Source organism: Methylobacterium sp. NFXW15 (genome assembly GCF_049887755.1).
In the GTDB taxonomy this organism is placed as follows: domain Bacteria; phylum Pseudomonadota; class Alphaproteobacteria; order Rhizobiales; family Beijerinckiaceae; genus Methylobacterium.
Window position 1 is genome coordinate 673,413 of record NZ_JAGEKG010000001.1, and the last position, 112,144, is coordinate 785,556.

A 112,144-nucleotide genomic window follows, 5' to 3' on the forward strand; every position below is an offset into this window, starting at 1 on the left:
TCGGCGCCGGGCGGTCCGGCTCGGCGCGGGGGCCCGCGTCGAAGACCGGCTCCCGGCGCTTCGTCGCACCGCGATCGGCCTCGGGGAGATGGTCCGCCCAGGGCAGATCGGAATCGGAGAAGGCGCGCTTGGCGGCGAGCGCCGGAGAGGCGCCATCGAGATCCTCGCCCTTTCCGCTGCGCCAGCCCTCGACCCGCTCGGCGACCGAGGCGCGGGCGCGCATCAGCCCCTGCGCCACGGCACCGATGCCGACGAGGCCGAGGCCAGGCTCATCCCTGTCGCCCTCGCGGACATCCCGGTGGCGATCGGCGGCACGGCGGGCAGGATAGAGGTCTTCCGGGCTCTCCTCCTCGGCGGGGATGAAGCGGCAGGCGCCCGTCAGGCAGACGATCGCGATCGCCGCGAAACCGAAGCCGGACAGCGGCGCGAGGCCGGAGAACATGCTGCCGAGGATGCGGCGGACGATATGGAGCAGCCCATCCCCGGTGACGCCGCCGAGCCCGGTGGGCAGGGGCCAGCGGGCAGTGGGTGGCAGGGCGCTCGCCACCGCGCTCGCGGCGCAGAAACCGATGATCCAGAGGGCGATGCGCGCACCGCCGCCGGGCAGGTCGCGCTCGCGCATCAGCCGCACGCCCCACAGGGCCGGGGGAAGCACGAAGGCCAGCGAACCCAGGCCGAGCAACTGCATCGCGAGATCGGAGATCACCGCGCCGGGCTGGCCGAGCACGTTGTGGGCCGCATGCTCGGTGGCATGGTTCAGGCTCGGGTCCTCGATGGACCACGTGGCCAGCGCCACCGTCATGGCGACGGCGGCCGTGAACAACACGAGCCCACCGAGCTCCGTCAGGCGCTTACCCAAGAAGGGGCGGACACCATCGACGAAGGTCTCGTAGGGCGACGCGGGGCGGCGAAGCGAGCGCATGCGGGACCGGACGCAGAACGAAGGACTCGTCGGAGACGCTGGCAGAGAGGGCTTAACGACCGGCTAAGGTTGAGGAAGGCTTGAGCGGGTGCGCACAGGGCAGTCCCGTCTTCGGGCGCGTGCAAAGCGGGTCCCGTTGTGGCACATCCCGCCCCATGAACATCGACGGCCGTCCCTATCGCACCATCTTCGCCGACACGGATGGCGTCAGCGTCCAGGTCATCGACCAGACGCGCCTGCCCTTCGCTTTCGAACTGAAGCGCCTCGCCACGCTGGACGACGCGGCGGTCGCGATCCGCACGATGATCGTGCGTGGGGCCCCGCTCATTGGCGTCACCGCTGCCTACGGCCTGGCCCTGGCCATGCGCGAGGATGCCTCGCTGGAGGGGATCGACCGGGCCTGCGCGACGCTCGCCGCCACCCGACCCACCGCGATCAACCTGCGCTGGGCGCTCGACCGCGTCGCCAGCAACCTCCGCCAGATCCAGCCGGACGAGCGCTTCGCCAGCGCCTTCGCCGAGGCGGGCCGCATCGCCGAGGAGGATGTCGCGAGTTGCCGGGCCATCGGCGCCCATGGCGGACGGCTGATCGCCGACCTGCACAAGGCCAAGGGGCGGCCGATCCGGGTGCTGACGCATTGCAATGCGGGTTGGCTCGCCACCGTCGATTGGGGCACCGCCCTGGCCCCGATCTACGATGCCTATGAGAACGGCGTGCCGGTGCATGTGCTGGTGGATGAGACGAGGCCCCGCAACCAGGGCGCGGCGCTCACCGCCTTCGAGCTTCACGGCCATGGGGTGCCGCACACGGTGATCGCCGACAATGCCGGCGGCCACCTGATGCAGCACGGCGAGGTCGATCTCTGCATCGTCGGCTCAGACCGGACCACCGCCGAGGGCGACGTGTGCAACAAGATCGGCACCTATCTGAAGGCCCTCGCCGCCAGGGATACGGGCGTGCCGTTCTACGCCGCCCTGCCCTTCTCCACGATCGACTGGACTCTTCGCGATGGCGTCGCCGAGATCCCGATCGAGGAGCGCGACGCCCGCGAGGTGACGCATCTCACCGGACGCACCGAGGATGGCGGCTTCGCAACCGTGCAGGTGGTCTCTCCCGGAAGCCCCGTCGCCAACCCGGCCTTCGACGTCACGCCATCCCGGCTCGTCACCGGCATCATCACCGAGCGTGGCGTGTGCGAAGCGAGCGCGGAGGGGTTGCTCGGCCTCTACCCGGAGCGGCGCCAAGCGGCCTGACCTGTTAACCGCTCGACCCTGCGGCGGCGCATCGCGGGGACCCTCTCGGGCATCGGACGTTGCCCGCTGGATCATTTCTCCAGCGGACAGGGACAACCGATGTCGGATGACCACGCGACGATCTGGGACGAGTTCAAAGAGGCGGTGAACATGACACCGGCCGCCCTGCGCAAGCACCTCGACAGCGAGGAGAGCAAAGAGGTCGGCCAGAAGAAGAGTGGCGGTGAATCCACCGGCCACGCGATGGGCCGCCGCATCCTCGAGATCAAGGATAAGAAGAAGGCCGATCTCGATGACGACGATTACGCCGCCATGAAGAAGGTGGTCGGCTACGTGCACCGCCATCTCAAGCAGGGCGGGGATTCCCGGAAGGATCCCGATTCGCCCTGGCGGCTGTCACTGATGAACTGGGGCCACGATCCGCTCAAAGATTGAGGCGGCCTCCCCCCGCTCAGTAGCGCGGCGGCACGATCCAGGCGGGGGCGATCACGTATTCCTTCGGGCGCTTGCGCTGGCCGAGGCGCCCCTCGGAATATTGGTCGTGGAAATAGTCGAACCCGGTCAGCCCGAAGCCGCCACCATTCATCACCTGCGCCACCGGCACGGCGGGCTGGACGAGATCGGGACGGTTCGCGGGCGCCACGGGGCCGAGCACGGTACCTTCGAGCACGCTCGGCGCGTCGGGGGCCACGAAGACGAAGCCCTGCGGACGCAACGGCACCGGAACGTCCTGTGCCCAGGCATTCCCGGCGCAGGCGGCCGGAGCGAGGAGGGCGGCGAACAACGCCTTGCGGATCGAGAGGCTCACGCGATGCTCCGGTCACTCAACAGGGGCGGGAGCGTAGCAGATCGGCCGCCCCAGACAAACGCGACCCGGCGGATCAGCCGCGGGACTGGAGGACGACCGGCGGCGAAGTCGGCACCGGACGGCAGCCCGTGGTGAAGGCGTTCAGCGGCAACGGGCGCGACTGGCAGGCATAGGCATCCGTCGGCCCGGGGGCCGGAACGGGATCCCGCGCGATGATGGGATTGGGCGCGCAAGCCGAGGCAGCGGCGGCGAGCAGCAGGGCGGCGATGGTGGACAGACGGCGCATGCAGCTCTCGGGACCGGGACGGAATACCCCCACACGGACCCTGCGCAGGCAGGCGGCGCCTGACAAGCGCCGCCGCTAGGGAGAACACCCCTTTGGCGAGCCCTGTCGCCGGATGGCCACAGGACTCGTGCGGGCTCAGACCGCCTGCACGATCGGCACGACGTTGTGCAGGGACTTGTCCGCCGCGTCGAAGAACCGGCGCAGGTTGCGCGCGGCCTGACGGATGCGCTGCTCGTTCTCGACCATGGCGATGCGGACGTAATCGTCGCCGTGCTCGCCGAAGCCGATGCCGGGGGCGACCGCCACGTCCGACTTTTCCAGGAGGAGCTTGGAGAATTCCAGGCTGCCCATGGAGCGGTACCGCTCGGGGATCGGCACCCAGGCGAACATCGACGCGGCCGGGGCCGGAATCTTCCAACCCGCCTTGCCGAAGGAATCGACCAGGGCCTCCCGGCGCTTCTTGTAGACGGCCCGCATCTCGTGGATGCAATCGTCCGGCCCGTTGATGGCGGCGGTGGCCGCCACCTGGATCGGCGTGAAGGCCCCGTAATCGAGGTAGGATTTCACCCGCGTCAGCGCCGCGAGCAGCCGCTCGTTGCCCACGGCGAAGCCCATGCGCCAGCCGGCCATGGAGTAGGTCTTCGACAGGGAGGTGAACTCCACCGTGCAGTCGATGGCCCCCGGCACCTGCAGCACGGAGGGCGGCGGCTCGCCGTCGAAATACACCTCGGCATAGGCGAGGTCGGAGAGCAGGATCAGCTCGTGCTTCTTCGCGAAGGCCACGAGGTCCTTGTAGAAATCGAGCCCGGCGACATAGGCGGTCGGGTTCGACGGGTAGCAGACGACGAGCGCCACCGGCTTCGGGATCGAGTGCTGCATGGCGCGCTCGAGGGCCGGGAACATGGCGGGCGTCGGCTCGGCGGGCACCGAGCGGATGACGCCGCCCGCCATCAGGAAGCCGAAGGCGTGGATCGGGTAGCTCGGGTTCGGCACCAGCACCACATCGCCCGGCGCGGTGATCGCCTGGGCCATGTTGGCGAAGCCTTCCTTCGAGCCGAGCGTCGCCACGACCTGCGTGTCGGGGTTCAGCTTCACGCCGAAGCGGCGCTCGTAATAGCCGGCCTGGGCACGGCGCAGGCCCGCAATGCCCTTGGACGCGGAATAGCGGTCGGTGCGCGGACGGCCCGCGGTCTCGCACAGCTTGGCGATGACGTGCTTGGGCGCATCGAGATCCGGATTGCCCATGCCGAGGTCGATGATGTCGGCGCCGTTAGCTCGGGCGGCCGCCTTGATCCGGTTCACCTGCTCGAACACGTAGGGCGGGAGTCGCTTGATGCGGTGAAAGTCGGTCATCGGCGTTTCCATGGGCGCGCCCGATTGTTCAGGTCCCTGTGGGGCGCGAACCGCTGCGTATAGCAGAGCCGGCCTCGCCCGCCGACCCTTAAAAATCGGTCACTGCGGCGCGGACGTGGCAGGCTTCGCCGCCGGATCCGGCGGCGGCGCGATGCCTTTGGCGACGCCCTTAGCCGCGCTCTCGGCGGCCCTGCCGCGGGCGACGTTACGGCCGCGCGCCGTCTCCAACTCGGATTCGAGCGCCTTCTGCCCCTCGGCAGTCTTGGCGCGGGTGGTGCGCTTGGGCGCATCCACCCCCACGGCCATGAAGTCGGGCGTCTCCTTCGGGCGGGAGTTCGTCACGAAATCGGGGGCATCGACCTTGCGAGGCCCGTAACCCGCATCGGCAGCGAGCGTGCGTACGGTGTCGCCCGAACAGGCGCCGAGCGGAGTGAGAAGACAGGCGAGGACGAGGCAGTGTCGCAGGGCAGGCGTCATGAAGGATCTTCCCGCGCGCGATATCGGTTGCGCGATGAGAACATGGGTCGGATGTCGCGGGGAACCCCGCACCGGGGTGGCGAAACCTCCGGCTCACTCCTTAATGTAGCGGAAACGAGGTCCGCCACCACAGGCGGGCGATAGCGGTCCAGGGAGGCAGCCCGGTGACAAGCCCGCAGCAAAGGCAGGCGACGGAGAAGGCCGCACGCGATTCCGCGGCGACCGTCGAGGCCAACGCGCCCGCCCTACCTGATTTCGAGGCGATGTCCCGCAATGCGGGTCAGCTTGTCGAGGCGCTCGGTCGCAGCGCAGCCCGCTACCTGAAGCCCGAAACACCGGCCGGACCCTCCGCCGAGGTGGGCGAGATGGTGCGCACCCTCGGCAAGGTCGCGGAATCGTGGCTGACGGACCCGACCCGGACCGTGGAGGCGCAGACGCGCCTGTCGCAGGAATTCCTGACCCTATGGGGCTCGACCTACCAGAAGCTGCAAGGGCAGCAGACGCCCCCCGTGGCCGCGCCGGAGCCGCGTGACAATCGCTTCGCCCATCCCGACTGGTCGGAGAACCCGTATTTCGACTTCATCAAGCAGGGCTACCTGATCGCCACCCGCTGGGCAGAGGATCTGGTGGAGGATGCCGAGGGCATCGACGAGCACACCCGGCACAAGGCGCAGTTCTACCTGCGGCAGGTGACGAGCATGCTTTCGCCTTCGAACTTCCTGGCGACCAACCCCGAACTGATCCGCCACACGCTCGCCGAGAACGGCGCCAACCTCGTCCGCGGCCTCAAGATGTACGAGGAGGACATGGCGGCCGGGAACGGGTCGCTTCGCGTGCGCCAGGTCGACCCGGCCGGCTTTGAGGTCGGTCGCAACATGGCGGTGACGCCGGGCGAGGTCGTGTTCCGCAACGACCTGATCGAACTGATCCAGTACGCGCCTACGACGGAGACCGTGTTCAAGCGCCCTCTGCTGATCGTGCCGCCGTGGATCAATAAATTCTACATCCTCGACCTGAACCCCCAGAAGAGCTTCATCAAGTGGATGGTGGACCAGGGGCTGACGGTGTTCTGCATCTCCTGGGTGAACCCGGACGAGCGGCATGCCGAGAAGGATTTCGAATCCTACATGAACGAGGGGATCGAGGCCGCCATCGACGCGATCGGCGCCGCGACCGGCGAGAACGAGGTGGCGGCGGCGGGTTATTGCGTCGGCGGCACATTGCTCGCGGTGACGCTCGCCATGCAGGCCGCCACCGGCCGCAAACGCATCACCAGCACGACGCTTCTGACCACGCAGGTCGACTTCACCCATGCCGGCGACCTGAAGGTCTTCGCGGACGAAGAGCAGATCCGGCAGGTCGAGAAGACCATGGAGGAGCGCGGCTATCTCGAAGGCGCGCGCATGGCCAACGCCTTCAACATGTTGCGGCCGAACGACCTGATCTGGCCCTACGTCGTCAACAACTACATCAAGGGCAAGGCGCCCTCGGCCTTCGATCTGCTCTACTGGAACTCGGACGCCACCCGGATGCCGGCGGCGAACCATTCCTTCTACCTGCGCAATTGCTACCTGGAGAACAACCTCGCCAAGGGGCGAATGGTCATCGGCAACGTGCGCCTCGACCTGAAGCGGGTGAAGATCCCGGTCTTCAACCTCGCCACCCGCGAGGACCACATCGCCCCGGCCCTGTCGGTGTTCAAGGGATCCAAGCGGTTCGGCGGCCCGGTCGATTACGTGCTCGCGGGATCCGGTCACATCGCCGGGGTGGTCAACCCGCCCGCCAAGCCGAAATACGGCTTCTGGACGGGCGGCCCGGTGAAGGGCAAGTTCGAGGAATGGTTGGAGCAGGCCGTCGAGACGCCCGGCTCGTGGTGGCCCTACTGGCTCCGCTGGATGGAGGCGCAGGCCCCCGAGCGGGTGCCCGCCCGCAGCCCGGGCGGCGGCGCCTTGCCCTCCCTCGGCCCGGCACCGGGCACCTATGTAAAGGTGCGGTCCTAGAGGTTTTTGTCATCCCTGGCGCACATCCGCCGGTCGTCTTTGCGAGCGAAACGAAGAAATCCAGGGTAGCGGGACATTCCCGAACGGGGCGGATCCCTGGATTGCTTCGCTGGCGCTCGCAAAGACGAACAGGTTTCTTGATCCGGGGATGGCAGAATTCGTCCCGGTAAGGACCAACAAACGAGAGGTCGGAGCATGAAGCTGATCCGCCACGGCGCGCCCGGAGACGAGAAGCCCGGTCTCGTGGATGCGAAGGGAGGCCTTCGCGACCTGTCCGGCCTGGTCCGCGACATCTGCGGCCCCGCGCTCTCGCCCGAATCCCTCGCGCGGTTGAAGCTGGTGGACCCGGATCGGCTGCCGCTCCTGCCGCAGGGCACGCGGCTCGGCCCCTGCGTCGGCGGCACCCGCAACGTCATCGCGATCGGCCTGAACTATGCCGACCATGCCGCCGAGACCGGCTCGCCGATCCCGTCCGAGCCGATCGTGTTCAACAAGGCCCCGTCGAGCCTGTGCGGGCCGAACGACACGGTGATTCTGCCCAAGGGCTCATCCTGCACCGATTGGGAGGTGGAGCTGGCGGTGGTGATCGGCCGCCCGGCGAGCTACGTCCATGCCAACGAGGCGCTGGATTACGTGGCGGGCGCCTGCATCTGCAACGACGTGTCCGAGCGCGACTGGCAGATGAACCGGGGGCCGACCTGGACCAAGGGCAAGAGCGCTCCGACCTTCGGGCCGCTCGGCCCCTGGCTCGTCACCCTGGACGAGATCCCGAACCTCAAGAAGCTCGCCATGAGCCTCGACGTGAACGGGCAGCGCCGACAGACCGGCTCGACGGCGACGATGATCTTCGATGTGGCGCAGATCGTCGCCTATTGCTCCCACTTCATGCTGCTGGAGCCGGGCGACGTCATCACCACCGGCACGCCCCCCGGCGTCGGACTCGGCATGGATCCGCCGACCTACTTGAAGGAGGGCGACGAGATGGTGCTGCGCATCGAAGGCCTCGGCGAGCAGCGCCAGAAGGTCGTGGCCTTCGACGCCTGGACCGCCCGGGCCGCCGCGGGGGCGTAAGATCGGGGACTTGATTTTTCCCGGCCAAGGCTTGCAAGAAAAAGCCATGAGCGAGCCTGCCGTGAGCCTTCGGGACGACATCCGCCACGATTGGACCGTGGAGGAGATCCGCGCGATCCATGACGCACCGTTGATGGACCTCGTGTTCCGCGCGGCGACGATCCATCGCCGCTACAACGATCCCGCCGACATCCAGCGGGCCTCTCTGCTCTCGATCAAGACCGGCGGATGCCCGGAAGATTGCGGCTACTGCTCGCAATCGGCCCATCACAAGGAGACGGGCCTCACCCGCCAGCGCCTGATGCCGGTCGAGACCGTGCTCGCTGAGGCCGCCGCCGCCAAGGCCGCCGGGGCGCACCGCTTCTGCATGGGCGCCGCGTGGCGCCAGCCCAAGGACGGTCCGGAATTCGACGCCGTGCTCGCCATGGTGCGGGGCGTGCGCGGGCTCGGCATGGAAGCCTGTGTCACCCTCGGCATGCTGACCACGAGCCAGGCCGAGCGTCTCGCCGAGGCCGGCCTGACCTCCTACAACCACAACCTCGATACGGGTCCGGACTACTACGACAAGATCGTCTCGACCCGGACCTACGAGGATCGGCTGGCGACCCTGGAGCGGGTGCGCGAGGCGGGCATCGGCGTCTGCTGCGGCGGCATCATCGGTCTGGGCGAGGAGTCGAGCGACCGGGTGGCGATGCTGCAGGTTCTGGCGAACCACGCGCCGCACCCCGAGAGCGTGCCGATCAACGCCCTGGCGCCCGTGTCGGGTACGCCGCTCGGCGATACCGCCGCTCCGGTCGATCCGTTCGAGATGGTGCGCATGTGCGCCACGGCGCGCATCGTGATGCCTCGCTCCCGCGTTCGCCTCAGCGCCGGTCGCCGGGCCTTGAGCCGCGAGGCGCAGACCCTGTGCTTCCTGGCCGGGGCGAATTCGATCTTCTACGGGGACCGGTTGCTCACCACGGCGAACCCGGACGAGGATGCCGACGTGGCCCTCCTCGCCGATCTCGGCATCCGGGTGGCGGTCGAGACCCGCGTCGCGGCGGAATAACCGGCCGTTTCGACCGACATTTTCCGGCCTTTCGCGCCCTCGGCCGTCTTCGCTCGCAAAGACGGAGATGTGGACGATCTTCCCGGCCAGCCACCGAGCTGCCCGCGTTCGCGAACTCCGACTACGCCGCTGGCAACACGATGCGGAAGCGGGTGCCGGCCTGCGTCTCGTCCAGACAGAGGGTCCCGCCGTTCATCTCGACGAGTTCGGCCGCGATGGGCAGGCCGAGGCCGGTGCCGCCCGCCTTCACCGAGCCTTGGAACGGGGCGAACAGGTTGTCCCGCGCCCGGCGCGGCAGGCCCGGCCCGTTATCGGACACGAGGATCGTCACCTTGCCCTCGGGCGCGGTCGACGCGATCACCCTCACCGTCGCATCGTCCGTGCCTGCCCCGTCGAGGGCCTGGACGGCATTCCGCACGAGGTTGGCGAGCGCCCGCGACAATTGCTCGGAATCGGCGATGACCGAGAGCCCGTTCGCGTCGGTGGCGACACGGACGGGCCGCGAGGCCAGAGCCGCCACGTGAGTGAGGTCGGCGAAGAGCGGCGCGAGGGGCGTGGGAGCGAGGCGGGGCTCCGGCTCGATGGCCCGGCCATAGGCCAGCGTGCCTTCGCAGAACCGGATCGCCCGCGCCAGCGTACCGACGAGGAGCGGCGCAATGCGCTGCACCGAGGGGTCGGCAGTGCCCTCCAGCCTGTCGCCCAGCAACTGCGCCCCGGTCAGCAGGTTGCGCAGTTCGTGGCTGATCTTGCTGACCGCAAGACCGAGTTCGGCTAGGCGCCGCTTCTGGCGCAACTGGTCCGCCAGTCCCCGCTGCATTGTCGCCAGGGCAACCTCGGCCTGTCCGATCTCGTCCGTACGGTCGGAGGGGGCGATGATCCGCCCGGCATCCTCCGGCGCGTCCGCGAAGGCGGTGATGTTGGTGGCGAGCCGCCGCACGGGGCGCACGATCAGGATCTGGAGCGTGATGAACACGAGCCCCGCCGCCACCGCCGCGATGATGAGCGAGGAGACCGCGAGGCGCAGGGCGTAGTCGATCATCGCCGTGCGCAGGGGCGCCTCGTCGAGCAGGATCTCCACCCGCGCAAAATTCGCCTTGCCGAGGCCGACCACGCGGATCGGCTCCGTGACCGGCGAGACCAGGGTCCGCCACGCTCCGCGGAGCGCCGTCCAGGTCGAGACCTCCCCGAGATCGACCGTGTCGGCGATCCGCTCCGGCAGGGGCTCGATGGAGAGCAGGCGCTGCGCCCCGCCGCCGCGCACGGCGATGGCACGGGCATTGACGCCGGCCAGAAGGCGGCTCTCCAGATCCTCCGAGACGGGCTCGGCCGTGCGGCCGTCCAGCACCAGGGCCGCGACCTGTGCGGCGGCCAGCCGGTCCTCCATCCATTCGATGCGGTAATTCGCGACGGCGGGGACGAAGGTCAGGATTTCGGCCACCACCACGAAGGCGACGGTGACGAGAAACAGCCGCCCCGACAGGCCGAGCCGACGCGGACGTAAGCCCTCGCCCTGACGCGCAGCCGACGCATCATGGGGCAGTCCGACAAGGCTGTCGGTCTCCGCTTTCACCCTACTCTCGCCCCCCCGGACCCCACGACGCCGAGCGTTGATCCCGTCAGAGGACGGCCGGACGATGGAGCAGCCCATTCGATAGACCCGGCCGAGGCCAGCGTCGAGGGACAGGGATTGCGGGTGGCTTCGAATTCCCTGCACAACGCAGCCGCAGCGTGTGGCGTCAGGCGCGGCGGCGCATCCGGCGGCTGAGGACCAGGGTCACGAGGCCGAACGCTCCGAGCAGGCCCAGACCGACGACCATCTTGGGCGTGACGAGCGCGGCGGGAGAGAGGGCCGCATCGCAGCCGCCCTCGCCCCGCGCGAGGCAGGCCACGCGGGCCGTCTCGTGAGCGGCCACGACGTCCTCGATCCCGGAGCCGGTGGTGGCATAGACCAGGGCGCCGGGCAGGAGGCCGAAGAAGGTAGCCGCGACGAAGGTGCGCAGCTTCACCCCGCAGGCGGCGGGGGCGAGGTTCGTTACCCAGAACGGGAAGAGCGGCAGCACCCGGAAGGTGGCGATGTAGCCGAACGCATCCCGCCGGAAGGCGGCGGCGAACCGGTCCAGGCGGGGGCCACCGAAGCGCTGCAACAGGTCCCGGCCGGGACCGCGCCCGATGGCGAAGACGAGGGAGCCGCCCGTCGTCGCAGCGCAGACGGCGAGCAACGCCCCCGGCACGATGCCGAACAGGAAACCGCAGACCATGGTGAGGAACAAGGTGGCGGGTACGGAGACGATGACCGCGCCGAGATAGACGAGGTAGGCCACCACCAGAGCGCGGACGTAGCCCGCCTCCACGAAGCCCTTCAACCACGCACGGGAGGCGAGCAGCTTGTCCAGGCTGAGGAGATGCGACGCCCCGGAGACGAGCACCGCCACGGAGATGCCGACGAGGAGGATCAGGGGCAGCCAGCGGCGGACCTGCCGCCAGCCGCTCTCCGGTGGCGGCGCCGTGCTCACCCGGCCTTGCGCATCCGCAGGATCTTGAAGAAGCCGCCGGGGAAGGTCGGCTTCAGGCCCTGGACCTCGACGCCGTTGCGCCGTGCCCAGGCCTCGATCCGCGACGCCTTGAAGTCAGACGACCAGCCGATCTTGGTGCAGAGCGGCGCCACGATCTCCTCGACCTTGGCCAGCGCCCCGGCATCCTGACCGAAATGGTTGGCGAGCACGATGCCGCCGCCCGGCCGCACCACCCGCAGGAACTCGGACAGCGCCGCCTCAGGATCCGGCACGAGGGTGATGAGGAACTGCGCCACCACCGCGTCGAAGCTCGCATCGGCGTAGCCGAGGTGGCACACGTCCATCACCTGAAGGCCGCGCACATGCGACAGGCCCTTGCGATGGACCTTGCCGCGGGCACGCTTCAGCATGTCCTCCGACAGGTCGACGCCGCAGACGAAGCTGCCCTTCGGGTAGTAGCCCAGCGCCAGCCCGGTGCCGACGCCCGCTTCGAGGATGCGCGGTCCGTGGACCGAGGCCGCTTCCACCGCCGCCCGCGCGGCGGGCTCGGTGAGCTTGTCGTAGACCACGTCGTAGACGGGGGCCCAGCGGGCATAGGCCTTGCGCATCAGGGCCGTGCTCGGCCCGGCCACCTGCGGCTCACTCAACATGGCTGTGGGATGGTCCTGGATTGGGAGAAGCTAGGCCGCTTCCAGCGGCTTGGCCGAGAACGCATCGACGCGGCGAATGGTGCCGCCGCCGAGCACCCGCGCGCGGGGATCGTCGTCGTCGTAGATGACGCAGGCCTGTCCGGGGGACACGCCATCCTCCGATTCCGCGAGCACGATGTCCGCCCCCTCGGCGTCGAGGGTGAGGAGCGCGGGCCGGGGCGGACGGGTGGAGCGCACCCGCACCGCCACCGGCAGGTCGCGGACGGACTCGCGGTCCCCGTCGCCGAGCCAGTTCAACTCGGTGAGGCGGATACGGCTGGTGGCGAGCGCCGAACGGGGGCCGACCACCACGCGGGCGGTATCCGGCTCCAACCGCACGACGTAGAGCGGCTCACGCCCCGAAAGGCCGAGGCCGCGGCGCTGGCCCACAGTGTAATGCAGGATGCCCTCGTGGCGCCCGAGGGCGCGGCCGGACAGATCCACAATCTCGCCGGGGCGGGCAGCGTCCGGGCGCAGCCGCGCGATCACGTCGCTGTAGCGCCCTTGCGGCACGAAGCAGATGTCCTGGCTGTCCGGCTTCTCCGAGATGGCGAGGCCGAGGTCGCGGGCGAGTGCGCGGGTCTCGTCCTTGCCCAGTTCGCCCAGCGGAAAGCGCAGGAAGGCGAGTTGTTCGGGAGTTGTCGCGTAGAGAAAGTAGCTCTGGTCGCGCGCCGGGTCCTTCGCCCGGTGCAGCGCCCGTCCGCCCCCCGGCAGCGCCCGGCTCGCGACGTAATGGCCGGTGGCCAGCGCATCCGCGCCGAGTTCCTTCGCGAGCCCGAGCAGGTCGCGGAACTTCACGGTGCGGTTGCATTCGACGCAGGGGATCGGGGTCTCGCCCGCGAGGTAGCTCTCGGCGAACTTGTCGATCACCGCGTCGCGGAAGCGGTCCTCGTAATCGAGGACGTAATGGGGGATGCCGAGATGGTCGGCCGCCGCGCGGGCATCGTTGATGTCCTGCCCCGCGCAGCAGGCGCCGCGCCGATGGGTCGCCGCGCCGTGGTCGTAGAGCTGGAGGGTCACGCCGACCACGTCGAACCCCTGCCGCTTGAGCAGCCCAGCGACCACGCTGGAATCCACGCCGCCGGACATGGCGACGACGATGCGCGTCTCGTGGGGAAGGTTCGGAAGATCCAGGGCGTTCATTCGGGGGCAATGTCAGGCGGCCAAGCGCCCGAGGCAGCCGGTCCGCCGGGTGCGTCTATAGCCGCTGCGGGCTCCGCTGAAAACCGCCACCCGGCAGATCCTGCCGCCCGGACGGCAGGTTCCGCCGTCGCAGGCGGGGAGAAGCCGCGGCCTCTCCCAGAAAGATCTTGCGATAACAGTGGCTTAGCAATTCGTGAGGACTGGCTCGGCGCTTGCTCCATGGCTGCCGAGGAGCAGATGCATGGCTTTCGGCGCAACGGACAAGGTGGAGACGACGGCGTGGCGCTCGCAGGACCGTCGCCCGGCCGAAGCATGGCGCGCGGCTGACTCGAAGTCCTCGCGCTTCGATTCCCTGCTCTCCAAGCCGGATCCGGTCGCGCCGCGACGGGTCGAGGACCGGCCGAGGGCCGAGCGGCGTGAGGTCACGCAGGATCGCCCGGCGACCGAAACCCGCGACAAGCCGAAGCCTCGCGCCACAACCGACGACGGACCCCGCGCCGCGCGCGATGCTGGCGATACGACATCCCTTCGGGACAGGGCGCAGGCTAAGGACGACGGCAAAACAAGCGATACGAAGGCCGCCCAGACCCCTTCGGACACCGAGACGACAGCCTCGGCAACGCAAGCCAAGGGCGAAGCCGCGAAGGCGGAGGGCGGCAAGGGCGGAGCGGTCGCAGGCGAGGCCGTGGCCACCCCCGTGCCGACCCCTTTCCTGCCGATCCAGGCCAGCCCGGTTCAAACCGCGCCGACGGCGGCGGACGCCTCCGGGACCGATCCGGCCATCCAGCAGGCCGAGGCCGTCGCGGGCACCGCCGCGAAGGCCGCCGAGGTTCCGCAAGCTGCCGGACCCGGCGGAACGGACGCCGCCAAGGGCAGCTACGAGGGCAAGGCGGGCGCTGAGGCGAAGGAGTTCCTCGCCGTCATGGCCCAGACCGGTCAGGATGCGGGCAAGGCGGACGCCCCGGCACCATCCGCGCCACAGGGCGGCGCCACGCAGGGCGTCGCGCAGGCCACCTCCACGGCGCCCGCAGCGCAGATCCATGCCGCTCAGGCGGCGCCCCCCGCGCCGCCGCCGGTGCCGCTCGGGCAGGTGCCGATGACCATCGGCCTGCGCTCGCTCGCCGGGTCCAGCGAATTCCAGATCAGGCTCGATCCCATCGAACTCGGCCGGATCGACGTGAAGCTCGAGATCGACAAAGCCAAAGGCACGGTGGCGACCCATCTCGTGGTCGATCGCCCCGACACGCTGGCCTTGCTCCAGCGCGATGCGGGCCAGTTGCAGCAGGCCCTGGCCCAGGCCGGGCTCGATTCCAGCGCCAGTGGCATCAACCTGTCCCTGCGCGGCGACGGCGGCGGGACAGCTGGCGGACAGAACGGACAGGCGGGGGGCGACGGCCGTCCGCAGACTCCCTGGGGGGCGGAGGGTGCCGACATCCCGGCCGATGCCGCACCCTACCAGAGGCTGCGCGGCTATGGCGGCCTCGACATTCGCATCTAAGGGCGCGGATCGCGTCCGCACCTCTCATCCGATCCAGGAGACCACCCCATGACCTCGGGCATCGCGAGTCTCGTGAACAGCGGCAACGCGACGACGTCGTCGAGTTCGTCATCGAGCGCGGCGGGCATCGCCAACAACTTCTCGCAGTTCCTGACGCTGCTCACGACGCAGCTCAAGAACCAGAACCCCCTCGACCCGATGGACACCAACCAGTTCACGCAGCAGCTGGTGCAGTTCGCGGGCGTCGAACAGCAATTGAAGTCCAACGACCGGCTCGACAGCATCCTCGCCGCCTCGAAATCGGCGAGCACGGCCTCGGCCACGAGCTACATCGGCAAGACGGTGACCACCGACGGCGTGTCGGCCCAGCTTCAGTCGGGCTCGGCGACCTGGACCCTCGATCCCGCCCGCGCCGCGCCCAAGGCCGCGATCACGATCAGCGATTCGAAAGGCAACGTGGTCGCCACGCAGAACGTCGCCCTCACCGCCGGAAGTCAGGCCTTCACGTGGAACGGCAAGACTTCGGCCGGTCTTACCGCGCCGGCCGGCACCTATAGCATCAAGGTCGCAGCGGTCGACGCGACGGGTTCCAACGTCGCCGTGGATACGAGCGTCTCCGGCACTGTGACGGAAGTCGATCTCAGCGGAGATAGCCCCATGCTGCTGATCGGGACGCAGAAAGTTCCCCTTTCGAGCGTCCAGCAGATCGGGTTGTCCACAAGCAGCTCGTAACGAATCACATCCGAGCGATCCGCTTCACCATCTCTTAGGTGAGCGCAAGTAGCTTCATCCCTCGACGGGTTAGTCGAGTGTAGAGCGTATCATGACAGAACCCCACCGCCCGAGAGTGAAGTACGTGATCGGGCCCGATGGCAGTCCTCTGACGATTGCGGACTTGCCGCCGCCCACCACCCGGCGTTGGGTGATCCGCCGCAAGGCAGAGGTCGTGGCCGCCGTCCGCGGCGGGCTGCTGAGCCTGGAAGAAGCGTGCAAGCGCTACACGCTGACCACCGAAGAATTCCTGAGCTGGCAGTTCTCCATCGACCAGCACGGCCTCGCCGGCCTGCGCACCACGCGCATCCAGCATTACCGGCACTGATCGGGGCGGGATGTGCCCGCCGGTCCCGGCAGCCGCCCGCTTCAACCGTCTGTTCTGCCCAGAGCCGCGCCCGGACATTCTCCGGCGCGGCTTTCACGCGTCCGGCCCTCGAGCGTCGGCATTAACGGGTCGCTAACCACAAACCGGGCAATTTCTGCCGAGTGGTCCCGATCCGGGGCCGCCCGCGTCCCGAGCGTCCCACCCGTGAAGCCGATCATCGATCTCGTTACGAAGCTCGGCCCGGCCCGGCTCGCCGCGATGGCGGCGGTGACGCTGACGCTCATCGGCTTCTTCGCCTTCCTCATCCTGCGCGTGTCGCGGCCCGATATGGGCGTGCTGTTCTCCGACCTGTCGATGCAGGATTCGGCGGCGGTGATCCGCGATCTCGACGCGCGCGGCATCCGCTACGAGACCCGGGGAGAGCTAGGGCAGACCATCATGGCGCCCCGCGCCGATCTGCCGCGCCTGCGCATGGACCTCGCGGGCAAGGGCCTGCCGGCCCAGGGCGGGGTCGGCTACGAGATCTTCGACAAGGGGGACGCGTTCTCCTCCACCAACTTCGTGCAGAACGTGAATCACCTGAGGGCGCTCGAAGGCGAGCTCGCCCGCTCGATTCGGGCGATCGGCCGGGTCCAGGCGGCCCGCGTCCACCTCGTCCTGCCGGAGCGGCGCCTGTTCGAGCGCGACCGCGAGGCACCCTCGGCGGCCATCGTGCTCAAGCTGATGGGCGAACTCGATGCGGGGCAGGTGCGGGCGATCCGCCACCTCGCCGCCTCGGCGGTGGAGGGGCTGCGGCCCGACCGCGTGTCCATCGTGGACGAGCGCGGGCGCCTGCTGGCCGACGGTGCGAAGGGCGCCGATCAGGAGGGCGTCGCCGCCATGGAAGACCGGCAGGTCGGCCTGGAACGGCGCCTGCGCTCGCAGATCGAGGACGTGGTGGCGGGAATCGTCGGCCCCGGCCGGGCGCGGGTCCAGGTCAACGCCGAACTCGACCTCAACCGGATCGAGAGCCGGTCCGAGACCTTCGACCCGGAGAGCCGGGTGGTGCGCTCCAGCCAGACCCGGACCGAATCCTCGCTGACCGGCGGCGCCGAGGGCGCGACCACCGTCGGCAACGAGCTTCCGGGCGCCAATGGCGGCGAGAAGCCGCCGACCCAGAAGGACGCCACCAACAAGAACGAGGAGACGACGAACTACGAGATCTCCCGCGTCACCAAGACCGAGGTGGCCGAGGGCGGCCGGATCAAGCGCCTCTCGGTGGCGGTGGTGGTGGACGGCGTTTACTCCCCCGGCGCGGACGGCAAGCCCGCCTACGCCCCGCGCCAGCCCGCCGAGATCGAGCGTATCGCGGCCCTGGTGCGCAGCGCCGTGGGCTTCGACAAGGCGCGCGGCGACCAGATCGAGGTGGTGAACCTGCGCTTCGCCGAAGGGCCCGCGGGCCCGGCGCAGTTCGACGAGCCGGGGCTGATCCAATCGCTGCTCGCGCCCTCCAAGGAGGACGTGATGCGCATGGGCGAGCTCGGCGTGCTCGCCCTCCTGACCCTCATCGTCCTGCTGACCGTGGTCCGTCCGCTGGTGCGGCAGGTGCTGGCTCCGTCCGCCGACGCGGCCGACGCGAAGGCGCCGACGATGATCGAAGGCCTGCCGCCCGGCGCGACGATCACGCTCGCGGGCAATGGCGGGGGCACGGTGACGGTGGTGGATCGCGACAGCCCCACCGCGCGGCTGATGGAATTCGCCAAGATCAACGGCCAGGTGCAGGCCGAGACGGTGCAACGGGTGGTGGACATGGTGCGTGCGAGCCCGACCGAGACGGTCGAGGTGCTCCGCTCCTGGATCCACGAAGACTGAGCGGGAGCTGAAGACAGGCCATGGCGGCAGGAATAGGCCTTCCGGACAACGGCGGCGGCAACAGCGGCGCGGAACTCGTCCAGCTCGACGGGCCGCAGCGTGCCGCAGCGCTGTTGCTGATGCTCGGAGACGAGGAGGGCGCGCCCATCTGGCAGGCGCTCGAAGAGGAGGAGGTCAAGAGGGTCTCCGCCGCCATGGTGCAGCTGGGTGCCCTCGAAGCGCGGACGGTCGAGAAGCTCATCATCGAGTTCGTCACGAAGCTCGGCAACAGCGGCGGCATCTCCTCGAACTTCGAGCGGACCGAGGCGCTGCTCCTCAAGATCTTCCCGAGCGATCAGGTCTCCCTGATCATGGCGGAGATCAAGGGCGCGTCGGGCAAGCGGGTCTGGGCCTCCATCGCCCAGGTCGATCCCGAGATCCTGGCTTCCTTCCTGCGCAACGAATACCCGCAGACCGTCGCGGTGGTGTTGTCGCGGGTGCGGGCGGATTACGCCGCCAAGGTGCTGACGATCCTGCCCGAGGAATTCGCGATCGACGTGCTGAACCGCATGCTGCGCATGGAGACGGTGCAGAAGGAGGCCCTGCGCCATATCGAGGAGACGCTGCGCGTCGAGTTCGTCTCGACCATCGCCCAGACCCAGCGGCGCGACGCGCACGAGATGATGGCCGACGTGTTCAACGCCTTCGACCGGCAGACGGAAGGCCGCTTCCTCGCCGCCCTCGATCAGGCGAATCGCGGTTCGGCCAAGCGCATCCGCGACCTCATGTTCACCTTCGAGGATCTGCTGAAGCTCGATCCGGCCAGCGTCCAGACCCTGCTGCGTAAGGTCGAAGCGGAAACCCTGGTCCGGGCCCTGAAGGGCGCCAACGAGCGCACCCGCGCCTTCTTCCTGGCCCAGATGTCGACCCGCGCCGCCAAGAACCTGACGGACGAGATGCAGGCTCTCGGCCCCGTGCGCCTCAAGGAGGTCGATGAGGCACAGGCCAAGATGACCGAAACGGCCAAGGACCTCGCCGAGAAGGGCGAGATCATGATCGCCAAGAACAGCGCCGAGGAGGAGCTGGTCTATTGAGCCCCGCCCGCCGGACGACCCCCTTCCTGTTCGACACCGATTTCCGCCGCCCGCAGCCGAGCGCCGAGGCAGCGCGCGCCGCCGAGGACGCGGCCCAGGCCGAGCAGGCCGGGTTCGCGCGCGGCGTGCAGGAGGGCCGCCTTCAGGCCGAGGCCCAGATGCAGGCGCGTCTCGCCGATGCGATGACGCGCCTCGCCCTCTCCGCCTCGGGGCTGCTGGCCGCCTCGGACGCGCGGGACGCCGAGCGCGAGGCGCAGGCCGTCGAACTCGCCATCATGATCGCCCGCAAGGTGGCGGGCGACGCCCTCGACGCGCAGCCGCTCGCCGGGATCGGAGAGGCCGCGCGCAACGCCCTGCAACACCTGCGCGGGGTGCCCCATCTCGTCGTGCGCGTCCACGACAGCCTCGTGGAGGATGCCGAGGCGCTGGTGAAGCGCCTTGCCCGCGAGCGCGGCTACGAGGGCCGCCTCGTGGTGCTGGGCGACCCCGAGACCGTGCCGGGCGATGCCCGGATCGAATGGGCCGATGGCGGCGTCGTGCGCGAGCGCGCCCGCATCGAGGCCGCCGTCGCCGAGGCCCTCGGCCTCGCATCCCTCAGCTAGCGGGTCAGTGCCATGAGCGACGATTTCAACCTGCCCCAGCTCGGCGAGACCGATTCCGACTTCGCCCCCGAATCGATCCGCGACGCGCCGACCACGCCCAAGAGCGCCGCCGACCTCGAACAGCTGTTCGACGTGCCGGTGATGGTCTCGGCCGTTCTTGGCGCGGCGCGGATGCCGATCGGCGACCTGCTGCGGCTCGGTCCCGGCACGGTGCTGGAACTCGACCGCAAGGTCGGCGAAGCCATCGATGTCTACGTCAACAACCGCTTGGTCGCGCGCGGCGAGGTGGTCCTCGTCGAGGACCGCCTGGGCGTGACGATGACCGAAATCGTCAAGGGTGAATGAACCGGGGTGTCCAGAGGGCTGAGCCCTCTGGCGGGTGCAGGGCAGCGCCCTGCGATCCCAGGGGCTTCGCCCCTGGACCCCACTAAGGGACTCGTCCCTTGGGATCCCCATTTTTGACCATGTGAGAGGACCGGGACCATGCGGCTGCTGATGATCGGGCGGCTCAACGGCGAGTTGATCACCGCGTCCAAGATCGCGATGTCGCGCGGCGCGTCCGTAACCCAGGCGGACGGCGTGCCTCAAGGCCTCACCGTCCTGCGGGCCAAGGGCGCCGATCTCGTCATGGTCGATGTCGGCCAGCCGATCGCGGGGCTGATCGGCGCGCTGGAGGCCGAGCGGATCCGCACGCCGGTCGTCGCCTGCGGGGTCTCCGCCAATGCCGACGCGGCGGTGGCGGCGATCCGGGCGGGCGCGCGGGAATACATTCCCCTGCCCCCCGACCCCGAGATGATCGCGGCGGTGCTGGAGGCGGTGGCCGCCGACCGCAGCCCCTTCGTCTGGCGCGACCAGGCCATGGAGCGCGTGGTGCGCCTCGCCGAGCAGGTGGCCCGCGCCGAGGCCTCCGTGCTCATCACCGGCGAGAGCGGCACCGGCAAGGAGGTGCTCGCCCGCTACCTGCACGCCAAGTCGAACCGTTCGGCCAAGCCCTTCGTCTCGGTGAACTGCGCCGCGATCCCCGAGGCGTTGCTCGAATCGGAGCTGTTCGGCCACGAGAAGGGCGCCTTCACCGGCGCCGTCGCCCGGCGCATCGGCCGGTTCGAGGAGGCCAATGGCGGCACGCTGCTCCTCGACGAGATTTCTGAAATGGATGTGCGGTTGCAGGCCAAGCTGCTGCGCGCCCTTCAGGAGCGGGTGATCGACCGCGTCGGCGGCACCGCGCCGGTCAAGGTCGATATCCGCGTGCTCGCCACCTCGAACCGCAACCTCGCGGAGGAGGTTCGCAAGGGCACCTTCCGCGAGGATTTGCTCTACCGGTTGAACGTGGTGTCCCTGCGCCTTCCGCCGCTGCGCGAGCGGCCCGGCGACATCCTGGAACTCGCGGCGCATTTCGCCCGCCGCTACGCCGAGTCCAACGGGCTGCCCGCCCGGCCGCTCTCGGCGCAGGCGCAATCGCTGATGCTGAAGAACCCGTGGCGCGGCAACGTCCGCGAGTTGGAGAACACCCTCCACCGGGCCGTGCTGCTCGCCACCGGTCCCGAGATCGGCCCCGAAGCGCTGCTGACGCCCGACGGCGACATCCTCTCGCCGGAGGGCCCGGCGGCCCGGGCGGCCCAGGCCGCCGAGGTGGTGACGCGGGGGCTCGTGGGGCGCACCGTGGCCCAGGTCGAATGCGACCTGATCCTCGACACCCTCGACCATTGCCTCGGCAACCGCACCCATGCCGCCAAGATCCTCGGGATCTCGATCCGGACCCTGCGCAACAAGCTCAACGAGTACGTCGCCGCCGGCCTCGATGTCGCCGAACCCGGCAGCGCGCGGGTGAGCGCGGCGATGGGGTGAGCGGCCGAGCCCACCCCTCAGAAATGGCTGAACGAACCCGCCGCGAAGACGTGGCGCGTGCCGTCGGCCAGGGCGAAGGCCGGGGGGGCTTCGCCTGCGGTCACCGTGCCGATCGGGGTCACCGGAATGCCCGTCCTCGTAGCATCCGACAGGAACGCGTCGAGGGCGTCCGGCGGCACCGCGCAGAGGATCTCGTAATCGTCGCCTCCCGTCAGGATCGGAGCGATCAGACCGGGATCCGCGCCGAGCGCGGCGGCGGCGGCGGCTGAGAGCGGCACGGAGGGCACGTCGATCAGGGCGCTGCGGCCCCCGCCGAGCATCTTGGCGAGATCACCCGCGAGGCCATCGGACACATCCATCGCGGCCCGCGCGAAGCGGCGCAGGAGCGGCGCCAGCGCCAGGCGCGGGCGCGGATGCAGGTAGCGGTCGGCGAGATGCGCGCGCATCGGCCCGTCGAGCACGGCAGCCCAGGCCGGATCCCGTCGCAGGAGCAGGCCGAGGGCGCCATCGCCCACCGTGCCGCTGACGCAGAGCCGGTCGCCGATGCGCGCCTCGGTCCGCCGAACGATCGTTCCCGAGGGAAGCTCTCCGAAGGCGGTGACGCCGATCAGCGCCGGCCCTCCGGACCGCACCGTATCGCCCCCCAGCAGCGCGCAGCCCGAAGCGGAGGCGGCCTCGCCGAGGCCCTGTGTGAAGGCGGCAAGCCACGCCTCGGTCCAGTCGTCGGGCAGGGCCAGGGTCAGCAGGAAGCCACGCGGCACCGCGCCCTTCGCGGCGATGTCCGACAGGTTCACCCCCAAGGCCTTGCGGGCGATGGAAGCGGGAGGATCGTCGGGGAAGTAATGGACGCCCGCCACCACCGCATCTGCCGTGAGGACGAGGTCGTGGCCCGGTGAGGGCGTGAAGGTGGCGGCGTCGTCGCGCATCCCGTCCGCGCCGGGACCGGCGAGGGGGGCGAAGTAGCGGGCGATCAGCCCGTCCTCGGTCGGGCGCGGCGCCCCGCCCGTCACCCTCAGCCCCGCTTCGGGCCGGGCTTGCCGGTTTCCGCGCGCTCGGCCACCTCCGCCGGGCGGACCTGACGGGCGACCCGGTCGAGCACCGCGTTCACGAGGCCCGGCTCGTCGGCGCTGTAGAAGCTGTGCGTGACGTCGACATATTGCGAGATCGCCGCCCGTGCGGGCACGTCCGGGCGGAACATCAGCTCATAGGCGCCCGCGCGCAGGATCGCCCGGAGCACGGTCTCGATCCGCCGCAGGGGCCAGCCCTCGCTCAGCGCGTTGTCGAGTTGCGGATCGATGGCGCGCTGCTCGTCCACGACGCCGCGCAGCAGATCGCGAAAGAAGGCCGGCTCGGCGGGGGGATGGGCGATCCCATCGATCTCCCGGCCGATCCAGTGAGCCTCGAACTCGGCCAGCGCGTCGAGGACGCCCTTGCCGGAAATGTCCATGTCGTAGAGCGCCTGCACCACGGCGAGCCGGGCGCCGCTGCGCGGGTTGATCGCGGGGGATTTTTCCTCCGGCGCGGTCTGACCGTCCTGGGTGGTCTGGCCTTCGGCCATGCGGTTCTCCGTCATCGCGTCGCCGCCCGTTTGATCGCCAGCACCGCGAGGGCCGCCTCGGCCGCGCCGCCGCCCTTGTCCATCTCGGAGACGCGGGCGCGGGCCCAGGCCTGCTCCTCGTTCTCCACGGTGAGGATGCCATTGCCGAGCGGGATGTGACGCTCCACCGACAGGTCCATCAGGGCGCGGGCGCTCTCCCCCGCGACGATGTCGTAATGACCGGTCTCGCCACGGATCACGCAGCCCAGCGTCACCACGGCGTCGTAAGCGCCGGTCTCGAACAGGATCGCCACGGCGGCGGGAATCTCGAGCGCGCCGGGCACGGTGACCACTTCGGCCACCGCATCGGCCGCCTCGATGGCGGCGCGGGCGCCCTTCAGCAACTCGTCGGCGAGGCCATCGTAGTAGCGGGCCTCGACGACGAGGATACGGGCTCCCGCGACGCTCGGGTCGGCAGGGCGGCGCGCCGCATCGGCGCGGGATTGGGCGACCATGGCTCTCGTCCGGCCGGAGGGAAAAGGATGGCGGGGGTTAGACCGAAGCGGGCGCCGCCACAAGCGGGGCCATGTGCCAAAGTCATGGTTTACGGCGTGAGGGGGGCCAGCGGCCGCGCCGCTCCCTCCGGCAGGGCGGTGCGGGCGACGTTCATCGTCATGGCCAGGAGCGCATAATAGCCATTGATGCCGGTGAGATCGATCGCGCCCTGCTCCCCGAAGCGGGCCACGACGGCCGCGTAGGTCGTATCGCTCACCGCCTTGAAGCGCTGAAGCTCCATCGAGAACTCGTAGGCGAGCGTCTCGTCTTCGCTCATCGTGGCCGGGCGGCGGCCCTCGGCAAGGGCCTGCGCGGTCTCGGGCGCGACGCCGGCCTTCAAGGCGATGGGATGGTGGATGTGCCACTCCACCTGCTGGCTCCACTCCCGCGCGACGATCAGGATCGTGAACTCGCTGATCCGCAGGGGCAGCACGCTGTTGTAGCGGAGGTAGAGCCCCATCCGGCTCGCGCACTGCATCATGTCCGGGCTGCGCAGCAACGGCGTGAACGGCCCGAAGACCGGCACGCCGCGCTCAGCCAGGAACGTCTCGGCGGCGGCCTTCTGGGCGTCGGTCAGGGCTTCGGCCGAGAGTTCCGGCATGCGGTCGGTCGTCATCCTCGCCCTTTCCGTCATTGCGAACGCAGTGAAGCAATCCAGAGACACGCCACCTCCGCGAACGGCCCGCTGCCCTGGGTCGCTTCGCTACGCTCGCGATGACGGCGTGACGGTCTTACCCCCGCGCGTCCGAAAAATGCCGTGCCAGCACGGCGCGCACTTGGGCCACCATATCCATCTCCGCGCAGGAGAATTGCGCCGGGCGGGCGGCCTTCCATTCGGCGTTGCTGGCGATGCCCTCGGCGGCGCGGGCGCCCTCGATCAGGTCCTTGATCTGAACTTCGCCCGCCAGACGCTCGTTCGAGCCCTGGATGATCGCCACCGGAGCCTTGCGGCGGTCGGCGTACTTCATCTGGGCTTTCATGCCGGCGGTGCCGAGATAGAGCTCGGCCTTGATGCCGTCCGCCCGCAGGGCCGCCACGAGGCGCTGGTAATCGGCCATGTTCTCCCGGTCGAGGACGAGGACCACCACGGGGCCGGGCGCCTCGGCGCCCTTGAGCAGCGGACTCTTCACGAGTTGGAGGGCCGAGAACAGCCGCGACACGCCGATGGAGAAGCCGGTCGCTGGAACGGGCTCCGCGCGGAACCGCCCGACGAGCCCGTCATAGCGCCCGCCGCCCGCCACCGAACCGAAGCGCACCACCTGCCCGTCCTCGTTGGTGACGGGGAAAGTCAGCTCGGCCTCGTAGACCGGGCCGGTATAGTATTCGAGGCCACGCACCACGCTCGGATCGGCGCGGATCACGTCGTGGCCGTAGCCTGCCGCGCCGCAGAGGCGCATCATCGCGTGCAATTCGGCGATGCCCTCGCGGCCGGTCTCGGAATCGCCGACCGCCGCGTGCCAGCCCTCGAAGAACGCCTCCCAGAAGGCCACCCGATCGGCGCCTTCGCCCGGATCGGCCTGGAGCGACACGTAGGCCAGGATGCGCTCGGCCGCCTCCGGCGCGAGGCCCGCGCCCTTGGTGTAGTCGCCGCTCTCGTCCTTGCGGCCCGCGCCGAGCAGATCGCGCACACCGTCGACGCCGAGGCGGTCGAGCTTGTCGATGGCGCGCAGGACGGTGAGGCGCTGGGCGGCCTTGTCCGTCCCGGCGAGGCCGGCGGCCTCCATCACGCCATCGAGCACCTTGCGGTTGTTGACCTTCACCACGAACTGCCCGGCGAGGCCGAGACGGTTCAAGGTATCGGCCATCAGCATGCAGATCTCGGCATCGCCCGCCACCGTCGGCGCGCCGACGATATCGGCGTCGAACTGCATGAACTGGCGGAAGCGGCCCGGCCCCGGCTTCTCGTTGCGGAAGACGTAGCCGTTGCGGAAGCTGCGATAGGGCTTGGGCAGCGAATCGAAATTCTCGGCCACGAAGCGCGCCAGCGGCGCGGTCAGGTCGTAGCGGAGCGACAGCCACGCCTCGTCATCGTCTTGGAACGAGAAGACGCCTGCATTCGGCCGGTCGAGATCGGGCAGGAACTTGCCGAGCGCCTCGGTGTATTCGACGAAGGGCGTCTCCAGCGCCTCGAAGCCGTAGAGCTCGAAGCTGGTGCGGATCGTTTCCAGCATCCGCGCCTGCGCGGCGATCTCGCCCGCGCGCCGGTCGACGAAGCCCCGCGGCAGGCGGGGCTTGAGGGTGTCGGCCCTGCTCTCGGCCTTGGACATGGCTGTGATCGTTCGCTTCCTGCGGCGCCGCCGAGGCACCTCTCGCGCCGGGCTCTAGCGCAGGCGGTCGGGAAGCGGCAAGCGCCGCAGCTCAGCCAAGCGCCGCAGCTCAGCCAAGCGCCGCGGCTCAGTAGGGAGCGTTGAGCTGGATCCACATCACCACGGCGAGGCTGATCACCGCGATCGGCATCTGGATCGGCCGCAGGCGGGCATGGGCCAGGGGCACGGCACCGCTGCGCGCCTCCAGCGGGTCGAGCACCGCCACGAGCGCGTAGCCGAGAATCAGCATGGACAGGCCGAACACGATCTTACCGGTCACCACCGTGATCAGGCTGCCGAGGCCGAGCCCGTAAAGGACGAGCATCGTCACCATCTGCGACAGGCGCGGGCCGCCCTCGGTGCGGAAGCTGACGCCCCGGTGGACGCCCGCCAGGAAACACAGGATCGAGGCAGAGTAGAGAAGGGTGACGAGGATCACGAGATAGTCGAGGGGCTGTCCCTGGAGATACCACGCGGCGGCGGCGCCCACGGCGATCGGCACCATCGGGCCGAAGCCGAACACGAGGTCGAGCCAGGGAATCCGGCGTGACTCGTGGGCGACGATCGTACGGCCGGTGGTGTCTTCGAGCATCGGAACGCGTCTTTCCAGTTCCCGCCCCTCTGCGGTGGCGGGCCGCGCGGTGACTTCGCTGCGGCGCGGTGAACGGGAGGGGGAACGGGCCGGCGCCGGGCCGGTTCCGAATCTCCACGCCGCGCATCTCTCCTCGCGATCGCGCGCGATGTCCAATAGGCCCTTGAGCCCCCGCGCGAAACGGGCTATGCAGGCTCTGCCCTCCTCACAAGGTCTGCGCCGCAGCGCGCCCGTGAGCCCGCAGGGTCCTGCCAAGACGGTTCGCCAAAGTCGATGTACGGGCTACACGCCGCGGTGCGGCCCGCCCTCCGGCGCCCCTCCCCGGGCGTTTGGCGCGAAACCGACCTCCCTGTCCCGTCCCTTCGTCGGTCCAAGACATTCCATGACGCCAGACTCCGACGCCCTGACCGATCTCGAGACCGTTGAACCGGCCGAGACCACCGTCGCAGCCCTCGCCGGCATGCGCGAAGTGAAGCTCTCCGAGCTGAAGGCCAAGACGCCGACCGAACTCACCGCCTTCGCCGAAGAGGTCGAGGTCGAGAACGCGTCGACCATGCGCAAGCAGGAGTTGATGTTCGCCATCCTGAAGCAGCTCGCTTCCAAGGATGTCGAGATCATCGGCGCCGGCACGGTCGAGGTGCTGCAGGACGGCTTCGGCTTCCTGCGCTCCAGTGATTCGAACTACCTGCCGGGGCCGGACGACATCTACATCTCGCCGACCCAGATCCGCCGCTTCGGCCTGCGGACCGGCGACACCGTCGAGGGGCCGATTCGCGGACCCAAGGACGGCGAGCGCTACTTCGCGCTGCTCAAGGTCAACACGATCAATTTCGAGAACCCCGAGAAGATCAAGCACAAGGTCCATTTCGACAATCTGACGCCGCTCTTCCCCACGAAGCGGTTCAAGCTCGAACTGGACAACCCGATCAAGAAGGACTTCTCACCCCGCATCATCGACATCGTGGCCCCGATCGGTAAGGGCCAGCGCGCCCTGATCGTGGCGCCGCCGCGCACGGGTAAGACCGTGTTGATGCAGAACATCGCGCAGTCGATCACCCTCAACCACCCCGAGTGCTACCTCATCGTGCTGCTCATCGACGAGCGCCCGGAGGAAGTGACCGACATGCAGCGCTCGGTGAAGGGCGAGGTCATCGCCTCCACCTTCGACGAGCCGGCGACCCGCCACGTGCAGGTCGCGGAGATGGTGATCGAGAAGGCCAAGCGCCTCGTGGAGCATGGCCGCGACGTGGTCATCCTGCTCGATTCGATCACCCGACTCGGCCGCGCCTACAACACGGTGGTGCCGTCCTCCGGCAAGGTGCTGACCGGTGGTGTGGATGCCAACGCCCTGCAGCGGCCGAAGCGCTTCTTCGGCGCGGCTCGCAACATCGAAGAGGGCGGCTCGCTGTCCATCATCGCCACCGCGTTGATCGACACCGGCTCGCGCATGGACGAGGTGATCTTCGAAGAGTTCAAGGGCACCGGCAACTCAGAAATCATCCTCGACCGTAAGGTTTCCGACAAAAGAATCTTCCCCGCGATCGACATCACCCGCTCGGGTACCCGCAAGGAAGAACTTCTCGTTCCGCCGGATTCTCTCAAGAAGACTTATGTGCTCCGCCGTATCCTCAACCCGATGGGCGTGACCGACGCGATCGAATTCTTGCTGGATAAGCTGCGCCAGACAAAAACGAACACTGATTTCTTCGATTCGATGAATACCTAAATTTGATGTGAAGCTTGGCTTGGGCCGCTTGTCTGGCGCGCGGGACCCGCTAAATACCCATCATATGCTGCGGCCCTCCGGAGGCGTTGATGGGGTCTCGTTTGGGCCAACGGACTGAAGCGCCGCCTGCCACCGGCACAGTGGGTATGTGGCAGGTCGATGCGAGCACGAGCCTCGCCTCGCTCGACCGGCATGCCGCCGCAATGCTGAAGGTCGAGGGCCACAGCCCTGATCGTCCGGTTCATCTGGAGGAGGCGATGCGCCATCTCCAGGAGGAGGATCGCGACCAGATGCGCGAGATCCACCTGGACGTCACACGCAGTGGCGGCCCCTTCCTGAGCGAGTTCCGGGTCATCGACGCGGACGGCGAGATCCGGTGGATCCAGTGCCGCGGCCAGTACGCGCTGGGCACAGGTGGTGTGATGACCGGCCGGGGCGTCCTGGTCGACGTCACGGATATCCATGCGTGGTCCGGTCCCATTCCCAGCCAATCCGCGGCCGTGACGGTGCGGCCACCGCCCGTGGCGGCACTTGCTCCGGCCTCCGACCCGTTGGGGGAAGCAGCGGAGCTCGCCGTCGAGCTTCGCAAGACCCTGGGCCGGACCGGTCACGGCGCATTGCGTCTTGCCGCGGACCTGCTTCTCTGGGAGATCAACACCGCCATCGCCGAACGCCACGTGATCAGCGACAAAGCGGTTCCCGGCCTGTCTCGCGGCTCGCGTTGACGTTCGGCTAACCGATTTCTGCCAAGGTTTCCGCAGGGGCCAAGTGGCGTAGCGGCCCCAGCGACAGCCCCGCTGCCCGGTTCGAAGCCGGCGGTGGGGCCCGTCGCACGCGAAACCCAGCCCCTTGCGGGGCCGAAGCGTTCCGTGACACTGGGGCGATGACCTCCCCCTGGCTCGGCCCGGCGCCGCTCCTCCTCGCCTCGACCAGCGCCACGCGGCGGCTTCTCCTCGAAAGCGCGGCCTTGCCCGTCGAGACCGAATCGCCCGGCGTGGACGAGCGCGCGATCGAGGCCTCAGCAGGTGCCCTGTCCCCGGAGGAGTTGGCGGGTGCCCTCGCCCGCGCCAAGGCCGAGGCCGTCGCCGCCCGTCATCCCGGCCGGGTGGTGGTCGGCGCCGATCAGGTGCTCGCCCTCGACGGCACGATCTTCCACAAGCCCACGAATCTCGGGGCGGCGCGCGATCACCTCGCCCGGCTCGCCGGCCGCACCCACGCGTTGCATTCCGCCGTCGCCCTGGTCCGCAACGGATCGACGGAGCTCTTCGTGGAGACGGCGCGACTGACGATGCGCCCCCTCGCAGAGGAGGGCATTGCGACCTACCTCGCCTGTGCCGGCGAGGCCCGCGTGTGCGCGTGCGTCGGCGGGTATCAGTTGGAAGGGCCGGGTATCCATCTGTTCGAGACTGTCGAGGGCGATCACAGCACGGTGCTCGGCCTGCCGCTCCTGCCGCTGCTGGCCCGGCTGCGAGCTGCCGGTCTCCTGAGGTTCTAGCGCGAAGGTTTGCCCGTGGCCGGACACGACCATTCCCATAGAAGCCACGGCCACAGCCACGGCAGCCATTCCCACGCGGGGCATGGCGGCGGTGGCCATTCCCATGCGCCGAAGCATTTCGGCACGGCCTTCGCCCTCGGCATCGCGCTGAATACGATCTTCGTGGTGGTGGAGGCGGGCTACGGCTACGCCGCCAACGCCATGTCGCTCGTGGCGGATGCCGGACACAATCTGTCGGACGTGCTCGGCCTTCTGGCCGCCTGGATCGCCTCGGTGCTGGTCCGCCGCCAGCGGACGGCGCGTTTCACCTATGGAATGCGGGGCTCCTCGATCCTGGCGGCCCTGTTCAACGCGGTGTTCCTGCTGATCGCCATGGGCGCGGTGATCTGGGAGGCGATCCTGCGCCTCATCCATCCGGAGCCGGTGGCGGGGGTGACGGTGATGGTGGTCGCCGCCATCGGCATCCTCGTGAACGGACTGACCGCGTGGCTGTTCGTCAGCGGGGCCAAGGACGACATCAACATTCGGGGCGCCTTTCTGCATATGGCGGCCGACGCGGCGGTGTCGGCAGGCGTGGTGGTGGCGGGCCTCGTCATCTGGGCGACGGGTCTCGCCTGGATCGACCCGGCGGTGAGCCTCGTGGTGGCGGCGCTCGTCGTGTGGGCGACCTGGGGCCTGCTGCGCGATAGCGTGGCCATGTCCCTCGACGCCGTGCCGCCGCAGATCTCGCCTCAGGCCGTCGAGGGGTTCCTGCGCGAGAGGCCGGGCGTCGCCGACCTCCACGACCTTCATATCTGGCCGATGAGCACGACGAGCGTGGCACTGACCGCCCATCTGGTGATGGTGCAGGGCCACCCGGGCAACGGCTTCCTCGTGGAGACCTGCGAGGGTCTGCGCGAGCGGTTCGGCATCGGCCACGCCACCCTGCAGATCGAGGAGGCGGGCGGCCCCGATTGCCGCCTTGCCGGAGCGTGTGCCGCATGATCAAGGCCTTCGTCACCGGGCATCCCATCGCCCATTCGCGCTCGCCGCTGATTCACGGGCATTGGCTGGCCGAGCACGGCATCGCGGGCTCGTACGAGCGGATCGATGTGGCGCCCGCCGATTTCCCGGCCTTCCTGCGTGGGCTCCGCGAATCGGGTTTCAGGGGCGGAAACGTCACCATCCCGCACAAGGAGGCGGCCTTCGCGCTGGCCGACACGCTGACGCCTCGCGCCGAAAAGATCGGCGCGGTGAACACCCTGATCGTCGAAGAGGACGGTCGTGTCCACGGCGACAACACCGATGCTCCGGGCTTCTGCGCCCATCTCGACCACAGCCTCGGGGCGGAATGGCCGGAGCGGGGCGAGGCGGTGATCCTTGGCGCGGGCGGCGCCGCGCGGGCCATCGTGGTCGGGCTGGCGGAGCGGGGCGTGGCCCGCATCCGTGTGGCGAACCGCACGCCCGAGCGCGCTGCGGCCGTCGCCGCCCTGGCGCCGGGCGTGGCCGAGCCGCTGGCCTGGGACGACCTGTCCCCCGCATTGGAGCGGGCGGGGCTTCTCGTGAACACCACGTCTCTCGGCATGAAGGGCCAGCCGCCTCTCGCCCTCGATCTTGCCCCCCTTCCGGCCGGGGCGGCCGTCGCGGACATCGTCTACGCGCCCCTGGAAACGGATCTCCTCGCCGCTGCCCGGCGACGAGGTCTCGCTGCGGTCGATGGGCTCGGCATGCTGCTGCATCAGGCGGTCCCAGGCTTTGCCGCATGGTTCGGCGTGCGCCCGGAGGTGACGGCGGCCCTGCGCGACCGGATCGTCGCGGATCTCGTGACGTGAGCACCGGGCGCGGTCGCCCCTTCGTCCTCGGACTCACCGGCTCGATCGGGATGGGCAAATCCGCCACCGCCGCGATGTTCGCCAAGCTCGGCGTCCCGGTGCACGATGCCGATGCGGCGGTGCATGCCCTGTATGGGCCCGGTGGTGCGGCGGCCGAGGCCATCGGCCGGGAATTCCCCGGCGTGCTCGATGCGGCGGGCGGCGTCGACCGGACGGCCCTGCGGGCGGCGGTGTTGGGCGACCCCACCCGGCTCGCCCGGCTCGAAGCCCTCGTCCACCCCCTGGTGCGGGCCGAGGCCGATGCCTTCCTCGCCCGCCATGCCAAGGCGCCACTCGCCCTTCTCGACATTCCGCTCCTCTATGAGACCGGGGGCGAGGCACGCTGCGACGCGGTGGCCGTGGTGAGCGCCCCGGCCGAGATCCAGCGCGAGCGCGTCCTGGCCCGGCCCGGCATGACCGAAGCGACCTTCGCGGCGATCCTCGCCAAGCAGATGCCCGACGCCGAGAAGCGGGCGCGGGCGGATTACGTCATCGACACCGGACGCGGCTTCGCAGCCGCCGAGGCCGACGTGGCCCGCATCGTCGCGGCGCTGACCGGCGCCTGAGGGCCTGACTGGAAAGGTCGCGAGGGTCCACCGCCTCCTCGGCCGGTTTTGCGAACGATCTCTCCGGTCGAGCTCTCTGTGGAGGGCTGCAAAAGCTGTCAGTCCCATCACCCACCTCTCATCCTGAGATGCGGCGAAGCCGCCTTTCAGGATGAGGTCAACGACGGGGCCAAGCGCTTTCGCACAGCGTACGAACGCGTTGCGAACATCAAACCGCAAGTTGTCGACCGTCGCAACTGCGAAGAACCTGCCGCCTCAATCCGAGTTTTATTTCGCAACGCAGCATTCGTTCGCCGCGAGAACGGCTACGTTTGCGCTCTGCGGCGAAGTTTGGCAATCAATGCATGGTTCTGGGAAGGAAAGCCCGAATCCGAGCGTCTCGTCCCGCGGCCAAAAGGCCGAGCTCGCCAACGACAAGCCCCAGCCAGGCATCATAACAAAGGACGGTCGAATGCTTCCCTTGATTTTGATCATTGTAGGCGGGCTCTGTGCCATCGCCTACGGCGTCATCACGATCACCGACGTGATGAAACGCGATGCGGGGACCCAGCGCATGCAGGAGATCGCGGGGGCGATCGCCGAGGGCGCGCAGGCCTATCTGAAGCGGCAATACCTCACCATCGGCGTCGTCGGGATCGTGCTGTTCGTGGCGCTCGCCGCGTTCCTCGGGCTCAAGGTGGCCTTCGGCTTCCTGATCGGCGCGGTGCTGTCGGGGGCGGCGGGCTTCATCGGCATGAACGTCTCGGTGCGGGCGAACGTGCGCACGGCGCAGGCCTCGTCCTTCTCGCTCGGCGCGGGCCTCGACGTGGCGTTCAAGTCGGGCGCGGTGACGGGGATGCTGGTGGCGGGCCTCGCGCTCTTGGGCGTCGCCCTCTACTACCTCGTCCTAACCCGTGGCGCCGGGCTCGACCCGTCGAGCCGCGAGGTGATCGACGCGCTGGTCGCGCTCGGCTTCGGCGCCTCGCTGATCTCGATCTTCGCCCGCTTGGGCGGGGGCATCTTCACCAAGGGCGCGGATGTCGGCGGCGACCTCGTCGGCAAGGTCGAGGCGGGAATCCCGGAGGATGATCCGCGCAACCCCGCCACCATCGCGGACAATGTCGGCGACAACGTAGGTGACTGCGCGGGCATGGCCGCCGACCTGTTCGAGACCTACGCCGTGACGGTCGTGGCCACCATGGTGCTGGCGGCGATCTTCTTCTCCGGCCCCACCGGCAGCGGCCGGGCGGTTCTGGAGCCGATGATGCTCTACCCGCTGGCCATCGGCGCAGCCTGCATCGTCACCTCGATCGCGGGCACCTTCGCGGTGCGACTCTCGGCCAACCAGTCGATCATGGGCGCTCTGTACAAGGGGCTCATCGCGGCGGGCGCGCTGTCCATCGTCGCCATCGCCGCCGTGACCTACACGCTGCTCGGCGGGTTCTCGACGGTCTTCACCACCTCCACCGGGCTGACCTTCACCTCCGGCGGGTTGTTCGGCTGCGCGGTGATCGGGCTCGCCATCACGGCGCTGATCGTGGTCATCACCGAATACTACACCGGCACGAACTTCCGGCCGGTGAAGTCCATCGCGGATGCCTCGGTGACCGGCCATGGCACCAACGTGATCCAGGGTCTGGCGATCTCGCTGGAATCCACCGCGCTGCCGGCCATCGTGATCGTGGCGGGCATCATCGGCACCTACGCCCTGGCGGGCCTGTTCGGCATCGCCATCGCGGTCACCGCCATGCTGGCGCTGGCGGGCTTCATCGTCGCGCTCGATGCGTTCGGGCCGGTGACGGACAATGCGGGCGGTATCGCCGAAATGGCGGGTCTGCCCCCGGACGTGCGCAAGTCGACCGATGCGCTGGATGCCGTCGGCAACACCACCAAGGCGGTGACGAAGGGCTATGCCATCGGCTCGGCGGGCCTGGGTGCCCTGGTTCTGTTCGCGGCCTACACGTCGGACCTGCACTACTTCACGGCCAATGCGAGCCCGACGCAGTACCGCTTCTACCAGGGGGTGAACGTCGATTTCTCGCTCTCGAACCCCTACGTGGTGGTGGGCCTGCTGCTCGGCGGCCTGATCCCCTACCTGTTCAGCGGCATCGCCATGACCGCCGTGGGCCGCGCCGCCGCGGCGGTGGTGGAGGAGGTCCGCCGCCAGTTCCGGGAAAAGCCCGGCATCATGCAGGGGATCGATCGGCCCGATTACGGCCGGGCGGTCGACATGCTCACCCGCGCCGCCATCAAGGAGATGATCATCCCCTCGCTCCTGCCGGTGCTGTCGCCGATCGTGCTGTTCTTCGTGATCCAGCCGATCGCGGGCAAATCCCAAGCCTTCGCGACGGTCGGCGCGATGCTGCTCGGTGTGATCATCACCGGCCTCTACGTCGCGATCTCGATGACCTCCGGCGGCGGCGCCTGGGACAACGCCAAGAAGTACATCGAGGACGGCCATCACGGCGGAAAGGGCTCGGAGGCTCATAAGGCCGCCGTGACCGGCGACACGGTCGGCGACCCCTACAAGGACACCGCCGGCCCGGCCGTGAACCCGGCCATCAAGATCACCAACATCATCGCCCTGCTGCTCTTGGCGGTGCTGGCGCACGCATGACCACGAACGCCCGGCGCGGGCTCCGCGCCGGGCGACGTTCAATCATCACCGCCATCGCGAGCAGAGACGGGATGGCATGAGGCAAGCGTTTTTACCCCGGCAGCATCGCCAGCGACGCCCTGGCCAAACGTTCCAACGATTCCCGCGAGGCCCCGTCCCGCGCCTGGGCCGACATGCCCTGGAGCACGGCCGCGAAGGCTGCGGCCAAGGCCTCGACATCCGCGTCGGGTGGCAGATCCCCGGAGGCGCGGGCCAGGGCAAGCCTCGTCAGGAACGAGGTTCTGCTCGCCTCCCGGAGCATGCGGAGCGCATCGCGGACCTCCTCGGAATCCAGTGAGACGCTCCCGGAATTCTGCACGACGAGGCAGCCGCACGGCACGTCGCGCGAGGACAGGATCGCTGCCGCTTCGAAGAAGAAGCGCTCCATTCCCCGCCGCAGGTCAGCCTCTTCGTCGAGCGCCTTCCACGGAGCTGTCCAATAAGTGTCCTCGTAATGTCTCAGGGCTTCGAGGAAGAGGGCGTCCTTGTTACCGAAGGCGGCGTAGAGGCTGGGCGGGTTGATCCCCATCGCCGCGCAAAGTTCCGCCACGGTCGCCGGGCCGTAGCCGCGCGTCCAAAAGACCTCCAGCGCCTTCTGCAAGGCTTGATCCCGGTCGAACCCCCGGGGGCGCCCTTTCCCCCTGATCGGCGTGATCGCGCTCATCTCCTCCTCACGTGCCGTGCCGCACATCTCGTAGCCAGGATCGCTCCACCGCCTTGACGCAATGTAGCGAGCATTACAGATATAGGATCCGTAGCGGCCGCTACAATAATCGATTCCCGGCGAGACGGCGAGCCATTCCTCCGTCAGGGTGCGCCTATGTGCCCTTTGCCCTGGCCCAGACCGGGCGATGCGCCATCTCGCCTCCCGAGCGACATTCAACCAGCGAGACGATCCCGCATGCCTTCTCTGTTCGACCCGATCCGCATCGGCGCCATCGAGGCGAAGAACCGGATCTTCATGGCCCCCCTCACCCGTGGTCGCGCCACCCGCGAGCACGTGCCGACGCCGATCATGGCGCAGTACTACACGCAGCGCGCGGGCGCGGGCCTGATCCTCACGGAGGCCACCGGCATCTCGCAGGAAGGCCTGGGCTGGCCGTTCGCGCCGGGCATCTGGTCCGATGCGCAGGTCGATGCGTGGCGCCCGGTGGTGAAGGCGGTCCACGACCATGGCGGCAAGATCGTCTGCCAGATCTGGCACATGGGCCGGATGGTCCATTCCGACTTCCTCGGCGGCAAGCCGCCGGTCTCCTCCTCCGCGACCACGGCTCCCGATCAGGCCCATACCTACGAGGGCAAGAAGCCTTACAGCCAAGCCCGCGCCCTTGAGGTCGCGGAGATCCCGCGTCTGCTCTCCGATTACGAGACGGCCACCGCCAATGCCCTGGCGGCCGGGTTCGACGGCGTGCAGATCCATGCCGCCAACGGTTACCTGATCGACGAATTCCTGCGCGACGGCACCAACCTGCGCACCGACGAGTATGGCGGCTCCATCGAGAACCGCGTGCGTTTGCTGCGCGAGGTGACACAGGCCGTGGTGAAGGTTGCAGGCGCGGAGCGCACCGGCGTGCGCCTTTCGCCCAACGGCGCGATCCAGGGCACGAACGATTCGAACCCGGAGCCGCTCTTCGTCGCCGCCGCCAAGGCGCTGGATGAACTCGGCATCGCCTTCCTCGAAATGCGCGAGCCGGGCTACGACGGCACCTTCGGCAAGGCGGATCATCCGCCCATCGCTCCGGCGATGCGCAAGGTGTTCCGCGCGCCGCTGATCCTGAACGCGGACTATGACGGCAAGAGCGGTCAGGAAGCCCTGGACCGGAACGAGGCGGATGCCATCGCCTACGGCCGGACCTTCATCGCCAATCCGGATCTGCCGGAGCGATTCGCCAAGGGCGCGTCGCTCACCAAGGACGACGCCCAGACGTGGTACTCGCAGGGTCCGGAAGGCTATGTAGACTACCCGACCCTGGCCGAGCAGAAGGCTGCCTGAGCCTCTTCTCAGCCATCATCGGCATGCCGGCTCCCGAACCGGGCCGGCATGCCCAGGTGTTTGCAGTCTCTCATTGATTCGTAGACCAACCCGACCACTTTTCCGCGACGTGCCCTAGGCATGGCCGTATGCGGTGACTAAGTGACGGGCGGATCATGACCCAGCCGATGCCCGGCGCCTGCGCCCTCCCCGACATCGCCGGAACCCCGCGGGACGCCGCGGACCGGGCTGCGGAACTGAGCGAACTCGGCATCCTCGATACCCCGAGCGAACGCGCCTACGACGACCTCGCCGCCGTGGCCGCCCATGTCTGCGCGGCCCCCGTCGCCCTGGTGAGCCTGCTCGATTCCGACCGGCAATGGTTCAAGGCCGAGATCGGCCTTGGCCTGCGCGAGTTGGGCCTCGATCGGACGATCTGCGTCCACACCCTCGCTTCGGGCGGCGAACTCACCATTCCCGATCTCACCGCCGATCCCCGTACGGCGAACAGCCCCCTCGTCACCGAGGACGGCTACCGGTTCTACGCCGGGGCGGGCATTCCGGGGCGCAACGGCGTGTTCCTCGGCGCGCTCTGCGTGCTCGATCACATGCCACGGCCCGAGGGACTGACGGCCGGACAGAAGGCTACGCTGGCCGCCCTCGCCCGCCAGATCTCCACCCTGTTCGAGAATCGCCGGACCCTGGCCCTCGTCGCCAAGCGCGAAGCCGAACTCGCCGCCAACGAGCGTCGCTTCCGGGTGATGACCTCGGCGATGCCGCAGATGGTCTGGACCACTCTGCCGGACGGGTTTCACGATTACTACAACGACCGCTGGTACGAGTTCACGGGCGTCCCCTACGGCTCGACGGATGGCGAGGGCTGGAACGACATGTTCCATCCCGAGGATCAGGAGCAAGCCTGGACGCGCTGGCGCCGCTCCCTGGAAACGGGCGAGCCCTACGAAATCGAATATCGCCTGCGCCACCATAGCGGCGGCTATCGCTGGACGCTGGGCCGGGCCATGCCGATCCGCGATGCGCACGGCAAGATCGAACGCTGGTTCGGCACCTGCACCGACATCGATGACCTGAAACGGGCCGAGAGCGAGGCGCGCAAGCTCGCGGCCATCGTCTCGGCCTCGAAGGACTTCATCGGCCTCGCCGGCTTGGATGGCCGGGTCGACCACCTCAACGAGGCGGCCCTGGCACTCGTCGGACTCTCCGATCTGAAGGCGGCCCGCGCCCTTTCGATCCCGGATTTCTTCACCCCCGAAAGCCGCCTCGCGCTTCAGGACACGGTGATGCCGGCGGTGCGCCGCGATGGCTGGTGGGAGGGCGAGCTGTCCTTGCGCCATGTCGCGACGGGCGAGAGCATCGCCGTGCGCTCGACCCTGTTCACCGTACGCGACGCCACCGGGGCGGTGGCGGGCTATGCCACCGTCACCCGCGATCTGCGCGAGGCGAAACGGTCGGAAGAGGCCCGCGACCTGCTGATCCGTGAGCTGTCGCACCGGATCAAGAACATCTTCGCCGTGGTGGGTGGGCTTGCGGCCCTGACCGCCCGCAGCGATCCGGCCTCGAAGCCCTTCGCGGCGGCGTTCCGGGAGCGCCTGGGGGCGCTGGCTCGCGCCCACGAATATGTCCGCCCGCACTCGCCCGACAGCGCCCCCGCCGTGGCGGGCCAGACGGTGCTCGGCCTCATGCGGCTGCTGATGGCGGCCTATACCGAGGGTGGCCGCGAGCGGGTGGCGATCACCGGCGACGATGTCGAGATCGGTGAGCGCACCGCCACGGCGCTCGCCCTCATCATGCACGAGCAGGCCACCAACGCCGTGAAGTATGGCGGCCTGTCCCGCGCGGGCGGGCAGGTCGCCCTCACCGGCATCCGGAGCGACGGACGCTACGTGCTGACCTGGGCGGAGAGTGGCGGCCCGGCCGTCGAGGCGAAACCCTCGCGAAAGGGATTCGGCACGGTTCTGGCGGAGCGCAGCGTCGCCGGGCAGCTCGATGGGATGCTGGAACACGAATGGGCGCCGGGCGGCCTCGTGATGCGCCTGGACGTGCCGGTGGCGAACCTGCGCTTCTGATGCACGGCGGCGAAGAGCCGGATCGCCCCTATTCCCTGGTGGTGCTTGACGTGGATGGGACGCTCGTGGACAGCTTCGGCTGGTTCTGCGGAGTCCTGAACGGCGTCGCCGACCGCTACCGCTTCCGCCGGGTGGCATCGGACGAGGTCGACATCCTCCGCCGCCTCGGGGCCCGCGAGATCCTGCGCCGTCTCGGTATCCCGCGCTGGAAGGTGCCCTTCATCGCCCGGCATATGCACGCCCTCGCCGCGCGGGACGCCGAGACGCTGCGACCCTTTCCCGCCATTCCGGCGATGCTCGCCGACCTTGCCGCCATGGGTATGCCGTTGGCGATCCTGACCTCGAACCGCGAGGATGTGGTGCGGCGGGTGCTGGGGCCGGAGGCGGCTTCGCGGATCGGCGCGTGGTCCTGCGGCGCCTCGATCTTCGGCAAGGCCCCCAAGCTGCGCCGCCTCGTGGCGAGGGCACACCTGCCCGCCGCACGGGTGCTCTGCATCGGCGACGAGGTCCGCGATGCCGAGGCGGCCCGCGTGGTGGGCTGCGCCTTCGGGGCGGTGGCCTGGGGCTATACAGACGCGCGGGCCCTGGAAGCCCTGGCGCCCGAGCACCTGTTCGCGCAACCGGAGGACATCACCGCGCTCCTTCGGGAAGGTTAGGCGCCTGCGGCCCTCACCGCCGCGATTGCGCCTTGTGCTCCTTCGCCTGCGCGGCGAAGGCCTCATCGAGCTTGCGGAGGGATTCGAAGCGCGCGACATCGCTCTCGATGTCGCGGATCGTCTCTTCCACGAGATGGCGGCGATAGGCGGCGCGGGGATCGGACGGGTCGAGGCCGTCGCGCTCCTGCAACCGCAGCACGGCCGTCCGCACCATGGCGTAGACGGCCTCGCGCTCCTCCCGCGACATGGAGGGGTTGATCGCCTTCGCGACGAGGACGGAAAAGTCCGACATCGGCGGGGGCGAAGGCGTGGGCTGTGACGAAGCGGCCATGGCTGCGTCCTCTAAATCAGCCCGCGCAAAAACGGTATCCGCCTCGTGCGGGCGCCCCCCGCTCAGCTACGCTGGTCCTTGATGCCCGCCTTGACCAGGGTGAAGGAACTCCACAGCACGGTGAAGCAGAACAGCATCACGAACACGGTGCGTGCCCGCTCGGGATAGAGCGATTCGGTCGGCAGGACCGGACGCTCGAAGGTCGCCAGGAAGATCTGCTGCTTGGCGGCCGAGATCCGTGCCCGGTCGTAGAGCACATGCGCGGATTCCTCGAGCTTCTCGGCGATGGTGCGCTCCACCGTCAGCCCCTCGTAGGCGAGCAGCGCCTCGGTGAGGTTCTGCTGGCCGTCCGCCGGGCCGCTGCTCGTCAGCTCGTCCTGCAGGCTCTTCATCTGCTGGTCGAGGGCGGCGACCTGCGCCGCCAGGGTCTGGATCGAGCGTGACCGCTCGTCGAGGTTCGAGCTGCGCAGGACCTGAAGGTCGCCCTCGAGCTTGATCTTCTCCTTGCGCAGCAGGGTCAGCGTGGTCAGCATGCCCTCGGCGGACTTGACCGGGTCGATCAGGCCCCATTTGTTGCGGAAGGTCTGGACGGCGAGATGCGCCTTGCGCAGGCGCTCCTCGGCGGCGGTGGCATCGGATTTGGCCTGGGAGACCATGTCCGTCTGGGCTCGCTTCGAGATCTCGTTGATCAGCACCTCGGCGCGGGCCACCACCTCGCGGGAGATGGTCAGGGCGTCCTCCGGCGTGAACGCGCGCACGTTGAGGCGGATCACGCCCGAGATGGCATCGATCTCGGCGCTGGTCTGCTTGCGCCAATACTTGGTCAGACGCTCGATCGGATCGGACGGATCGAACCGCGCCCAGAAATCCGCCTCAGGCCGGGAATACATCCGCGAGATATGGATGCTCTTCTCCAGCTCCTCGACCATGGCCTGGCTCTGGATATAGTCGCGGACGATGTAGCCGTCCTGGCTGTTGTGCTTCTGGATGAGCGACGTGAACTGCCCGAGGCTCGCATGCTCCATCGGCTCGACATTGCCGCGGACGGCGAACTGGGCCTGAGCGGTGTATTGGTCGGAGGCGAAGACATACATGTAGATCGCCACCACCGCCGTCGGCAGCAGGACGAACAGCCCGACATTCCGCATCAGCAGGCCGCCGTAGCTGAGCTGCTTCTCCTCCCGCTGGGACGGGCGCAAGCCGGGCAGACGTCGCCAATCGACCTGCGTGGCCGAGCGCAGGAGCGCCAGCGCCCCGCGCTTCGGGGGGACGGGACGGATCGTCTCCGCCTCACGGCGAAGGTCGGTCATCGTCGGCGGGACGAACGCGACGAGCTCGCCCTCGCGCCGGTCCTCCTTGACGTCGTCCAAGCTCATCCGCTCGCTGTTCCCGCTCTGCGCCGGTCCCTCACGGGGGAGCCGGCCACCGACGGCCGTGCGCCCTGTCGGGATCCGGTTCTTTTCGGCCGATTTTAAGGCATCGCCTCCGCGCGTCGCAGCACCACATGGAGGCTCCGGCCCTTCGACCTTAGACCGGCCGGGCCAAAGGTATCATGACGACAGCCTCACCGAAGTCAGCCAGGACCCGGACCGCCAAATCGAAGTTCGGCGGCGTCGCGGTGGTCTGCACCAAATGCGCCAAGCGCCAGGGCCTGCCCGCCAAGGCGATCCGCAAGCTCCTGAAGGACGCGCACGCGACGCTTCGGCCGGAGGGAGACGGCGCGAAGGGCAAGCGGCGCAAGCTCTTCATCGTGGAGAGCGGCTGCCTGGGCCCCTGTCCCAAGCGGGCCGTGGCGATCGGGACGGCAGCGAGCCTCGCCTCCGGCCGGGTGCTGCTCCTCGATCCCGACGGCGGCGCGGAGGCCGCCCGCGCGGCCCTGCTCCCCGAATTCGGCCCCATTGCCGGTCTAGCGGCGGAACGCGATACTCCCGGAGCCGTGGACGAGACGGCCCCGCCCCGCTGACGTCAGACCCGAGGACGCCCCGCCCTTGGATGTTGCTTCGAACCGGTCCTTCCGGGCGCGCATCGGTCGTGCGGTGCTGCGGCGGTTGCCGCTCGCCGGGACGCTGGTGGGGCTCGGCCTCGCCGCGTGGCTCGTGGCGACGAACGACCTCGCCGCCGTCGCCTCCGCCTTCGGCAAGATCGGGTTCCTCGGGCTCGCCGGAGTCGTCCTGATGCGGGTGGCGGCGATCATCGTCTGCGGCCTCGCCTGGGCGCGGCTGCTCGACGGACTGGTTCCCTCCCCGGCCGGAGCCTGCCTCGTCCTCCGTTTCGTGCGCGAGGGCATCAACGTGCTGTTGCCGGTGGCCTCGGTGGGGGGCGACGTGCTCGGCGCGCGCCTCCTCACCTTCTGGGCCGTGCCGGGCGCGCTGGCGGCGGCCTCCGTCCTTGCGGACATGCTGTTCCAGGTCGGCACCCTCGCCCTGTTCGCAGGTGTCGGCGCGGCCCTTCTCGGCCAGATCGAGGGCGCGGCGGCGGCCGAACTCGCGCAATGGACCGCGCGGACGCTCGGCGTCGCGGGTCTGCTCCTCGTCGGGTTCTTCGCCCTCCAGCGCACGGGGCTGGTGCGGGTGCTGGAGGAGAAGATCGCGGCGCTCGGCCGCCGCTTCGTGCGCGAGGCCGAGGCCCAGCCCGAGCCCCGTCCGCAGGTCCAGGGCGCCCTCGACGCGATCTGGGGGCGGGGGCGGCGCGGGCATCTCGCCCAATCCTTCGGCCTGCACGCCCTGGCGTGGATGTTCGGCGTGGCCGAGGTGGCAATCGTGCTGGCCTGTATCGGCGACCATCCGGTCGTGCTGACGGAAGTGGTGGTGATCGAGGCCCTCGGGCAAGCGATCAAGGCGGTCGCCTTCCTCGTGCCGAGCGGGCTCGGCGTGCAGGAGGGAGGGTTCGTCCTGGTCTGCGGATTGTTCGGCATCGATGGCGGGACGGCGCTTGCCCTCTCGCTCGCCAAGCGCGTACCGGACGTGGTGCTGGGCCTCCCCGCCCTGCTGATCTGGCAGAACCTTGAGGCGCGGCGGTCCGGCATCGGCCCGGCCGCGGGCCCGCGATGATCCGCTTCCTGTTCCTGCTCACGGGCCTGCTCCTGGCTTCGCCCGCGCTCGCCCAGAGCGTCACCGTCGATCTCGGCGCGGGCGGCACGACCGAGCGCGCCCTGCAACTCGTCGCGCTCATCACCGTCCTGGCGGTGGCGCCCTCGGTGCTGGTGATGGCCACGGCCTTCACGCGCATCGTGGTGGTGCTGTCCATCCTGCGCTCGGCGCTCGGCACCCAGACCGCCCCGCCCACGGCGGTGATCATCAGCCTCGCCCTGTTCCTCACCGCCTTCGTGATGGCCCCCACGGGCCGCGAGGCCTACACGGTCGGCATCGAGCCTCTGATCGCCGGGCGGATCACACAGGCGCAGGCCTTCGAGCGCGCCTCGGCCCCCTTCAAGGCGTTCATGCTCAAGAATGTCCGCGAGAAGGATCTGAAGCTGTTCCTCGACCTCGCCAAGGCGCCTGTGCCCAAAGGGCCGGAGGATGTCGGGCTAGAGGTGGTGACCCCCGCCTTCATGATCTCCGAACTGAGGCGGGCCTTCGAGATCGGCTTCCTCCTGTTCATCCCCTTCCTGATCATCGACCTCGTGGTCGCCTCGGTGCTCATGGCGGTCGGCATGATGATGGTGCCGCCCGCCACCGTGGCCCTGCCGTTCAAGCTGATCTTCTTCGTCCTCGTGGACGGTTGGGGTCTGGTCGCTGGATCTCTGGTGCAGAGTTACGGAAGCTAAAGGTTACCGCCGTCTTCAGCGGCAGTTTGCAACTATCCCGAGAATGTGTTCGGGAGCCTGCAATCGAATTATCCAGGATTTAAGCTCTCTCAGCCTAGAAAATGCCTATGACGAGAGTCCGGAGATTCCTGGGCGACCGGCGAGGCGCTGCGGCTGTTGAATTCGCGCTCGTTGGTACGCTCTTCATCATGACGACGCTGTTCGTCATGGTCGTCGGCGCGATCGTGTATATCACGCAGGCGGTGGAATACGCGACGAACGCGGCCGCGCGCGACATCCTGATCGGCGCGGCCCAGGCGAACTCCGCCAATCTCGGCACCTTCCAGCAGAGCCTGTGCAGCCGCCTGCCGGCCGGCATCCAGTGCAACAACCTCGTCATCAACCTGTACAAGGTGACCAAGGCCTCCGGACCGGGGGGCTACTACGCTTACGTGAAGCCCGACGCGAGCGGGCTGACCGTGCCGAACCTGACGCCGGGATCCGGCCAGTTTGACCTCGGGATGCAGGGCGATTTCCAATATCTGCAGGTGATCTACCCGGTCACCTTCCTGCCCTCGGGCTTCGCCGCGATGCTGAGCGGGGGCGCCACCTTCAACGGTCAGGCCGCCTATCTCGCCACCGCGACGGCGGCCTTCCGGAACGAACAATACTGATGGGACCGGTGCGCGCCCTTCCGGCCGCCCAGAGCGGGCCGCTGCGTCGCTTCCTGCGAGCCGAGCGCGGGGTCGCGGCGATCGAATTCGCCGTCATCCTGCCGATCCTGCTGGTCCTGCTGCTCACGGGCATCCAGCTCGTTTTGTACATCAATGCCAGCCGCAAGGTCGGGCAGGTGGCGCGCTCGATCAGCCAGATGATCTCGCAGGTCAAACCGCCGGACAATTCCAGCACGGCCACCGTCAACGCGGCCGATCTCCATTTCGGCTACGACGCCACGATGGTGATCTTCCCCTACCTGCTGAACGACGCCAAGCGTCAGAACGTGGCGTGGTGGCGCAACATCGCCATCAACTTCGCGAGCATCGCCTTCACGAAGACCACCGGCACCTGCAGCGATCCCGCCGACCAGAGCAATTGCTACGTCGCCAACGTGGTCTGGACGAGCACCGGCACGTCGCAGCCCTACGGCCAGATGTACAGGCCGTGCGTCGTGCCCCAATTGCCCACCGACAACACGGCGACGCCGAACCCGACGCTGCTGCCTCGCTCGGTCTACGGCCCCGCCTCGCTGATCGTGATCGATGTCGTGTTCAAGTTCACCCCGACCTTCGGGGTGGGCTTTCTCCCGACCCTGACGATCTCGCGGAGCGCCTACGTCCAGCCCCGCTACGCGACGCTGATCAACTACGACACCACCAGCAACGACGGGATCGCCACCAAATGTCCCGGATATTGACCGGCCTGAACCGGCTCGCCGCGCAGGCCGCCGCACTGCCACGCGCCACCGGCGGCAACCTCAGCATCCTCTTCGGCTTCAGCCTGATCCCCATCGTCGGCCTCGTCGGGCTCGGCGTGGATTACGGCACGGCCATGTCCACGAAGACGAAGCTCAACGCCGCCGCCGACGCGGCCGCCCTCGCCGCCGTGGTGACGACCAAGGCTTACATCGCGGCCAACCCAACCGATCCGAACCTCAACGCCAATGCTATCGCCGCCGGGCAGCGGCAGGCGATCAATTCGTTCAATGTGAATGCGGGCAAGGTGCCCTACACCACGGTGAACCTGTCTCCGGCGCCGGTCGTGACGCGCAATGGACAACGGCTCGATTCGAAGGTCGTCTATTCGGCGGTCGTGCAGAACAACTTCGGCAAGCTGTTCCGGTCGCCCTCGACGACCGTCGGCAGCACCGTCACCGCCTCCGTGGACCTGCCGAGCTATCTCGATTTCTACCTGATGGTCGATGTCTCGGGCTCGATGGGCTTGCCCGCGACGCAGACGGACATGAACAAGCTCGGCAGCCTGAGCAACGACATGTGGTCGGACTATCAGCAGGGGTGCCAGTTCGCCTGCCACTTTCCCGGCTACAACGGCTGGAATCTGGCCGTGCAGAACAATGTTCAACTGCGCACGGATGCGGTGAACACCGCCGTGTGTAACCTGCTCAAGCGGGCTGCGGCTCCCGTCGTACCGAACCAGTACAGAGTCGGCATCTACCCGTTCATCAATCAACTCGGAACGCTGGCGGGGCTCACCAGCACCATCGCGAATTTGAACACCATGGCGCAGTGCGGCCAGACCAGGCCGCTCGCCTTCACGAACCTGCTCGATACCGGCACGACGCAGCTCTACACCAATAACGACCCGACCACGGGGACGGGTGCGGGCGGCACGCATTTCGAGGTGGCGATGCCGCAGATGCAATCGACCGTCGCCTCCTATGGCGATGGATCGACCGCGGCCAAGCCGAAGCCGTTCGTGTTCCTCATCACCGACGGGATGCAGAACGGACAGCACTACTCGACCACCGTGAACGGCAAATACGCCTATCCTGGCAACCCGTCTAAATTCACCGGTTACAATGCGGCCTGGTGGGACGGCTCTCAACCGTCGCAGATCGACCCGAACAACTGCGCCGCGCTGAAGAACGCAGGCGCGACGATCTCGGTCCTGTACATTCCGTACAACCAGATCAACTTCGTGAACAACAGCGGGGGCATCGCCTGGGAGAACAACCGGGTGAACAGCTTCAGCCCCACCCTGGCGACGCCGCTGAAATCCTGTGCCTCGCCCGGCTATTTCTACACCGCCAACAGCCCCGCCGACATCGACAGCGCCCTGAGCGCGATGTTCGACCAAGCACTGAAGGTCGCCCGCATCACGCACTGAGGCGACAGCCTCAGCCCGGCGGCGGGGTGGCGGGGGTGTCGGCGCGGCTCTGGCTGTTGCCCGCCTTCGTTTCCGTGCCGCGATCCGGCACGGCGGCCTCGGGATAGCGCTTCCGGTATTCCGCCAGGAAGGCCGACAGGGTCTCCGCTTTGGTCGCCCGTGCCGCGATGGCGCGGAAGCCCTGGCTGCGGGTGGCCCCGTCGCTCGTGAGCAGCGCGAAGGTGCGCGCATCGGGCCCCAGGGCCATCGGACCGGAGAACTTGGCCTTCAACCGCTCCAGACCGAGCCGTTCGCCCGCGAGATCGTAGGCGATGGCGGCGCGGATCGCGTCGGCGCGGGCGGTCTCATCGAGAGCCGCGCCGGAGCGCCAGATCTCGCCGAGCAGGGCTTCGTGTGCCTCGCCCGCCTCGCGCCAGCGCCGCGCACTCCACAGGATGTCGGCGCGCAGCCGCGCCACGTCGGGGCCGGCCTCGTCCTCGATCGCTTCGAGGGCGAGATCCGTGCGGGTCAGATCCGAAAGCGCCCGCGCCCGGACCAGCGAGCGCGCCCGCCGCAATTCGGCGGTCAGCTCGGGCATGTCGGTGGATTCGAGGGCCGACAACGCCCGGAGGGGCTTGCCGTCCATGAGCAGGACGGTGGCGAGCCGCGCCGCCACGGCCGATCGCGCCGCGCCGGTGAGGCGGTTATCGACCTGATATTGCAGCAGGTCGGCCGCCGAATCGAGGAGATCGAGGCCGACCAGCCGGTCCGCGAGGCGGCGCACCACGGCATCGCCCCGCCGACCGATGGGGGCGAGTTCCTTGAAGTCGAAATACAGGGCGACCGCCGAGACGCCGGACAGGCTGTCGCCCTTGCCCGCGAGGTAGAGATCCTCGAACGCGCCCTGCGCCTCGGAGGTCAGGGCGCGGGAGAGTGGCGAGTTCGGTGCCAAAGTGTTGGCCCGGCGCACCGCCGTGAAAGCCGCGCGCCAGCGCCCGTCCGAGAGGTAGAGCCGCGCGAGGCCGGCATTGATCGCCTCTTCCTGGCGCCCGCCGTGCCACATCATGGCGAGGCGTTCCAACCGCTCGATGGCGGTGGGCACGTCGATCTTGCCCGCGGCTCTGGAGAGCAGCGTCCCGCGCATCGTCGCGGCGGCGGCGACGGGCCACTGGGCCTTGTCCGCGAGCTTCGTATAGGCCTCGATGGCGGCGGCGTCCTGGCCGGTTGCCTCGGCCACCCGCGCCCGGACCAGGGCGAGGCGGTCGCGGGTCAGCGGTTGCAGGTCGCGTGCATCGCCCGCACGAGCGGCGGCGGATTCGGTATCCCCCGTCTCGATCGCCGCCTCGGCGGCGGTGGCGCGCATCTCGTCGGCGATTTCGGGCGGGTATCGCTCGGCGACCGGGAGAACCTTCTGGAAGCCGGTCTCGGCGGCCGTCCAGTCGTTGAGACCGGCCGAGGCATGGGCGCGCCACAGGGCGGCCTCGGGATCGGCGGCGAGAACCGGGACGGAAAGCGCCTTCAGTGCATCCGCGTGACGGCCGACATGCTCCAGCATGACGCCGCGGAGGATCGCCGTCTCGCGGGTCTCGGCCACCAGCGGATCGTCGGCGGCGGCGGCCTCGAGAGCGCTCAGGGCCTCGACGTCGAAGCCATTGGCGAAGGCGGCGCGGGCGAACGCGATACGCGCCGGCCCCCGCTCGATGGCGGGCCCCATCGCGGCGGCGGTGAAGAGGTCGCGCAGCGTCTGCCGCACGTTGCCGAGGCGGACCTTGTCCCAGGCCGTCCGGTCGAAGATCAGGGTGCCGGGCGCGTCCAGGGCGGCTTCCGGCTTCTTCGGGGTGCCGGAGGCCGCAAGCCCGCCCTCGCGGGCGATGAGCACCCCGTCGAGGTCGGACCGCACCGCGAGGTCGTCCGCCGTTGCCAGCACCGCCAGACCATGACGGCTCGGCAGGATTTCGAAGTCGACGAAGCGTCGGCTCTTGGGATTGCCTGCCGCCTCCAGCGCGGAGGACGCCACCACCGCGATGCGCTCGCCGTCGAGGTCGAGCCAGCCGGTCGCGCCCGGTCGCGGCATGGGTACGGACACCGAGACCTGCCCGGCCGGGCTCGGTTGGCGCACGGGTTCCAGGGTGGCGCTCGGGCTCAGGCTGTTGCCCGCCGAGAGTTCCCAGGCCGGGCCGTTCGGCGTCGCCACGGCGGCAAGGTCGAGGAGCTTGCCCGTCGGCAGCGCGAAGCGCAGCAGCGTAAGGGCCCCGAACCGCTTCGGCTCGCCGAGCGACCGCAGGCCCGTGGCGCCCGGCGGCGGCACCGCGACCGGGTCGGCCGTCTCGAAGGCCAGGAAGGCGATGCCGCCCCGCTCGAACAGGGCCGCCGGAGGCAGGTGCGCGAAGGGGAAGACGAGGCCGGACCCGGCCAGGCGCGTCGGAACCGTCTCGGATTTCGGCGCGGTTTCCTTCGCCGCCGGGACGACCTTCACCGCCGCCGCCGCTGCCTCCTTGGGCGACACTTCCTTGAGAGGCGTATCCTGGGGCGGAGGCGCATCGGGCACCGCAACCTCGGTGGATTTCGGCGGCGCGGGCGGGGCCTTGCGGATGACGTCGAGGGTGTAGATCCCGTCCTCGCGCTCGCCGGTCACGACGAAACCCTCGGCGGGGGTGAGGATCAGGCTCGCAGAGTTCTCGTCGGCATCGGTCGCCAGGGCGGACACGCCGGGCCGCGGCCGTCCGCGCACGTTACCGGCGTCGATCGCGTAGCGGCCCGTGACGCGCAGGCGCGTGGCCGCCCCCTCGTTCGTCAGCGTGATGGGCACGCCCTCCGGCACCCGCATGGAGAACCGCGTGAGCGTCGGCAAATGGGCGAGTTCGAGGGCGAGCGGCTTGGGGGGCGGCGTGGGGATGCGGGCCTGAAGCGCCTCCTCCGCGAGACGCGCCCGGCGGGCGAGATCGGCCACGACATCCTGCGGCAGGGGCGGCGGCAGGCCCCGCCAGCTCTCGGGCAGGAGATCGACGAAGACGCGCTCACCCGCGAGCTGCACATTGGCCCGCACGGGCCGCTGAAGGGCGAGGCGCAAGCCGGTGCCATCGGGATCGCGGCGCACGGCGGTGACGTAGGTCGCCATCTCCTCGGAGAGGCGCTCCGGCCCCGCCGTGGCCTTCTCGCCGTAGCCGAGGATCAGGACGCCGCCCGAGACCGATGCCTTGACGGTGATGGGCTTGTCGAAGGTGAGGACGAGGCGGCCGTAGCCGTCGGTCTCGGACCCCTTGGCCGAGACGAGGCGCGCGGCGAGCGCCGGATCGAACCCCGCTGCGACGAGCAGGGCGGCCACGAACGGAACCGAGCGGGCGCGCAGGCCGCGGCCTTTCCGGTTTCGCCCGCGCAAAGCTCCCATCGCCTGCTGAGACCCGCTCCCGGCGCGCGGGCGACACCCGCCACGCCTTTACGCCACATGGGGGAACCCTGCACCAGCACGGCTAATAGCGGCTTAACCGCTGAGCGCGACCGCGCGATCGAACGCCTGAGGGAAGCCGACGAGCGGCACGACGACGGACGCGGCCTCGTTGTTGCCGCTCTTCTGACCGGTGACGGTGAGGGCCTTGGCGTTGCGCATCCCATCCGTCGCCAGGGTCGGGAAGCTGATCGGCACGAGGCAGCCCTCGCTGGTGCAGGTGGAATAGGGCGCGCCCTTGCCGAGCGCCTGCTCGTCCAGCTTGAAGGTCACGCCGGGTTCGATCGCCATGCCGAAGGGCATCAGGATCACACCCTCGGACCGCCCGTCCTTCGGCGTGCTCAGCTCGAAGCCGAACTTGCGGCGGCCGGTCTTCGAATCACCCTGGGACTGGACGACGATGCAGCTGACCTTCTCCTCCGGGCGGACGCAGGAGACGGTCCAGTCGCCGTAGCTCTCGCTGACGGTCGATGCGCCCGTCGGCCAAGCCGCGACCGGCGCAGTGGCCGCTGCCGGCGTCGCCGTCGGCGCAGGCTTGGCGACGGCCTTCGGGGTCGGCTTCGGCTTGGGTTTCGCCTTGTGCGGCGCAGCCGGTTCCGCCGCCGCCGGTGCCTCGCCGCCCTGGTCGGACTCCTGCGCCGTGGCGCCCGTGGCGGTGAGCAGCGCCACGAGGAGCAGTGCCGCGCGACGGGCGGGCAAACGGATCGGCGGCATGACTTCGGTTCCCCGGTACGCGGATCGGACGCGAAGCCGCCTAGCCTCTGAGGCGGGGCGACGCAATCGGCTCCGGCTCAGGAAAGCGATGGTCTCAGAGGGGGATCGGGCCGCCCGCGCGGGAGAGGAGTTCACAGTGCCGTGCGACCGCGCCGGCGGATTCGCGGCGGACGGCGCGCACCAGCGCGAAGACCAGGGTGAGGAGGCCAGGATCGCGATCGGCGGCTTCCTGGGCGGGATTGGGAACGCGGGAGGCGATGAGAGCGAGCATGTCGATTCCAGTCTCGAAAGGCTCGGACGTTTCCGTGACGGCTTGCGCGTCTGCTGCAACGCAATATGAGCCATTCGATTTTGGCTGCGTACCGACATGAATGCCGCCGCCGCATGCATTTGATGCATGCCTGTCTGCGAGGAGCGTTTACCGTTTCGCAATACCCCCGCGCAGCCGCCCCCTGTTGACCCTGCCGGGGCGAGACGCCATGGAGCGGTCCATTGCGATATGGGCCTTAAGGTCCGATCGTCGCTGAACTGTCACCTGCGCGGCCTACCGCCGCCTGTGCGAAGTCGCGGCCCAGGTGCCGCCCACCAGACGAGGATTGCAGTATGACCGACGCGCCCACGCGCTGGCCGATCCACGGCCGCATCAGCGGCCCCATCGTGATGATCGGCTTCGGGTCGATCGGGCGCGGGACGCTCCCGCTGATCGAGCGCCATTTCGAGTACGACGAGGCCCGCTTCACGGTGATCGACCCGGTCGACACCCACAAGGCGCTGGCCGAGAAGCACGGGCTGCGCTTCGAGACCGTCGCGCTCACCCCTGAGAACTACCGCGATGTCCTCACCCCCCTGCTCACCGAGGGCGGCGGCCAGGGCTTCTGCGTGAACCTGTCGGTCGACACCTCCTCGCGCGCGATCATGGAACTGTGCCGGGAACTCGGCGCCCTCTATGTCGACACCGTCGCGGAGCCGTGGCCGGGCTTCTACTTCGACAAGAACCGCAGCCAGGGCGACCGCACCAACTACGCCCTGCGCCAGGACATCCTCGACGCCCGCGCACAGAAGCCGGGCGGCCCGACCGCCGTGTCCTGCTGCGGCGCCAACCCGGGCATGGTCTCGTGGTTCGTGAAGCAGGCCCTGCTCAACATCGCCAAGGATACGGGTGTCACCGATCCCGAGCCCAAGAGCCGTGAGGAATGGGCCGGGCTGATGCATAAGCTCGGCGTGAAGGGCGTGCACATCGCCGAACGCGATACGCAGCGGGCCAAGAACCCGAAGCCGCGCGGCGTCTTCGTCAACACGTGGTCGGTCGAGGGCTTCGTCTCCGAGGGCAACCAGCCCGCCGAGCTCGGCTGGGGCACCAACGAGACTTGGAAGCCGGAGAATGCCCGCGAGCAGGAGAAGGGTTCGCGCTGTGCGATCTACCTGCTCCAGCCGGGCGCCGACACCCGCGTGCGCACCTGGGTGCCGACGGCGGGCGCGCAGTTCGGCTTCCTCGTGACCCACAACGAGGCGATCTCCATCGCCGACTACTACACCGTGCGCGAGGGCGATCAGGCGGTGTTCCGCCCGACCTGCCACTATGCCTACCACCCGGCCGACGACGCCGTGCTCTCGCTCCACGAGATGTGGGGCAACGCGGGCAAGGTGCAGGAGAAGCACCACATCCTCGACGAGAACGAGATCGTCGATGGCATCGATGAGCTCGGCGTGCTGGTCTACGGCCACGCCAAGAACGCCTATTGGTATGGCTCGCAGCTCTCCATCGAGGAGACCCGCCGCATCGCCCCCTACCAGAACGCCACCGGCCTTCAGGTGACCTCGGCCGTGCTCGCGGGCATGGTCTGGGCGATCGAGAACCCGGAAGCGGGCATCGTGGAGGCCGACGAGATCGACTTCCGCCGCTGCCTCGAGGTGCAGACGCCGTATCTCGGCCCGGTCGTCGGCGTGTACACCGACTGGACCCCGCTCACCGACCGTCCGGGCCTGTTCCCGGAGGACATCGACACCAGCGATCCGTGGCAGTTCCGGAACGTGCTGGTGCATCGCTGAGCGAAGCATCGTCCGCCGTCGCGCCACCCGGGACGGCGGCGTCTTGTCATCGGCGGCGACGCGTTCCACGCTGAGCCGTTCCTGCGGGGAAGCGGCGATGGGTGCCACGGTCGAACAGCAGATCCTGATCGAACAACGGGTCACGAACGAGGGGCCGAGCGTCGTCGCGGCCTATCTACTGTGGTTCTTCCTCGGTTTCGTCTCCGCCCATCGGTTCTATCTGGGGCGAATCGGCAGCGCGATCTGTCAGCTCGTGCTGAACCTGCTGCTCATCGGCCTCGTCTGGCTGGTCATCGACCTGTTCCTGATCCCCCGCATGGTCCGGGCGAAGCAGGCGGAGCTGCGCCGGACGTTCGGCCGACTGATCGCGCCCACCACCTCCGCGGTCCTGACGGGCACGCCCCCCGCGATCCGGTTCTGAAAGCATTACCGCCCTTGCGAGTGGAAGGCGGAGGGGCCGGTGACCTTGCCGGCGTGACCGGGAGCGGCGAAACCCTTCACACCGTGACGATGGCATCCGCCCGGTAGGTTGAACCCTCGACCGGGTTGGCAACCCAGCGGCAGCGGCCGATCCTCATGTCGTGGCCGGCGTGGAAATGGCCCGAAATCCACAGATCCGGCCGTGTTTCGTCGGCTAAATCATCCAGAACGGTCGTCGCGTAGAAGGCCGGCACCCACCAGGGTACGCTGGGGGCGTCGCGGAACCGGTCTGCAGCCAACGGGCTCGCCGGATGGTGGGTGACGACCACCGTTCTGCCCTCGTGCGGCCTGGCCAGGGCGGCGAGCAGCGCCTCGCGCTCGGCGAGATGCGCCGCCATCGCGTCGGCGGGCTGCCAGGGGGTGCCGTCCGCCTTGCGGATCGAGCCGCGATATTCCCGCGAGCCGGTGACCGGATCGGTCATCCGCGCGGCGGCGAAGGCGATCGGGTCGGCCGGGCGGTTCGGCGTGTCCTGCGTGAGCCAGAGCCCGGCGAGGCACCAGTCGCTCCACAGGGTCGTGCCAACGAACCGCACGCCATCGATCACAACCGCTTGACCGCCCCGGAGCAGATGGATCTGCGCGCCGAGGTCGTTCAGGCGCTCCACCTCGGTGACGAGGGCGGCGAGCAGTTCCGGCGCGGTGCGCGGATCGCCGGTCGGGGCGTAATGCTCGTGGTTGCCCGGCACCAGCACCACCGGCCGCCCCTGCGCGAGATGCAGCAGCGCCGCGAGCCCCCGCTCGGGATGGCCCTCGTAGAGATCGCCCGCACAGGCGAGCACGTCGAACGCATCCACCGGCAGCTCGATCAGGTCGAGGCGGCGGCGTTCGAGGTGCAGATCGGAGAGGGGAAAGATGCGCATGCGTCTCCTCACCCGGCGGCGCGCCGCTCGGCGGCGGCGGCGCGGAGGATGTCGATGGCCGAATCGGCGTTGATGACGGCGATCAGCCCGGCCGCGACGAGATCCGGCCAGGGCGAGGGTACGACAATCGTCGTCAGCCCCGCCGCGACGACGGCGAGGTTGGCCACCGTGTCGTTGCGGGCCGAAAGGTAGGCGGCGCGGGTCAGGCTGCCCGAACCCGTCCGATGCTTGGCCAGCATCGTGGCGCAGGCGAGGTTGACCGCGAAGGCCCCGAGCCCGGTGAGTGTCAGCGGGAGGGGCGCGGGCGGCGTGAACTCCGCGAATTTGTCCCAGGCGGCATAGGCCCCGGCGAGGGCGGGCAGGACGAGCAGGACGGCGAGCCCCGTGCCGAGCCGTGCCCGGTTGCGCGCGCTCCAGCCGAGCCCGGCGAGGATCAGCAGGTTGATCGCCGCGTCTTCCAGGAAGTCGAGGCTATCCATCACCAGCGAGACGGAGGCGATGGCGAGCGCCACGGCGATCTCGATGAAGAAGCAGGCGCCGTTCAGCGCCGCCACGCGCGCCACGACCGGGCGCAGGGCGGCGGGCGGGGTGGTGAGGGGGGCGGCGCTCATCCGGGATCCGGTGGAGGGGGCGAGAGCCCGCCTCTTGTCCCGGCGCGGCGGCGCTGTCGAGGCGCTTTCCGTCAGAAAAGTCTGCGGCCGCCTCAAGAAAGTTGCGCCTTCGTACAGGTGGATTCGGCGCCGCGCCTGTGCGACCCCCTTCCGACCGGGCCGACACGAACGAGCGGCCGCAACCGGAGGTCCTGTCGAGCCATGCTGCCGGAACTGCGCGTCCTGTATTTCGAGGATCTGGAAGTCGGTCTGTCCGAGACCCTCACCAAGACCATCGCCTCCTCCGACGTGGTCGGCTTCGCCGAAATCACCGGCGACCGGAACCCGATCCACCTGTCCGAACACTTCGCCGCGCGCACGCCCTTCGGCACGCGCATCGCCCACGGCCTCTATACGGCCGGGTTGATCTCGGCGGTGCTCGGCACCCGCCTGCCGGGACCGGGCGCGGTCTACATCTCGCAGACCCTCAACTTCCGTGCGCCCGTGCGCATCGGCGACACGGTGGATGTGACCGTGACGGTGGCCGAGTTGATTCCCGAGCGTCGCCGCGCGCGGCTCGCCTGCAATTGCACCGTCAGCGGTGAATCGGTGCTCGACGGCGAGGCCTGGGTGAAGGTGCCGACCAAGGCTGAGGCCGACCCGCTGGCCGTGCGCATGGAGAAGAGCCGCATCGCCCCCAGTGACATCTGAGACGATCGACGACCCCGCCGATCCCCGCCTCGACCCCTACACCCAGATGCGCGAGCGCGACCTCGTCGGTCGCGCCGGGCGGTTCGTGGTCGAAGGTGAGGTGACGCTGCGGCTGTTGCTCGGCCCGCGCTCGCGCTTCCGGGCCGAATCGCTGCTCCTCGCCCCCGAGCGGCTGCCCGGCCTCGCGGGGGCGCTGCGGGATTGTCAGGCCCCGATCTTCGTGGCCGAGAAGCCGGTGATGAGCGCGGTGACGGGTTTCCCGATCCACCGCGGGGTTCTGGCGATCGGCCTGCGCGGGGAAGAGCCCTCCCCCGCCGCGATCGTCCCCGCCGCCCCGGCTCCGGCCCTGGTCCTGGCGCTGGCGGGTCTCACGAACCACGACAATGTCGGCGCCTGTTTCCGCAACGCGGCCGCCTTCGGGGCGGACGCGGTGCTGCTCGACGCCACGACCTGCGATCCGCTCTACCGCAAGGCGATCCGCGTCTCGGCGGGGGCGGCCCTCGTCACGCCCTTCGCGCGGCTGGAACCGGAGACCGACTGGCTGGCGCTGGCGGAGTCCCTGTCCCTCGAAGCCGTGGCGCTCAGCCCCGGAGCCGGCGAGGAACTGGGCGCGCGGCCACTGCCCTCGCGGGCGCTGCTCATCATGGGGACCGAGGGTCCCGGCCTGGAGGCGGAACTGCTGGCGCGGGCGCGCTCCCTGCGGATCCCCATGGCGGGCGATTTCGATTCGCTGAACGTCGCCACGGCGGCGGGTATCGTTCTCCACGCGCTGGCACGGGCCCAGGGACGGCTTTCTCCGAGCGTAAACTCGGCGCCTTGATCCAAAACTGTGCGAAAACGCACATTGTTTCGATGAACCAAGTGAAGTGATCGAGACCGCGGGGTCTTCCGCAGAAATCGCGGATCGCCGCTTGTCTTCACGCGGCTCGCGATAGCGGTGAGGAAAAAGACCTACGCGTTCAGGGCTCACTGATAAAGAACGGGATGCAGTCGCCGGATCTGGTGGCCTTTCCCGTAAGACCAAGCGGCGCCTCTCTATCCCCAGAAAAATCATCCTTCCGTTGCGCGCGACAATGGGCTGCAATTGCCGGGGAGCGCTCTACGTCTAGCTTGGCCCTACGAACCGGGGTCGTATGGGAGAACGTGGCGTTGCTTCAGGCGCGTGAAGGGTTGAGGGCGCTGTCCGGGCGTCGGGTCGCCGTCGTCGGCGCCGGTCCCGGAGGCTTGGCGACGGCCCTGCTCCTGGCGCGCGCGGGCATCCACGTCACCCTGTTCGAGAAGGACGGGCAGGTCGGCGGACGGACCAAGACCGTCGAGGCGCCGGGTGGCTACAAGTTCGATATCGGCCCGACCTTCTTCCTCTATCCGCAGATCCTGGCGGACATCTTCAACAGCTGCGGTGAGCGGCTGGAAGACCATGTGAAGCTCGAACGGCTCGATCCGCAATATCACCTCGTCTTCGAGGGGGAGAACGGCATTTCGGGCGAGATCCGCGCCACCGGCGACCTCGACCGGCTGGAAGCCGAGATCGCCCGCATCGCCCCGGACGACGCCAAGAACGTGAAGAAATTCTTCACGGAGAACCGCAAGAAGCTCGAATACTTCAAGCCGGTGCTGGAGCAGCCGTTCCACCGGTTCCTCAGCATGGCGAGCCCGGCCATGCTCGCCGCCCTGCCCCATCTCCATCCCGGCCGCAGCGTCGACCGGGACCTCCGGCGCTACTTCGCCGACCCGCGGGTGCGCCTCGCCTTCTCGTTCCAGACCAAATACCTCGGGATGAGCCCCTTCCGCTGCCCGAGCCTGTTCACGATTCTCTCGTTCCTCGAATACGAGCACGGCGTGTACCACCCGGTCGGCGGCTGCGGCGCGGTCTCCGATGCGATGGCGGGCCTCGCCCGGCGGATGGGCGTGGACGTGCGGTTGAATGCCGATGTCGAGCGCGTCACCTTCGAGGGCGACCGCGCCAACGGCGTCGTGGTCGGCGGCGAGACCTTCCGCTCCGATGCCGTCGTGATCAACGGCGACTTCGCCAAGGTGGTGAAGGCCCTGGTGCCGGAAAAGCGCCGCCCCCGTTGGCGCGACGCCAAGATCGCCGATGCCCGGCTCTCCTGCTCGACCTTCATGTTGTATCTCGGCATCGAAGGTAAGATGCCGCCCGGCCTGTCGCATCACACGATCCTGCTGGCGAAGAACTACGAGCAGAACATCCGCGAGATCACCGAGGGGACGCTGCCGATGCAGCCCTCCCTCTATGTCCAGCATGCGGGCTACACCGACGGCGGCATGGCGCCCCCCGGTCACACCGCTCTCTACGTGCTGGTGCCGGTGCCGAACCTGAAGGCCGGGATCGACTGGCCCTCGATCCGCGAATCCTACCGGGCGCTCGCCCTGGAGCGGCTGAAGCTTCTCGGCATCCACGATATCGAGGATCGCATCCGCTACGAGCGGGTGATCGACCCGACCCAGTGGGAGGGCGATTTCGCCGTCCACGAGGGGGCGACCTTCAACCTCGCCCACGACCTGATGCAGATGCTGTGGTTCAGGCCGCACAACCGGTTCGGGCCGGGGCTCTACCTCGTCGGCGGCGGCACGCATCCGGGTTCCGGCCTGCCGGTGATCTACGAGGGCGCGCGCATCTCGGCGAAGCTGCTGATCGAGGAACTGGCCGGCGCCCGCGCCGCCGAGAATGCCGGCATCCCCGAAACGGCGCCCCTCGCGGCGCCCGGCGAAGCGTCTTGACGGGTCCGCACCTCGCGCGCCTCTGCGGCGCCCTGCTCCTTCTCGCCCTTCCGGGGGCGGCCCGGGCAGCGGCGATCCAGGTCGAGGTCGATGGGGCGGAACCGGGCGGCGGCCCCATCCTCGTCACCATCTGCCAGGGTGGCTTGTCCGGCGCTGCCTGCAGCCTGGGCGACAAGAGCGGCGACGGTCGCTTCCTGTTCCGCGATGTGCCGCCGGGAACCTATGCCGTGGCGGCTTTCCAGGACACGAACGGCAATGGCCAGCTCGACCGCACCGGCCTCGGCCTGCCGCTCGAACCCTACGGTCTCTCCAACGATGCGGGCCGACGGGGCCGCCCCGATTTCCGGGACGCCGCCTTTTCCCTGCGCGAGCCCGGCGCGCTGATTCGCGTGCGGCTCGTCCGCGCCCTGCCAAGGCGTTGAGCACGATGGGGCCGGTCGCGGTCCTCGGCCAAGTGTCCCTGGCGTTGCGCGGCCGGACGGTGCTCGACGGAATCGACCTCGCCCTGGGAGCGGGGGAGACCCTGGCTCTGCTCGGCCCGAACGGTGCGGGCAAGACCTCCTTGATGCGCCTCGTCGCCGGGCGGCTTGCGCCCGATGCGGGCAGCGTGCGCGTGGGCGGAGCCGACCCACACCGATCCGGCGAGGCCCGCCGCGCGGTGGGCTGGGTGCCGCAGGAGATCGCCCTCTATCCCCGCCTTACCGTGGCCGAGAACCTGTCGGTCTTCGCGCAGCTCTGCGGCCTGCCCCGCCGGGAGCGGCGGGAGGCGGTGGCCCGGGTGCTAGCGCTCGCCGACATCGATACCGTCGCAAGCCGCGTGGTGGCGACCCTGTCCGGCGGCTATCAGCGCCGGGTGAACATCGCCGCCGGATTGATCGGACAGCCCTCCCTGGTACTTCTCGACGAGCCGACCAACGGCGTCGATCTCGCCGCGCGCTCGGCGATCCACGCCGTGCTCCAGCGCCTGCGCGAGCAGGGCACCGCGATCCTGATCGCCACCCATGATTTTCCCGAGGCCGAGCGGCTGGCCGACCGGGTCGCCTTCCTGGCGCAGGGCCGTATCGTGCGCGAGGGGCGCCTCGCGGACCTCCTCGCCCGGCTGCGCACCGGCCCGCCGGAACGCGAGCTGATCCTGGAAGGCGCCCCCGACGCCGCCGCCGAGGCGGTGTTGCGCCGGGCCGGCTTCACCCCTGCCGGATCCTCCGGGCTGCGCTGGCGCACGAGCGAACGGGCGGGCCTCGACGGGGCCGCGCTCCTCGGGACGCTGCGCGCCCAGGGCGTACCGGTCGGCGAGGTGCGGGTGCGTTCGCCGCGCCTCGAAACCCTCTATGTCGAGGCCCTGCGCCCCCGCGACGTCGGCGAGGCCGGAGGCGCCGCCGCCCGCCCCCTCACCGCGGGGCTGACTCGATGATCGGCGCGGCCTTCCGAGTGATGATGCTATCCCTGCTGCGCGACCGCGCGGCGCTGGTGATGGCCTTCGTCTTGCCGACCGTGATCTTCTCGATCTTCGCCGCGATCTTCTCCGGCGCCATCGGAGACCGGATCCGCATCCATCTCGGGCTTGCGGATTTCGCAGGCACCGCCGCCACCCACCGGCTGGTGGATGCGCTCGCCGCCGACCCGACGCTGCGCGTCACCCGCCTGCCCGTCACCACCCTGGAGGACGTGCGGCGCGAGGTGCGCTCGGGGGAGGTCGATGTCGCCCTCATCCTGCGCGGCGACCTGATCGCGGGCGCGTCCGGAGAGAAGCCCGCCCCGGCGGACCAGCCGATCGTGCTGGTCGAGAACCCGGCCAAGGCGCTCGCCACCCCCATCGCTCTCGGCCAGCTCCAGCGGGTGCTGAACGAGGCCATGCCCGACGTGGTGCTCTCGCGGGTGATCGCGGACGTGGAGCGCACCGGCAAGATCGGTGCGGATGAACGGCGCTTCCTCGACGAGGCCTTCGCCGAGCAGCGCGCCAAGAAGGAGCCCTTCTCCTTCGCCGACCTCGTGGAGCGGGTGAGCACCGCCTCCGGCACCGCCAACGCCCGCGTGAGCTACTATGCCGGGGCGATCACCGCCGTGTTCCTGCTCTTCGCGGCGATGCAGGGCGCGCTGTCCCTGGTCGAGGAGCGCGAATCCGGCCTCAGCGACCGGCTGACCGCCGGGCCCGGTGGATTACCGGTGGTGGTGCTCGGCAAGTTCCTGTTCCTGACCCTTCAGGGCATCGTCCAGGCCGGGCTGATCTTCCTCGCCGCCGGGCTGCTCTACGGCGTCGAGATCGGCCCGCATTGGCCCGCGTTCCTGGCGGCTTGCCTCCTCGTCTCGGCCATGGCTGCCGGATTGGCGCTCGCCGCCTGCTCGATCGCCGCCTCCCGTCAGCAGGCGCATCTCGCCGCAACCTTCGGCGTGCTGCTGCTTTCGGCCATCGGCGGCTCGATGGTGCCGCGCTTCCTGATGCCGCCCTGGCTTCAGCAGGCGGGCTGGCTCACCCCCAACGCCTGGGCGATCGAAGCCTATCAGGCCGCCCTCGGCGAGGGCTTCGCCGCCGCCCTGCCCGCCCTGGCCGTTCTCGGCGCGCTGGCGCTCGCGGGCATCGGCGTGGCGCTGGCGAGCGTTTCGCGGCGGACGATCTGATGCCGCCCGTGGTGCCCCCTTTCCATCCCCGTGCCGAAAGGCCGTGGATGTCTCCCGCCGCGACGGGAGGGCGCGTTGACCGCCGCCCGCTCGCATCTAGCTTCACCTTGAGGGGTCGGCCATTCGCCGAGCCCGTTCGGAGCGTGCCCAGTTCATGAGCCAGGATTCGAGGGTCGCGGTGATCGGCTCAGGCCTCGGTGGCCTCGCCGCCGCCTGCGTCGCCGCCGCCAGGGGCCACCGCGTCACCGTCTACGACAAGAACGGCTGGCTGGGCGGCAAGGCCGCCGTGCTTCACGAAGGCGGCTTCCGCTTCGACATGGGGCCGACCATCCTCACCGTGCCGCGCGTGCTGGAGCGGATCTTCGCCGAGGCCGGGCGCTCCGTGCACGATTACATGGATCTGCGCCGCCTCGACCCGCAATGGCGCTGCTTCTTCGACGACAACACCCGCATCGACCTGATGCAGGACGTGGCCACCATGGCCACCGAGATGGACCGCTTCGCCCCCGGTACCGGGGAGGGCTACAAGAAATTCATCTCGATCTCCGAGCACCTGCACGGCGTCTCTGAAAAATTCTTCTTCTGGAAGCCGGTCGAGGATCTCTTCGACACGATCAACATCCGCGAGAACATGAACCCCGGCACATTGCGGGATGTTCTCTCCCTGCGGATGCACGCCTCGGTGGCCTCTACCATCCGGGGCAAGGTCAAGGACGCGCGGCTGGCGCAGATGCTCGACCACTTCGTCCAGTATGTCGGCTCGTCGCCCTACGGCGCACCCGCCGTGCTGTGCGCCATCGCCCACATGCAGACCTCGGAAGGGGTCTGGTACCCGATGGGCGGCACCCGGGCCGTGGCCGAGGGCCTTGCCAAGCTCGCGGGAGAACTCGGCGCGACGCTGAAGCCCGGCGTCGAGGTGACGGGAATCGACACCGCCAACGGCGCCGTGCGCGGGGTTCGCACCACGGCCGGCACGGATGCCTACGACGCCGTGATCTCCAACATGGATTCGGTGCGGACCTACAAGGAACTCATCGGCGGCGAACCCGGAAAATCCTTCGAGAAGAAGAACCCCGAGCCGGCCTGCTCCGGCGTGGTGCTCTATCTCGGGCTGAAGGAGCGCTACGAGCACCTCGCCCACCACGATTTCGTCTTCTCCCGCGATCCCGAGGAAGAGTTCGAGTACATCTACCGCAAGGGTGAGCCCGCGCCGGATCCGACCGCCTATCTCGCAGCCCCCTCCTCCACCGATCCGTCGGTGGCGCCCGAGGGCGGCGAGGCGCTCTATGTCCTCGTCCACACGCCGTACCTGCGGCCGCATCACGACTGGCGCCCAGACGGGCCGCTGTTCCAGAACTACCGCCGCACGATCCTCGACAAGCTCAAGCGCACCGCCGGGCTGTCCGACATCGAAGACCGGATCGTCGTGGAGCGTCACCTGACGCCCCAGGACATCCACGAGCGCTACAAGGTGCTGAACGGCGCGATCTACGGCCTCGCCTCGCACGGCAAGGTGATGGGTGCATTCAAGCCGGGCAACCGCTCGCGGCAGGTGCGCGGCCTCTACCTCGCGGGCGGTGCCGCCCATCCCGGCCCCGGCATGCCGATGGTGATGATGTCCGGCTGGATCGCCGCCGACGCCCTCGACACCGATGCGCGCGGCCGGGGCTTGAGCCAGGAGCGGAAGTCGGCGTGAGGCGCGAGGGCGTGAGGGACGGGCGATCCCTGCCCCGCACGTCCCCCGCCTTTTGGCGCTTCATGGTGGCGTGGTTCGACCGCTACCTGCGCCGCCACCTCGACGGGCTGAGCCAACCCCTCTGGAGCGTCCCGCCCCCGGCGGGGCATCCCGGGCCCCTGGTGATCTACTGCAACCACCCGGCATGGTGGGACGCGGCCGTGGTGATCCTGCTCGCCGGGAAGCTCTATCCCGGCCGTGACCACCGGGCGCCGTTCGATGCGGCGATGCTCGCCAAGTACAAGATCTTCGAGCGGATGGGCGCCTTCGGCGTCGATCTCGAGACCGCGCGGGGCGGGGCGCAATTCCTCGCCGCCGCCAGAACCATCCTGTCCGATCCGAAGGCCGTGCTCTGGATCACCGCGCAGGGGCGATTCCAGGATGTGCGCGTGCGTCCGCTGGGCCTGCGCCCCGGCGTCGCCCGTCTGCCGGAATTGGCGCCGGGCGCCCTCTTCGTGCCGCTCGCCCTGGAATACGCCTTCTGGGAGGAGCGGGGAGCGGAAGCCTTCGCGGCCTTCGGCCCGCCCATGACCGGTGCCGACTTGGCCGCCCTGCCGAGGGCCGAACGCCTTGCGCGTCTCGAAGGAGCGCTGACGGACACCCTCGACCGGCTCGGCGCCGACGTGATGACCCGCGAGCCCGAACGCTTCCGCCCCATCCTGGCGGGTAAGAAGGGTGTCGGTGGGCTCTACGACCTGTGGCGGCGCATCGCCGCGCGCCTGCGCGGGCGCTCATTCGATCCCGCCCATCGCAGCCCCACTCGCTGAGCGAGGCCATGCTCACCCTGCTCGCCCTGCTGTGCCTGTTCGCATCCCTGCTCCCGGCGGGGCTCGCGGCCGTGAACCTCATGGTCCTGCGCACGCCCGAGGCCGAGCCGGACGATGGCCTCGTCTCGATCCTGATCCCCGCCCGCAACGAGGCGGGTAACATCGCCGGCACGGTCCATGCGGCCTTGGCCAGCACGGGCGTACCGGTGGAGGTGATCGTCGGCGACGACCACTCGACCGACGCCACCGCCGCCATCGTGACGGGCATCGGCGATCCCCGCCTTCGCCTCGCCCCCGTCCCCGATCTGCCCGAGGGCTGGACCGGCAAGAACCACGCCTGCGCCCATCTCGCGAGCCAGGCCAGGGGGCGCTGGCTTCTCTTCATCGATGCCGACGTGACCTTGCAACCCGTGGCCGCCGCCGCCCTCTCGGCGCGCGCCCGCCAGACCGGGGCGGCCCTGGTGAGCGCCGTGCCGCGCCAGCGCATGGACACGCTCGGCGAGCGGCTGACCGTGCCGATGATCAACTTCCTGCTTCTCGGCTACTTGCCCATGCTGCTGATGCGGCGGCTGCCGAACCCGTCGCTCGCCACCGCCTGCGGGCAATTGGTGCTGTTCGAGGCCGCCGCCTACGGCACCACCGGTGGCCATGGCGCGGTGCGCGGTTTCCTGCACGACGGGGTGCGCCTCGCGCCGATCTTCCGCCGGGCGGGCTATCGGACCGACCTCGTGGCGGGCGCCCGAATCGCCACGTGCCGGATGTATGACGGCTTTCCCGCCGCCTGGGCGGGCTTCTCCAAGAACGCCCACGAGGGTCTGGCCACGCCCCGCGCCCTGCCCCTGTGGACGGCGCTGCTCGGCCTCGGCCACCTGCTCCCGCCGCTACTGCTCGTGGCCGGACTTCTCGGGCTCGTGCCGCCCGCAGCGACCCTGCTCGCCGCGCTGGCCTTCGGCGTGTCGCTCGCCACCCGCGCCGCGATCACCCTGGCGACGGGCGAGCCCGCCGCGACCATCCCGCTTCACCCGGCCTCCATCGCGGTGGCGCTGGCGATCCAGTGGAACGTGCTGCTGCGCCGGGAGCGCGCCGGGGCGGCGACGTGGAAGGGCCGCAGCTATCCGGTGGGCGGCGCCTGAGTCTCCTCCAGGATCCACGCGAGGGTTCCGGGGTCGACCTCATCCACCGGCAAGGCGAAGAGGATCGGCGTCTCGTAGGGGTGGCGGGTCTTCACGGCAGCGAAGAGCGCGTCCTTCAGGCTCTCGCGGCTCTTCAGAATCGCGCTCACCTCGTTCGAGCGTTCCACGGCGCCCTTCCAGGCATAGACCGACTTCATCCCGGCCAGAACGTTGACGCAGGCAACCAGCCTGTCGCGGACCAGGGCCTCGCCGATGTTGAGGGCAGACGCCTCGTCGGGAAAGGTCGTATAGACGAGGAGCGGGCGCTCCATGCTATGCCTCCATCATGCGGAGGCCTCAGGTGGGGCCCCGCCTCGGCCGACGTCAACCGGGCGGGTCCGCTCGACAGCTTGGGAGCCCCTGACGTGACCCCGATGCGCCGGCCCATTCCCCTTTAGCACCATGCGCAACAAGACCATCGCCTTCGTGGCGAGCCCCACGCGCGATGCGCGCGAAGCCGCCTCGATCCTGATGCGGCGCTACGACCACGTGCCGCCCGAGGAGGCGGATGTCGTCGTGGCGCTCGGTGGCGACGGCCTGATGCTGCAGGTGCTCCACCGCTTCATGGATGCGCCCAAGCCGATCTACGGCATGAACCGCGGCACAGTCGGCTTCCTGATGAACGAGTTCGGGGAGGACGACCTCCGCGAGCGGCTGGACAAGGCGCATCGCAGCGTCATCCACCCGCTGCTCATGGAGGCGACGGACACGGAAGGCCGTGCTCACAAGGCGCGGGCGATCAACGAGGTGTACCTGCTGCGCCAGACGCATCAAACCGCCAAGCTGAAGATCGCAGTCGACGGGCATGTCCGGCTGGAGCAGTTGATCGCCGACGGGGTGCTCTGCGCCACCGCCGCCGGATCGACCGCCTACAACCTCTCGGTGGGGGGCCCGATCCTGCCGCTTGACGCCAAGCTCCTGGCACTCACGCCGATTTCGGCCTTCCGTCCTCGCCGCTGGCGCGGCGCCCTGCTGCCGGATTACGCCCGCATCCAGATCGAGGTGCTGGACGCGGGCCACCGTCCGGTGGCGGCGGTGGCCGACCACACGGAGTTCCGCCGCGTCCGCACAGTGGAGACCTCGCTCGACCGCACCACCGACCTCGTGTTGCTGCACGATCCGGGGCACAGCCTCGACGAGCGGATCCTGCGGGAGCAGTTCGGTTAGGGAATGACTGTTTCCCTCCCCCAAGCCCAATCCTGAGAGTCTGTTCGGAAAGGTCGCGAAGGCCGTTCGAATTCTCGGTCGTTCTTGCGAGCGGAGCGAAGCAATCCAGGGACGCGGGCCCTTTCCGGAGGAGGCGCTTCTCTGGATTGCTTCGCTCCGCTCGCAAAGACGGAGAGGTCGATGACTTTCTCGGTCAGACGCTCGAGATGAGGGTGAACAGTGGGATCGGCCCTCTTTCAGGGCCGCCGGTACACCCACACCCGGGCGGGCGGAAGGTTCAGCCACACCCGGTTCGACGGCGCGGCGGTGTAGCTGCCCGCCTCGCACTTGGCGGGGATGGGCGGCACCACGGCATAGGTGAACTGGATGAAGGGCGCGCTCGGCCGCATCAGGTCGTGGGCGGCGTTGAGCAGGTCGAGACGCTGCTCAAGCGGCTTCGTGAACAGCGGCAGGCTGGAGATGGTCGCCGCGCCCGGCGCCGAGAGCGCATCGCCCAGCGTGTCGCGGATGTTGTAGGCATCCCCGCGAATCACCGTGACGCCGGGAAAGCGCCGGGCGAGCAGGCGGCAGAAATCCGGGTTGAACTCCACGAGGATCATCCGCTCGGGGGCGACGCCCCGGCGAATCAGCGCTTCGGTCACCGGCCCAGTGCCCGGTCCCAGCTCGATCACCGGGCCTTCCTGTTGCGGATCGACATAGGAGGCCATGGTCCGGGCGAGCATCCGCCCGGAAGGGGTCACCGCCCCGGTGACGAGGGGGCGCTCGAACCACGAGCGGAGGAATCTCGCTTCGTCCTCCAGGGGATCGCGGCGCGGCCCACGGAGGCGGCCCTCGATGCCGGAGACCTTTGCACTGGAGTGGCGCAGCGGCGGCAAGTCCTGGATTCCCGATGCCGTGGAGAGACGGAAGGTGTGTGGCAGGCTAACGTATCTATCGTCCAGCCAAGGCGCCGCCTAGGTCCTACGCGCCACGGCGTGACGCCGTGTGCGCATGGCCTGAAGGCGGCTCATGCCTTGGCGGCGCCCCCAAAGAACTCGCGAACCTTGGAAAAGAACCCTGCCGATTCAGGATGATTTTCGGACGAGGCCGATTCGTCGAACTCGAGCAGCAGCTCGCGCTGGCGCTTGGTGAGGTTCTGCGGCGTCTCGACGAAGACCTGGATGTAGAGATCGCCGATCTCGCGCGAGCGCAGGACCGGCATGCCCTTGCCCTTGATTCGGAATTGCTTGGCCGTCTGGGTCCCGGCCGGGATGCGCACCTGGGTTTGCGAACCGTCGATGACCGGCACGGTGATCTCGCCGGACAGGGCAGCGGTCACCATGGAAATCGGCACGCGGCAGAACAGGTCCGCACCGTCGCGCTGGAAGAACTCGTGTGGCTTGATCGAGAGGAAGACATATAGGTCCCCCGAGGGGCCGCCGCGCAGGCCGCTCTCGCCCTCGCCCGCGAGGCGGATGCGCAAGCCGTCATCGACGCCCGCCGGCACGTTGATGGACAGCGTCCGCTCACGGTTGACCCGGCCCGCGCCCTGGCAGTTCGTGCAGGGATCGTCCACGATCTCGCCACGGCCGTGGCAATTCGGGCAGGTCCGCTCAATGGCGAAGAACCCTTGCGCCGCGCGCACCCGGCCGTAGCCGCCGCAGGTGGTGCAGGGACGCGGCTTGGAGCCCGGCTTGGCCCCCGTGCCCGAGCAGGTGTCGCAGGTGATCGAGGTCGGAATCTTGATGGTCTCGGCCTTGCCGGTGAAGGCCTCTTCGAGCGTGATCTCGAGGTTGTAGCGCAGGTCGGCGCCCCGCTCGCGGCCCGGCGTACCGCCCCGCCGCCCGCCACCGCCCGATGCGCCCCGGCCGTCGCCGAAGAAATTGTCGAAGATGTCCGACATGAAGTCGCCGAACTCGTTGCCGAAGCCCGGTCCGCCGCCACCGCCCTGGCTAAAGGCGGCATGGCCGAACCGGTCGTAGGCGGCGCGCTTCTGACCGTCGGAGAGGCACTGATAGGCCTCGTTGATCTCCTTGAACTTGATCTCGGCTTCCTTGTCGCCGGGATTCCGGTCGGGATGGTAGGTCATCGCGAGCTTGCGGAAGGCGGATTTCATCTCGCCTTCCGTGGCGGTCTTGGCGACCCCCAACACCTCGTAATAGTCCCGCTTCGACATCCCGTTCCGACTCCGGCTCATCCGTACCGCGACCTCACGGCCTGACCGTGAAGGTCACGAGCCCCTTCGTCCTTGCGAGCGCAGCGAAGCAATCCAGGGACTCGCCAGGGCTTCGGATCGTCCCGCTGCCCTGGGTTGCTTCGCTGCGCTCGCAAAGACGGCGAGGGTTTCAGGGGCCTTTCCGACCGCCCGGTCGAACACTCGAGATGAGGTCACGGGCGGGAGAGGCGGCACCAGCGCCCTTCCGTTGCTGTACCTTGGCAAAAACTCTTCGCAACCGAAGACGGGACCGGATCGCTCCGGCCCCGTGCAATTTTCAGACGAGCGTGGCGATTAGGCCCGCTTCTTCTGGTCCTTGTCGTCGACCTCCTGGAAGTCGGCGTCGATGACGTCGTCCTTCTTCTCAGGCCCGGCCTCGCCCGCCGCCGCGCCGTCCGGCCCAGCCGACTGGCTCGCGGCGTACATCGCCTCGCCGAGCTTCATGGACGCCTGCATCAGGTCCGTGGTGCGGGCCTTGATGGTCTCTACGTCGTCGCCTTCCAGCGCGGTCTTCAGCGCGGCGATGGCCGTCTCGATACCGCCCTTGTCGGCCGCCGAGACCTTGTCGCCGTACTCCTTCACCGACTTCTCGGTGGAGTGGACGAGGCTCTCGCCCTGGTTCTTCACCTCGACCAGCTCGCGGCGGCGCTTGTCGGCCTCGGCATTGGCCTCGGCGTCCTTCACCATCCGGTCGATATCCGCGTCCGAGAGGCCGCCGGAGGCCTGGATGCGGATCTGGTGCTCCTTGTTCGTCGCCTTGTCCTTGGCCGTCACATTGACGATGCCGTTGGCGTCGATGTCGAAGGTCACCTCGATCTGCGGCATGCCGCGCGGGGCCGGCGGGATGCCGACGAGATCGAACTGGCCGAGCAGCTTGTTGTCGGCCGCCATCTCGCGCTCGCCCTGGAAGACCCGGATCGTCACGGCGTTCTGGTTGTCTTCGGCCGTGGAGAAGGTCTGGGACTTCTTGGTCGGGATCGTCGTGTTGCGGTCGATCAGGCGGGTGAACACGCCGCCCAGCGTCTCGATGCCGAGCGAGAGCGGGGTGACGTCGAGGAGCAGCACGTCCTTCACGTCGCCTTGGAGCACGCCGGCCTGCACCGCCGCGCCGATGGCCACGACCTCATCCGGGTTGACGCCCTTATGGGGCTCCTTCCCGAAGAAGGACTTCACCACTTCCTGGATCTTCGGCATGCGGATCATGCCGCCGACGAGCACCACCTCGTCGATCTCGGCCGGAGATACGCCCGCATCCTTGAGCGCCTTGCGGCAGGGCTCGATCGTCCGCTGGACGAGGTCGTCCACCAGCGACTCGAACTTGGCGCGCGAGAGCTTGAGCGCGAGGTGCTTCGGGCCGGTCTGGTCGGCGGTGATGTAGGGCAGGTTGATCTCGGTTTGCGTCGAGGACGACAGCTCGATCTTGGCCTTCTCGGCCGCCTCCTTGAGGCGCTGGAGGGCGAGCTTGTCCTTCGTCAGGTCGATGCCCTGTTCCTTCTTGAACTCGGCGGTCAGGTACTCGACCACGCGGTTGTCGAAGTCCTCGCCGCCCAGGAACGTGTCGCCGTTCGTGGACTTCACCTCGAACACGCCGTCACCGATCTCGAGGATCGAGACGTCGAAGGTGCCGCCGCCGAGGTCGTAGACCGCGATGGTGCCCGCCTTCTTCTTGTCGAGGCCGTAGGCCAGCGCGGCCGCCGTCGGCTCGTTGATGATGCGCAGAACCTCGAGGCCCGCGATCTTGCCGGCATCCTTGGTCGCCTGACGCTGGGCATCGTTGAAGTAGGCCGGAACGGTGATGACCGCCTGCGTGACCGGCTGGCCGAGATGGGCCTCGGCGGTCTCCTTCATCTTCTGAAGGGTGAAGGCCGAGATCTGCGACGGCGAGTACTTCTTGCCGTCGGCCTCGACCCAGGCATCGCCGTTGTCGCCGCGAACGATCTTATAGGGGACGAGACCCTTGTCCTTCTGGGTCATCGGGTCGTCGTAGGTGCGCCCGATCAGGCGCTTGATGGCGAAGAACGTCCGCTCGGGGTTCGTGACCGCCTGGCGCTTGGCCGGCTGGCCGACGAGCCGCTCGCCGTCATCCGTGAAGGCCACGATCGACGGGGTGGTGCGGGCGCCTTCAGAATTCTCAATGACCTTGGGCTGCGTGCCTTCCATGACGGCCACGCAGGAATTGGTGGTGCCGAGGTCGATACCGATTACCTTACCCATGGTGGGATCCCTCTTCTGTCGCGTTCAAGCAGACCGCCGAGCCCCGAAGCAGCTCGGCCCATGGCATTTCAGAACTCGCGGTGGAGACTGACGCATCTGACGTGAGTACGGGACTCGGGCCGGATCAAGGGCCGCGAACGGCTGCAATCCGGCGGATAATCCCGCGTCGTCGGCGATATAAGAACCGCCGCTCTGCCTCGCAAGAAGCCTTGGCACGAAGGGCACCCGGAGCACCAGCGCCTTCGCAGGTCTGACGTTTTCAACTCTCTCGGTGGTCAAGCTCCCCCCGCGCAGCTGCAATTTGTTGCTTCGCTGCCACGTCAGCGCCACCGATGCCGTGTTAACCCAGTGGCGAGGGATCGTGACTGGCCCCGCAGGAAGATACAAACAAGAGCCGTCCTTGCCCGCGCGCCCCCTTCGTCCGACCCGCCTCCTTCTGCTCTCCGCCGTGGCCGCCGGTTTGGCCCTCGGGGCTCCTGCCCGTCCGGCTCACGCGCAGAATTTTCTGGAACGTCTGTTCGGCATCAAGCCGGAGCGCCCCCCGGTTCCGCCCCTGCGGGTCCCCGAAGGCGCCCCGCCGCCCGGCCCCGCCTCTCCGGAGGAACCGGGTCAGGCCGTGCCCGAGGCGTCCCGCCCCGCTCCCGTGCCGCGCGGCCCGGTGGTGCTGAAGGCGCCGAGCGAGGACAGCGTCATCGGGCAGGACCTCCAGCGCAACGGTGGCGCGGGCGCGCTGAAGCTCGAACGGGCGGGCACGGGCGTCACCGCAACCATGACCCTGCCCGGCACCAAGATCTCCCAGCCGACCGAGAGTTGCAGCGTGAAGCTCGGCGGCGGCAAGCCGATCCCGCTCACCTCCTCCGGTCGCCCCGAGGGCGTGCCGCGCTACGAGGCATCCGCCGCGGAATGCCCCCTGCGCTTCGACGTGGCGGAAGGCGGCGTGCTGGTGACTACGCTCGATTCGAGCGCGACCTGTACCTTCACGGCGGCCGACTGCGCGACCACGCCGGTCGGCCTCTGGGGCCCGCCCGCCGCGACCCTGGTGCCTCGCGCAGGCGAGTTCGACACGGCGCGCGGCGTCGCGGACAAGTCGGTGCGGGACAATTACAAGCTGATGACCCAGCGCGCCCGCCGCGAGGACGTGCGTCCGATCGTGGCCGAGCAGGCGGCCTTCTCGGCGGATCGGGAGCAGTACTGCCGCAGCTACGCCCGCGAGGGCACCCACGGTTTCTGCCACCTGCGCTTCACGGAAAACCGCTCGCTGGCGCTGGCGACACGCCTGGGCGCGAACACGGCGGCGCCGACGGCGGCCACGACGACGACGGCCGCGCCGCGCAGGCCCCGGCCGAAGCCCTCCGTCGAGGGCATGAATCCGGACGTGGTCAGCCCGCAGGAGCCGGAATAGGCCCGGCGCGTCAGGCCCGTCCGACGCTCGCCGAGAGCATGGCCGGATCGATGCCGTTCTCGCGCAAGGTGCGGTCGTATTTCGATTCGAGATCGGCGGCGAAGATCAGGCTTGGATCCGCTTGGCAGTTGAGCCAGCCATTGGCCATGATCTCGCTCTCGAGCTGGCCCGCCTGCCATCCCGCATAGCCCAGCGCCAGGACCGCGTTGGCCGGGCCCTCGCCACTGGCGATAGCGCGCAGGATCTCCACCGTGGCGGTGAGGCAGATCCCGTCATCGATGATCAGCGTCGATTGCGCGATGTGGAAATCATCCGAGTGGAGGACGAAGCCGCGACGTCCCTCCACCGGACCGCCCATCAGCACCGGCATGTGGCCGACCCGCTCGCGCAGACGGATCGCATCCGCCTCGGTCGCCACATCGAGCTGCACTAGCAGGTCCGGCATGCTGATGTCGATGGCGGGCTTGTTGACGATAATGCCCATCGCCCCGTCGGAGGAATGCGCGCAGATATAGATCACGGAGCGCGCGAAGCGTTCGTCCGCCATACCCGGCATCGCGACCAGGAACTGGCCGTCGAGGAAGTTGGTGCCGGAGAGCGCCGTCTGCCGGGGAGGAAGGGATGTCGGCATGAACCCATGCTGGCCTTCCGCCCTCATCTTGTCCAGCGGACAAAGTGTTCGCTGTGCGTGCCACGTACGCCGCCTCGACACTGGCACACCCGCACGCTAGGTCAGCGGCAAGCACGCGGGGAAACCCGCTCCACCGGAGACACCAGAGATGATCCAGGTCGGCGAACACCTGCCTCAGGCGACCTTCCGGGTGATCGGCCCCGAAGGCCCGATGGCGCGCACCACGGACGACGTGTTCAAGGGCCGCCGCATCGTGCTGATCGGCGTGCCCGGCGCTTTCACCCCGAGCTGCCACCGTAACCACCTGCCGGGCTTCGTCCAGCACAAGGCGGAGATCCTGTCCAAGGGTGTCGACGCCATCGCCGTGACGAGCGTCAACGACGTGTTCGTGCTCGACGCGTGGTCGAAGGCGAGCGCGGCCGAAGGCATCGAGTTCCTGGCCGACGGCAATGCCGATTTCGCCAAGGCCATCGGGCTGGACATGGACGGCACGGGCTTCGGCCTCGGCACGCGCTCGAAGCGTTATTCCATGCTGGTCGAAGATGGCGTGGTGCGGGTGCTCAACGTCGAGGAATCACCCTCCAAGGCCGAGGCCTCGGGCGCCGAGGCGATGCTGAAGCTGCTCTGAGCCCATCCGGGTCCGGCCCTCGTGAGGCCATGATCTCCGGGATAAGGCGGCGCGGCTCGATGTGTCGATGCGCGCCGCCGGCCCCGGGGATCGAATGTCTGTCCTGCACGACCTGCCGATCGCGGATCTGATCGCGAATTACGGCTACCTGTTCATCTTCCTCATCATCACGTTGGAGAGCGCGGGCGTCCCCTGCCCTGGGGAGACGGCGCTGATCTCGGCCGCCGTCTATGCGGGCAGCACCGGCAAGCTCGACATCGCGGGCGTGATCGCCGCTGCCGCCGGGGCGGCAATCCTGGGCGACAACTTCGGCTACTGGGCCGGGCGCCGCTGGGGGATGCCGCTGCTGCTGCGCTATGGCCACCTGATCGCCCTCGATCATGGGCGGCTGAAGCTCGGCCAATACCTGTTCCGGCGCCATGGCGGGAAGATCGTGTTCTTCGGCCGCTTCACCGCGATGCTGCGTGCCTACGCGGCCCTGCTCGCGGGAGTGAACCGCCTGGATGCCCGCCGCTTCTTCGTGTTCAACGCATTGGGCGGCATCGTCTGGGCGGCGAGCATAGGCTTCGGGTCGTATTATTTCGGCCGCTCCATCGAAACCATCGCAGGACCGGTCGGCCTCACCCTGCTCGGCCTCGTGATCCTGGGCGGCCTTGCGCTCTGGCTCTTCGTGCGCCGCCACGAGGCCCGCTTGGTCTCGAAGGCCGAACTCGCGATTCCGGGACCGCTGGTCTGACAGCCCGCGACCGGAGCGACGTCCGGGCGTCCGCACGTCAATCCGGGGCGATCTCAAGATCCTCCAAGTCCCCATGGTGGAGCAGGATCACGCCCGTCGCGGCGGCGAGCCTGCGAGCGGCGGAGGTGAAGTCGGCATTCGAGACGACGGCCGCGCGGTCGCCCTCCCAATAACGGAGCGCCGCAGCGGCCTCTTGCACGGCGGCGTTGCCGACCGGGCGGCCCAGCCGTTTGCATTGCACGATGAGCCGGAGCCCCTCCCGTTCGGCCACGATATCCGCGCCCTGGTCGCCGCTCGGCGGGGTGCGATGGGTGCGCCAGCCCGCCCGCGCGAGGAGCCCGGCACAGAACCGCTCGTAATCGATGCCGTCCTCGGGCGCCTCATCCTCATCGGGGAGATCGATCGCGGCGGCCTCGTCCTCGATCAGGGCGAGCATGCGCGGACGCTCCCGCGCGAACAGATCCGCATCGCGGGAGCCGAGTTGCGGCAGTACGGTGCGGTCGAGGAAATAATCGCATTCCCGCTGCCAGCCGTCCTCGATCAGGTTGCCATAGGCATCCTCGAACCGCTCCTGGCGGCGCCGCAGCGCCAGGGTCTCGGCATGGTGCCGGGCGATGCGGCGGACACGGCGCCGCAGGCGGCGGGGCCTGTCGAGATGGCGGGCGAGCACGGCCACGAGCGCCACCCCCGTCCCGGCGAAGGCCGGAGGCCCGTACCAGAAGGCGATGGACGCCCCGGTCACCCCCGTCCAGAACAGGCGGGTGACGAGGCTCGGCGGACGGGCAGGCGCCTCGCCCGCCGAGGCCGCAGCGGGCGAACCAGGGCGCGCGGACGACATCGGCATCGGCAACTCGATCGATCATGATGTCCATGACCCTCTCAAGCCCCCCTTGCCCGATCCTGAAGCAGCGGGGAAAAGCTGTGGATCGCCCGACACGCCCGGGGACGGCATGAGCACCTATCGCTTCGACAGGCTTCTCGCCCCGCGCGCCGTCGCCTTCGTCGGCGCCGGCTCCCGCGAGGGCAGCGTGGGCCGCAGCGTGCTGTCGAACCTCATGCGGGCGGGCTATCCGGGCCGGATTCTACCGGTTCATCCCACGGAAGGTGAGATCGAAGGCTTTCCCGCCGCGCCGCGCCTCTCGGCACTGCCGACCGTGCCCGATCTCGTCGTGATCGCCGTGCCGCCCTCGCACGTCCCGGATGTGGTCGATGAGGCGGGGCGAATCGGCGCCGCCGCCGCCATCATCCTGACCGCCGGGCTCGGCACGGGGCCGGAGGATCCGGGGCCGCGTGCCCGCAGGGCGGCCCGTGCCCACGGCCTGCGCCTTCTCGGGCCGAACAGCGCGGGTCTCTGCGTGCCTGGGCGGAAGCTCGATGCCAGCCTGTTCGCGCATGCGCCTTCGGCCGGGGACCTCGCGCTGATCTCGCAATCGGGCACGGTGGCGGCTGCGATCGCGGAGTGGGCGAGCCGCCGCGGAGTCGGCTTCTCGGCGGTGATGGCGCTCGGCAGCGCCATGGATGTCGATGCTTCCGACTGCCTGGACCATTTCGCGGCCGACATCCGCACCCGCGCCATCCTGCTCTGTCTCGACCGCGTGGAGGATGCGCGGCGCTTCATGTCCGCCGCCCGCGCGGCGGCGAGAGCGAAGCCCGTGGTGGTGCTGCGCGCGGGACGGCGGCGGCCGGATGCTCCGGCCGCGTCCGATTTCGCCGTCACCCATACGGGGGCGCTGGCTCGGCCCGATGCGGTCTACGCCGCCGCCTTCCGGCGGGCAGGCCTGCTCGCGGTGCAGGATCTCGACGAGATGTTCGCCGCCATCGAGACCCTGGGACGGCAGCGGCCTTTTCCCGGCAAGCGGCTCTCGATCCTCACCAACGGGCTCGGCATCGGCCTTCTGGCCGCCGACAGGCTGGCCGACCGGGACGGGATCCTGGCCCGAAACCCGCAAGGCAACCCGGTCAACCTCGGCATGGATGCGGGCGGCCCTGCCTTTGCGCAGGCGCTGGAGCCGCTGCTGACCGATGAGGACAGCGACGCCGTGCTGGCGATCCACGTTCCGACGATCCGCTCGGACGCGCGGGCCGTCGCCACGGCCATCGCCGAGACGGTGACGCAGGCGCGTAAGGGCCAGAGCCGCAAGAAGCCGGTCTTCGCCGTATCCCTCGGCGAGGCCGAGACGGTGCGAGAGACCTTCGCGGGCGCGGGCATCCCGCAATTCTCCACCGATACGGAGGCGATCGAAGGCTTTCTGCACCTCGTGCGTTACCGGGAGGCGCAGGACGATCTGATGCGCACCCCCGACTCGCTGCCGCGGGACTTCTCGCCCGACACGGAGCGCGCGCGGCGGATCGTGAGCGACGCGCTCCGCCAGGGTGCATCGTGGCTCGACCCCATCGCGGTGGGCGAGTTGCTGGAGGCCTATTGCATCCCGGCCGTACCCCTGATCCTCGCCCCCGACATCGACGCGGCGGCGGCGGCGGCGTGGCCGCTGATCGCCGGGGGGCAGGCGGTCGCGCTGAAGGTCGTCTCACCCGACATCGTGCACAAATCCGATATCGGCGGCGTTCATCTCGATCTCACCAGCGAGGCGGATGTGCGCGAGGCCGCGCGCTCCATCCTCGCCCGCGCGCGCCGGGAGCGGCCCGATGCCCGCGTCACCGGCTTCGCGGTGCAGCCGATGGTGCGCCGGGGCCGCCGACGCGAACTCATCGCAGGGCTTGCGGAGGATCCGGTCTTCGGCCCCGTCGTGGTATTCGGCCGGGGCGGGACCGCCGTCGAGGTGATCGACGACCGGGCGCTCGGCCTGCCGCCGCTGGACCTGATCCTCGCCCGCGACCTCATCGCCCGTACGCGGGTCGCGCGGCGCCTCGACGCCTATCGCGACGTGCCCGCTGCCGACCTCGCCGCCATCGCCCTGACACTGGTGAAGATCGCACAGCTCTCCGCCGACCTGCCGCAGGTGCGCGAACTCGACATCAATCCCCTGCTCGCGGACGAGACCGGTGTGCTCGCTCTCGATGCGCGGGTGCGGATCGGCCGCGTGCCGCAAAGCCGCTACGGCGAGCGCGACCGGCGCGGCGGCGGCCATCCGGGTTTCGCGATCCGTCCCTATCCGGTGGAATGGGTGCGAATGCTCAACCTGAAGGACCGGACCGTGTGGGTGCGCCCGGTGCGGCCGGAGGACGAGGAGCTGTTCCGGGTGTTCTTCGAGAACCTCGACCCGGAGAGCCTGCGCCTGCGCTTCTTCGGCCCGGTCCGCGCCTTCAGCCACGCATTCCTCGCCCGGCTGACACAACTGGACTACGCCCGCGCCATCGCCTTCGTGGCCGTGGAGATCGGGTCCGATGGCCGCGAGCGGATGCTCGGGGCAGTGCGCCTTCATGCCGATGCCAATAACGACAGCGGCGAATACGCCATCGGCGTCGGCCAGGACGCGCGCGGCACCGGCCTCGCCTTCGCGCTGATGCGGCTGATGATCGACTGGGCGCGATCCGAAGGGATCGGCCGTGTGGAGGGGACGGTCCTGTCCGAGAATCGCCCGATGCTCGCGGTCTGCCGCCGCCTGGGCTTCACGCAGAAGAGGGATCCGGACGATCCGGGCGTGATGAAGGTTCGACTCGATCTGTCGGAGCCGCGGGAGGCGCAAGGCCGACCCTGAACATCATTCACGTCCCATGATCGGCAAAATGAAAGGCCCCACGCATCCCTGCGCAGGGCCTTCTGACCTGAGCCGATAAAGAGCTTAGTGGCCGCTATCCGTCGCGTTGCGTGTCGCCTCGAAGAGGAACCACGTGCGCTCCTCGGACTGGTCGATCCACTCTTCCAGCAGCGAAGTGGTGGAGACGTCGTTCGCCTCGTCGGTCACCTCGTGCAGCTCACGCATATGGGCGGTGAGCGCCTTGTTGTCGTCGCGCAGCTCCTTGAGCATGTCGAGCGGGCTCACATACTCGGCGTCGTTGTCGGCCACGCGGGTCAGGCTCTTGGCCTGGCCCAGCGAACGCAGCACCGTGCCGCCGATCTTGCGGGCACGCTCGCCCACGGCGTCGATAATCGAGAAGATCTGCTGGGACTGCTCATCCATCATCAGGTGGTAGTCGCGGAAATTCGGGCCGCTGACATGCCAGTGGAAGTTCTTCGTCTTGATGTAGAGGGCGAAGAGATCCGACAGCAGGACGGTGAGGCCCTCGGCGATCTTCTTGGTGTCGTTGGGGTCGAGATCGGTCGGGGTGTTGAGGCGATCGCTCTCGATTCGGCTGACCGGCTTGGCCTTTGCCATCGTTCACGCTCCCATTGCAGGCGATGAAGGGCGGGCCGGCCTCGGAAAAACCGGGCTGGCCACGTTCTCCCCTGCAATCGCAGCGCGGCGGGATGGTTCCGAGCACGAGATGCCCGCATGGCAGGCCCGCAATCAGCGAACGAGAGGTGCGGCCTCACTGTTGCGGCGCTCCGCCGCGGTCGCCGGAGGCAGGGTGCGGGGGGCTGGCGAACGAGGGCTGAGGGACCCGGTCGTCGTAGGGTCCGCAGACTTCGGAGCCGCAGAGGCAGCGGGCGCGGGCTTGGGCGCTGCCTGCGCCGCTGGTGCGGGCTTCGACGCCGAAGTCGACACAGGCTTGGCGTTCTCGGGCTTAGCGTTTTCAGGCTTGGGGCTATCGAGACCGTAGATGTCGTCCCGGAACTGGGCGCGCCCATCCGGTCCGGCATATCCGGTGAGATAGACGAAGGCGACGGGAATCGGCTTCGGCAGCTTGATGTCCCGGCGCTCGCCGTCCGCGATGCCGCTCTCGATCTCCATCGCACCCCAGGTCGAGCCTGGCCCGTTCGGCCCCTCGACGCCCTGCAACAACCAGCCGACCAGCTCCTTCACTTGGCCCACGCGGACGCAGCCATGGCTGTGAAACCGCACCGACCGCGCGAAAAGCGACTTGGCCGGAGTGTCATGCATGTAGACGGCAAAACGGTTGGGCATATCGATGCGGACTTGGCCCAGTGAGTTATCGAGCCCCGAATCCTGCCGCAGGGTGTAGTTGGCGGCCTTCTCGCTCGCCCAATCGATCTTGGTCGGATCCACCTCGGTCCCGCCCGGCCCCAGGATACGGATCCGATTCTTGGCGAGGTAGCCGGGGTTCTTCCGCATCTGCGGAATGATCTCGTTCTTCACCACCGAGACCGGCACGGTCCAGGTCGGGTTGAAGTTGATGTCGGTGATGCGGGTTTCGATGGTGGGAGTCGCCTTGTCGTGCGAACCGACCACGGCGACGTAGCGGCGAACCACCTGCCCGTTTTCGATCGCTTCGACCGTGGCGGACGGAATGTTCACGGCGACATAACGCTCGCCGAAAGCGAACTTGACGCCCATCAGACGGCTCGCCGACGCAGCCAGCTGCTTCTGGCGCGTCTCGGCCGGAACGTTCAACGCATTTATGGTGAGCCGACCAAGTATCCCGCTATCCGGCAGACCGTGACGGCCCTGGAAGGCGGAGATGGCGGCCACGAGGGGTGGATCGAGCCGATCGCTCGGGGGGGCATCGGCGGGAAGATCACCTTCGAGGGTCAGGTGATGGCGCAAAGCCGGGATCGCAGGATGGCGCTCACCGGGCTTCAGGCTGATCAGGGTGTCGGGCACCTTCTCCCAACCCCCCGCTTCCACGAAGGCGGCGTAGCGCTCGGCAGCGCGCAAGGTGTTCAGGAACGTCTGAGACGAGAAGGTGGGGACCGGATCGGTCGAGACCTTCGCGTAGACCAGCGGGGCAGGCTCACGGCTCTTGCGCGGCGCCTCCTGCGGCTTGGCAGGGCTAGCCTCCACCAGCGGCTGAACAGGAACCGGCGCTGGCTCGAGCGGCTTCGGAATCATCTCTTTTGCCGGCTCTATTTTCGTGATTTCGGCCGCTGGCTGCTGCGCTACCGGGACGACGGCGATGTCCTGGGCATGGACGGTAGCCGTTCCCGTTAGCAGGGCGGACAGGCAGAGACCGGCCGCAACGGCGGCGCGGGGGCGGCTCGGGGTCGGGACCATACGCGACTCTCCCGACGGCGCCGGGGGCGGCGCGGTCTGGCGCGAGAATGCGGGCGCGATGGTTACCAATCCCCTCCGGGGTGCACGCTCATGCTGTACCGCGCAGGCGCGCTCGCACGGTGGAATGGTCCGGCGCGTGACGGAAGGCCGCGATCAGCGCCTCGCGGAACGGCTTCGGGCGCATGGCCTCATCGAGTGGCAAGGGACGCTGCCGGCGCCTGTCCGGGCGGCGATGGTCGGGATGGTCGTTGAGCCATGTATCGCCATCGAACAGACCCCAGGTCACGACATCGAGGAGCGCGGGCTCATCGAGCGCGACATCGAGGAATCGACGGGCGAAATCCGCCACGCCCCTGTCCCGGACCACCGGATCGGCGGGGAAAGCCTTGTCATCGATATCGAGTTCGGTGATCGCGATGCCGACGCCGAGCTGGCCGAGCTCCCGCAGGAAGCGGCGGAACTTCGCCGCGTCGAACGGGTGGTCGCTGACGAGATGGGCCTGGATGCCGAAGCGGCGAACCGGCACGCCCCGCTTCCGCATCGCCTCGAGCCGCGCGAGCACGCGGGCGCGGCGGGCCTCCACCCAGCCGAAATCGTGCTCCAGGGAATCCTCGTTCCAGGTCAGCACCGCGCTGGGGTCGGCGTCGTGCGCGAGGCGGAAGGCAAGGTCGAGATAGCCGGGCCCGAGGGCGGCGAGCCAGGGCGTCTCGCGGAGGCCGTCCTCCCGGCGCACCGGCCCGTACCCGGCCAGAACTTCGTTGAGCACGTCCCAGGATTCGATCATCCCCCGGTAGCGCCCCATCGCGGTCTCGATCCAGCGCCGCAGGAAGTCCTCCGCCTGGGCAGGGCTCGCCTTCGCGAGTTGCTCCGCGACCCAGCCCGGCAAGGCCTCGTGCCAGACAAGGGCATGCCCGCGCAGGCGCTGCCCATGCGCGCGGGCGAAGCGCACCACGGAATCGGCCGGGGCGAAATCGGTGCGGCCGGGCTCCGGCATCACCACCGCCATCTTCAACTCGTTGTTGCCGAGCAGAAGGCCGCAATCCCGCGCGAGGATCTTCCTGAACTCCGTGCTGCGGTTCAGCAGGTTCGACGGCACCGCCGCCCCGAAGGCGAGGCCCTTGCGCATCGCCACTCCCTGCGGCCCGTCCGCTGCCCAGGAGGGCTTACCCAACGGCCCAAAATCCGGCGCCGCCCCGGCGGGCCGTGAGAGCAGGCTCGCCGCACTCCCCGCGAGCAGGCTCCGGCGTTTCAGGGAGATCGACATGCCCATCCTTGCCGCCAGCGGCCTTGCGAAGCGGTGGCCTTCCCGTGGGCCTGCTCCATCTCACGCCTGACAGCCCAAGATGGAGCCCATTCGATGTCTCGACACCCCGCGATCAGCCCCGGCCATAGCGCGGTGGTGACGGGCGCCGCGAGCGGCATCGGTCTCGCCGCCGCGAAAGCCTTCGCCACGGCGGGCATGAATGTGTGGCTCGCCGACCTGCCGGGGCAGGCTCTGGACGCCGCCCGCGCGGAGGTGGCGGCGCTCGCCGCGGTGGATGTCCGCGCCGTGCCGACGGATGTCTCCGACCGGAGCGCCATGGAGGCCCTGGCCGCGGCCGTGCTGCGCGGCGGGCCGCCCGCCATCGTGATGCTGAATGCCGGCGTCGAGGCCGGAGGCAAGCTCTTCTCCGACGCCGAGACCTGGGAGCGGATCATCGGCACCAACCTCTGGGGCGTGGTGAACGGCATCCGTGCCTTCGCCCCGGCCATGGCCGAATCCGGGCGGCCCGGCGCCGTCATCGTCTCCGGCTCGAAGCAGGGCATCACTACCCCGCCGGGCAATGCGCCGTACAACGTCTCGAAGGCGGGCGTGAAGGCCGTGACCGAGGCGCTCGCCCACGAGCTACGCAGCCGCGAGACCTGCCAGACCAGCGCGCACCTGCTGATTCCCGGCTTCGTCTATACCGGCCTCGCCAAGGCGCGCGGCGTCGCCGAGAAGCCCGCCGGCGCCTGGACGCCGGAGGAGACGATCGAGTTCATGCTGGAGCGCCTGCGGGCGGGCGACTTCTACATCCTCTGCCCCGACAACGAGACCACCCGCGCGCAGGACGAGAAGCGCATGGCCTGGGCCATGGGCGACATCATCAAGAACCGCCCGGCCCTGTCCCGCTGGCACCCGGATTACGCCGAGGCGTTCAAGCGGCACATGGAGGATTAAAACCCTCCCTTGGCGCGGGTCCTGCACCGGGGTAAGCCCGGCCCCTCAGGGGCTCGTTCGGGAGCCGCCGCGCGGGGCACGCCGCCACAGACCGGGAGCCGCCTTTGGCCACGACGATCATTCCCGTCGCCTCGTTCGATTGCGTCGTCTTCGGCGCGACCGGCGACCTGACCGCGCGCAAGCTCCTGCCCGCCCTGTATTACCGCTTCCGGGACGGGCAGATTCCCGGCACCAGCCGGATCATCGGCGCCTCGCGCTCGGAACTCTCCGTGGACGCGTTCCGCGAGCATGCCCGCGACGCCCTCAAGCGCTTCGTGCCGGGCCACGACCTGCCGGACGCCGCGCTGAACGACTTCCTCGCCCATCTCGATTACGTCGCCGTGGACGGTAAGGGCGATGAGGGGTGGGACGACCTCACGGCCAAGCTCGACGAGCGGCCGGATCAGGTGCGGCCCTACTACCTCGCCACCTCGCCCGACCTCTACGGCTCGATCTGCCGCAACCTCAGCAAGCACGGGTTGATCGGCGAGAAATCCCGCGTCGTGCTGGAGAAGCCGATCGGCAAGGATCTCAAATCCGCCAAGGCGATCAACGACGCGGTCGGCGAGGTCTTTCCCGAATCGCAGATCTTCCGGATCGACCACTACCTCGGCAAGGAGACGGTGCAGAACCTGCTCTCGCTCCGCTTCGCCAACACCATCTTCGAGCGCCTCTGGACGGCGGACGTGATCGACCACGTCCAGATCACCGTGGCCGAGACCGTCGGCGTCGAAGGCCGGGCGGGCTATTACGACACGTCCGGCGCCATGCGGGACATGCTGCAGAACCACATCCTGCAGTTGCTCTGTCTCACGGCGATGGAGAGCCCGCTCAACCTCGAAGCGAATTCCGTGCGCGACGAGAAGCTGAAGGTGCTGCGCGCCCTGAAGCCGATCACCGCCCATGACATCCAGACGGCGACGGTGCGCGGCCAGTACGTGGTGGGCGCGGTGGGTGGGCAGCCCGTGACCGGCTACCTCGACGAGCTCGGCCACGAGAGCCGGACCGAGACCTTCGTGGCGATGAAGGTCGAGATCCAGTCCGGGCGCTGGGCGGGGGTGCCGTTCTACCTGCGCACCGGCAAGCGCCTGCCGCAGAAGCTGTCCGAGATCGTGGTGCAGTTCCGCGCCTCGCCCTTCTCGATCTTCCCTACCGAGGCGTTCGGCCGGGAGCCGAACCGGCTGGTGATCCGCCTGCAACCGCAGGAAGGCATGAAGCTCGAGGTGATGACCAAGGATCCCGGTCCCGGCGGCCTGCGCCTGCGCCCGACGGACCTCGACATCTCCTTCGAGGAGACGTTCAAGCAGCGCTATCCCGACGCCTACGAGCGGCTGCTGATGGATGTGGTGCGCGGCAACGCCACCCTGTTCATGCGCCGCGACGAGGTGGAGGCCGCCTGGGCCTGGGCCGACGGCATCCTGAGCGCCTGGGCGGAGCGGCCCGAATCGCCGCGTCCTTATCCGGCGGGCTCCTGGGGGCCGACCGCCGCCATCGCCCTGATCGAGCGCGACGGACGCACGTGGCACGAGGAACTGCGGCTTTAAGGCAGGGGGCGAGCCAGGGTCACGGCTTGCCTTACGGCCAAGCTGCCCTTTTCCGGCCAAGCCTGGTCCCGACACTGCGCGTCCCGGGATACCGGGATGCGGACGGGACCAGGACCATGCAGGATCACGACAGCATCGATGCCGAGCGGCGCCTGCACCGCTCGGTCGATTCCGTGCTCAGGCTCATTCACGCGGCGCAGGCCGAGCGGCAGGCGCCGCCCGTGCAGGCCGCGCGCCAGCAGCTGGGGCAGATCTATCGCGCCACCCGCCTCGCGCGGGCGAAGGAGCGGCTCTCGGCGTCCTGAAGCGGGTTCCGGCTGGCGACCCCGGTAGGGCTCGAACCTACGACCTGCCGCTTAGAAGGCGGCTGCTCTATCCAGCTGAGCTACGGAGTCGGATGCCAGCCGGACCGAAAAGCCACGGGGGAGCGTTCCGGTCAAGGCATCCGGGGTGCCAGCCCTCGAAGGGCTTGCGGACGGGACTGGTTTTCGACACCTGACGGGCGCCGCCGCAAGGATCCCCTTCCCCGTGTCCGCCCCCTCTCCGCAGACCCCGTCTCCCCGCCGCGTCCGGCGCCGGGTGAGTACCGGGCGCGGTAGCCTCGCACAGCCCGGCGCCGACCTCACCCGCCTGCCGATCGGGCTCGACCCGCGCGGTATCCAGCTTTCCGAGGGCGTCAGAGCGGGCTTCGCCTTCGGCGTGGTCTTCCTGCTCCACGCCCTGTTCCCGTGGCCGCCGCTGCTATCGATGGCCTTCGCGGCCAACCTCGCCTGTTTCTGCGACACGGGCGGGCCGATGCATGCACGCCTGCGAGTGCTCACCACCTTCTCATTGATCGGCGGGCTGCTCTGGGGCGGGCTCGGCCTGCTGCGGCCGATGGGCCTGCCGGTGGTGGTGCCCGTGGCCTGCGCGGTGATCTTCGCCTGCACCTATATCCGGGTGTGGAGCATCCAGGCGCAGGCGGCGGGCAACGTGCTCGTCGTGGTGGTCTGCATCGCCCTCGACCGGGCGCTGAGCCCGGCCGAGGCCGGGACGGTGGCCTTGATGTTCGCCGCCGGGGGTCTGTGGGCGACCCTGCTCGCCCTCGTCATCTGGCGGCTCCACCCCTATCGCCCCGCGCACCGGGCCGTGGCCGAGGTGTGGCGCAGCCTCGCCCGGCTGGTGGGCGACCTCGAACGCCTCGCCGCCCTGCCAGAGCCGCAGGCCGAAGCGTTCGATGGCCATGCCCGCGCCCATCGCCGGGGCGTCCGTCTCGGCATCGAGACCGCGCGGGCGATGATCCTCGACCTCGCCCGCAGCCGCGAGCGCGTGTCCGAGCGTACCGCGCAGGCGTTGCTGCGGCTGGAGAGCGCGGAGCAGATCTTCTCCCACCTGATCGCCATCGCGGAACTCCTCGACAGCCGTCCCTCCCCGGCGCAGCGCGCCGCGGCGCAGCATGTCCTGCGGCGGCTGCGTCCGCTTCTCGCGGTGATCGCCCGCGCGATCCGCGAGGATGCCAGCCTCGACCTCGCGCGGCTGGAGCCGTCCCTTGTGCGCGTCGCGAAGGACGTCGCCGACGAGCCGACCCTGGCGCGGCTCGCCGAGCGGATCGTCGGCCGGGTGCGCATCGCCGCCAAGCTCTCCACGCCGGAGGGCTATCGACCCGGTGGCCTCGACGAGGGCGGGCGGCTCGGCTGGCGGGCGCGCTCCCTCGATCCGCTGGTGCAGAACTTCACTCCGTCCTCGCCCAACCTGCGCCACGCCCTACGGGCGACGCTGGTGGCGGCGCCCGCACTCGCGGCCACCCTCAGCTTCGGCGGAACCTTCGCGCATTGGCTGGTCATCACGCTGGTTCTGACCATGCAGCCCTTCTACGCGGCGACATGGCAGCGGGCGCTGGAGCGGATCGGCGGGACGGTGCTCGGCGGGCTGGTGGGCGCCGTTCTCGCCTATTATGCCGCCACGCCACTGTGGCAGGCCGGGATGATTCTCGCCCTCAGCATCGTCGGCTTCGCGGCGCGGCAGATCTCCTACGGCGTCTTCGTGACCTGCCTGACACCCCTCGTGGTGCTGCTGGTGGAGGTTCTGGAGCCGGGGCACAGTTCCTGGGAGATCGTGGCCGAGCGGGCCGGGTTCACCATCCTCGGCGGGCTCATCGCGGTGGCGAGTTGCCTCGTGCTTTGGCCGATCTGGGAGCCGGATCAGGTCCGGCAGGAGCTCCGACGGGCCCTGTCCACCCATGCCGACTTCGCCCGTGCCGTCCTGGCGGCGGGCGAGGGCCGTGATGCGGCCATCGACACGACCGCCCGTGAGGCGGGCTTGGCCCTCAACGATCTGGAGGCGGCCCTGTCCCGGGCCCTGCAGCAGCCCCGCGCCGGGCACCACCCGGAGGTCGAGGCGGCCATGGTGGCCGACGCGACTCTCAGACGAATCAGCGCCCGGCTCTCGGTCCTGCGGCACGCGCCGGACGCCACGGCTCCCATCGCGCCTGCCTGGAAGGACTGGATCGGCGACACCCTCGCCGGCCTCGGCGCGGATGCCCCCGCCCTGCCGCAGCGGCCCGAGGCGGCGCAGGGGCCTTCGCTGGCCCGGCTTGCCGCCCAGGTCGATCTGCTCACCGGCACCCTGCGCCCCGGCGACAGCCGCGCCGCCCTTCTCGCCCCGGCTTGAGCCGCCGCCCGGCGGCTGCTAGCAAGCAAATGCCCACGGGGACCGGGGCCGGATTAGCACAGCGGTAGTGCAGCGGTTTTGTAAACCGAAGGTCGGGGGTTCGATCCCCTCATCCGGCACCATCAGGCTTTCGCGCGGAGCCTCGCCACGGCTACGGCATTGGACAGGCCGAGGGCCGCGGCCCTGCGCTGCAGATTAACGCCAAGGGGCAGCATGGGAACGACGCGTCAGCGACCCATGAAGGCGCTGAGCATGTTCGCGGCCCGTGCCATCTGCTCGTCGTTCATGTCCGCGAGGGTCTGCTGGATGCGGCGGAGTAGCTTCCCGCGTTCCCCCTTGGGGAGAGCGTCGTCGCCCACTCCGAAGAGGGCCACGGGCGGGAGATTCAGGGCCAAGGCGATCCTTTCCACGGTGTCGAACGACGGTGCGGCAGAGCCCCGTTCGATCTTCCCAATGGTCTCGATGGAAAGGTCGACAAGGGTGGCAAGACGCTCCTGCGTCATGCCCTGGGCTCGCCTGTGATGGCGGACACCCGCACCGAAAACCTGCCTGAGTTCCACGTCCTACCTCCGACAAGTCATCTTCGGCGGCGGGTTTCACCCCGTGAGGAATCAGGGGTGCCGATTTCGCAGTTTGCGAATCAGAAATTCCTATATTCGAGAATAGGTCGTCTCGTTACGGGTCGTGCGAGAGCGCTCTCGCGAGCCGTCTCCTGACGCACGCTTCAGAGGTGACTTGATCCGTCGTGGCCGATGCAACCTGCCGTCGCGATGACAGGACGTTGGAAGCTGGCCCTCAATCGGTCAGCGCCGCGAGCATCCGGTTGGCGCGAGCGAGTTGCGCTTCGTTGAGGCGAGAGAGGCGCGCGTGGACCTTGCCGAGGAGGCGCGAACGCTCGCTGTCATGGGTGAGGACCGTGCCGACGCCGAAGAAAGCGACCGCGGGCACGTCGAGGATGTCGGCAAGGCGTTCGATCGTCACCATCGACGGCGCGGCGATGCCACGCTCCATCTTGCTGATCATTTCGGTCGAGAGCCCTACACGCTCGGCCAGCCCAGCCTGCGTCAGATATCGGCCCTTCCGGTGATGCCGCAGGTTCGCACCAAAGATGACCGCAAGCGACACGCCGTACCTCCGGGGACGGGGATTCCGCGGCAACGAGGGACGGCAAAAGAGACTATCATTGCGACTCGGAAAAAAGCCGTAATATAAGTACGAAATCCTGGCAAGAGGATTGGGCAGAGCGCCCCATGCCACACTGGCTATGGTTTTCCCTGTCTGGGTTGATGCTCGTAGCGGTTGCAGTGTTTGCCGGGATGATCGGCTGGATCATCGCCGAGCCGTGGCTCATCGCCCGCAGGATCCCCCCTCGGGAGATCGAGGCCCTGGCCGACGCGCTGATGCGCGAACATCCAGACGCTCCAGAGGCACAGGCGCTCCTTGAGGAGCACGCCGCGTGGCATCGCAGCCGCGCTCACGATCGGGTGCTGTGGAGCCTCGTGCGGCGCGAGATCCGGCGGCGGCAGACGGATGCGGGACGTCGCCCGCATCCGTCTTGAGGCGCCTCAGCGTCCGTAGACGTCCTCGATGCGGATAATGTCGTCCTCGCCGGTGTAGGAGCCGACCTGGACCTCGATGAGCTCCAGCGGGATCTTGCCCGGGTTAGCGAGGCGGTGGACGCAGCCGATCGGCAGATAGATCGCCTCGTTCTCGTGGACGAGCGTCACTTGATCGTCGACGGTCACCTCGGCGGTGCCATGCACCACCACCCAGTGCTCGGCACGGTGGAAGTGCTTCTGCAGCGAGAGACGCGCGCCGGGCTTCACGGTGATGCGCTTCACCTGGAAGCGCGTACCGATATCGATGCGCTGGTAGTTGCCCCAAGGGCGATACATCAGGCGGTGGGCGTCGGCCTCGGGCTCCTTCCGGGCCCGGAGCTGCTCCACGAGGTTCTTGACCTCGCCGCCGCGCTCGCGGCTCGTGACGAGCACCGCGTCGGGGGTCGAGACCACCACCACGTCGTCCAGGCCGACCACGGTGGTGAGCAACTCGCCCTCGCTATGAACGAGGCTGTTGCGGGTGCCGTGCAGGGCCACCCGGCCGCGCGTGGCATTCCCGTCCGCATCCTGCGGCGAGACCTCCCACAGGGCGCCCCAGGTGCCGATGTCCGACCACGGGAACGAGACCGGCAACACCGCCGCGCGGGTCGTATGCTCCATCACGGCATAGTCCACCGAGATCTGCGGCGATTGCAGGAAGGCCTCGGTGTCGAGGCGCAGGAAATCGAGGTCGCGCGTGGCCGCCGCGAGGGAGGCCTCGGCCGCCGCCAGGACCTCGGGGGAGTGGGTGCGCAACTCGTCGAGCATCACGTCCGCCCGGAACAGGAAGTAGCCGCTGTTCCACAGGGCGCCCTCGGCGATCAGCTGCTCGGCGCGGTCGGCCTTGGGCTTCTCGAGGAAACGCTCGACCTTGCGCGCACCGGCCTCTCCGGCCGCGCCGGCCAGGGGCGAACCGGGCTGGATGTAGCCGTAGGCGGTCGAGGGCGAGGTCGGCACGATGCCGAGCGTCATGATGAAGCCGGCCTTGGCGCCGAGACTCGCGGCGCGCACCGCGCTGAGGAAAGCGGCATCGTCGCCGACCACATGGTCAGCGGCGAGGATCAGCACCAGCGCGCTCGGGTTCCGGGCGGCGGCGTGGAGCGCGGCCACCGTGACGGCGGCGGCCGAATCGCGCCGGGCGGGTTCGAGCAGGATGTCGGCGGCGAGGCCCGCTTGGGCAAGCTGCTCGGCGACGATGAAGCGGGCGTCGTTGGCGGTGATGATCGCCGGGCGCGCGAAGACGCTCCCATCGGTCACGCGGGCGGCGGTCGCCTGGAAGGACGAGCGGTGCGCCTCGGCCAGGGGGATGAACTGCTTCGGAAAGCTCTCTCGCGAAGCGGGCCACAGGCGCGTGCCCGAGCCGCCACAGAGGATGACCGGATGGATGAGGTCTGTGGTGTCACCCGACATCGGTTCTCTCCTGCTGTCGCATCGGTCCAGGCTGGATCGGCAGACAACATGCCCTGGCGATCCGATGACTTGCGAGCTCTGAGCCCAGAAGCAAAAAGGCCCGGTTGAAGAATGAAAGTCGCTCCTGCCTCTTGCCCGATATCCAAGGGGTCATCTGCGAGAGACAGACAATCCAGGCATTCGGGACGAGGCCATTTCTTGTCATGCCGCATTGCACGCGGCAGGTCGAGCCCTCGAAGCGGCATCGTCACGGGGATGACGCGCTGCGGAGGAATCAGGGTGAACGGAGCGCGTTACTGCACGGACGGGTTGGTGCTCGCCACGATGGGGAGACCGGCGGGCAGTTCGCCGCAGGAGGTGCAGCGCAGGCGCTGGGCCACGGCGACGATATCCTCGTCGGCGCTGGCCTGGAGTTGACTCCAACTGGCCCAGGTCGAGGCGCGGCAGGTCGGACAGCGGGGAATACGCAGGCCGCGATGCCCGGTCTTCTCCCAGTCGCCCACCGTCTGCGGACGGAACACGGTCATGCCGATTCCATGGCCGACGCGACGATCATCGCGCCGGTCCGGACGAAGGCCGGATCGCGTTCCTGAGTCATCGTTATCCTCTGTTGCGATGCGTACGGGGGTCTATGCCGAATTGGCGGCCCCGCGTCGATCACTCAATAGTGAAAATACGAAAAAATATCTGACACGCGCATACAACCGTAACGCGATTGATTGGTTCCAGATACACGACTATTTTGAATTACTCGCGTTGAAACCTGCGTATTTTCTTGCTCTTGAATGCAGGCGGACGGTCACGCCGCCCCGGGACCGGGCAGCACCGCCTCGTCCCGGCGCAGGCCGACGCCACTGACGTTCTGCACGAACATGGCGCGCAGCAACGCCTCCATCTGCTCTGCGGCGGCCTCGATCGAGAGCCCGTCCTGCCGGATGTTGGAGATGCAGTTGCGCCGGGAATCGGGCAGGCCCGGCTCCGGCGCGAGCGTGATGTAGCAGCCGAGGCTGTCCGAAGCCGACAAGCCGGGCCGCTCGCCGATCAGCACCGCCACCGCCCGCGCCTTCAGCCGGGCTCCCACCGGATCGCCCAGGGCCACCCTCGCCTGCGTCGCGACGACCACGGGGGCGAGGCGCCACCCGGCGCGGTTCGCCCGCTCTGCCAGGGCGGTCGCCATCGGCACCGCGTTGAGGGCGACGGCCGTGGCCGAGAGGCCATCAGCGATTACGATGGCGAGGTCGCATCCGGCCCCATCGAGGGCAGCCTCGCACTCCGGGTTCATCATGCGCCCCCGGTCCGGCCGCCGCAGGTATTCCGCCCGGTCCGTCACATTGGACCGGACCTCTACGGATTCGAGCCCCTGCGCCGTCAACGCTTCGCGGATGGCCTCCGTATCGAGGGGTGTCCAGACCGCCTCGCGGGCACGGGCATGGTCGAGGCCGAAGGCCAGCGCCGCCGCCGTCGGCAGGCCCGCGCCGTGGGCGCCAAGCGCGATCCGCGCCTGGGTGAGGGAACGCAGATCGCGCAGGCTCGGGCGGGTGGGGGCGCTCATGCCGCCCTCCCCGGAAGGAGGCGGGAAGCGTCCGCGAAAGCGCCGGGTAATTCGCCCGCCGCCCCGGTGAGGCGACCGTGCTCGGCGGTGAGGCCGACCTCGCGCAGCCACGCCTCGAATTCCGGGGCCGGGGGGCGCCGGAGCGTCTCGCGGGCAAAAACCGCATCGTGATGAGACAGCGATTGGTAGTTCAGCATCACATCGTCCGCCCCCGGCACGGTGATGACGAAGTTCACCCCCGCCGCGCAGAGCAGGACCAGCAGGGCATCCATGTCCTCACCATCGGCGGAGGCGTGGTTGGTGTAGCAGACGTCGACCCCCATCGGCAGGCCGAGGAGTTTGCCGCAGAAATGATCCTCCAGCCCGGCGCGGATGATCTGCTTGCCGTCGTAGAGGTATTCCGGACCGATGAAGCCGACGACCGTGTTGACGAGGAGCGGCGCGAATTCACGCGCCACCGCGTAGGCGCGGGCCTCCATCGTCTGCTGATCGACGCCCCAATGGGCGTCGGCCGAGAGGGCCGAGCCCTGGCCCGTCTCGAAATACATGAACTGGCCGCCCACTGGGCAGCGGCCGAGAGCCAGGGCCGCCTGCTGCGCCTCACGCAACACCGCGAGATCGACACCGAAGCCGGCATTGGCCTTCTGTGAACCCGCCACGGACTGGAAGACGAGATCGACCGGGGCGCCCCGGGCCATGGCCTCGATCGCCACCGTCACGTGGCCGAGGCAGCAATGCTGGGTCGGCACGTTCAGGCGAAGGCGCAGGGTCTCCAGCAACTCGACGATGCGGATGTAATCCGGCAGCGAGTCGGTCGCCGGGTTGACCCCGATCACCGCATCGCCCGACCCCATCAACAATCCGTCGAGGGCGGAGACGAGAATGCCTTCCGACGAATCGGTCGGGTGGTTCGGCTGGTTGCGGGTGGAGAGGCGCCCGGGCAGACCGAGGGTCGAACGGAAGTGCGTCACCACCGGCCGCTTGGCGGCGATGGCGACGAGATCCTGAAGACGGCAGAGCTTCGAGACCGCGGCCACCATCTCCGGCGTCAGGCCGGGTGCCAGGGCTGCCAGCACCCGCGCATCGGCCTCCGGCGAGAGCAGCCACTCCCGAAAAGCGCCGACCGTGAGGGACGAGATGGGCGCGAAGGCCTCGCGATCGTGCCGCCGGGCGATGAGATCCGACACCTCATCGTCTTCGGAGGGGATCAGTTCCTGTTCGAGGAAGGTCTTGAGGGGGAGGTCGGCGAGCGCGATCTGCGCGGCGAGCCGTTCCACCGGGCCCTCCGCGGCGATGCCCGCGAGTTGGTCGCCCGACCGTTCCGGCGTCGCCTTAGCGAGCAGACTCTTGAGATCCGGAAAGCGGAAGCGCGTGCCTTCGATGGTGGTTGCATACGCCATGAAGGGGTCTCCCCGAAGCCGCGAGGAATCCTCGCCGTTTGCGGACAGGAACGCTAGGGCCCTCGTCTTGTTTCGGCCACGCTTGCCACTCAGGGAACGTTCATCCTCAGTCTCACATAGTCACTGCCAAGCTTTTGCTTGTTTCTAGATCATTTCTTGTTACATTGCTGAAACATTTGTCGATACTAATTCGTATTGGCTATTAATATCGCCTGAATACAGAGTTCAGAGCCGATTAAATCCCCAGATCATATCAGCGCCGCCATCAGGGCGATGCGCCGAAACGCAGCCGCACGGACCGTGAGACGGACCGGACGGAGGTGAGCCGGTCGGCCCGTCCGTCAGGACGAGACAATGACTGAGGAGCACGACATTGCGGCGGCCGCGACGGCCGCGATCAGGGCTGAGCCGGAACCCGCGTCAGGGCGGCGTGGCTCGGTCGATGCTGCCGCGCGTGCCCGGATCGGACGCGAATTGCAGCGCCACTACGCGCAGGTCCTCGCCCTGCCGATCCCCGACCACCTGCGCGCCCTCGTGGAGGGCCTTGCCGAGGACGGCAGGGCGACCGGGCGCGCCGAACGGGAGATTTCGCGATGATGCATTCCCTCGCACCGTCCGCCCCGCCGGTGGGGACGCCGCCGGGTGCCGACGCGGAGATGCGCGAGCTTCTGCTTGGCGCGATTCCCGCCTTGCGGGCCTTCGCCTTCTCGCTGACCTACGACCTGGACCGGTCCGATGACCTCGTACAGGACACGCTGGTGCGCGCCTGGACCCGAGCCGAGAGCTTCCGCCGGGGCACGAACCTGACGGCGTGGCTGTTCACCATCCTGCGCAACCTGTTCTACTCCGAGCAGCGCAAGCGCAAGCGCGAGGTGGAGGATGCCGATGGCCTCCATGCCGGACGCCTCACCGCCCTGCCGGAGCAGGAGGTGCGCATGGAGATGGCGCAGTTCCAGGAGGCGCTGAACCTGCTGCCGCACGCCCAGCGCGAGGCCCTGATCCTCGTGGGCGCGCAGAGCTTCACCTACGAGGAGGCGGCCGAGATCTGCGGCGTGGCAGTGGGCACCATCAAGAGCCGGGTGAGCCGCGCCCGGGTGCGGCTGATCGAGAGCCTCGGCATGCAGGGCACAGACGATATCGGCGCGGACGGCGCGACGCGGGCGGCGCTGGAAGACCGCTGAGCGCCGCTACTTGATGAGCCGCACCACCTCGCGGAAGCGGGGGTGGGCGGCGCTGCCAAGCCATTCGAACACCACCATCTCGGTGGTGACGATGTCGACCCCATGGGCCGCGAGGCGAGCCAGTGCCGCCTCGCGGTTCTCCGTGCGCCGGGAGGCCACAGCATCGCGCACCACGCGCACCCGGCGGCCGGCCGCCTTCAACCCCATCGCCGTCTGCAAGACGCAGATATGCGCCTCGCAGCCCGCCAGGACGACCTCGGCCCCATCCGGGACCCGGGCGAGGAAACCCTCCTCGCGCGTCACGTCGAACGCCATCTTGTCCACCACCTCGCCGCCTGCCAACGCCGGCACCGTCGAGCCCAGGGCACCGGGGTTCTGCTCGGTGATCAGCACGGGCACAGCGAGGATCGACGCCGCCTCCTTGAGCCGCCGGGCATTGGCGATCATCGCCTCCGACTCTGCCAGAGCCGGAACGAGCCGCGCCTGAATATCGACGAGGATGAGAAGCGAGCGGGTGGCGTCGAGGGACGGTTGCATGGAGCGGTTCAGTAGGCGGCGAAATAGTCGGCGATCTGCCCACGATCCTGCGTCACCGTCAGGGCGAGGGACAGAAGGATGCGCGCCTTCTGCGGTGTCAGGTTATCTGCGCTGAGGATGCCGCGCTCGCGCAGACGGGTGCTGAGAGGCACGACGCCGCTGCCCGCGCGGGTCGACATCACCACCACCAAGCCCGCCTCGACCGCCTCCGCCAGAGCATCGGCTTCAAGGGGCGGGACCATGCCGGGGGCAAGCCCCGCCGCAACGAGCCCCTTCGCGCCCGCCGCCCGGAAGGCCCGTACCGCCGTCCCGTCCGCATCGGCATAGGCGTAGGATACGTCCACCCGGGGCAGAGCCGTGATGGAACGGATATCGAAGGGCGTGCCGGGGGCATGCGCCCGCTCGGAGCGCCGATAGTACCGCACACTCTCGCCATCGACGTGGCCGAGCACGCCGAAATCCGGCGTGCGGAAGGTCTGGAGGCGGGTGACAGAGGTCTTAGTGACCTCGCGCGCCGCCTGGATCTCGTCGTTGAGCACGACGAGTACGCCGCGCCCGCGCGACGCCGGGGATGCGGCCGTCCGGACCGCGGCCACGAGGTTGAGCTTCGCATCGGTAGACAGGGCGGTCATCGGCCGCTGCGAGCCGACGATCACCACAGGCAGATCGACCGTCAGCGTCAGGCTCAAAGCATAGGCTGTCTCTTCCAGAGTCGCCGTGCCGTGGCCGATGACGATGCCCGCGAGATCGGGATGCTCGCCCGCCACCTGCTCGCAGAGCCGTACGAGATCGCGCCATTCCGCGAAGCCGATCCCCGGGCTCGTAACCGTCCGGAACGGCACCGGCACGACATTCGCCACTTCAGCCAGTTCAGGCACGGCAGCGACGATCTCGGTTGCGTCGAGACGCCGGTCGTTCGCGACGTAATCGAGGATGTCGAGGGAATCTCGGCCGAGGGACGAGAGCGTCCCGCCCGTACCGATGAAAGCGACTGTCGGCTTGCCGGTCATCCGTTTCATTCCCTTTTCGCGCGAACATGCGATGCCCGCCTCGGAGAGGGAGTGCAAGGGTTCGGCCGCGCGGGGCTCAGCTGCGAAAATCGAACAGCATGGGCGAGGCTGGCGCTGATGTGCCATGCCCGCGTGCTGTGTAGCCAGTCCCGCTCCGCCGACACGCCCGTGGAGGGCGTGTCGGCAGAGTGTCGATGTTGGTGCCGGGTCTACACGACGAGGTTCACGATCCTGCCGGGCACGACAATCACCTTCTTCGGCGCCTTGCCCTCCAGCACTTTCTGCACGGCTTCGAGGGCCAAAGTGGCGGCTTCGACGGCTTTGGCATCGGCAGCGCGCGGGACGGTGACATCCGCCCGCTTCTTGCCGTTGATCTGGACCGGCAGGGTGATCTCGTCCTCGACCAGCAGCCCGGCCTCGGCCTCCGGCCACGGCGCTGCCGCGACGAGGCCATCCCGGCCAAGCGCCGTCCAGCATTCCTCGGCGAGATGTGGCATCATCGGTGCGATGAGCTGGACGAGAATGCCGGCCGCTTCTCGCGCCGCGCCCTGCGAGACCGGGCCGCGCAGCCCTTCATCCAGGGCATTGGCCAAAGTGTAGACATGGGCCACGCAGCGGTTGAAGCGCAGCCGCTCCACGTCCTCGCCCACCGAGGCCAGTGCACGATGCGCGGCCTTGCGCAGGGCGAGGTCGGCCGCCCCGTCGCCCGAAGCCGCGCAAGCCGCATTCACGAGGCGCCACACGCGCTGCACGAACCGGGCAGCGCCCTGCACGCCCTCTTCCGTCCAGATTACGTCGCGCTCGGGCGGCGAGTCCGAGAGCATGAACCAGCGGGCGGTGTCAGCGCCGTAGCTCGCGATGATGTCGTCGGGGTCGACCACGTTCTTCTTCGACTTCGACATCTTCTCGATCGGCCCGATGGTTACCGGGCCGTTAGTTTTCACGTGAAACGCCTGCCGCTCTCCGCCGTCGGCGGTGAGCCGCACATCGGCCGGGGGGACCCAGGCGCCCGCCGCGTCCTTGTAGGTCTCGTGGACGACCATGCCCTGCGTGAACAGGCCCGCGAACGGCTCGGATACGCCGGACCAGCCGGTCTCGCGCATCGCACGGGTGAAGAAGCGGGCGTAGAGCAGGTGCAGGATCGCGTGCTCGATGCCGCCGATATACTGGTCCACCGGCAGCCAGCGGTTCACCGTCTCCGGGTCGGTCGGCTGATCGGTGAGCCACGGTGCGGTGAAGCGCGCGAAGTACCACGACGAGTCCACGAACGTGTCCATCGTGTCGGTCTCGCGCCGGGCGGCGGCTCCGCACGTCGGGCAGGGAACCTGACGCCACGCCGCGTCCCGCTCCAACGGGTTGCCCGGCTGGTCGAACGAGACCTCCTCCGGCAGCTTTACCGGAAGGTCTTCGACCGGCACCGGCACCGGGCCGCAGCTGTCGCAATGGATGATCGGGATCGGGCAGCCCCAGTAGCGCTGGCGCGAGACGCCCCAGTCGCGCAGGCGGAACTGCACCTTGCGGGTCGCGACGCCCTCCCCTTCGAGGCGATTCGCGACCGCGTTGAAGGCGGCCTGCGTGCCCATGCCGTCGAGGAAGCGCGAATTGATCATCCGCCCGTCGCCGTCATAGGCGGTATCGGTGATGACGAAGCTCGCCGGGTCCTGCCCCTCAGGGCAGACGACCGGTGTGTTGCCGAGCCCGTACTTGTTGGCAAAGTCGAGGTCGCGCTGGTCATGCGCCGGGCAGCCGAACACGGCCCCGGTGCCGTATTCCATCAGAACGAAATTCGCGACGTAGACCGGCAAGTCCCAGGACGGGTCGAGGGGGTGGCGCACCCGTAGGCCCGTGTCGAAGCCGAGCTTCTCCGCCGTGTCGATGGCCGCCTGCGCCGTGCCGATGCGCTGGCATTCGGCGATGAAGCCCTGCAGCGCTTCGTTGCCTTCGGCTAGGCTCGCCGCGATCGGATGGTCGGCGGCAATCGCCAGGAACTTGGCACCGAACAGCGTGTCGGGCCGGGTCGTGTAGACGGTGACACTATCCCCGTAGCCGGCAACATTCTGCGTCAGGTCGAACCGGACCTCCAGGCCCTCGGAGCGGCCGATCCAGTTCTTCTGCATCAGCCGGACCTTCTCCGGCCAACGGTCGAGCCCGTCGAGGGCGGTGAGCAGATTCTCCGCGAAATCGGTGATCTTGAAGAACCACTGGGTCAGCTCGCGCTGCTCCACCAGCGCGCCCGAGCGCCAGCCGCGGCCGTCGATCACCTGCTCGTTGGCGAGCACGGTGTGGTCCACCGGGTCCCAATTCACCTTCGCCGTGCGGCGCGTCACCAGCCCCTTCTCGAGGAAGTCGAGGAACATGCGCTGCTGATGCTTGTAGTAGCTCGGATCGCAGGTCGCGATCTCACGGCTCCAATCCAGCGACAGGCCCATGGATTGGAGCTGTCCGCGCATGGTGGCGATGTTGTCGTAGGTCCAGGCGCGCGGGTTGACCTTGCGCTCCATCGCGGCGTTCTCGGCGGGCAGGCCGAACGCGTCCCAGCCCATCGGGTGCAGCACGCTGAAGCCCTTGGCGCGCTTGTAGCGGGCCACCACGTCGCCCATCGCGTAGTTGCGCACGTGGCCCATATGGATGCGCCCCGACGGATAAGGGAACATCTCCAGCACGTAGTATTTCGGACGGGGGTCCGCGTTGTCCGTCTCGAAGATCTTGGCCTGCGACCACGCCGCCTGCCAGCGCGGCTCGGCATCCTTGGCGTTGTAGCGTTCGATCGGGGTGGGTGCGTCGGTCATCGGGCCAAGTCTGTCGCAGGAACGAGCCTGTCGCGGGAACGGGCGTCTTGCGGCGCAGTAGCATATCCAAGAGGCGGCGGGTCAACGGGCCTTGCATGGCCGCTCCGTCCATGCTTGCCCCGGGTCGCTCGACCCAAGGAGACACGATCATGGCCGCCCCCCTGCCCGGACCGCCCCCCCGCTCCGACATCGGGCACATCCCACCGGTGGGTGAGGCCGACGTCGCCGCCGGGCTCGCGGAGGTGCGCGAGGGTGTGGCCCGCGCCGCCCGCGACAGCGACCGGGACCCGGCGGAGGTCCATCTCATCGCCATCTCGAAGACCATTCCGGCCGAGGGCATCCTCCCGGCACTCGAAGCCGGGCAGCGGTTGTTCGGCGAGAATTACGTGCAGGAATCGGCCGCGAAATGGCCCACCCTGAAGGAGCGATTCCCGGATGTGGAATTGCACCTCGTCGGCCCCCTGCAATCGAACAAGGCCCGCGAAGCGGTCGCCCTGTTCGACGTGATCCATTCCCTCGACCGGCTGTCGCTCGCCGCCGCCCTGGCCAAGGAGATCACCCGCACCGGGCGGACGCCGAAGCTGCTGATCCAAGTGAATACCGGCGATGAGCCGCAAAAGGGCGGCGTCCCGGTCGATCAGCTCGATACGCTGCTTGCCGAGTGCCGGGACACGCATGGGCTCGCGATTCAGGGGCTGATGTGCATCCCGCCCGTAGAGGATCCGCCCTCGGCCCATTTCGCGCTGCTGGCGAAGCTCGCATGCGAGCGCAACCTGCCGATCCTGTCCATGGGCATGAGCAGCGACTACCCGGCGGCGATCCAGGTCGGCGCGACCCATGTCCGCGTCGGCACCGCCATCTTCGGCCAGCGGCTCAAGAAGGCCTGAACCTCCGCCGTCATTGCGAACGGAGCGAAGCAATGAGGGAGGCGCCACGTCCGGAAGCGGCCCTCCGTCCCTGGATTGCTTCGCTGTCCTCGCAATGACGGGAGGGGCTGGTGCCGAAGGCTCAGTCGATCACCAGCCGGTAGCCGACGCCGCGCACCGTCTGCAGGAAGGACGGGTTGGCGGGATCGACCTCGATCTTCCGGCGCAGGCGGTTCATCTGCACGTCGATGGCGCGCTCGGCTGCGGCACCGCCCACCCCGGCCAAGTGCTCGCGCTCGACGGCCGCGCCGGCGGCCTGGGCGAGGATCGACAGGATCTCGCGCTCACGCTCGGTGATGCGCAGGGTCTCGCCGTCGCGGCGCAACTCGCCCCGGTCCGGGCGGAAGACGAAAGGCCCGAACGCCACGGGCGCCGCGTCTGCGTCGCGCGGTCGGACGGGCCCCCGGTTGATGATGTTGTTGAGACGCAGCGTCAGTTCACGCGGGTCGAAGGGCTTGGGCAGGTAATCGTCGGCGCCGATCTCCAGCCCCATCACCCGGTCGTTGGGGTTCGAGCGGGCGGTGAGCATCAGGATCGGGACCTTCGAGGTCTCACGCACGCTGCGGGCGTAATCGAACCCGTTCTCACCGGGCATCATCACGTCGAGCACCATGGCGTCGAAGACGAGGGCCTGGGCGCGAGCCCGCGCCTCCTCGGCGCTCGCCGCCGCCGTCACACGGAAGCCCTGCTCCGCAAGGTAACGGGCCAGCAATTCGCGCAGGCGCCGGTCGTCATCGACCACGAGGATGTGGGGCGCCTCGTCAGGCAGGTCGGCGGCCTCGGTCCGGACGGGATGAGCCATCAAGCGCCTCCTCCGTCGCGCACGGGCCGCACGCTCCGGCGGGCCATGAGGCGGCGTACCGCCGGCCTGTCCTCCGGCTCGATCATCGCCATCAGGAAATCCTCCGGTGAGGCGGTCGCGTCCGGCGAGGCGAGCGCCCGCGCGAGGCGCCGGGCCTGGACGCGGGTGAGGTCTGCGGCGAGCGCCGCGCCCGATTCGGTGCAGGTCAGGAGTCGCTGGCGCCGGTCGCTCGTGCCCGGCCGCTGCTCGACATAGCCCTGGCCGATCAGGTCCTTCAGAACCCGGTTGAGGCTCTGCTTGGTGATCCGCAGGATGTCGAGGAGCTCGGCGATGGTCAGACCGGGATAGCGGTCGACGAAGTGCAGCACCCGGTGGTGCGCCCGGCCGAAGCCGTAGGCCGACAGGATCCGGTCGGGATCGCCGACGAAGTCACGATAGGCGAAGAACAGGAGCTCGATCAGGTCGTCTCCGGCGGGCTCATGCCGCACCGTGCCGACGACGGATTTCGAGACGAAAGGCTCCTCGCGCGGGGCAATCGGTGTCACGGCGCGGCCGCTCCCCGAACGGGCGATAGGTCAGTACCCGTGACGTTTCTCAGCGCGGGCGAGGCCCGTCAAGCCTGACGGGAGGGAAGGGGCATCGGCCCCGTCCCTCCTGTCATCGGCCGCGACAGCGACAGGCGGACGCCTAGAACAGCCCGTCGATTTGGCCGTTGGCATCGAGGCGGATCGTATCGGCAGCGGGGACCTTGGGCAGGCCCGGCATCGTCATGATCTCACCGCAGATCGCCACCACGAAGCCCGCGCCCGCCGAGAGGCGCACGTCGCGCACCGCCACCACGTGGCCCTCCGGCGCGCCGATCAGCGCCGGGTCGGTCGAGAACGAGTACTGCGTCTTGGCCATGCAGATCGGCAGGTTGCCGTAGCCATCCTTCTCGAAGGCGGCGAGCTTCTGCGCGGCCTTGGACTCGATCTGGATGTCGGCCGCCCCGTAGAGCTTCGTCGCGATGGCGCGGATCTTGTCCGAGAGCTTCGACTCGGTCTCGTAGGTGTAGCGGATCGCCTGGGCGCCGCCCTCCGACAGCTTCACCACGGCACGGGCCAGTTCCTCGGCACCGGCACCGCCATCCGCCCAGTGCTTGCAGGTGATGGCCTCGACGCCGAGCTTCTCGCTGCACAGCGCCTTGAGCTTGGCGTGCTCGGCATCGGTGTCGGCGTAGAAGTGGTTCACCGCCACCACCACCGGCAGGCCGAAGTTGCGTACGTTGGTGACGTGGCGCGCGAGGTTGGCGAAGCCCTTCTCCAACGCCTCGACGTTCTCGCCGCCGAGATCCTTCTTGTTCACGCCGCCATGCATCTTGAGGGCGCGGACGGTGGCCACGATCACCACCGCCGAGGGGCTGATGCCCGCTTGACGGCACTTGATGTCGAGGAACTTCTCGGCCCCCAGATCGGCGCCGAAGCCCGCTTCCGTCACCGTGTAATCGGCGAGCCGCAGGCCGGCGCGGGTGGCGATGACCGAGTTACAGCCATGGGCGATGTTGGCGAACGGGCCGCCATGGATGAGGGCCGGGTTGCCTTCGAGCGTCTGCACGAGGTTCGGCTGCAGGGCGTCCTTCAGGAGCACCGTCATGGCGCCCGTGGCCTTCACGTCCTTCAGGGTCACGAGCTTGCGGTCGCGGGTCTCGGCGATGACGATGCGGCCGAGCCGCTCCTCAAGGTCGGCGAGATCCTTGGCGAGACAGAACACCGCCATCACCTCGGAGGCGACCGTGATGTCGAACCCGTCCTCGCGCGGGAAGCCGTTGGCGACGCCGCCGAGCGACTGATTGATGGCACGCAGCGCCCGGTCGTTCATGTCGACGACGCGGCGCCAGTGGATGCGGCGCACGTCGATGTTGAGCTCGTTCGCCCAGTAGACGTGGTTGTCGATCAAAGCTGCCGCGAGGCTGTGCGCGGAGGTGATGGCGTGGAAGTCGCCGGTGAAGTGCAGGTTGATCTGCTCCATCGGCACGACCTGCGCCTTACCGCCGCCGGCCGCGCCGCCCTTCATGCCGAAGCACGGCCCGAGCGAGGGCTCGCGCAGGCAGATCATGGTCTTCTCGCCGATGCGGTTCAGGGCATCGCCCAGGCCGACGGTCGTCGTGGTCTTGCCCTCGCCCGCGGGTGTCGGCGAGATCGCCGTCACGAGGACGAGCTTGCCCTCCTTCCGGCCTTCGAGCCCGGCGATGAAGCCGTGGTCGAGCTTGGCGATATGCTTGCCGTAATTGTGCAGGGCCTCGTCCGGGATGCCGAGCTTCTCGGCGACCTGAGCGATCGGCTTCAGGGTCGCCGCGCGGGCGATTTCGATATCGGACGGCATGGGCTTCCCTCCCTGTCACACGCACACTGCACCCCGGCGGCACTGCCGCGCGCGGTCGCCGCTCGAAGGGCGGCACGGTGCGATCGTGGCCATAATGTGAGGCAAAGCGCAGGGAAATGCGCGTCGATTTTTCTCAAGGACCGGACAAAAAGCTCTTGCCCTGTGGGAGACCGTCGTCGGTCCTCGAAAGACGGATTGGAACGAGAGTCGGCCGCCTCTCCCGGCTCGCGGGAGAGGGGTATCAGCGCTCGCTCCTCAACCTCCGGACTTCTTGGCCTTGTCGGCCGCGCCCGGCGCCTCGTGCGGCTGGGGCGCCCCCTTGGGAAGTTCGGGGTTGTCGGGGTTGTGCGGCGCGGCCACGGGGGCCGGGGGGTTCTCGGCCGTCGCAGTCGGCTTGCTCGTATCGGGCAGGCCGTCCTTCAGCTTTTCGTTGATCTTGGCGAGATCATCCGGCTCGGGGTTGAGGTCCTTGGCGTGCTGCCACTGGAACTTGCCCTCCAGGCGGCGGCCCGCGCGCCAATAGGCATCGCCCAGGTGGTCGTTGATCGTCGGATCGCCCGGCTTCAGTTCGACGGCCTTCTCCAGTTCCCGCACGGCGTCGTCCCAGCGGCCCAGGCGGAAATAGGCCCAGCCCAAGCTGTCGACGATCATGCCGTCACGCGGGGCGGAATCGGCCGCCTGCTGCAGCAGCTTGAACGCCTCGTCGATGTTCATGTTCTGGTCGACCCAGGAATAGCCGAGGTAGTTCAGCACCTGCGCCTTGGCGGCGGGCTGGCTATCCGGCACCAGGGACAGAGCCTTCTTCAGGTCGGCCTCGGCCTTGGGCCATTGCTTGGCACGTTCGTAGGCGACACCCCGGAAGTAGTAGGTGGTCCAGTAGTTCGTGACGGGCCGGTCGCCGATCAGCTCGATGGCGCGGGTGTAGCTTTGCGCGGCCTCCGCATATTGCTTGCGCGCCCGCTGGACGTTGCCGAGCGCCGTGATGACGTCGATGTCGTCGGGATGCGCCTTCATGGCGGCGTTGAGTTGCGCCAGGGCCTCGTCGCTCTTGCCCATCTGCTCGAGGTTGAGACCGATCTGGATGTCGGAGTTGAGCTTCAGGGGCGAGTTCGCCGGGATCTGCGCATAGGCTTCGTTCGCGCGCTCGGGCTGCTTCATCCGGTCGAGGGTGTCGGCGAGCGTCAGGCGCGCGAGGCCGTGATCCGGCCACAGGTAGAGGGCGAGGCGCAGGTAGATCACGGCGGGCAGTTCGTCGCCCTGCGTCGAGCCCGCCGAGCCGAGCCCGTAGAGCACCTCGGCGGCGCCTTCCTGCGCATTGGTGACGAGCTTGCCGAGCGGCTTGCCCGCCTTCAGCTTGTCGAGGGCGTCGCGCACCAGCGGATGGCGCGGGGAGAGCTTGTCGAAGTCGGAATAGGCCTGGATCGCCACGTCGGTGCGGCCCATGCTGGCCTCCTGGCGGGCATAGGCATCGACGATGCGCAGGGTGTTGCGGTCACCCTCGTAGGCGACCTTCAGGCGCGCCTCGGCCTCCTTGTCGTCGCCGGTCACGGCGGCGATCAGGCCGGCATGATAGTCGCGGAAGGTGTTGTAGTACCGCTCGCCCCGCAGCTTGTTGACGGTGTCCAGGGCCTTCTTGCCGTCGCCCGCCCCCGCGAAGGACCACGCGGTCAGAAGCGTGGCGGTGAGGTCGGTGGCCGCGCCCCGGCCGCTGCGCGAGAAGTTCTGGCGGGCGGCGGACCATTGGCTCGCCTTGATCTGGCGGACGCCGAGGGACAGGTTCGCGAGCCCGTTGGTGGGGTCACGCGCCACGAGCTTCTCGGCTTGGCGGAACGCATCCGGCAGGGCGCCGTCCGCCAACAGGGAGATGAAGGCGCGCTCGACGAGTTCCGCGTTGCGCGGATCGGCGCGCACGGCCTCGCGGTAGAAGGTGGCTGCCGCCGTCGTGTCGCGCGCCGCCCCGGCGATGTAGGCCGAGAGGAAGTTGCCTTCGAGCGATTCCGCCGGCTCGTAATCGCCCGCCGGGGACGAAACGGTCTCCTTCGGCTGAGCCGCGTACGCACCGGGCACGAGACCGGTGGCGATCAGGAGGGCGAGCGCCGAAGCGGTGCGGCGGGCGCGAAGATGGGTCATGAACCGTTCCGGCTCCTGAGGCGCCGGGCCCGGTAGGGCCGGACGCCTGAAAACATGCTGGGCGCAAGGGGCCCGGGCGAAATGCGCCGGGAGACTGGACTCATCCCGCCATCCCCGCAAGGCGAAAGGATGGCGCGGGCCTCACGGCTGCGTCAGGCCAGGATGTCGAGGGTCCGCTGGGTCATCCTGTCGGCGGTGCGCGCGACAGCGGCGTTCAGGGAGAAGCTCGCCTTCGCTTCGATCAGGTCGAGGGCCGTGGTCGAGAGCTCGACTGTCGCGGCGGGCGGCAGGGTGCCGCGGCTCGCGTCCGGCACCGTCTCCGTGCCGAAGGTGGCGACGCGCCCGGCCACGGCGTCGAGCCGCTGGGCCGCCGCGTTCATGCCGCCGGTCGCGATCGTCAGGGCATCGGTCATGCCGCCACCCTGGCCGAAAGGCCTCAAGGCTTCACCCGCGAAATCCCTTGCATTTGAATGATCCACCCGGCGAGCGACCCGAGGGCGTCGAGATGGATCGCCGGGGGAATCGTTGCGGAACTCAAGCTCCGGGACACACTCACCGTCTTTGCGAGCGTCAGCGAAGCAATCCAGGGCAGCGCGACCGTCTATAGACGTGGCGGATCCCTGGATTGCTTCGCTTCGCTCGCAAAGACGGAGGAGCTTTTGAATGTCGCAACGATCCCCGCAAAGGGGGGAGGGAGAACCGGCCGTGCTTACATATTCGGGTAGTTCGGCCCGCCCGGACCTTCCGGGGTCACCCAGTCGATGTTCTGGTTCGGGTCCTTGATATCGCAGGTCTTGCAGTGGACGCAGTTCTGCGCGTTGATCTGGAACCGCACACCGTCCGAGGCCGCCGCGTCCTCCACCCACTCGTAGACGCCCGCCGGACAATACCGGTTGGAGGGGCCCCCGAACACGTCGTGCTCGGACCGCTTCTGAAGCTCCATGTCGCGGACCTTCAGGTGCGGAGGCTGGTCCTCCTCGTGGTTGGTGTTCGAGAGGTAGACCGAGGAGAGCCGGTCGAAGGTCAGCTTGCCGTCCGGCTTCGGATAGGTGATCGGCGTCACCTCGGAGAGCGGCTTGAGGCAGGCATGGTCCGGCTTGCCATGGCCGAGCGTGCCGAAGGGCGAGGCGCCGAGGATGCTCGTCGCCCACATGTCGATGCCGCCGAGGCCGATGCCGACCAGCGTCCCGTATTTGGACCAGAGCGGCTTCACGTTGCGCACCGGCTTCAGGTCCTGCCCGATCGGGCTGTCGCGCCAGCCCTGGTCGTAGACCGTCAGTTCGTCGCCCTGGCGGCCCGCCTTGAGCGCGTCGGCGATGGCGTCGGCCGCCTGCATTCCGGAGAGCACCGCGTTATGCGAGCCCTTGATGCGGGGCACGTTCACGAAGCCCGCCGAGCAGCCCACGAGACAGCCACCGGGGAAGACGAGCTTCGGCACCGATTGCCAGCCACCCTCCATGATCGCGCGCGCGCCATAGCCGATGCGCTTGGCACCCTCGAAGGTCTCCGCGATCATCGGGTGGGTCTTGAAGCGCTGGAACTCCTCGAACGGCGACAGGGTCGGGTTCTCGTAGTTCAGGTGCGTGACGAAGCCGACCGAGAGCAGGTGGTCGTCGAAATGGTAGAGCCAGCTACCGCCGCCCGCCTTGTTCGGCAGGGGCCAGCCCATCGTGTGCTGGACGAGGCCGGGCTCGAACTTGTTCGGCGCGAGCTGCCACAGCTCCTTCACCCCGAGCCCGTACTTGAAGTGGTCGCTGTTCGCGTTCAGCCCGTAGCGGGCGATGAGCCCCTTGGTGAGGTTGCCGCGCGCGCCCTCGCCGAACACGGTGTACTTGCCGCGCAGCTCCATGCCGCGGGTGTAGTCGTCGCGCGGCTCGCCCGACTTGCCGATGCCGAGATCGCCCGTGGCGATGCCGACCACCGCGCCCGCCTCATCGAACAGCACCTCGGAGGCCGGGAAGCCCGGATAGATCTCGACGCCGAGCGCCTCGGCCTGGGCGCCGAGGTACTTGCACACGTTCGACAGCGAGCCGACGAAATTGCCGTGGTTCGACATGAGCTTGGGGAAGAACAGGTTCGGCAGGGTGATGCCGCTGTTCTTGGTGAGCATCATGAACTCGTCCCGCTCGACGGCGGTCTTGAGTGGACGCTCGGGATCCGTCCGCCACTCGGGCAGCAGGGCATCGAGGCCGATCGGATCGATCACGGCGCCGGAGAGGATGTGGGCGCCGACCTCGGAGCCCTTCTCCACTACCACGACGCTGATCTCCTCACCGATTTCGGCGGCGCGCTGTTTCAGGCGGATCGCGGCCGACAAGCCCGCAGGCCCCGCGCCGACAATCACCACATCGAAATCCATGCTTTCCCGTTCGGGCAGCGCCATCCTCACCACTCCTGATCTTCTTGTCTGTCGCTTTGACTGCCGTCTGAACCCATTCCAAGCTGGAAACGCAAGCTGGTAGATTGACGGGTGTTCCACCGCCACGGTCCTCCCAACGCGCGAAGACGGCGGAGGATGGCCCGCATCCCCTTGACGCATCGGGGCGAACGGGAATTGTCCACAGGGTGAGCGAACCCCATTTCCCCTCCATGCCCGATCCCGCCGACGCGCAGGCCGACCTGATCGCCATCCTCGACTTCCACACGGAGGCCGGGGTCGATGTCGCGCTCGACGAGAAGCCGCATGACCGCTTCACGGAGGCGGATGCACCGGAGCCCGCCCCCCGGCCCCGGAGGTCGGCGCCGCGGCAAGCCACACCTCAAGCCATTCCTGTCGCCTCACCCCCCTCCCCTCCCCCGCCGCGGGCGACTTACGGCCGCGCCGCATCCGCGGAGCCCGAGGCGGCGGCGGGCGATGCCCGGGCCCAGGCTCGCGCGGCGGCAAGCCTTCAGGAACTGGAAGCGATCCTGGCCGGGTTCGAATCCTGCCCCCTGCGCTTCACCGCCAAGAACCTCGTGTTCGGGGACGGCAATCCGCAGGCGCGGGTGATGTTTCTCGGTGAGGCGCCCGGCGCCGACGAGGACCGGATCGGCAAGCCCTTCATGGGCCGCTCGGGCCAATTGCTCGACAAGATGATGGCCGCGATCGGCCTCGACCGCACCTCGGCCTACATCGCCAACGTCGTGCCCTGGCGCCCGCCGGGCAACCGCAACCCGACCCCGCAGGAGGTGGCGATGTGCCGTCCCTTCGTGGAACGGCAGATCGAATTGGTCGATCCCGACCTGATCGTCTGCCTCGGCGCCCCGGCGACGCAGACGCTGACCGGCACCAAGGACGGTATCCTGAAGACGCGCGGGCGGTTCTTCACCTACGCCCTTCCCTCCCGTGAGACACGGCTGCTGGCGACGCTGCATCCGGCCTTCCTGTTACGCCAGCCACTCCAGAAGCGCCTCGCTTGGCGGGATTTTCGCGCCCTGCGGGCAGCCCTCGACGGGAAAGCTTGACGGTGGGCTCGGAACCGGGTCTCCCCTCCCGCCATTAGACCAAGCCGGATGCGGCCGGTGCGGCACGGATGGCGGGATCATGCGCTGGGAAGATCTTCGAAGCTCTGACAACGTCGAGGACCGACGCGGCGAGGGCGGCGGCGGCGGTGGCGGGATGGGTTTCCCCGGCGGCGGCGCGGGCGGACTCGGTATCGGCGCCATCGTGGTGGTGCTGATCATCAGCTACTTCACCGGCATCAACCCGGCGATCCTGATGGGCGGCGCCGAGCAGATCGGACGTGGCGGCGGCCAGCGCCAGGAGCAGGTCGACCCGCAGACCCAGGCGAAGCGGCGCCAAGCCCCCACCGACGAGAGCGGGCGCTTCGCCTCGAAGATCCTCGGCAACACCGAAGACGTGTGGACTCAGATCCTGCCGCAGCAGACGGGCAAGGCCTATACCCCTACGACCCTGGTGCTCTATTCGGGCGGAACCCGCTCGGGTTGCGGCTCGGCCCAGGCCGCGATGGGCCCGTTCTATTGCCCGCTGGACAAGAAGGTTTACCTCGACACCGGCTTCTTCAAGGAAATGGCGCAGAAGTTCGGCGTGAAGGGCGATTTCGCCTACGCCTACGTGATCGCCCACGAGGTCGGCCACCACGTGCAGGACGTGCTCGGCATCCTCGGCAAGGTACAGGCGCGCCAGCAGCAGGCATCCAGCAAGACAGAGGCGAACGCCCTCTCGGTGCGCATCGAGCTGATGGCCGACTGCCTCGCGGGCGTCTGGGCCAAGAACTCCAACGACAAGTACGCCGAGCTGGAGCAGGGCGACATCGACGAGGCGCTGAACGCCGCCGCTCAGATCGGCGACGACGCTCTGCAGCAGCGCTCACGCGGCTACGTCGTGCCGGATTCCTTCACGCACGGCTCGTCGGCTCAGCGCCAACGCTGGTTCATGGCCGGCTACAAGAGCGGTCAGACCAAGTCCTGCGACACGTTCAGGACGGCGGGGAACTGAGGAAGCCGCCTTCTAGGGCCGTCTTCGACCCAGTTGGGTCACGTGCCTCCGTCTTTGCGAGCGTTAGCGAAGCAATCCAGGGAGGCGCACCCTTCTAAAGCGTCCCGCTGCCCTGGATTGCTTCGCTGTGCTCGCAAAGACGACCGGGAATCCATCGACGGGGGCGGCTCAACTCGGTCGGATACGGCTCTAGCCGACGACCTCATCCTGAGGTGCGGCGATAGCCGCCTCGAAGGAAGGCTCGGCAAGCCGGGCACCTCGGGATGAGGGTGAGGGGGGGGGGGAAGGTTGGCTTCCCGCTCCCCGGCCTGCTCCTACCCCCGGCTCAAGCGCTGCGCATTCGCCTGGACCTTGCGGCGATAGGAGTGAATCACCTTCTGGTTCGAGGCGCCGGAGGCCATCATCATCATCGCCTCGCCCGCCGCGAGCACCTTCTCGGTCACCATGCGCTGCGCCTCCACCTGCGCCGCAGGACCGCCCATCGAGAGCATCGTCAGACGCTGCAGGATCACGCCCTGCGCTTCCATCGCGAGCATGGACATGTCCATGCTCGTCTTCCACCAGCCGAACAGCATCGTTGTCCTCTTGTTGCGCTTGGCAACTCCCGGCACGCGCCCCGTTTCCCGGGTGCGACGCCGCGCAGCCATGCTTGCCGAGCTTTGCGCTGGAGCCGTCCATGACGTAACTGCCGCCGGATACCCGCCGGACAGCCGCCCGCATCATGATACGCCTCGACCGCATAACAAAGCAGAACGGCAAACAACTGGTCTTTATCGAGGCCAGCGCGGCGCTTCAGCGCGGCGAGAAGATCGGCCTCGTCGGCCCGAACGGGGCGGGCAAGACCACCCTGTTCCGCATGATCACCGGTGAGGAGCAGCCCGACGAGGGTCAGGTCCAGTCCGAGCGCGGGGTGACGATCGGCTATTTTAGCCAGGATGTCGGCGAGATGGCAGGCCGCAGCGTCGTCGCGGAGGTGATGGACGGGGCGGGACCGGTGAGCGAGGTCGCGGCCGAACTCGCCGAACTCGGCGCAGCCCTGGCCGACCCGGACCGGGCCGACGAGATGGAGGCGCTGATCGAGCGCTACGGCGAGGTGCAGGGCCGGTTCGAGGAACTGGACGGCTACGCCCTCGACGGGCGGGCGCGGGAGACGCTGGACGGGCTCGGCTTCAGCCAGGAGATGATGGAAGGCGATGTCGGCGCCCTCTCCGGCGGTTGGAAGATGCGCGTGGCGCTCGCCCGCATCCTGCTGATGCGCCCCGACGTGATGCTCCTCGACGAGCCGTCGAACCACCTCGACATCGAGAGCCTGATCTGGCTCGAGAATTTCCTGCGCGGCTATGACGGCGCCCTGCTCATGACCTCCCACGACAGGGAGTTCATGAACCGCATCGTCGGCAAGGTCATCGAGATCGATGGCGGCACGCTGACCACCTATTCGGGCGATTACGCCTTCTACGCGCAGCAGCGCCTCCAGAACGAGGCGCAACGGCAGGCGCAGTACGAGCGCCAGCAGGCGATGCTCGCCAAGGAGATCAAATTCATCGAGCGGTTCAAGGCCCGCGCCTCCCATGCGGCCCAGGTGCAGAGCCGGGTGAAGAAGCTCGACAAGATCGAGCGCGTCGAGCCGCCCCGGCGCCGCCAATCGGTGGCCTTCGAGTTCCAGGCACCGCCGCGCTCCGGCGACGACGTGGTGATGCTCAAGGGCGTCGAGAAGCGCTACGGCAGCCGCGCCATCTATGATGGGCTCGATTTCGCGATCCGTCGCAAGGAGCGGTGGTGCGTGATGGGCGTCAACGGTGCGGGCAAGTCGACGCTCCTGAAGCTCGTCACCGGCACCACGACACCGGATTCCGGCTCCGTCACCGTCGGCGGCAGCGTGAAGCTCGGCTACTTCGCGCAGCACGCCATGGATTTGCTCGACGGCGAGCGGACCGTGTTCCAGACCCTTGAGGATGCTTTCCCACAGGCGGGACAGGGCTCGCTGCGCACGCTTGCGGGCTGCTTCGGGTTCTCCGGGGACGACATCGAGAAGCGCTGCCGCGTGCTCTCGGGCGGCGAGAAGGCCCGGCTGGTGTTGGCCCTGATGCTCTACGATCCGCCGAACTTCCTCGTGCTTGATGAGCCGACCAACCACCTCGACATCGGCACCAAGGAAATGCTGGTGGAAGCGCTCTCCGCCTTCGAGGGGACGATGCTGTTCGTCTCGCACGATCGGCACTTCCTGGCCGCCCTGTCGAACCGCGTGCTTGAGATCACGCCCGAGGGCGCGCACCAATATGGCGGCGGCTACACGGAATACGTCGCCAGCACGGGCCGGGAGGCGCCGGGCCTGCGCAGCTGAGGGGTAAGCCCGCATGGTGACGCTGGAGATCGCGGAGCGATTCGCGGGAATCGCGCTCTCGCACGTCACCCGCGAATACCCGCACAAGCCGGGCATCGTCTTCGCCGGACCGGAGGATGTACGGGCGCCCGCCGCCCTTCACCCGGTCTTCCACGGCAGCTTCGACTGGCATTCCTGCGTCCACGGCTATTGGCTGCTCGCCCGGCTGCTTAGGCTCTATCCAGCTTCGGGCCGGGCACCAGAGATCCGCGCCCTGTTCGACAGGTCCCTGGTGCCGGAAAGGATCGCCGGGGAATGCGCGACCCTCGATGCCCCGGCGGCGCGGGGCTTCGAGCGTCCCTATGGCTGGGCGTGGCTCCTGAAGCTCGCCTCGGAACTCGATGGGGCCGAGACGCCGCGCTGGGGCCATGCCCTCGCCCCGCTCGCCGCACGGATCGCGGAGCGCTTTGCAGACTTCCTGCCCATCGCCCCCTACCCGGTACGCGTGGGCACCCATTTCAACACGGCCTTCGCCCTGCGGCTCGCCGCCGATTTCGCCGATGACGCGCTGCTGGCACAGATCCGCGAGACGGCGCTCGCATGGTACGGGGCGGATGCGGATTGCCCCGCCTGGGGCGAGCCGAGCGGAGACGATTTCCTCTCGCCCGCGCTGATCGAGGCCGAATGTCTCCGGCGGCTCCTTCCCCCGGACGCCTTCGTGGAGTGGTTCGGCCGCTTCCTGCCACGCCTCGCGGGGGGAGAGCCCGCCACCCTGTTCACGCCTGCCCGCGTGACCGACCGCAGCGATGGAAAGATCGCCCATCTCGACGGGCTTAATCTCAGCCGCGCGTGGTGCCTGCGCTGCCTCGCCGAAGCGCTACCCGAAGGCGATCCCCGCCGCGTGCCGATGCAGGAGGCCGCGCGCAACCATCTCGACGCCGCCATGCCCCATCTCGAGGGCGGCTATATGGGCTCGCATTGGCTCGCGAGTTTCGCTCTGCTGGCCCTCGACGCCTGATTGGCTCACTTCCCGATACAAAAGCCGGCAAACAATCGGTCCAGCACATCCTCGACGCCCACATGCCCTCCGACTTCACCGAGCGCCCGCACGGCGAGGCGAAGGTCTTCCGCAGCGAGTTCCGGCAGTCCGCCCGCAACCCCGGCGCAGAGACGGTCGAGATGATCGAGGCAGCGTTCCAGCGCCTCGCGGTGCCGGGCGCGGGTGATGAGCGCATCGCCTTCGCCCATTCCGGCTTCGGCCCGTTCCCGCAAGGCGTCGAGCAGGGCGGGGAGCCCCTCCCCCGTCCGGGCCGAGACCGCGAGCCCCTCCGATGGTTCGGACGAGAGGTCCGCCTTCGTGTGAACGAGAAGGTTGGGAGCCGCGCCGAGATCGGGGGCAACGCCGCCTGGCGGCACCAGCGCAAGCACGAGATCGGCTTCGGCAATGCATGCCCGGCTGCGGCGGATGCCCTCCGCCTCCACGGCTTCATCCGTATCGCGCAAGCCCGCCGTATCGACCAGCACCACGGGAAGGCCTTCGAGATCGAGCCGCACTTCGATGGCGTCGCGGGTGGTGCCGGGGATCTCCGAAACGATGGCCGCCTCACGCCGGGCGAGAGCATTCAACAGGGTGGATTTGCCCGCATTGGGCTCGCCCGCCAGCACGACCCAGAACCCGTCGCGCAGACGTTCGCCCCGCCGCCCGTCGGCCAGGGCCGCTGCGATCGCATCCCGCAGGGTCGTGGCACGGCCGATCAGGGCGGCACCGAGCCCGTCCTCATCGACATCGCCCTCGTCCGAAAAATCGAGGGCGGCTTCGGCGCCCGCGAGCAGATCGATCGCCTCGTCCCGCCAAGCCGCGACCTGTCGGCTCAAGGCCCCTTCGAGTTGGCGCAGGGCCTGCCGCCGCTGCCCTTCGGTCTCGGCATCGATCAGGTCCGCGACACCCTCGGCCTCCGCCAGATCCATCCGCCCATTGAGCACG

The 112,144-nt window shown here is 68.8% G+C and carries 106 protein-coding genes and 2 tRNA genes (2 of these 108 only partly in view); 58 read left to right on the top strand and 50 right to left on the bottom strand.

Translation table 11 applies throughout. The features are described 5' to 3' along the window. A protein-coding gene (locus tag J4O73_RS03215) for a DNA translocase FtsK (RefSeq protein WP_426214497.1) crosses the window boundary here: on the bottom strand, positions 1-922 show its beginning. It extends 1,706 nt beyond the left edge of the window; the window shows 922 of its 2,628 coding nt (coding positions 1-922); its start codon is at positions 920-922; its stop codon lies beyond the left edge, outside the window. Positions 923-1,077: 155 nt separating this feature from the next. On the opposite strand from J4O73_RS03215, the gene mtnA reads away from it, so the two are divergent. Then, positions 1,078-2,175, top strand: a complete 1,098-nt coding sequence (gene mtnA, locus J4O73_RS03220) for an S-methyl-5-thioribose-1-phosphate isomerase (protein WP_426214499.1) — start codon at positions 1,078-1,080, stop codon at positions 2,173-2,175. A 99-nt stretch (positions 2,176-2,274) separates the two neighbouring features. After that, complete coding sequence (locus J4O73_RS03225) at positions 2,275-2,610, top strand: DUF3140 domain-containing protein (protein ID WP_426214501.1); 336 nt, start codon at positions 2,275-2,277, stop codon at positions 2,608-2,610. 16 nt (positions 2,611-2,626) lie between these two features. On the opposite strand, the gene J4O73_RS03230 is transcribed toward J4O73_RS03225, so the two are convergent. From J4O73_RS03230 to J4O73_RS03245, 4 genes are all read right to left on the bottom strand, one after another. Continuing rightward, entirely contained in the window at positions 2,627-2,983 is a 357-nt protein-coding gene (locus J4O73_RS03230; protein ID WP_426214503.1) for a hypothetical protein, read from the bottom strand. A 73-nt stretch (positions 2,984-3,056) separates the two neighbouring features. After that, positions 3,057-3,269 (bottom strand): hypothetical protein, encoded by a 213-nt coding sequence (locus J4O73_RS03235; protein ID WP_378968287.1) that lies wholly within the window; start codon positions 3,267-3,269, stop codon positions 3,057-3,059. 135 nt (positions 3,270-3,404) lie between these two features. After that, entirely contained in the window at positions 3,405-4,622 is a 1,218-nt protein-coding gene (locus J4O73_RS03240; protein ID WP_426214505.1) for an LL-diaminopimelate aminotransferase, read from the bottom strand. A 99-nt stretch (positions 4,623-4,721) separates the two neighbouring features. Then, positions 4,722-5,099 carry a hypothetical protein gene (locus tag J4O73_RS03245; protein WP_426214507.1) on the bottom strand — a complete coding sequence of 126 codons (378 nt, stop codon included), beginning with the start codon at positions 5,097-5,099 and terminating at the stop codon, positions 4,722-4,724. A 263-nt stretch (positions 5,100-5,362) separates the two neighbouring features. Between J4O73_RS03245 and J4O73_RS03250 the strand changes: the two genes are divergently transcribed. The 3 genes from J4O73_RS03250 (at position 5,363) to bioB (ending at position 9,218) form a co-directional block, all read left to right on the top strand. Continuing rightward, positions 5,363-7,099, top strand: a complete 1,737-nt coding sequence (locus tag J4O73_RS03250) for a PHA/PHB synthase family protein (protein ID WP_426214900.1) — start codon at positions 5,363-5,365, stop codon at positions 7,097-7,099. 195 nt (positions 7,100-7,294) lie between these two features. After that, a complete protein-coding gene (locus tag J4O73_RS03255; protein ID WP_426214509.1) occupies positions 7,295-8,170 on the top strand; it encodes a fumarylacetoacetate hydrolase family protein in 876 nt (291 codons plus the stop codon). Positions 8,171-8,216: 46 nt separating this feature from the next. Next, positions 8,217-9,218 (top strand): biotin synthase BioB, encoded by a 1,002-nt coding sequence (gene bioB / locus J4O73_RS03260; RefSeq protein ID WP_426214511.1) that lies wholly within the window; start codon positions 8,217-8,219, stop codon positions 9,216-9,218. Between the two features lie 121 nt (positions 9,219-9,339). On the opposite strand, the gene J4O73_RS03265 is transcribed toward bioB, so the two are convergent. From J4O73_RS03265 to mnmA, 4 genes are all read right to left on the bottom strand, one after another. Beyond that, positions 9,340-10,788 carry a sensor histidine kinase gene (locus tag J4O73_RS03265; protein ID WP_426214512.1) on the bottom strand — a complete coding sequence of 483 codons (1,449 nt, stop codon included), beginning with the start codon at positions 10,786-10,788 and terminating at the stop codon, positions 9,340-9,342. A gap of 166 nt (positions 10,789-10,954) precedes the next feature. Beyond that, entirely contained in the window at positions 10,955-11,731 is a 777-nt protein-coding gene (locus tag J4O73_RS03270; protein ID WP_426214514.1) for a TVP38/TMEM64 family protein, read from the bottom strand. Then, positions 11,728-12,381, bottom strand: coding sequence for a class I SAM-dependent methyltransferase (locus J4O73_RS03275; RefSeq protein WP_378968277.1), 654 nt, complete (start codon positions 12,379-12,381; stop codon positions 11,728-11,730). The genes J4O73_RS03270 and J4O73_RS03275 overlap by 4 nt, the downstream gene beginning before the upstream one ends. A 30-nt stretch (positions 12,382-12,411) precedes the next feature. After that, entirely contained in the window at positions 12,412-13,563 is a 1,152-nt protein-coding gene (mnmA, locus tag J4O73_RS03280) for a tRNA 2-thiouridine(34) synthase MnmA (protein WP_426214517.1), read from the bottom strand. Between the two features lie 241 nt (positions 13,564-13,804). Here mnmA and J4O73_RS03285 point away from each other — a divergent pair, with 241 nt between their 5' ends. From J4O73_RS03285 to J4O73_RS03320, 8 genes are all read left to right on the top strand, one after another. Then, positions 13,805-15,061, top strand: coding sequence for a flagellar hook-length control protein FliK (locus J4O73_RS03285; RefSeq protein WP_426214519.1), 1,257 nt, complete (start codon positions 13,805-13,807; stop codon positions 15,059-15,061). A 48-nt stretch (positions 15,062-15,109) separates the two neighbouring features. Continuing rightward, positions 15,110-15,793, top strand: a complete 684-nt coding sequence (locus J4O73_RS03290) for a flagellar hook assembly protein FlgD (protein WP_426214520.1) — start codon at positions 15,110-15,112, stop codon at positions 15,791-15,793. 91 nt (positions 15,794-15,884) lie between these two features. After that, positions 15,885-16,160 carry a DUF1153 domain-containing protein gene (locus J4O73_RS03295; RefSeq protein ID WP_238204121.1) on the top strand — a complete coding sequence of 92 codons (276 nt, stop codon included), beginning with the start codon at positions 15,885-15,887 and terminating at the stop codon, positions 16,158-16,160. A 204-nt stretch (positions 16,161-16,364) separates the two neighbouring features. Then, positions 16,365-18,011, top strand: coding sequence for a flagellar basal-body MS-ring/collar protein FliF (fliF, locus tag J4O73_RS03300; RefSeq protein WP_426214522.1), 1,647 nt, complete (start codon positions 16,365-16,367; stop codon positions 18,009-18,011). 20 nt (positions 18,012-18,031) lie between these two features. Further along, on the top strand, positions 18,032-19,084 hold the full coding sequence (locus J4O73_RS03305) for a flagellar motor switch protein FliG (protein ID WP_426214524.1): 1,053 nt from the start codon (positions 18,032-18,034) through the stop codon (positions 19,082-19,084). Then, entirely contained in the window at positions 19,081-19,686 is a 606-nt protein-coding gene (locus J4O73_RS03310; RefSeq protein WP_426214526.1) for a FliH/SctL family protein, read from the top strand. Before J4O73_RS03305 ends, J4O73_RS03310 begins: the two co-directional genes overlap by 4 nt. Positions 19,687-19,698: 12 nt before the next feature. Continuing rightward, a complete protein-coding gene (gene fliN / locus J4O73_RS03315) occupies positions 19,699-20,031 on the top strand; it encodes a flagellar motor switch protein FliN (protein WP_426214528.1) in 333 nt (110 codons plus the stop codon). A 138-nt stretch (positions 20,032-20,169) separates the two neighbouring features. Next, positions 20,170-21,531 carry a sigma-54 interaction domain-containing protein gene (locus J4O73_RS03320; RefSeq protein ID WP_426214530.1) on the top strand — a complete coding sequence of 454 codons (1,362 nt, stop codon included), beginning with the start codon at positions 20,170-20,172 and terminating at the stop codon, positions 21,529-21,531. A 17-nt stretch (positions 21,532-21,548) separates the two neighbouring features. Here J4O73_RS03320 and thiL read toward each other — a convergent pair whose 3' ends face one another. The 6 genes from thiL to J4O73_RS03350 all read right to left on the bottom strand — a co-directional run bounded on the left by thiL (position 21,549) and on the right by J4O73_RS03350 (position 26,521). Beyond that, the gene (gene thiL, locus J4O73_RS03325; RefSeq protein ID WP_426214902.1) at positions 21,549-22,547 is read right to left on the bottom strand and encodes a thiamine-phosphate kinase; all 999 of its coding nucleotides are present in this window, start codon (positions 22,545-22,547) and stop codon (positions 21,549-21,551) included. Continuing rightward, on the bottom strand, positions 22,544-23,089 hold the full coding sequence (gene nusB / locus J4O73_RS03330; protein ID WP_426214532.1) for a transcription antitermination factor NusB: 546 nt from the start codon (positions 23,087-23,089) through the stop codon (positions 22,544-22,546). Before nusB ends, thiL begins: the two co-directional genes overlap by 4 nt. 11 nt (positions 23,090-23,100) lie before the next feature. After that, complete coding sequence (ribH, locus tag J4O73_RS03335) at positions 23,101-23,583, bottom strand: 6,7-dimethyl-8-ribityllumazine synthase (protein ID WP_426214533.1); 483 nt, start codon at positions 23,581-23,583, stop codon at positions 23,101-23,103. Between the two features lie 89 nt (positions 23,584-23,672). Next, entirely contained in the window at positions 23,673-24,239 is a 567-nt protein-coding gene (locus J4O73_RS03340; RefSeq protein ID WP_426214534.1) for a carboxymuconolactone decarboxylase family protein, read from the bottom strand. A gap of 115 nt (positions 24,240-24,354) precedes the next feature. Then, positions 24,355-25,890 (bottom strand): histidine--tRNA ligase, encoded by a 1,536-nt coding sequence (gene hisS, locus J4O73_RS03345; RefSeq protein WP_426214536.1) that lies wholly within the window; start codon positions 25,888-25,890, stop codon positions 24,355-24,357. A gap of 127 nt (positions 25,891-26,017) precedes the next feature. Next, the gene (locus J4O73_RS03350) at positions 26,018-26,521 is read right to left on the bottom strand and encodes a DUF3429 domain-containing protein (RefSeq protein ID WP_426214538.1); all 504 of its coding nucleotides are present in this window, start codon (positions 26,519-26,521) and stop codon (positions 26,018-26,020) included. Between the two features lie 382 nt (positions 26,522-26,903). Between J4O73_RS03350 and rho the strand changes: the two genes are divergently transcribed. The 7 genes from rho (at position 26,904) to J4O73_RS03385 (ending at position 34,754) form a co-directional block, all read left to right on the top strand. After that, positions 26,904-28,247, top strand: coding sequence for a transcription termination factor Rho (rho, locus tag J4O73_RS03355; RefSeq protein ID WP_426214540.1), 1,344 nt, complete (start codon positions 26,904-26,906; stop codon positions 28,245-28,247). An 89-nt stretch (positions 28,248-28,336) separates the two neighbouring features. Beyond that, the gene (locus tag J4O73_RS03360; protein ID WP_426214542.1) at positions 28,337-28,972 is read left to right on the top strand and encodes a PAS domain-containing protein; all 636 of its coding nucleotides are present in this window, start codon (positions 28,337-28,339) and stop codon (positions 28,970-28,972) included. A gap of 158 nt (positions 28,973-29,130) precedes the next feature. After that, a complete protein-coding gene (locus J4O73_RS03365) occupies positions 29,131-29,742 on the top strand; it encodes a Maf family protein (RefSeq protein WP_426214544.1) in 612 nt (203 codons plus the stop codon). 15 nt (positions 29,743-29,757) lie between these two features. Then, positions 29,758-30,726, top strand: a complete 969-nt coding sequence (locus J4O73_RS03370) for a cation diffusion facilitator family transporter (RefSeq protein ID WP_426214546.1) — start codon at positions 29,758-29,760, stop codon at positions 30,724-30,726. Continuing rightward, positions 30,723-31,553, top strand: a complete 831-nt coding sequence (locus J4O73_RS03375) for a shikimate dehydrogenase (protein ID WP_426214548.1) — start codon at positions 30,723-30,725, stop codon at positions 31,551-31,553. The genes J4O73_RS03370 and J4O73_RS03375 overlap by 4 nt, the downstream gene beginning before the upstream one ends. Beyond that, positions 31,550-32,158: a dephospho-CoA kinase gene (gene coaE, locus J4O73_RS03380; protein WP_426214550.1), complete on the top strand. Its 609-nt coding sequence runs from the start codon at positions 31,550-31,552 to the stop codon at positions 32,156-32,158. Before J4O73_RS03375 ends, coaE begins: the two co-directional genes overlap by 4 nt. A gap of 451 nt (positions 32,159-32,609) precedes the next feature. After that, the gene (locus J4O73_RS03385) at positions 32,610-34,754 is read left to right on the top strand and encodes a sodium-translocating pyrophosphatase (protein ID WP_426214551.1); all 2,145 of its coding nucleotides are present in this window, start codon (positions 32,610-32,612) and stop codon (positions 34,752-34,754) included. A gap of 91 nt (positions 34,755-34,845) precedes the next feature. On the opposite strand, the gene J4O73_RS03390 is transcribed toward J4O73_RS03385, so the two are convergent. Next, a complete protein-coding gene (locus J4O73_RS03390) occupies positions 34,846-35,457 on the bottom strand; it encodes a TetR/AcrR family transcriptional regulator (protein ID WP_426214553.1) in 612 nt (203 codons plus the stop codon). A gap of 237 nt (positions 35,458-35,694) precedes the next feature. Between J4O73_RS03390 and J4O73_RS03395 the strand changes: the two genes are divergently transcribed. From J4O73_RS03395 to J4O73_RS03405, 3 genes are all read left to right on the top strand, one after another. Beyond that, the gene (locus tag J4O73_RS03395) at positions 35,695-36,786 is read left to right on the top strand and encodes an alkene reductase (RefSeq protein ID WP_426214555.1); all 1,092 of its coding nucleotides are present in this window, start codon (positions 35,695-35,697) and stop codon (positions 36,784-36,786) included. A 155-nt stretch (positions 36,787-36,941) separates the two neighbouring features. Continuing rightward, positions 36,942-38,852, top strand: a complete 1,911-nt coding sequence (locus tag J4O73_RS03400) for a PAS domain S-box protein (protein WP_426214557.1) — start codon at positions 36,942-36,944, stop codon at positions 38,850-38,852. After that, positions 38,852-39,508, top strand: a complete 657-nt coding sequence (locus J4O73_RS03405; RefSeq protein ID WP_426214559.1) for an HAD hydrolase-like protein — start codon at positions 38,852-38,854, stop codon at positions 39,506-39,508. Before J4O73_RS03400 ends, J4O73_RS03405 begins: the two co-directional genes overlap by 1 nt. 13 nt (positions 39,509-39,521) lie before the next feature. Here J4O73_RS03405 and J4O73_RS03410 read toward each other — a convergent pair whose 3' ends face one another. Together J4O73_RS03410 and J4O73_RS03415 are read right to left on the bottom strand one after the other, a co-directional pair. Beyond that, entirely contained in the window at positions 39,522-39,800 is a 279-nt protein-coding gene (locus J4O73_RS03410; protein ID WP_426214904.1) for a hypothetical protein, read from the bottom strand. Between the two features lie 101 nt (positions 39,801-39,901). After that, complete coding sequence (locus tag J4O73_RS03415; protein ID WP_426214561.1) at positions 39,902-41,215, bottom strand: capsule biosynthesis protein; 1,314 nt, start codon at positions 41,213-41,215, stop codon at positions 39,902-39,904. A gap of 176 nt (positions 41,216-41,391) precedes the next feature. On the opposite strand from J4O73_RS03415, the gene J4O73_RS03420 reads away from it, so the two are divergent. From J4O73_RS03420 to J4O73_RS03445, 6 genes are all read left to right on the top strand, one after another. Then, complete coding sequence (locus tag J4O73_RS03420) at positions 41,392-41,802, top strand: hypothetical protein (RefSeq protein WP_426214563.1); 411 nt, start codon at positions 41,392-41,394, stop codon at positions 41,800-41,802. 25 nt (positions 41,803-41,827) lie between these two features. Continuing rightward, positions 41,828-42,889 carry a lysylphosphatidylglycerol synthase domain-containing protein gene (locus tag J4O73_RS03425; RefSeq protein WP_426214565.1) on the top strand — a complete coding sequence of 354 codons (1,062 nt, stop codon included), beginning with the start codon at positions 41,828-41,830 and terminating at the stop codon, positions 42,887-42,889. Beyond that, positions 42,886-43,605, top strand: a complete 720-nt coding sequence (gene fliP, locus J4O73_RS03430; protein ID WP_426214567.1) for a flagellar type III secretion system pore protein FliP — start codon at positions 42,886-42,888, stop codon at positions 43,603-43,605. Before J4O73_RS03425 ends, fliP begins: the two co-directional genes overlap by 4 nt. A gap of 107 nt (positions 43,606-43,712) precedes the next feature. Continuing rightward, a complete protein-coding gene (locus J4O73_RS03435) occupies positions 43,713-44,258 on the top strand; it encodes a TadE/TadG family type IV pilus assembly protein (RefSeq protein WP_426214569.1) in 546 nt (181 codons plus the stop codon). Continuing rightward, on the top strand, positions 44,258-44,998 hold the full coding sequence (locus J4O73_RS03440; protein ID WP_426214571.1) for a TadE/TadG family type IV pilus assembly protein: 741 nt from the start codon (positions 44,258-44,260) through the stop codon (positions 44,996-44,998). Before J4O73_RS03435 ends, J4O73_RS03440 begins: the two co-directional genes overlap by 1 nt. Further along, positions 44,983-46,428: a pilus assembly protein TadG-related protein gene (locus J4O73_RS03445; RefSeq protein ID WP_426214573.1), complete on the top strand. Its 1,446-nt coding sequence runs from the start codon at positions 44,983-44,985 to the stop codon at positions 46,426-46,428. The genes J4O73_RS03440 and J4O73_RS03445 overlap by 16 nt, the downstream gene beginning before the upstream one ends. A gap of 10 nt (positions 46,429-46,438) precedes the next feature. On the opposite strand, the gene J4O73_RS03450 is transcribed toward J4O73_RS03445, so the two are convergent. From J4O73_RS03450 to J4O73_RS03460, 3 genes are all read right to left on the bottom strand, one after another. Beyond that, positions 46,439-49,795, bottom strand: a complete 3,357-nt coding sequence (locus tag J4O73_RS03450) for a hypothetical protein (protein ID WP_426214575.1) — start codon at positions 49,793-49,795, stop codon at positions 46,439-46,441. A gap of 93 nt (positions 49,796-49,888) precedes the next feature. Next, positions 49,889-50,566 carry an invasion associated locus B family protein gene (locus J4O73_RS03455; RefSeq protein ID WP_426214577.1) on the bottom strand — a complete coding sequence of 226 codons (678 nt, stop codon included), beginning with the start codon at positions 50,564-50,566 and terminating at the stop codon, positions 49,889-49,891. A gap of 94 nt (positions 50,567-50,660) precedes the next feature. After that, positions 50,661-50,837, bottom strand: coding sequence for a hypothetical protein (locus J4O73_RS03460; RefSeq protein WP_426214579.1), 177 nt, complete (start codon positions 50,835-50,837; stop codon positions 50,661-50,663). A 332-nt stretch (positions 50,838-51,169) separates the two neighbouring features. On the opposite strand from J4O73_RS03460, the gene J4O73_RS03465 reads away from it, so the two are divergent. Together J4O73_RS03465 and J4O73_RS03470 are read left to right on the top strand one after the other, a co-directional pair. After that, the gene (locus J4O73_RS03465) at positions 51,170-52,615 is read left to right on the top strand and encodes a homospermidine synthase (protein WP_426214581.1); all 1,446 of its coding nucleotides are present in this window, start codon (positions 51,170-51,172) and stop codon (positions 52,613-52,615) included. Between the two features lie 97 nt (positions 52,616-52,712). Continuing rightward, positions 52,713-53,036, top strand: coding sequence for a TM2 domain-containing protein (locus J4O73_RS03470; RefSeq protein ID WP_426214583.1), 324 nt, complete (start codon positions 52,713-52,715; stop codon positions 53,034-53,036). Between the two features lie 76 nt (positions 53,037-53,112). Here the strand turns inward: J4O73_RS03470 and J4O73_RS03475 are convergent, their stop codons facing one another. Together J4O73_RS03475 and J4O73_RS03480 are read right to left on the bottom strand one after the other, a co-directional pair. Then, positions 53,113-53,955, bottom strand: coding sequence for a metallophosphoesterase (locus J4O73_RS03475; RefSeq protein ID WP_426214585.1), 843 nt, complete (start codon positions 53,953-53,955; stop codon positions 53,113-53,115). 8 nt (positions 53,956-53,963) lie between these two features. Then, a complete protein-coding gene (locus J4O73_RS03480) occupies positions 53,964-54,566 on the bottom strand; it encodes a cation transporter (protein ID WP_426214587.1) in 603 nt (200 codons plus the stop codon). A 201-nt stretch (positions 54,567-54,767) separates the two neighbouring features. Here J4O73_RS03480 and croR point away from each other — a divergent pair, with 201 nt between their 5' ends. The 9 genes from croR to J4O73_RS03525 all read left to right on the top strand — a co-directional run bounded on the left by croR (position 54,768) and on the right by J4O73_RS03525 (position 64,246). Further along, a complete protein-coding gene (croR, locus tag J4O73_RS03485) occupies positions 54,768-55,256 on the top strand; it encodes a 3-hydroxybutyryl-CoA dehydratase (protein WP_378968205.1) in 489 nt (162 codons plus the stop codon). A 46-nt stretch (positions 55,257-55,302) separates the two neighbouring features. Then, complete coding sequence (locus J4O73_RS03490) at positions 55,303-56,076, top strand: TrmH family RNA methyltransferase (RefSeq protein WP_426214906.1); 774 nt, start codon at positions 55,303-55,305, stop codon at positions 56,074-56,076. Between the two features lie 329 nt (positions 56,077-56,405). Then, complete coding sequence (crtI, locus tag J4O73_RS03495; RefSeq protein ID WP_426214590.1) at positions 56,406-57,995, top strand: phytoene desaturase family protein; 1,590 nt, start codon at positions 56,406-56,408, stop codon at positions 57,993-57,995. After that, positions 57,992-58,417, top strand: coding sequence for a DUF2141 domain-containing protein (locus J4O73_RS03500; RefSeq protein ID WP_426214592.1), 426 nt, complete (start codon positions 57,992-57,994; stop codon positions 58,415-58,417). Before crtI ends, J4O73_RS03500 begins: the two co-directional genes overlap by 4 nt. A 5-nt stretch (positions 58,418-58,422) precedes the next feature. Then, positions 58,423-59,406 (top strand): ABC transporter ATP-binding protein, encoded by a 984-nt coding sequence (locus J4O73_RS03505; protein WP_426214594.1) that lies wholly within the window; start codon positions 58,423-58,425, stop codon positions 59,404-59,406. Next, entirely contained in the window at positions 59,403-60,611 is a 1,209-nt protein-coding gene (locus tag J4O73_RS03510; RefSeq protein ID WP_426214596.1) for an ABC transporter permease, read from the top strand. Before J4O73_RS03505 ends, J4O73_RS03510 begins: the two co-directional genes overlap by 4 nt. Positions 60,612-60,765: 154 nt before the next feature. After that, positions 60,766-62,307 (top strand): phytoene desaturase family protein, encoded by a 1,542-nt coding sequence (locus tag J4O73_RS03515; RefSeq protein WP_426214598.1) that lies wholly within the window; start codon positions 60,766-60,768, stop codon positions 62,305-62,307. 62 nt (positions 62,308-62,369) lie between these two features. Continuing rightward, a complete protein-coding gene (locus J4O73_RS03520) occupies positions 62,370-63,113 on the top strand; it encodes a lysophospholipid acyltransferase family protein (RefSeq protein WP_426214908.1) in 744 nt (247 codons plus the stop codon). An 8-nt stretch (positions 63,114-63,121) separates the two neighbouring features. Further along, positions 63,122-64,246 carry a glycosyltransferase family 2 protein gene (locus J4O73_RS03525; RefSeq protein ID WP_426214600.1) on the top strand — a complete coding sequence of 375 codons (1,125 nt, stop codon included), beginning with the start codon at positions 63,122-63,124 and terminating at the stop codon, positions 64,244-64,246. On the opposite strand, the gene cutA is transcribed toward J4O73_RS03525, so the two are convergent. Further along, positions 64,225-64,557 carry a divalent-cation tolerance protein CutA gene (gene cutA / locus J4O73_RS03530; protein ID WP_426214602.1) on the bottom strand — a complete coding sequence of 111 codons (333 nt, stop codon included), beginning with the start codon at positions 64,555-64,557 and terminating at the stop codon, positions 64,225-64,227. The two genes, J4O73_RS03525 and cutA, sit on opposite strands and share 22 nt — an antisense overlap. Positions 64,558-64,687: 130 nt before the next feature. Between cutA and J4O73_RS03535 the strand changes: the two genes are divergently transcribed. After that, on the top strand, positions 64,688-65,452 hold the full coding sequence (locus tag J4O73_RS03535; protein WP_426214604.1) for an NAD kinase: 765 nt from the start codon (positions 64,688-64,690) through the stop codon (positions 65,450-65,452). Between the two features lie 236 nt (positions 65,453-65,688). Here J4O73_RS03535 and J4O73_RS03540 read toward each other — a convergent pair whose 3' ends face one another. The 3 genes from J4O73_RS03540 to dnaK all read right to left on the bottom strand — a co-directional run bounded on the left by J4O73_RS03540 (position 65,689) and on the right by dnaK (position 69,860). Then, entirely contained in the window at positions 65,689-66,327 is a 639-nt protein-coding gene (locus tag J4O73_RS03540; RefSeq protein ID WP_426214606.1) for a class I SAM-dependent methyltransferase, read from the bottom strand. 131 nt (positions 66,328-66,458) lie between these two features. Continuing rightward, a complete protein-coding gene (gene dnaJ / locus J4O73_RS03545) occupies positions 66,459-67,607 on the bottom strand; it encodes a molecular chaperone DnaJ (protein ID WP_426214608.1) in 1,149 nt (382 codons plus the stop codon). 333 nt (positions 67,608-67,940) lie between these two features. Then, positions 67,941-69,860: a molecular chaperone DnaK gene (gene dnaK, locus J4O73_RS03550; RefSeq protein ID WP_426214609.1), complete on the bottom strand. Its 1,920-nt coding sequence runs from the start codon at positions 69,858-69,860 to the stop codon at positions 67,941-67,943. Between the two features lie 400 nt (positions 69,861-70,260). Between dnaK and J4O73_RS03555 the strand changes: the two genes are divergently transcribed. Next, on the top strand, positions 70,261-71,262 hold the full coding sequence (locus J4O73_RS03555; protein ID WP_426214611.1) for a hypothetical protein: 1,002 nt from the start codon (positions 70,261-70,263) through the stop codon (positions 71,260-71,262). A 10-nt stretch (positions 71,263-71,272) separates the two neighbouring features. On the opposite strand, the gene J4O73_RS03560 is transcribed toward J4O73_RS03555, so the two are convergent. After that, a complete protein-coding gene (locus J4O73_RS03560; protein ID WP_426214613.1) occupies positions 71,273-71,893 on the bottom strand; it encodes a YqgE/AlgH family protein in 621 nt (206 codons plus the stop codon). 148 nt (positions 71,894-72,041) lie between these two features. On the opposite strand from J4O73_RS03560, the gene J4O73_RS03565 reads away from it, so the two are divergent. Beyond that, positions 72,042-72,521, top strand: coding sequence for a peroxiredoxin (locus tag J4O73_RS03565; protein ID WP_426214614.1), 480 nt, complete (start codon positions 72,042-72,044; stop codon positions 72,519-72,521). Between the two features lie 94 nt (positions 72,522-72,615). Then, positions 72,616-73,257 (top strand): DedA family protein, encoded by a 642-nt coding sequence (locus tag J4O73_RS03570; RefSeq protein ID WP_426214616.1) that lies wholly within the window; start codon positions 72,616-72,618, stop codon positions 73,255-73,257. 37 nt (positions 73,258-73,294) lie between these two features. Here J4O73_RS03570 and J4O73_RS03575 read toward each other — a convergent pair whose 3' ends face one another. Further along, the gene (locus J4O73_RS03575; RefSeq protein WP_426214618.1) at positions 73,295-74,101 is read right to left on the bottom strand and encodes a restriction endonuclease; all 807 of its coding nucleotides are present in this window, start codon (positions 74,099-74,101) and stop codon (positions 73,295-73,297) included. A gap of 106 nt (positions 74,102-74,207) precedes the next feature. Here J4O73_RS03575 and J4O73_RS03580 point away from each other — a divergent pair, with 106 nt between their 5' ends. After that, positions 74,208-76,916 carry a bifunctional acetate--CoA ligase family protein/GNAT family N-acetyltransferase gene (locus J4O73_RS03580; protein WP_426214620.1) on the top strand — a complete coding sequence of 903 codons (2,709 nt, stop codon included), beginning with the start codon at positions 74,208-74,210 and terminating at the stop codon, positions 76,914-76,916. A gap of 84 nt (positions 76,917-77,000) precedes the next feature. Here the strand turns inward: J4O73_RS03580 and J4O73_RS03585 are convergent, their stop codons facing one another. The 3 genes from J4O73_RS03585 to J4O73_RS03595 all read right to left on the bottom strand — a co-directional run bounded on the left by J4O73_RS03585 (position 77,001) and on the right by J4O73_RS03595 (position 80,535). Continuing rightward, positions 77,001-77,534, bottom strand: coding sequence for a Dps family protein (locus J4O73_RS03585; RefSeq protein ID WP_426214622.1), 534 nt, complete (start codon positions 77,532-77,534; stop codon positions 77,001-77,003). Positions 77,535-77,666: 132 nt separating this feature from the next. Beyond that, positions 77,667-79,271 carry a L,D-transpeptidase family protein gene (locus J4O73_RS03590; RefSeq protein WP_426214623.1) on the bottom strand — a complete coding sequence of 535 codons (1,605 nt, stop codon included), beginning with the start codon at positions 79,269-79,271 and terminating at the stop codon, positions 77,667-77,669. Positions 79,272-79,359: 88 nt separating this feature from the next. Then, on the bottom strand, positions 79,360-80,535 hold the full coding sequence (locus J4O73_RS03595) for an endo-1,4-beta-xylanase (protein WP_426214625.1): 1,176 nt from the start codon (positions 80,533-80,535) through the stop codon (positions 79,360-79,362). Positions 80,536-80,628: 93 nt separating this feature from the next. On the opposite strand from J4O73_RS03595, the gene J4O73_RS03600 reads away from it, so the two are divergent. The 3 genes from J4O73_RS03600 (at position 80,629) to J4O73_RS03610 (ending at position 83,359) form a co-directional block, all read left to right on the top strand. Further along, positions 80,629-81,471, top strand: coding sequence for an SDR family NAD(P)-dependent oxidoreductase (locus J4O73_RS03600; protein WP_426214627.1), 843 nt, complete (start codon positions 80,629-80,631; stop codon positions 81,469-81,471). Between the two features lie 104 nt (positions 81,472-81,575). Next, positions 81,576-83,054, top strand: coding sequence for a glucose-6-phosphate dehydrogenase (gene zwf, locus J4O73_RS03605; RefSeq protein ID WP_426214629.1), 1,479 nt, complete (start codon positions 81,576-81,578; stop codon positions 83,052-83,054). Between the two features lie 116 nt (positions 83,055-83,170). Then, on the top strand, positions 83,171-83,359 hold the full coding sequence (locus tag J4O73_RS03610; protein WP_426214631.1) for a hypothetical protein: 189 nt from the start codon (positions 83,171-83,173) through the stop codon (positions 83,357-83,359). A gap of 13 nt (positions 83,360-83,372) precedes the next feature. On the opposite strand, the gene J4O73_RS03615 is transcribed toward J4O73_RS03610, so the two are convergent. Continuing rightward, positions 83,373-83,449, bottom strand: a tRNA-Arg gene (locus J4O73_RS03615). A 133-nt stretch (positions 83,450-83,582) separates the two neighbouring features. Here J4O73_RS03615 and J4O73_RS03620 point away from each other — a divergent pair. Next, positions 83,583-85,703, top strand: a complete 2,121-nt coding sequence (locus J4O73_RS03620; protein WP_426214633.1) for an FUSC family protein — start codon at positions 83,583-83,585, stop codon at positions 85,701-85,703. Positions 85,704-85,750: 47 nt separating this feature from the next. Next, positions 85,751-85,825: transfer RNA gene (locus J4O73_RS03625), tRNA-Thr, on the top strand. Positions 85,826-85,930: 105 nt separating this feature from the next. Here the strand turns inward: J4O73_RS03625 and J4O73_RS03630 are convergent. Both J4O73_RS03630 and J4O73_RS03635 read right to left on the bottom strand, forming a co-directional pair. Then, positions 85,931-86,263 carry a helix-turn-helix domain-containing protein gene (locus J4O73_RS03630; RefSeq protein WP_426214635.1) on the bottom strand — a complete coding sequence of 111 codons (333 nt, stop codon included), beginning with the start codon at positions 86,261-86,263 and terminating at the stop codon, positions 85,931-85,933. Between the two features lie 235 nt (positions 86,264-86,498). Next, the gene (locus J4O73_RS03635; RefSeq protein ID WP_426214637.1) at positions 86,499-86,828 is read right to left on the bottom strand and encodes a helix-turn-helix domain-containing protein; all 330 of its coding nucleotides are present in this window, start codon (positions 86,826-86,828) and stop codon (positions 86,499-86,501) included. Positions 86,829-86,953: 125 nt separating this feature from the next. On the opposite strand from J4O73_RS03635, the gene J4O73_RS03640 reads away from it, so the two are divergent. Next, positions 86,954-87,262, top strand: coding sequence for a hypothetical protein (locus J4O73_RS03640; RefSeq protein WP_426214639.1), 309 nt, complete (start codon positions 86,954-86,956; stop codon positions 87,260-87,262). Positions 87,263-87,268: 6 nt separating this feature from the next. On the opposite strand, the gene J4O73_RS03645 is transcribed toward J4O73_RS03640, so the two are convergent. From J4O73_RS03645 to J4O73_RS03660, 4 genes are all read right to left on the bottom strand, one after another. Beyond that, positions 87,269-88,711 (bottom strand): mannose-1-phosphate guanylyltransferase/mannose-6-phosphate isomerase, encoded by a 1,443-nt coding sequence (locus J4O73_RS03645; protein ID WP_426214641.1) that lies wholly within the window; start codon positions 88,709-88,711, stop codon positions 87,269-87,271. A gap of 293 nt (positions 88,712-89,004) precedes the next feature. After that, the gene (locus J4O73_RS03650) at positions 89,005-89,238 is read right to left on the bottom strand and encodes a hypothetical protein (protein ID WP_426214643.1); all 234 of its coding nucleotides are present in this window, start codon (positions 89,236-89,238) and stop codon (positions 89,005-89,007) included. Positions 89,239-89,510: 272 nt separating this feature from the next. Further along, on the bottom strand, positions 89,511-90,263 hold the full coding sequence (gene eutC / locus J4O73_RS03655) for an ethanolamine ammonia-lyase subunit EutC (protein WP_426214645.1): 753 nt from the start codon (positions 90,261-90,263) through the stop codon (positions 89,511-89,513). Then, entirely contained in the window at positions 90,260-91,663 is a 1,404-nt protein-coding gene (locus tag J4O73_RS03660; protein ID WP_426214647.1) for an ethanolamine ammonia-lyase subunit EutB, read from the bottom strand. The genes eutC and J4O73_RS03660 overlap by 4 nt, the downstream gene beginning before the upstream one ends. A gap of 354 nt (positions 91,664-92,017) precedes the next feature. On the opposite strand from J4O73_RS03660, the gene J4O73_RS03665 reads away from it, so the two are divergent. Together J4O73_RS03665 and J4O73_RS03670 are read left to right on the top strand one after the other, a co-directional pair. After that, the gene (locus J4O73_RS03665) at positions 92,018-92,260 is read left to right on the top strand and encodes a NepR family anti-sigma factor (protein WP_426214649.1); all 243 of its coding nucleotides are present in this window, start codon (positions 92,018-92,020) and stop codon (positions 92,258-92,260) included. Then, positions 92,257-92,844 (top strand): sigma-70 family RNA polymerase sigma factor, encoded by a 588-nt coding sequence (locus tag J4O73_RS03670; RefSeq protein ID WP_378968149.1) that lies wholly within the window; start codon positions 92,257-92,259, stop codon positions 92,842-92,844. The genes J4O73_RS03665 and J4O73_RS03670 overlap by 4 nt, the downstream gene beginning before the upstream one ends. A gap of 6 nt (positions 92,845-92,850) precedes the next feature. On the opposite strand, the gene J4O73_RS03675 is transcribed toward J4O73_RS03670, so the two are convergent. From J4O73_RS03675 to leuS, 3 genes are all read right to left on the bottom strand, one after another. Next, the gene (locus J4O73_RS03675) at positions 92,851-93,381 is read right to left on the bottom strand and encodes an isochorismatase family protein (protein ID WP_426214652.1); all 531 of its coding nucleotides are present in this window, start codon (positions 93,379-93,381) and stop codon (positions 92,851-92,853) included. Positions 93,382-93,389: 8 nt separating this feature from the next. Next, positions 93,390-94,391, bottom strand: coding sequence for an asparaginase (locus J4O73_RS03680; RefSeq protein ID WP_426214910.1), 1,002 nt, complete (start codon positions 94,389-94,391; stop codon positions 93,390-93,392). Positions 94,392-94,600: 209 nt separating this feature from the next. Next, positions 94,601-97,180, bottom strand: coding sequence for a leucine--tRNA ligase (gene leuS, locus J4O73_RS03685; protein WP_426214654.1), 2,580 nt, complete (start codon positions 97,178-97,180; stop codon positions 94,601-94,603). 149 nt (positions 97,181-97,329) lie between these two features. Here leuS and J4O73_RS03690 point away from each other — a divergent pair, with 149 nt between their 5' ends. Continuing rightward, positions 97,330-98,067 (top strand): YggS family pyridoxal phosphate-dependent enzyme, encoded by a 738-nt coding sequence (locus J4O73_RS03690; RefSeq protein ID WP_426214656.1) that lies wholly within the window; start codon positions 97,330-97,332, stop codon positions 98,065-98,067. Between the two features lie 121 nt (positions 98,068-98,188). Here the strand turns inward: J4O73_RS03690 and J4O73_RS03695 are convergent, their stop codons facing one another. The 6 genes from J4O73_RS03695 to J4O73_RS03720 form a co-directional block, all read right to left on the bottom strand. Beyond that, entirely contained in the window at positions 98,189-98,908 is a 720-nt protein-coding gene (locus J4O73_RS03695) for a response regulator (protein WP_426214658.1), read from the bottom strand. Further along, positions 98,908-99,396 carry a MarR family winged helix-turn-helix transcriptional regulator gene (locus J4O73_RS03700; RefSeq protein ID WP_378975323.1) on the bottom strand — a complete coding sequence of 163 codons (489 nt, stop codon included), beginning with the start codon at positions 99,394-99,396 and terminating at the stop codon, positions 98,908-98,910. Before J4O73_RS03700 ends, J4O73_RS03695 begins: the two co-directional genes overlap by 1 nt. 199 nt (positions 99,397-99,595) lie before the next feature. Then, complete coding sequence (locus J4O73_RS03705; protein WP_426214660.1) at positions 99,596-101,269, bottom strand: formate--tetrahydrofolate ligase; 1,674 nt, start codon at positions 101,267-101,269, stop codon at positions 99,596-99,598. Between the two features lie 255 nt (positions 101,270-101,524). After that, positions 101,525-103,399: a tetratricopeptide repeat protein gene (locus J4O73_RS03710; RefSeq protein ID WP_426214662.1), complete on the bottom strand. Its 1,875-nt coding sequence runs from the start codon at positions 103,397-103,399 to the stop codon at positions 101,525-101,527. Positions 103,400-103,551: 152 nt separating this feature from the next. Then, positions 103,552-103,812, bottom strand: a complete 261-nt coding sequence (locus J4O73_RS03715; protein ID WP_426214664.1) for a flagellar protein — start codon at positions 103,810-103,812, stop codon at positions 103,552-103,554. 296 nt (positions 103,813-104,108) lie between these two features. Then, positions 104,109-105,782: an electron transfer flavoprotein-ubiquinone oxidoreductase gene (locus J4O73_RS03720; RefSeq protein ID WP_426214666.1), complete on the bottom strand. Its 1,674-nt coding sequence runs from the start codon at positions 105,780-105,782 to the stop codon at positions 104,109-104,111. A 206-nt stretch (positions 105,783-105,988) separates the two neighbouring features. On the opposite strand from J4O73_RS03720, the gene J4O73_RS03725 reads away from it, so the two are divergent. Both J4O73_RS03725 and ypfJ read left to right on the top strand, forming a co-directional pair. Further along, the gene (locus J4O73_RS03725) at positions 105,989-106,843 is read left to right on the top strand and encodes a uracil-DNA glycosylase (RefSeq protein ID WP_426214912.1); all 855 of its coding nucleotides are present in this window, start codon (positions 105,989-105,991) and stop codon (positions 106,841-106,843) included. Between the two features lie 79 nt (positions 106,844-106,922). After that, positions 106,923-107,837, top strand: a complete 915-nt coding sequence (gene ypfJ, locus J4O73_RS03730) for a KPN_02809 family neutral zinc metallopeptidase (protein ID WP_426214668.1) — start codon at positions 106,923-106,925, stop codon at positions 107,835-107,837. Between the two features lie 314 nt (positions 107,838-108,151). On the opposite strand, the gene J4O73_RS03735 is transcribed toward ypfJ, so the two are convergent. Further along, complete coding sequence (locus tag J4O73_RS03735) at positions 108,152-108,412, bottom strand: hypothetical protein (protein ID WP_426214914.1); 261 nt, start codon at positions 108,410-108,412, stop codon at positions 108,152-108,154. A 146-nt stretch (positions 108,413-108,558) separates the two neighbouring features. Here J4O73_RS03735 and J4O73_RS03740 point away from each other — a divergent pair, with 146 nt between their 5' ends. Together J4O73_RS03740 and J4O73_RS03745 are read left to right on the top strand one after the other, a co-directional pair. Then, positions 108,559-110,181, top strand: a complete 1,623-nt coding sequence (locus J4O73_RS03740) for an ABC-F family ATP-binding cassette domain-containing protein (RefSeq protein WP_426214670.1) — start codon at positions 108,559-108,561, stop codon at positions 110,179-110,181. A gap of 13 nt (positions 110,182-110,194) precedes the next feature. Beyond that, positions 110,195-111,178 carry a DUF2891 domain-containing protein gene (locus J4O73_RS03745; RefSeq protein WP_426214672.1) on the top strand — a complete coding sequence of 328 codons (984 nt, stop codon included), beginning with the start codon at positions 110,195-110,197 and terminating at the stop codon, positions 111,176-111,178. A gap of 5 nt (positions 111,179-111,183) precedes the next feature. On the opposite strand, the gene mnmE is transcribed toward J4O73_RS03745, so the two are convergent. Then, a protein-coding gene (gene mnmE / locus J4O73_RS03750; RefSeq protein WP_426214674.1) for a tRNA uridine-5-carboxymethylaminomethyl(34) synthesis GTPase MnmE crosses the window boundary here: on the bottom strand, positions 111,184-112,144 show its 3' portion. 341 nt of this gene lie beyond the right edge of the window; the window shows 961 of its 1,302 coding nt (coding positions 342-1,302); the start codon falls outside the window, past its right edge; it ends in the stop codon at positions 111,184-111,186.

Coding starts and splice junctions, on each gene's coding strand:
- mtnA (WP_426214499.1), top strand. CDS start 1,078: ATGAACATCGACGGCCGTCCCTATCGCACCATCTTCGCCGACACGGAT.
- J4O73_RS03225 (WP_426214501.1), top strand. CDS start 2,275: ATGTCGGATGACCACGCGACGATCTGGGACGAGTTCAAAGAGGCGGTG.
- J4O73_RS03235 (WP_378968287.1), bottom strand. CDS start 3,269: ATGCGCCGTCTGTCCACCATCGCCGCCCTGCTGCTCGCCGCCGCTGCC.
- J4O73_RS03240 (WP_426214505.1), bottom strand. CDS start 4,622: ATGACCGACTTTCACCGCATCAAGCGACTCCCGCCCTACGTGTTCGAG.
- J4O73_RS03245 (WP_426214507.1), bottom strand. CDS start 5,099: ATGACGCCTGCCCTGCGACACTGCCTCGTCCTCGCCTGTCTTCTCACT.
- J4O73_RS03250 (WP_426214900.1), top strand. CDS start 5,363: ATGTCCCGCAATGCGGGTCAGCTTGTCGAGGCGCTCGGTCGCAGCGCA.
- J4O73_RS03255 (WP_426214509.1), top strand. CDS start 7,295: ATGAAGCTGATCCGCCACGGCGCGCCCGGAGACGAGAAGCCCGGTCTC.
- bioB (WP_426214511.1), top strand. CDS start 8,217: ATGAGCGAGCCTGCCGTGAGCCTTCGGGACGACATCCGCCACGATTGG.
- J4O73_RS03275 (WP_378968277.1), bottom strand. CDS start 12,381: ATGTTGAGTGAGCCGCAGGTGGCCGGGCCGAGCACGGCCCTGATGCGC.
- mnmA (WP_426214517.1), bottom strand. CDS start 13,563: ATGAACGCCCTGGATCTTCCGAACCTTCCCCACGAGACGCGCATCGTC.
- J4O73_RS03285 (WP_426214519.1), top strand. CDS start 13,805: ATGGCTTTCGGCGCAACGGACAAGGTGGAGACGACGGCGTGGCGCTCG.
- J4O73_RS03290 (WP_426214520.1), top strand. CDS start 15,110: ATGACCTCGGGCATCGCGAGTCTCGTGAACAGCGGCAACGCGACGACG.
- J4O73_RS03295 (WP_238204121.1), top strand. CDS start 15,885: ATGACAGAACCCCACCGCCCGAGAGTGAAGTACGTGATCGGGCCCGAT.
- J4O73_RS03305 (WP_426214524.1), top strand. CDS start 18,032: ATGGCGGCAGGAATAGGCCTTCCGGACAACGGCGGCGGCAACAGCGGC.
- fliN (WP_426214528.1), top strand. CDS start 19,699: ATGAGCGACGATTTCAACCTGCCCCAGCTCGGCGAGACCGATTCCGAC.
- J4O73_RS03320 (WP_426214530.1), top strand. CDS start 20,170: ATGCGGCTGCTGATGATCGGGCGGCTCAACGGCGAGTTGATCACCGCG.
- nusB (WP_426214532.1), bottom strand. CDS start 23,089: ATGGCCGAAGGCCAGACCACCCAGGACGGTCAGACCGCGCCGGAGGAA.
- ribH (WP_426214533.1), bottom strand. CDS start 23,583: ATGGTCGCCCAATCCCGCGCCGATGCGGCGCGCCGCCCTGCCGACCCG.
- J4O73_RS03340 (WP_426214534.1), bottom strand. CDS start 24,239: ATGACGACCGACCGCATGCCGGAACTCTCGGCCGAAGCCCTGACCGAC.
- hisS (WP_426214536.1), bottom strand. CDS start 25,890: ATGTCCAAGGCCGAGAGCAGGGCCGACACCCTCAAGCCCCGCCTGCCG.
- J4O73_RS03350 (WP_426214538.1), bottom strand. CDS start 26,521: ATGCTCGAAGACACCACCGGCCGTACGATCGTCGCCCACGAGTCACGC.
- rho (WP_426214540.1), top strand. CDS start 26,904: ATGACGCCAGACTCCGACGCCCTGACCGATCTCGAGACCGTTGAACCG.
- J4O73_RS03360 (WP_426214542.1), top strand. CDS start 28,337: ATGGGGTCTCGTTTGGGCCAACGGACTGAAGCGCCGCCTGCCACCGGC.
- J4O73_RS03365 (WP_426214544.1), top strand. CDS start 29,131: ATGACCTCCCCCTGGCTCGGCCCGGCGCCGCTCCTCCTCGCCTCGACC.
- J4O73_RS03375 (WP_426214548.1), top strand. CDS start 30,723: ATGATCAAGGCCTTCGTCACCGGGCATCCCATCGCCCATTCGCGCTCG.
- J4O73_RS03385 (WP_426214551.1), top strand. CDS start 32,610: ATGCTTCCCTTGATTTTGATCATTGTAGGCGGGCTCTGTGCCATCGCC.
- J4O73_RS03390 (WP_426214553.1), bottom strand. CDS start 35,457: ATGAGCGCGATCACGCCGATCAGGGGGAAAGGGCGCCCCCGGGGGTTC.
- J4O73_RS03395 (WP_426214555.1), top strand. CDS start 35,695: ATGCCTTCTCTGTTCGACCCGATCCGCATCGGCGCCATCGAGGCGAAG.
- J4O73_RS03400 (WP_426214557.1), top strand. CDS start 36,942: ATGACCCAGCCGATGCCCGGCGCCTGCGCCCTCCCCGACATCGCCGGA.
- J4O73_RS03405 (WP_426214559.1), top strand. CDS start 38,852: ATGCACGGCGGCGAAGAGCCGGATCGCCCCTATTCCCTGGTGGTGCTT.
- J4O73_RS03410 (WP_426214904.1), bottom strand. CDS start 39,800: ATGTCGGACTTTTCCGTCCTCGTCGCGAAGGCGATCAACCCCTCCATG.
- J4O73_RS03415 (WP_426214561.1), bottom strand. CDS start 41,215: ATGAGCTTGGACGACGTCAAGGAGGACCGGCGCGAGGGCGAGCTCGTC.
- J4O73_RS03420 (WP_426214563.1), top strand. CDS start 41,392: ATGACGACAGCCTCACCGAAGTCAGCCAGGACCCGGACCGCCAAATCG.
- fliP (WP_426214567.1), top strand. CDS start 42,886: ATGATCCGCTTCCTGTTCCTGCTCACGGGCCTGCTCCTGGCTTCGCCC.
- J4O73_RS03435 (WP_426214569.1), top strand. CDS start 43,713: ATGACGAGAGTCCGGAGATTCCTGGGCGACCGGCGAGGCGCTGCGGCT.
- J4O73_RS03440 (WP_426214571.1), top strand. CDS start 44,258: ATGGGACCGGTGCGCGCCCTTCCGGCCGCCCAGAGCGGGCCGCTGCGT.
- J4O73_RS03445 (WP_426214573.1), top strand. CDS start 44,983: ATGTCCCGGATATTGACCGGCCTGAACCGGCTCGCCGCGCAGGCCGCC.
- J4O73_RS03450 (WP_426214575.1), bottom strand. CDS start 49,795: ATGGGAGCTTTGCGCGGGCGAAACCGGAAAGGCCGCGGCCTGCGCGCC.
- J4O73_RS03455 (WP_426214577.1), bottom strand. CDS start 50,566: ATGCCGCCGATCCGTTTGCCCGCCCGTCGCGCGGCACTGCTCCTCGTG.
- J4O73_RS03460 (WP_426214579.1), bottom strand. CDS start 50,837: ATGCTCGCTCTCATCGCCTCCCGCGTTCCCAATCCCGCCCAGGAAGCC.
- J4O73_RS03465 (WP_426214581.1), top strand. CDS start 51,170: ATGACCGACGCGCCCACGCGCTGGCCGATCCACGGCCGCATCAGCGGC.
- J4O73_RS03470 (WP_426214583.1), top strand. CDS start 52,713: ATGGGTGCCACGGTCGAACAGCAGATCCTGATCGAACAACGGGTCACG.
- J4O73_RS03475 (WP_426214585.1), bottom strand. CDS start 53,955: ATGCGCATCTTTCCCCTCTCCGATCTGCACCTCGAACGCCGCCGCCTC.
- J4O73_RS03480 (WP_426214587.1), bottom strand. CDS start 54,566: ATGAGCGCCGCCCCCCTCACCACCCCGCCCGCCGCCCTGCGCCCGGTC.
- croR (WP_378968205.1), top strand. CDS start 54,768: ATGCTGCCGGAACTGCGCGTCCTGTATTTCGAGGATCTGGAAGTCGGT.
- J4O73_RS03490 (WP_426214906.1), top strand. CDS start 55,303: ATGCGCGAGCGCGACCTCGTCGGTCGCGCCGGGCGGTTCGTGGTCGAA.
- J4O73_RS03505 (WP_426214594.1), top strand. CDS start 58,423: ATGGGGCCGGTCGCGGTCCTCGGCCAAGTGTCCCTGGCGTTGCGCGGC.
- J4O73_RS03510 (WP_426214596.1), top strand. CDS start 59,403: ATGATCGGCGCGGCCTTCCGAGTGATGATGCTATCCCTGCTGCGCGAC.
- J4O73_RS03515 (WP_426214598.1), top strand. CDS start 60,766: ATGAGCCAGGATTCGAGGGTCGCGGTGATCGGCTCAGGCCTCGGTGGC.
- J4O73_RS03520 (WP_426214908.1), top strand. CDS start 62,370: ATGGTGGCGTGGTTCGACCGCTACCTGCGCCGCCACCTCGACGGGCTG.
- J4O73_RS03525 (WP_426214600.1), top strand. CDS start 63,122: ATGCTCACCCTGCTCGCCCTGCTGTGCCTGTTCGCATCCCTGCTCCCG.
- cutA (WP_426214602.1), bottom strand. CDS start 64,557: ATGGAGCGCCCGCTCCTCGTCTATACGACCTTTCCCGACGAGGCGTCT.
- J4O73_RS03535 (WP_426214604.1), top strand. CDS start 64,688: ATGCGCAACAAGACCATCGCCTTCGTGGCGAGCCCCACGCGCGATGCG.
- dnaJ (WP_426214608.1), bottom strand. CDS start 67,607: ATGTCGAAGCGGGACTATTACGAGGTGTTGGGGGTCGCCAAGACCGCC.
- dnaK (WP_426214609.1), bottom strand. CDS start 69,860: ATGGGTAAGGTAATCGGTATCGACCTCGGCACCACCAATTCCTGCGTG.
- J4O73_RS03560 (WP_426214613.1), bottom strand. CDS start 71,893: ATGCCGACATCCCTTCCTCCCCGGCAGACGGCGCTCTCCGGCACCAAC.
- J4O73_RS03565 (WP_426214614.1), top strand. CDS start 72,042: ATGATCCAGGTCGGCGAACACCTGCCTCAGGCGACCTTCCGGGTGATC.
- J4O73_RS03570 (WP_426214616.1), top strand. CDS start 72,616: ATGTCTGTCCTGCACGACCTGCCGATCGCGGATCTGATCGCGAATTAC.
- J4O73_RS03575 (WP_426214618.1), bottom strand. CDS start 74,101: ATGCCGATGTCGTCCGCGCGCCCTGGTTCGCCCGCTGCGGCCTCGGCG.
- J4O73_RS03580 (WP_426214620.1), top strand. CDS start 74,208: ATGAGCACCTATCGCTTCGACAGGCTTCTCGCCCCGCGCGCCGTCGCC.
- J4O73_RS03585 (WP_426214622.1), bottom strand. CDS start 77,534: ATGGCAAAGGCCAAGCCGGTCAGCCGAATCGAGAGCGATCGCCTCAAC.
- J4O73_RS03590 (WP_426214623.1), bottom strand. CDS start 79,271: ATGGTCCCGACCCCGAGCCGCCCCCGCGCCGCCGTTGCGGCCGGTCTC.
- J4O73_RS03595 (WP_426214625.1), bottom strand. CDS start 80,535: ATGTCGATCTCCCTGAAACGCCGGAGCCTGCTCGCGGGGAGTGCGGCG.
- J4O73_RS03600 (WP_426214627.1), top strand. CDS start 80,629: ATGTCTCGACACCCCGCGATCAGCCCCGGCCATAGCGCGGTGGTGACG.
- J4O73_RS03610 (WP_426214631.1), top strand. CDS start 83,171: ATGCAGGATCACGACAGCATCGATGCCGAGCGGCGCCTGCACCGCTCG.
- J4O73_RS03640 (WP_426214639.1), top strand. CDS start 86,954: ATGCCACACTGGCTATGGTTTTCCCTGTCTGGGTTGATGCTCGTAGCG.
- J4O73_RS03645 (WP_426214641.1), bottom strand. CDS start 88,711: ATGTCGGGTGACACCACAGACCTCATCCATCCGGTCATCCTCTGTGGC.
- J4O73_RS03650 (WP_426214643.1), bottom strand. CDS start 89,238: ATGACCGTGTTCCGTCCGCAGACGGTGGGCGACTGGGAGAAGACCGGG.
- eutC (WP_426214645.1), bottom strand. CDS start 90,263: ATGAGCGCCCCCACCCGCCCGAGCCTGCGCGATCTGCGTTCCCTCACC.
- J4O73_RS03660 (WP_426214647.1), bottom strand. CDS start 91,663: ATGGCGTATGCAACCACCATCGAAGGCACGCGCTTCCGCTTTCCGGAT.
- J4O73_RS03665 (WP_426214649.1), top strand. CDS start 92,018: ATGACTGAGGAGCACGACATTGCGGCGGCCGCGACGGCCGCGATCAGG.
- J4O73_RS03670 (WP_378968149.1), top strand. CDS start 92,257: ATGATGCATTCCCTCGCACCGTCCGCCCCGCCGGTGGGGACGCCGCCG.
- J4O73_RS03675 (WP_426214652.1), bottom strand. CDS start 93,381: ATGCAACCGTCCCTCGACGCCACCCGCTCGCTTCTCATCCTCGTCGAT.
- J4O73_RS03680 (WP_426214910.1), bottom strand. CDS start 94,391: ATGACCGGCAAGCCGACAGTCGCTTTCATCGGTACGGGCGGGACGCTC.
- leuS (WP_426214654.1), bottom strand. CDS start 97,180: ATGACCGACGCACCCACCCCGATCGAACGCTACAACGCCAAGGATGCC.
- J4O73_RS03690 (WP_426214656.1), top strand. CDS start 97,330: ATGGCCGCCCCCCTGCCCGGACCGCCCCCCCGCTCCGACATCGGGCAC.
- J4O73_RS03695 (WP_426214658.1), bottom strand. CDS start 98,908: ATGGCTCATCCCGTCCGGACCGAGGCCGCCGACCTGCCTGACGAGGCG.
- J4O73_RS03705 (WP_426214660.1), bottom strand. CDS start 101,269: ATGCCGTCCGATATCGAAATCGCCCGCGCGGCGACCCTGAAGCCGATC.
- J4O73_RS03710 (WP_426214662.1), bottom strand. CDS start 103,399: ATGACCCATCTTCGCGCCCGCCGCACCGCTTCGGCGCTCGCCCTCCTG.
- J4O73_RS03715 (WP_426214664.1), bottom strand. CDS start 103,812: ATGACCGATGCCCTGACGATCGCGACCGGCGGCATGAACGCGGCGGCC.
- J4O73_RS03720 (WP_426214666.1), bottom strand. CDS start 105,782: ATGGCGCTGCCCGAACGGGAAAGCATGGATTTCGATGTGGTGATTGTC.
- J4O73_RS03725 (WP_426214912.1), top strand. CDS start 105,989: ATGCCCGATCCCGCCGACGCGCAGGCCGACCTGATCGCCATCCTCGAC.
- ypfJ (WP_426214668.1), top strand. CDS start 106,923: ATGCGCTGGGAAGATCTTCGAAGCTCTGACAACGTCGAGGACCGACGC.
- J4O73_RS03735 (WP_426214914.1), bottom strand. CDS start 108,412: ATGCTGTTCGGCTGGTGGAAGACGAGCATGGACATGTCCATGCTCGCG.
- J4O73_RS03740 (WP_426214670.1), top strand. CDS start 108,559: ATGATACGCCTCGACCGCATAACAAAGCAGAACGGCAAACAACTGGTC.
- J4O73_RS03745 (WP_426214672.1), top strand. CDS start 110,195: ATGGTGACGCTGGAGATCGCGGAGCGATTCGCGGGAATCGCGCTCTCG.